At 60.0% G+C, this 113475-nt stretch carries 108 protein-coding genes, 1 pseudogene and 1 riboswitch (1 of these 110 only partly in view); of the genes and pseudogenes, 51 read left to right on the plus strand and 58 right to left on the minus strand.

The features are described 5' to 3' along the window. A pseudogene (gene glyA / locus ACR0JA_RS00005) lies at nt 1-172 on the minus strand (serine hydroxymethyltransferase); the annotation flags it as partial. Between the two features lie 168 nt (nt 173-340). Between glyA and ACR0JA_RS00010 the strand changes: the two are divergent. Beyond that, a complete protein-coding gene (locus ACR0JA_RS00010; RefSeq protein WP_480568157.1) occupies nt 341-1102 on the plus strand; it encodes an NAD kinase in 762 nt (253 codons plus the stop codon). A gap of 268 nt (nt 1103-1370) precedes the next feature. On the opposite strand, the gene ACR0JA_RS00015 is transcribed toward ACR0JA_RS00010, so the two are convergent. From ACR0JA_RS00015 to ACR0JA_RS00030, 4 genes are all read right to left on the minus strand, one after another. Continuing rightward, complete coding sequence (locus ACR0JA_RS00015; RefSeq protein WP_480568159.1) at nt 1371-2810, minus strand: amidase family protein; 1440 nt, start codon at nt 2808-2810, stop codon at nt 1371-1373. 95 nt (nt 2811-2905) lie between these two features. Then, nucleotides 2906-4795 carry a propionate-CoA ligase PrpE gene (gene prpE / locus ACR0JA_RS00020; RefSeq protein WP_480568162.1) on the minus strand — a complete coding sequence of 630 codons (1890 nt, stop codon included), beginning with the start codon at nt 4793-4795 and terminating at the stop codon, nt 2906-2908. 231 nt (nt 4796-5026) lie between these two features. Continuing rightward, nucleotides 5027-5416: a GFA family protein gene (locus ACR0JA_RS00025; protein ID WP_480568165.1), complete on the minus strand. Its 390-nt coding sequence runs from the start codon at nt 5414-5416 to the stop codon at nt 5027-5029. A 44-nt stretch (nt 5417-5460) separates the two neighbouring features. Continuing rightward, a complete protein-coding gene (locus ACR0JA_RS00030; RefSeq protein ID WP_480568168.1) occupies nt 5461-7734 on the minus strand; it encodes an NADP-dependent malic enzyme in 2274 nt (757 codons plus the stop codon). 178 nt (nt 7735-7912) lie between these two features. Between ACR0JA_RS00030 and ACR0JA_RS00035 the strand changes: the two genes are divergently transcribed. The 7 genes from ACR0JA_RS00035 (at nt 7913) to upp (ending at nt 14301) form a co-directional block, all read left to right on the plus strand. After that, nucleotides 7913-8608 carry a hypothetical protein gene (locus tag ACR0JA_RS00035; protein WP_480568171.1) on the plus strand — a complete coding sequence of 232 codons (696 nt, stop codon included), beginning with the start codon at nt 7913-7915 and terminating at the stop codon, nt 8606-8608. Then, nucleotides 8571-9674, plus strand: a complete 1104-nt coding sequence (locus ACR0JA_RS00040; RefSeq protein ID WP_480568174.1) for a cupin domain-containing protein — start codon at nt 8571-8573, stop codon at nt 9672-9674. Before ACR0JA_RS00035 ends, ACR0JA_RS00040 begins: the two co-directional genes overlap by 38 nt. Before the next feature lie 78 nt (nt 9675-9752). Beyond that, complete coding sequence (locus ACR0JA_RS00045; protein ID WP_480568177.1) at nt 9753-10169, plus strand: cytidine deaminase; 417 nt, start codon at nt 9753-9755, stop codon at nt 10167-10169. Nucleotides 10170-10173: 4 nt separating this feature from the next. Continuing rightward, on the plus strand, nt 10174-11481 hold the full coding sequence (locus tag ACR0JA_RS00050; RefSeq protein WP_480568180.1) for a thymidine phosphorylase: 1308 nt from the start codon (nt 10174-10176) through the stop codon (nt 11479-11481). Continuing rightward, nucleotides 11478-12689, plus strand: a complete 1212-nt coding sequence (locus ACR0JA_RS00055; RefSeq protein WP_480568183.1) for a phosphopentomutase — start codon at nt 11478-11480, stop codon at nt 12687-12689. Before ACR0JA_RS00050 ends, ACR0JA_RS00055 begins: the two co-directional genes overlap by 4 nt. Beyond that, entirely contained in the window at nt 12686-13672 is a 987-nt protein-coding gene (locus tag ACR0JA_RS00060; protein WP_480568186.1) for an adenosine deaminase, read from the plus strand. Before ACR0JA_RS00055 ends, ACR0JA_RS00060 begins: the two co-directional genes overlap by 4 nt. Continuing rightward, nucleotides 13669-14301, plus strand: coding sequence for a uracil phosphoribosyltransferase (gene upp / locus ACR0JA_RS00065; protein WP_480568188.1), 633 nt, complete (start codon nt 13669-13671; stop codon nt 14299-14301). Before ACR0JA_RS00060 ends, upp begins: the two co-directional genes overlap by 4 nt. Before the next feature lie 3 nt (nt 14302-14304). On the opposite strand, the gene ACR0JA_RS00070 is transcribed toward upp, so the two are convergent. Beyond that, nucleotides 14305-15318: a hypothetical protein gene (locus ACR0JA_RS00070; protein ID WP_480568191.1), complete on the minus strand. Its 1014-nt coding sequence runs from the start codon at nt 15316-15318 to the stop codon at nt 14305-14307. Nucleotides 15319-15710: 392 nt separating this feature from the next. Here ACR0JA_RS00070 and ACR0JA_RS00075 point away from each other — a divergent pair, with 392 nt between their 5' ends. Beyond that, a complete protein-coding gene (locus tag ACR0JA_RS00075; protein WP_480568194.1) occupies nt 15711-16499 on the plus strand; it encodes a Hint domain-containing protein in 789 nt (262 codons plus the stop codon). Between the two features lie 60 nt (nt 16500-16559). Here the strand turns inward: ACR0JA_RS00075 and ACR0JA_RS00080 are convergent, their stop codons facing one another. The 8 genes from ACR0JA_RS00080 to ACR0JA_RS00115 all read right to left on the minus strand — a co-directional run bounded on the left by ACR0JA_RS00080 (nt 16560) and on the right by ACR0JA_RS00115 (nt 24462). Then, entirely contained in the window at nt 16560-18761 is a 2202-nt protein-coding gene (locus ACR0JA_RS00080; RefSeq protein ID WP_480568197.1) for a 3-hydroxyacyl-CoA dehydrogenase NAD-binding domain-containing protein, read from the minus strand. Continuing rightward, a complete protein-coding gene (locus ACR0JA_RS00085; RefSeq protein ID WP_480568200.1) occupies nt 18754-19242 on the minus strand; it encodes a cupin domain-containing protein in 489 nt (162 codons plus the stop codon). The genes ACR0JA_RS00080 and ACR0JA_RS00085 overlap by 8 nt, the downstream gene beginning before the upstream one ends. Continuing rightward, nucleotides 19242-20453, minus strand: a complete 1212-nt coding sequence (locus ACR0JA_RS00090) for an acetyl-CoA C-acetyltransferase (protein ID WP_480568203.1) — start codon at nt 20451-20453, stop codon at nt 19242-19244. Before ACR0JA_RS00090 ends, ACR0JA_RS00085 begins: the two co-directional genes overlap by 1 nt. Nucleotides 20454-20464: 11 nt before the next feature. Next, a complete protein-coding gene (locus tag ACR0JA_RS00095; protein WP_480568206.1) occupies nt 20465-21103 on the minus strand; it encodes a glutathione S-transferase family protein in 639 nt (212 codons plus the stop codon). A gap of 277 nt (nt 21104-21380) precedes the next feature. Further along, nucleotides 21381-21593 (minus strand): hypothetical protein, encoded by a 213-nt coding sequence (locus ACR0JA_RS00100; protein WP_480568208.1) that lies wholly within the window; start codon nt 21591-21593, stop codon nt 21381-21383. A gap of 52 nt (nt 21594-21645) precedes the next feature. Continuing rightward, nucleotides 21646-23427, minus strand: coding sequence for an acyl-CoA dehydrogenase C-terminal domain-containing protein (locus tag ACR0JA_RS00105; protein ID WP_480568211.1), 1782 nt, complete (start codon nt 23425-23427; stop codon nt 21646-21648). Between the two features lie 42 nt (nt 23428-23469). Continuing rightward, complete coding sequence (locus ACR0JA_RS00110; protein WP_170713493.1) at nt 23470-23871, minus strand: MerR family transcriptional regulator; 402 nt, start codon at nt 23869-23871, stop codon at nt 23470-23472. Nucleotides 23872-24093: 222 nt separating this feature from the next. Next, a complete protein-coding gene (locus ACR0JA_RS00115) occupies nt 24094-24462 on the minus strand; it encodes a MerR family transcriptional regulator (protein WP_480568215.1) in 369 nt (122 codons plus the stop codon). Between the two features lie 116 nt (nt 24463-24578). Between ACR0JA_RS00115 and ACR0JA_RS00120 the strand changes: the two genes are divergently transcribed. The 3 genes from ACR0JA_RS00120 to ACR0JA_RS00130 are packed head-to-tail and all read left to right on the plus strand — an operon-like array spanning nt 24579 to nt 26830. Continuing rightward, nucleotides 24579-24998, plus strand: coding sequence for a PaaI family thioesterase (locus ACR0JA_RS00120; protein WP_480568218.1), 420 nt, complete (start codon nt 24579-24581; stop codon nt 24996-24998). Beyond that, nucleotides 24999-25511: a PaaI family thioesterase gene (locus ACR0JA_RS00125; protein ID WP_480568221.1), complete on the plus strand. Its 513-nt coding sequence runs from the start codon at nt 24999-25001 to the stop codon at nt 25509-25511. Then, nucleotides 25511-26830 carry an MATE family efflux transporter gene (locus ACR0JA_RS00130; RefSeq protein WP_480568224.1) on the plus strand — a complete coding sequence of 440 codons (1320 nt, stop codon included), beginning with the start codon at nt 25511-25513 and terminating at the stop codon, nt 26828-26830. The genes ACR0JA_RS00125 and ACR0JA_RS00130 overlap by 1 nt, the downstream gene beginning before the upstream one ends. On the opposite strand, the gene arsC is transcribed toward ACR0JA_RS00130, so the two are convergent. The 4 genes from arsC to ACR0JA_RS00150 are packed head-to-tail and all read right to left on the minus strand — an operon-like array spanning nt 26827 to nt 28986. Then, entirely contained in the window at nt 26827-27168 is a 342-nt protein-coding gene (gene arsC / locus ACR0JA_RS00135; RefSeq protein WP_480568227.1) for an arsenate reductase (glutaredoxin), read from the minus strand. The two genes, ACR0JA_RS00130 and arsC, sit on opposite strands and share 4 nt — an antisense overlap. Beyond that, nucleotides 27165-28223 carry a quinone-dependent dihydroorotate dehydrogenase gene (locus tag ACR0JA_RS00140; RefSeq protein ID WP_480568231.1) on the minus strand — a complete coding sequence of 353 codons (1059 nt, stop codon included), beginning with the start codon at nt 28221-28223 and terminating at the stop codon, nt 27165-27167. Before ACR0JA_RS00140 ends, arsC begins: the two co-directional genes overlap by 4 nt. Beyond that, complete coding sequence (locus ACR0JA_RS00145; protein WP_480568234.1) at nt 28220-28651, minus strand: DUF1330 domain-containing protein; 432 nt, start codon at nt 28649-28651, stop codon at nt 28220-28222. The genes ACR0JA_RS00140 and ACR0JA_RS00145 overlap by 4 nt, the downstream gene beginning before the upstream one ends. Beyond that, a complete protein-coding gene (locus ACR0JA_RS00150; RefSeq protein WP_480568236.1) occupies nt 28648-28986 on the minus strand; it encodes a DUF952 domain-containing protein in 339 nt (112 codons plus the stop codon). The genes ACR0JA_RS00145 and ACR0JA_RS00150 overlap by 4 nt, the downstream gene beginning before the upstream one ends. Before the next feature lie 111 nt (nt 28987-29097). Between ACR0JA_RS00150 and ACR0JA_RS00155 the strand changes: the two genes are divergently transcribed. The 3 genes from ACR0JA_RS00155 (at nt 29098) to mnmH (ending at nt 32589) form a co-directional block, all read left to right on the plus strand. Next, a complete protein-coding gene (locus tag ACR0JA_RS00155) occupies nt 29098-30681 on the plus strand; it encodes a bifunctional metallophosphatase/5'-nucleotidase (RefSeq protein ID WP_480568239.1) in 1584 nt (527 codons plus the stop codon). A gap of 144 nt (nt 30682-30825) precedes the next feature. Continuing rightward, nucleotides 30826-31494 carry an SOS response-associated peptidase gene (locus tag ACR0JA_RS00160; RefSeq protein ID WP_480568242.1) on the plus strand — a complete coding sequence of 223 codons (669 nt, stop codon included), beginning with the start codon at nt 30826-30828 and terminating at the stop codon, nt 31492-31494. Nucleotides 31495-31536: 42 nt separating this feature from the next. Beyond that, complete coding sequence (mnmH, locus tag ACR0JA_RS00165) at nt 31537-32589, plus strand: tRNA 2-selenouridine(34) synthase MnmH (protein ID WP_480568245.1); 1053 nt, start codon at nt 31537-31539, stop codon at nt 32587-32589. Here mnmH and selD read toward each other — a convergent pair. The 7 genes from selD to ACR0JA_RS00200 are packed head-to-tail and all read right to left on the minus strand — an operon-like array spanning nt 32580 to nt 40672. Next, a complete protein-coding gene (gene selD, locus ACR0JA_RS00170; RefSeq protein ID WP_480568248.1) occupies nt 32580-34739 on the minus strand; it encodes a selenide, water dikinase SelD in 2160 nt (719 codons plus the stop codon). The genes mnmH and selD overlap by 10 nt on opposite strands. Before the next feature lie 5 nt (nt 34740-34744). Further along, nucleotides 34745-35131 (minus strand): Na+/H+ antiporter subunit G, encoded by a 387-nt coding sequence (locus ACR0JA_RS00175; RefSeq protein ID WP_480568251.1) that lies wholly within the window; start codon nt 35129-35131, stop codon nt 34745-34747. A gap of 7 nt (nt 35132-35138) precedes the next feature. Beyond that, on the minus strand, nt 35139-35408 hold the full coding sequence (locus tag ACR0JA_RS00180) for a K+/H+ antiporter subunit F (RefSeq protein WP_480568255.1): 270 nt from the start codon (nt 35406-35408) through the stop codon (nt 35139-35141). Next, a complete protein-coding gene (locus ACR0JA_RS00185; protein WP_480568258.1) occupies nt 35405-35902 on the minus strand; it encodes a Na+/H+ antiporter subunit E in 498 nt (165 codons plus the stop codon). The genes ACR0JA_RS00180 and ACR0JA_RS00185 overlap by 4 nt, the downstream gene beginning before the upstream one ends. Next, nucleotides 35902-37446, minus strand: a complete 1545-nt coding sequence (locus tag ACR0JA_RS00190) for a monovalent cation/H+ antiporter subunit D (protein ID WP_480568261.1) — start codon at nt 37444-37446, stop codon at nt 35902-35904. The genes ACR0JA_RS00185 and ACR0JA_RS00190 overlap by 1 nt, the downstream gene beginning before the upstream one ends. Continuing rightward, complete coding sequence (locus tag ACR0JA_RS00195) at nt 37443-37802, minus strand: Na+/H+ antiporter subunit C (RefSeq protein WP_480568264.1); 360 nt, start codon at nt 37800-37802, stop codon at nt 37443-37445. The genes ACR0JA_RS00190 and ACR0JA_RS00195 overlap by 4 nt, the downstream gene beginning before the upstream one ends. Then, nucleotides 37802-40672 carry a monovalent cation/H+ antiporter subunit A gene (locus ACR0JA_RS00200; protein ID WP_480568267.1) on the minus strand — a complete coding sequence of 957 codons (2871 nt, stop codon included), beginning with the start codon at nt 40670-40672 and terminating at the stop codon, nt 37802-37804. The genes ACR0JA_RS00195 and ACR0JA_RS00200 overlap by 1 nt, the downstream gene beginning before the upstream one ends. 223 nt (nt 40673-40895) lie before the next feature. On the opposite strand from ACR0JA_RS00200, the gene ACR0JA_RS00205 reads away from it, so the two are divergent. Both ACR0JA_RS00205 and ACR0JA_RS00210 read left to right on the plus strand, forming a co-directional pair. Next, nucleotides 40896-41366, plus strand: coding sequence for a rhodanese-like domain-containing protein (locus ACR0JA_RS00205; protein WP_480568269.1), 471 nt, complete (start codon nt 40896-40898; stop codon nt 41364-41366). Continuing rightward, nucleotides 41366-42181, plus strand: a complete 816-nt coding sequence (locus ACR0JA_RS00210) for a CE1 family esterase (RefSeq protein WP_480568272.1) — start codon at nt 41366-41368, stop codon at nt 42179-42181. The genes ACR0JA_RS00205 and ACR0JA_RS00210 overlap by 1 nt, the downstream gene beginning before the upstream one ends. On the opposite strand, the gene mdoH is transcribed toward ACR0JA_RS00210, so the two are convergent. From mdoH to cbiE, 13 genes are all read right to left on the minus strand, one after another. Continuing rightward, nucleotides 42182-44053 (minus strand): glucans biosynthesis glucosyltransferase MdoH, encoded by a 1872-nt coding sequence (mdoH, locus tag ACR0JA_RS00215; RefSeq protein ID WP_480568275.1) that lies wholly within the window; start codon nt 44051-44053, stop codon nt 42182-42184. Further along, a complete protein-coding gene (locus ACR0JA_RS00220; protein WP_480568278.1) occupies nt 44050-45549 on the minus strand; it encodes an OpgD/OpgG family glucan biosynthesis protein in 1500 nt (499 codons plus the stop codon). Before ACR0JA_RS00220 ends, mdoH begins: the two co-directional genes overlap by 4 nt. Continuing rightward, a complete protein-coding gene (locus tag ACR0JA_RS00225) occupies nt 45546-46763 on the minus strand; it encodes an OpgC family protein (RefSeq protein ID WP_480568282.1) in 1218 nt (405 codons plus the stop codon). The genes ACR0JA_RS00220 and ACR0JA_RS00225 overlap by 4 nt, the downstream gene beginning before the upstream one ends. A gap of 34 nt (nt 46764-46797) precedes the next feature. Beyond that, a complete protein-coding gene (locus ACR0JA_RS00230) occupies nt 46798-48168 on the minus strand; it encodes a tetratricopeptide repeat protein (protein ID WP_480568284.1) in 1371 nt (456 codons plus the stop codon). Between the two features lie 180 nt (nt 48169-48348). Next, nucleotides 48349-49533 (minus strand): CaiB/BaiF CoA transferase family protein, encoded by a 1185-nt coding sequence (locus ACR0JA_RS00235; protein ID WP_480568287.1) that lies wholly within the window; start codon nt 49531-49533, stop codon nt 48349-48351. Then, nucleotides 49520-51139 (minus strand): thiamine pyrophosphate-binding protein, encoded by a 1620-nt coding sequence (locus ACR0JA_RS00240; RefSeq protein ID WP_480568290.1) that lies wholly within the window; start codon nt 51137-51139, stop codon nt 49520-49522. Before ACR0JA_RS00240 ends, ACR0JA_RS00235 begins: the two co-directional genes overlap by 14 nt. An 80-nt stretch (nt 51140-51219) precedes the next feature. Then, nucleotides 51220-51684, minus strand: coding sequence for a DUF302 domain-containing protein (locus tag ACR0JA_RS00245; RefSeq protein WP_480568293.1), 465 nt, complete (start codon nt 51682-51684; stop codon nt 51220-51222). 91 nt (nt 51685-51775) lie between these two features. Next, nucleotides 51776-52519, minus strand: a complete 744-nt coding sequence (gene cobF / locus ACR0JA_RS00250; RefSeq protein ID WP_480568296.1) for a precorrin-6A synthase (deacetylating) — start codon at nt 52517-52519, stop codon at nt 51776-51778. Continuing rightward, complete coding sequence (gene cobA / locus ACR0JA_RS00255; RefSeq protein WP_480568298.1) at nt 52512-53240, minus strand: uroporphyrinogen-III C-methyltransferase; 729 nt, start codon at nt 53238-53240, stop codon at nt 52512-52514. Before cobA ends, cobF begins: the two co-directional genes overlap by 8 nt. After that, complete coding sequence (locus tag ACR0JA_RS00260) at nt 53237-54565, minus strand: cobyrinic acid a,c-diamide synthase CobB (RefSeq protein WP_480568301.1); 1329 nt, start codon at nt 54563-54565, stop codon at nt 53237-53239. Before ACR0JA_RS00260 ends, cobA begins: the two co-directional genes overlap by 4 nt. Continuing rightward, nucleotides 54558-55352, minus strand: a complete 795-nt coding sequence (gene cobM / locus ACR0JA_RS00265) for a precorrin-4 C(11)-methyltransferase (RefSeq protein ID WP_480568304.1) — start codon at nt 55350-55352, stop codon at nt 54558-54560. The genes ACR0JA_RS00260 and cobM overlap by 8 nt, the downstream gene beginning before the upstream one ends. Then, nucleotides 55349-55717, minus strand: coding sequence for a cobalamin biosynthesis protein (locus ACR0JA_RS00270; RefSeq protein WP_480571083.1), 369 nt, complete (start codon nt 55715-55717; stop codon nt 55349-55351). Before ACR0JA_RS00270 ends, cobM begins: the two co-directional genes overlap by 4 nt. Further along, nucleotides 55714-56913 carry a precorrin-6y C5,15-methyltransferase (decarboxylating) subunit CbiE gene (gene cbiE, locus ACR0JA_RS00275; protein WP_480568306.1) on the minus strand — a complete coding sequence of 400 codons (1200 nt, stop codon included), beginning with the start codon at nt 56911-56913 and terminating at the stop codon, nt 55714-55716. The genes ACR0JA_RS00270 and cbiE overlap by 4 nt, the downstream gene beginning before the upstream one ends. On the opposite strand from cbiE, the gene ACR0JA_RS00280 reads away from it, so the two are divergent. Continuing rightward, nucleotides 56912-57661 (plus strand): cobalt-precorrin-6A reductase, encoded by a 750-nt coding sequence (locus ACR0JA_RS00280; protein ID WP_480568309.1) that lies wholly within the window; start codon nt 56912-56914, stop codon nt 57659-57661. The two genes, cbiE and ACR0JA_RS00280, sit on opposite strands and share 2 nt — an antisense overlap. Here the strand turns inward: ACR0JA_RS00280 and cobJ are convergent. From cobJ to ACR0JA_RS00315, 7 genes are read right to left on the minus strand one after another with little or no spacing between them, the layout of a single operon-like run. Continuing rightward, nucleotides 57634-58386, minus strand: coding sequence for a precorrin-3B C(17)-methyltransferase (gene cobJ / locus ACR0JA_RS00285; protein ID WP_480568311.1), 753 nt, complete (start codon nt 58384-58386; stop codon nt 57634-57636). The genes ACR0JA_RS00280 and cobJ overlap by 28 nt on opposite strands. Then, nucleotides 58383-59111 carry a precorrin-2 C(20)-methyltransferase gene (locus ACR0JA_RS00290; RefSeq protein WP_480568314.1) on the minus strand — a complete coding sequence of 243 codons (729 nt, stop codon included), beginning with the start codon at nt 59109-59111 and terminating at the stop codon, nt 58383-58385. The genes cobJ and ACR0JA_RS00290 overlap by 4 nt, the downstream gene beginning before the upstream one ends. Continuing rightward, the gene (locus ACR0JA_RS00295; protein WP_480568317.1) at nt 59108-59737 is read right to left on the minus strand and encodes a precorrin-8X methylmutase; all 630 of its coding nucleotides are present in this window, start codon (nt 59735-59737) and stop codon (nt 59108-59110) included. The genes ACR0JA_RS00290 and ACR0JA_RS00295 overlap by 4 nt, the downstream gene beginning before the upstream one ends. Continuing rightward, nucleotides 59737-60858 (minus strand): cobalamin biosynthesis protein CobG, encoded by a 1122-nt coding sequence (locus ACR0JA_RS00300; RefSeq protein ID WP_480568320.1) that lies wholly within the window; start codon nt 60856-60858, stop codon nt 59737-59739. Before ACR0JA_RS00300 ends, ACR0JA_RS00295 begins: the two co-directional genes overlap by 1 nt. Then, nucleotides 60855-64148 carry a cobaltochelatase subunit CobN gene (cobN, locus tag ACR0JA_RS00305; protein ID WP_480568323.1) on the minus strand — a complete coding sequence of 1098 codons (3294 nt, stop codon included), beginning with the start codon at nt 64146-64148 and terminating at the stop codon, nt 60855-60857. Before cobN ends, ACR0JA_RS00300 begins: the two co-directional genes overlap by 4 nt. Before the next feature lie 3 nt (nt 64149-64151). After that, the gene (gene cobW, locus ACR0JA_RS00310; protein WP_480568326.1) at nt 64152-65207 is read right to left on the minus strand and encodes a cobalamin biosynthesis protein CobW; all 1056 of its coding nucleotides are present in this window, start codon (nt 65205-65207) and stop codon (nt 64152-64154) included. Next, a complete protein-coding gene (locus ACR0JA_RS00315) occupies nt 65204-65584 on the minus strand; it encodes a DUF1636 family protein (RefSeq protein WP_480568329.1) in 381 nt (126 codons plus the stop codon). The genes cobW and ACR0JA_RS00315 overlap by 4 nt, the downstream gene beginning before the upstream one ends. Nucleotides 65585-65678: 94 nt before the next feature. Beyond that, nucleotides 65679-65884: riboswitch (cobalamin riboswitch) on the minus strand. Between the two features lie 107 nt (nt 65885-65991). Here ACR0JA_RS00315 and ACR0JA_RS00320 point away from each other — a divergent pair. The 7 genes from ACR0JA_RS00320 to ACR0JA_RS00350 all read left to right on the plus strand — a co-directional run bounded on the left by ACR0JA_RS00320 (nt 65992) and on the right by ACR0JA_RS00350 (nt 73021). Further along, on the plus strand, nt 65992-66987 hold the full coding sequence (locus tag ACR0JA_RS00320) for an NAD(P)-dependent oxidoreductase (RefSeq protein ID WP_480571086.1): 996 nt from the start codon (nt 65992-65994) through the stop codon (nt 66985-66987). A 132-nt stretch (nt 66988-67119) separates the two neighbouring features. Further along, nucleotides 67120-68742: a glycosyltransferase family 2 protein gene (locus ACR0JA_RS00325; protein WP_480568332.1), complete on the plus strand. Its 1623-nt coding sequence runs from the start codon at nt 67120-67122 to the stop codon at nt 68740-68742. 354 nt (nt 68743-69096) lie between these two features. Then, nucleotides 69097-70134 (plus strand): tRNA dihydrouridine(20/20a) synthase DusA, encoded by a 1038-nt coding sequence (gene dusA / locus ACR0JA_RS00330; protein ID WP_480568335.1) that lies wholly within the window; start codon nt 69097-69099, stop codon nt 70132-70134. A gap of 28 nt (nt 70135-70162) precedes the next feature. Continuing rightward, the gene (locus ACR0JA_RS00335; protein ID WP_480568338.1) at nt 70163-70987 is read left to right on the plus strand and encodes a sulfite exporter TauE/SafE family protein; all 825 of its coding nucleotides are present in this window, start codon (nt 70163-70165) and stop codon (nt 70985-70987) included. Beyond that, the gene (locus ACR0JA_RS00340; protein WP_480568340.1) at nt 70981-71766 is read left to right on the plus strand and encodes a hypothetical protein; all 786 of its coding nucleotides are present in this window, start codon (nt 70981-70983) and stop codon (nt 71764-71766) included. Before ACR0JA_RS00335 ends, ACR0JA_RS00340 begins: the two co-directional genes overlap by 7 nt. A 37-nt stretch (nt 71767-71803) precedes the next feature. Beyond that, nucleotides 71804-72532 carry a SpoIIAA family protein gene (locus tag ACR0JA_RS00345; RefSeq protein ID WP_480568343.1) on the plus strand — a complete coding sequence of 243 codons (729 nt, stop codon included), beginning with the start codon at nt 71804-71806 and terminating at the stop codon, nt 72530-72532. A 288-nt stretch (nt 72533-72820) separates the two neighbouring features. Beyond that, nucleotides 72821-73021 carry a hypothetical protein gene (locus ACR0JA_RS00350; RefSeq protein ID WP_480568346.1) on the plus strand — a complete coding sequence of 67 codons (201 nt, stop codon included), beginning with the start codon at nt 72821-72823 and terminating at the stop codon, nt 73019-73021. A 10-nt stretch (nt 73022-73031) separates the two neighbouring features. Here the strand turns inward: ACR0JA_RS00350 and ACR0JA_RS00355 are convergent, their stop codons facing one another. The 3 genes from ACR0JA_RS00355 to ccmI are packed head-to-tail and all read right to left on the minus strand — an operon-like array spanning nt 73032 to nt 74973. After that, the gene (locus tag ACR0JA_RS00355; RefSeq protein WP_480568349.1) at nt 73032-73265 is read right to left on the minus strand and encodes a DUF1289 domain-containing protein; all 234 of its coding nucleotides are present in this window, start codon (nt 73263-73265) and stop codon (nt 73032-73034) included. Between the two features lie 17 nt (nt 73266-73282). Continuing rightward, nucleotides 73283-73747, minus strand: a complete 465-nt coding sequence (gene ruvX / locus ACR0JA_RS00360; RefSeq protein WP_480568352.1) for a Holliday junction resolvase RuvX — start codon at nt 73745-73747, stop codon at nt 73283-73285. After that, complete coding sequence (gene ccmI / locus ACR0JA_RS00365; protein ID WP_480568355.1) at nt 73744-74973, minus strand: c-type cytochrome biogenesis protein CcmI; 1230 nt, start codon at nt 74971-74973, stop codon at nt 73744-73746. Before ccmI ends, ruvX begins: the two co-directional genes overlap by 4 nt. Before the next feature lie 178 nt (nt 74974-75151). On the opposite strand from ccmI, the gene ACR0JA_RS00370 reads away from it, so the two are divergent. From ACR0JA_RS00370 to ACR0JA_RS00390, 5 genes are all read left to right on the plus strand, one after another. Further along, on the plus strand, nt 75152-76396 hold the full coding sequence (locus ACR0JA_RS00370) for a sarcosine oxidase subunit beta family protein (protein WP_480568359.1): 1245 nt from the start codon (nt 75152-75154) through the stop codon (nt 76394-76396). Nucleotides 76397-76472: 76 nt separating this feature from the next. Next, nucleotides 76473-76802 (plus strand): sarcosine oxidase subunit delta, encoded by a 330-nt coding sequence (locus ACR0JA_RS00375; RefSeq protein ID WP_480568362.1) that lies wholly within the window; start codon nt 76473-76475, stop codon nt 76800-76802. Nucleotides 76803-76869: 67 nt separating this feature from the next. Beyond that, complete coding sequence (locus ACR0JA_RS00380; RefSeq protein WP_480568365.1) at nt 76870-79884, plus strand: sarcosine oxidase subunit alpha family protein; 3015 nt, start codon at nt 76870-76872, stop codon at nt 79882-79884. Further along, on the plus strand, nt 79877-80449 hold the full coding sequence (locus ACR0JA_RS00385; protein ID WP_480568368.1) for a sarcosine oxidase subunit gamma: 573 nt from the start codon (nt 79877-79879) through the stop codon (nt 80447-80449). The genes ACR0JA_RS00380 and ACR0JA_RS00385 overlap by 8 nt, the downstream gene beginning before the upstream one ends. A 224-nt stretch (nt 80450-80673) precedes the next feature. After that, nucleotides 80674-81156: a hypothetical protein gene (locus ACR0JA_RS00390; RefSeq protein ID WP_480568372.1), complete on the plus strand. Its 483-nt coding sequence runs from the start codon at nt 80674-80676 to the stop codon at nt 81154-81156. A gap of 159 nt (nt 81157-81315) precedes the next feature. Here the strand turns inward: ACR0JA_RS00390 and ACR0JA_RS00395 are convergent, their stop codons facing one another. Both ACR0JA_RS00395 and ACR0JA_RS00400 read right to left on the minus strand, forming a co-directional pair. Next, entirely contained in the window at nt 81316-81705 is a 390-nt protein-coding gene (locus tag ACR0JA_RS00395) for a hypothetical protein (protein WP_480568375.1), read from the minus strand. Between the two features lie 102 nt (nt 81706-81807). Then, a complete protein-coding gene (locus ACR0JA_RS00400) occupies nt 81808-82569 on the minus strand; it encodes an FkbM family methyltransferase (RefSeq protein ID WP_480568377.1) in 762 nt (253 codons plus the stop codon). A 99-nt stretch (nt 82570-82668) separates the two neighbouring features. Here ACR0JA_RS00400 and ACR0JA_RS00405 point away from each other — a divergent pair, with 99 nt between their 5' ends. From ACR0JA_RS00405 to ACR0JA_RS00415, 3 genes are all read left to right on the plus strand, one after another. Beyond that, nucleotides 82669-83268: a superoxide dismutase gene (locus ACR0JA_RS00405; protein WP_480568380.1), complete on the plus strand. Its 600-nt coding sequence runs from the start codon at nt 82669-82671 to the stop codon at nt 83266-83268. 106 nt (nt 83269-83374) lie between these two features. Continuing rightward, nucleotides 83375-84154: a metallophosphoesterase gene (locus ACR0JA_RS00410; protein WP_480571088.1), complete on the plus strand. Its 780-nt coding sequence runs from the start codon at nt 83375-83377 to the stop codon at nt 84152-84154. A 206-nt stretch (nt 84155-84360) separates the two neighbouring features. Beyond that, entirely contained in the window at nt 84361-84813 is a 453-nt protein-coding gene (locus ACR0JA_RS00415) for a host attachment family protein (RefSeq protein WP_480568383.1), read from the plus strand. Between the two features lie 39 nt (nt 84814-84852). On the opposite strand, the gene ACR0JA_RS00420 is transcribed toward ACR0JA_RS00415, so the two are convergent. Continuing rightward, nucleotides 84853-85401 carry an LOG family protein gene (locus ACR0JA_RS00420; RefSeq protein ID WP_480568385.1) on the minus strand — a complete coding sequence of 183 codons (549 nt, stop codon included), beginning with the start codon at nt 85399-85401 and terminating at the stop codon, nt 84853-84855. A 126-nt stretch (nt 85402-85527) separates the two neighbouring features. Between ACR0JA_RS00420 and ACR0JA_RS00425 the strand changes: the two genes are divergently transcribed. The 3 genes from ACR0JA_RS00425 (at nt 85528) to ACR0JA_RS00435 (ending at nt 89233) form a co-directional block, all read left to right on the plus strand. Next, a complete protein-coding gene (locus tag ACR0JA_RS00425; protein ID WP_480568388.1) occupies nt 85528-86889 on the plus strand; it encodes a LysM peptidoglycan-binding domain-containing protein in 1362 nt (453 codons plus the stop codon). A gap of 93 nt (nt 86890-86982) precedes the next feature. Continuing rightward, entirely contained in the window at nt 86983-88773 is a 1791-nt protein-coding gene (locus ACR0JA_RS00430; RefSeq protein ID WP_480571091.1) for an ABCB family ABC transporter ATP-binding protein/permease, read from the plus strand. 136 nt (nt 88774-88909) lie between these two features. Next, nucleotides 88910-89233: a hypothetical protein gene (locus tag ACR0JA_RS00435; RefSeq protein ID WP_480568391.1), complete on the plus strand. Its 324-nt coding sequence runs from the start codon at nt 88910-88912 to the stop codon at nt 89231-89233. Nucleotides 89234-89282: 49 nt separating this feature from the next. Here the strand turns inward: ACR0JA_RS00435 and ACR0JA_RS00440 are convergent, their stop codons facing one another. Both ACR0JA_RS00440 and ACR0JA_RS00445 read right to left on the minus strand, forming a co-directional pair. Next, on the minus strand, nt 89283-93068 hold the full coding sequence (locus tag ACR0JA_RS00440) for an efflux RND transporter permease subunit (RefSeq protein WP_480568393.1): 3786 nt from the start codon (nt 93066-93068) through the stop codon (nt 89283-89285). Then, nucleotides 93065-94294, minus strand: a complete 1230-nt coding sequence (locus ACR0JA_RS00445) for an efflux RND transporter periplasmic adaptor subunit (RefSeq protein WP_480568396.1) — start codon at nt 94292-94294, stop codon at nt 93065-93067. Before ACR0JA_RS00445 ends, ACR0JA_RS00440 begins: the two co-directional genes overlap by 4 nt. 222 nt (nt 94295-94516) lie before the next feature. Here ACR0JA_RS00445 and ACR0JA_RS00450 point away from each other — a divergent pair, with 222 nt between their 5' ends. From ACR0JA_RS00450 to ACR0JA_RS00470, 5 genes are all read left to right on the plus strand, one after another. Continuing rightward, nucleotides 94517-95188: a hypothetical protein gene (locus tag ACR0JA_RS00450; protein WP_480568399.1), complete on the plus strand. Its 672-nt coding sequence runs from the start codon at nt 94517-94519 to the stop codon at nt 95186-95188. Nucleotides 95189-95229: 41 nt separating this feature from the next. After that, nucleotides 95230-96552, plus strand: a complete 1323-nt coding sequence (locus ACR0JA_RS00455; RefSeq protein WP_480568402.1) for a PQQ-like beta-propeller repeat protein — start codon at nt 95230-95232, stop codon at nt 96550-96552. 48 nt (nt 96553-96600) lie between these two features. Then, nucleotides 96601-98064, plus strand: coding sequence for a ribosome biogenesis GTPase Der (gene der / locus ACR0JA_RS00460; RefSeq protein ID WP_480568405.1), 1464 nt, complete (start codon nt 96601-96603; stop codon nt 98062-98064). Nucleotides 98065-98224: 160 nt separating this feature from the next. Beyond that, nucleotides 98225-99208 (plus strand): fatty acid desaturase, encoded by a 984-nt coding sequence (locus ACR0JA_RS00465; RefSeq protein WP_480568407.1) that lies wholly within the window; start codon nt 98225-98227, stop codon nt 99206-99208. An 87-nt stretch (nt 99209-99295) separates the two neighbouring features. Then, nucleotides 99296-99937 carry a helix-hairpin-helix domain-containing protein gene (locus ACR0JA_RS00470; RefSeq protein WP_480568410.1) on the plus strand — a complete coding sequence of 214 codons (642 nt, stop codon included), beginning with the start codon at nt 99296-99298 and terminating at the stop codon, nt 99935-99937. A gap of 48 nt (nt 99938-99985) precedes the next feature. On the opposite strand, the gene serS is transcribed toward ACR0JA_RS00470, so the two are convergent. Then, nucleotides 99986-101278, minus strand: a complete 1293-nt coding sequence (gene serS, locus ACR0JA_RS00475) for a serine--tRNA ligase (RefSeq protein ID WP_480568413.1) — start codon at nt 101276-101278, stop codon at nt 99986-99988. A gap of 72 nt (nt 101279-101350) precedes the next feature. Beyond that, nucleotides 101351-103015, minus strand: a complete 1665-nt coding sequence (locus ACR0JA_RS00480) for a mechanosensitive ion channel family protein (RefSeq protein ID WP_480568416.1) — start codon at nt 103013-103015, stop codon at nt 101351-101353. 202 nt (nt 103016-103217) lie between these two features. Here ACR0JA_RS00480 and yajC point away from each other — a divergent pair, with 202 nt between their 5' ends. From yajC to ACR0JA_RS00530, 10 genes are all read left to right on the plus strand, one after another. Then, the gene (gene yajC, locus ACR0JA_RS00485; protein ID WP_480568419.1) at nt 103218-103502 is read left to right on the plus strand and encodes a preprotein translocase subunit YajC; all 285 of its coding nucleotides are present in this window, start codon (nt 103218-103220) and stop codon (nt 103500-103502) included. Nucleotides 103503-103535: 33 nt separating this feature from the next. Continuing rightward, entirely contained in the window at nt 103536-105200 is a 1665-nt protein-coding gene (gene secD / locus ACR0JA_RS00490; RefSeq protein WP_480568422.1) for a protein translocase subunit SecD, read from the plus strand. A 1-nt stretch (nt 105201) separates the two neighbouring features. Then, nucleotides 105202-106170: a protein translocase subunit SecF gene (secF, locus tag ACR0JA_RS00495; RefSeq protein ID WP_480568425.1), complete on the plus strand. Its 969-nt coding sequence runs from the start codon at nt 105202-105204 to the stop codon at nt 106168-106170. Continuing rightward, entirely contained in the window at nt 106163-106909 is a 747-nt protein-coding gene (locus ACR0JA_RS00500) for a TSUP family transporter (protein ID WP_480568428.1), read from the plus strand. Before secF ends, ACR0JA_RS00500 begins: the two co-directional genes overlap by 8 nt. Before the next feature lie 8 nt (nt 106910-106917). Next, nucleotides 106918-107271 (plus strand): Mth938-like domain-containing protein, encoded by a 354-nt coding sequence (locus ACR0JA_RS00505; protein ID WP_480568431.1) that lies wholly within the window; start codon nt 106918-106920, stop codon nt 107269-107271. Between the two features lie 92 nt (nt 107272-107363). Continuing rightward, entirely contained in the window at nt 107364-107978 is a 615-nt protein-coding gene (gene ccmA, locus ACR0JA_RS00510; RefSeq protein WP_480568433.1) for a heme ABC exporter ATP-binding protein CcmA, read from the plus strand. Continuing rightward, nucleotides 107975-108631, plus strand: a complete 657-nt coding sequence (ccmB, locus tag ACR0JA_RS00515; RefSeq protein WP_480568436.1) for a heme exporter protein CcmB — start codon at nt 107975-107977, stop codon at nt 108629-108631. Before ccmA ends, ccmB begins: the two co-directional genes overlap by 4 nt. 61 nt (nt 108632-108692) lie before the next feature. Then, complete coding sequence (locus tag ACR0JA_RS00520) at nt 108693-109466, plus strand: heme ABC transporter permease (protein ID WP_480568439.1); 774 nt, start codon at nt 108693-108695, stop codon at nt 109464-109466. Continuing rightward, on the plus strand, nt 109463-109621 hold the full coding sequence (ccmD, locus tag ACR0JA_RS00525) for a heme exporter protein CcmD (RefSeq protein WP_480568442.1): 159 nt from the start codon (nt 109463-109465) through the stop codon (nt 109619-109621). The genes ACR0JA_RS00520 and ccmD overlap by 4 nt, the downstream gene beginning before the upstream one ends. Further along, on the plus strand, nt 109614-110156 hold the full coding sequence (locus tag ACR0JA_RS00530) for a DsbE family thiol:disulfide interchange protein (RefSeq protein WP_480568445.1): 543 nt from the start codon (nt 109614-109616) through the stop codon (nt 110154-110156). The genes ccmD and ACR0JA_RS00530 overlap by 8 nt, the downstream gene beginning before the upstream one ends. Nucleotides 110157-110162: 6 nt before the next feature. Here the strand turns inward: ACR0JA_RS00530 and ACR0JA_RS00535 are convergent, their stop codons facing one another. The 3 genes from ACR0JA_RS00535 to acnA form a co-directional block, all read right to left on the minus strand. Further along, nucleotides 110163-110864, minus strand: a complete 702-nt coding sequence (locus ACR0JA_RS00535; RefSeq protein WP_480568448.1) for an SDR family NAD(P)-dependent oxidoreductase — start codon at nt 110862-110864, stop codon at nt 110163-110165. Between the two features lie 157 nt (nt 110865-111021). Then, on the minus strand, nt 111022-112524 hold the full coding sequence (locus ACR0JA_RS00540; protein ID WP_480568451.1) for a BCCT family transporter: 1503 nt from the start codon (nt 112522-112524) through the stop codon (nt 111022-111024). A gap of 121 nt (nt 112525-112645) precedes the next feature. Beyond that, nucleotides 112646-113475: the 3' portion of an aconitate hydratase AcnA gene (gene acnA, locus ACR0JA_RS00545; protein WP_480568454.1), read on the minus strand. It continues 1861 nt past the right edge of the window; the window shows 830 of its 2691 coding nt (coding positions 1862-2691); its start codon lies beyond the right edge, outside the window; its stop codon occupies nt 112646-112648.

Below are 113475 nucleotides of genomic sequence, written 5' to 3' on the forward strand. Positions count from 1 at the left end.
TCACCGAGCCCTGCGCCTCCATCACGGCGGCAGAGACGATGTTCTCGGATGCGATCAACTCGATCTCGTCGCGCTGACGGCCCAGCTCGGATGTGATCGAGCCATAAAGCTCGGGGTCGCGATCCGAAAGGGATTGGGTGAAAAAACCGGTGTCACGAAGATTGGCGTTCATGGATGGCTCCGCATGGCTGGGGAAAAACTTGCGGATTTCCTATAGGAAACGTTGGCGCTGCAAAAGGCTTAAAGCGACGATTTGGCTCGCTGCGGCGTCAAGTCTGGCCTAACGGGGAAAGGTATGTTTGTTTCGGAACCAAATGTGCAGCACCGGAAACCGGACCAGATGACCAAAAGAATCGCATTTCTAGCCAGCGACGCCCGCGTTGCGCAATCCGCGCGCGAGGTTTTGGTCGCGCGCTATGGGCACGTCGCTCCGCGGGATGCGGATGTTGTGGTGGCGCTGGGTGGTGACGGGTTCATGTTGCACACGCTGCACGGAATTCGGCATCTGAACACGCCAGTCTACGGCATGAATCGCGGCACCATCGGGTTTTTGATGAACGAATATGCGGAAGCGGATCTGATCAGCCGTCTGGCCGAGGCCGAGGAAGAGGTGATCAACCCGCTGATCATGACCGCCGTGGACCAGTCGGGACAAAAACACGAGGCTTTGGCCATCAACGAAGTGTCCTTGCTGCGCGCCGGTCCTCAGGCGGCGCGGCTGCGGATCAGTGTCGATGGCCGTGTGCGCATGGCCGAGCTTGTTTGCGATGGAGCGCTTTTGTCGACGCCAGCCGGATCAACGGCCTATAACTATTCGGCGCATGGTCCGATTGTGCCAATCGGCGCGGATGTGCTGGCCTTGACGCCGATTGCGGCGTTTCGGCCCCGGCGCTGGCGCGGCGCTTTGCTGCCCAAACACGCTCAGGTCAGGTTCGATGTCATCGAGGCCGACAAACGCCCGGTTATCGTATCCGCCGATTCGGTTGCATTCCCCGATATCGACTGGGTCGAGATTCGCTCGGAGCCAAAAGTCGAGCATCGCATCCTGTTCGATCCCGGTCATGGGCTTGAAGAACGGCTAATTTCTGAACAATTTACATAATTTTTGCCGAAATTCGGGAAATTCATCGGGCTTGTGTGAACAAGTTCACAGGACTGGACACAACCCTTTGGTAATCTGATCATGCCCGGAGAACACGCCGGGGTGGAAGTGAGTGGCCACCCACTGGTGTTGTCCAATGATTGCGCAGTTTTAGCGCTGGCGAGGGTAGGTGGTGCTACGCTCGTTACCAGAAATCCGGGCATATTTTAGTATGCGGACCCCGGGCACAATAACCCGGGGTCAATTTTTTGCGCTCAACCGCCAAAACCTACGCAGTGTCCGCCATGCGCTGCCAAAGAACCGGGGCCATTGAGCCAACACGTTCCTCGATCGCGGCTGCGGCATCAACTGCCAAGTCTTCGCGCCAGCGTCGGGCAGCGATCTGAACGTTGATCGGTTGCGGACCCTTGGGCAGATCGGCCAGCCGTGCAGGCACGCTGGCGGCGGGCAGGCCCAGGAAATTCATCGCGTAGGAGTAGACAGCGCAGCCCAGAACCTCATGTACGCCGTCTGCCCCTTCGGTATCCCGATCCGGTTTGAAAAAAGGCTGTGGCAGGAACGGAGAAAGGACCAGAGGGTAATCTTCCAGAAACAAAGACCATTCGCGCGCGTAATGGCTGCGCTTGGCCATCGTCTGGATCAATTCGGTTTCGACGATGGGCGGAAACTCCTGAAAATAGACGCCAAAGATATCCCGGATCGTTTGCGAGCCGACCGCCTCGATATCGCCTTTCATCAGGGTCAGAACCTCGCCCATCAGGGCGCGGTACCCCGTGCGACCGCAGTCAAAAACATCCGGCGGGTCGATTTCGTGCACCTGATAACCTGCATCCGTCAAAGCGTCGCGCGCAGTGTCCAACGCCTTATCGACCTCGGGGTGCAGCGCATAGCCAAAAGTGTTCTTGGTAAAGGCAACCTTGATTGGACCGTCGAGCGGCGCGCCGTGCCAGGGCAGGGGAACGTGAAACGGGTCGCGCGCGTCGGGCACGATCAGGCTGGGCATCGACAGGTGCAAATCGGCGGTCGAGCGCGTGATCAACCCCTGAACCGACATGGATTGCGCCAGCAGACCACGCTCGGCCTTTTGGCTGGGGTTCCAGGCTGGTACGCGCCCGAGACCGGGTTTGACCGTCACCGCGCCGTTGGCCGCTGCGGGAAAGCGCAGGCTGCCGCCAATATCATTGCCATGCCCCAAAGCGCCGATCCCCGCCATGACTGCCGCCCCGGCACCGCCAGAGGATCCGCCGGCCGAGATATGCTGACCCCAAGGGTTGTGCGTCCGCCCGTAAAGCAGATTGTCGGTGTCGGCTCGGAACGAAAACTCGGGCGTATTGGTGCGTCCGATCACGACGGCACCTGCTTTTTGCAAGTTGGTCACAACCGGCGCGTCATCCGGCGCAATCAAGGCTTTCAGGGCTGCCACACCATTTGTTGTGGCGTGCCCTTTCTGATCGACATTCACCTTTATTGTAACCGGCACGCCCTGCAACGGGCCGGGCTCCGCCCCTTTGGCGCGGGCACGGTCAAGATTGCGCGCGCGCTCCAATGCCTCGTTCCCAAGGTCTTCGACAACGGCATTCAGGGCAGGGTTCGCCCCATGCATCCGGTCAATCGCTGATCTTACGGCAGTTTCTGCGCTAAGGTCTCCGCTACGGGTCAGCGCGGTCAGTTCGGTGGCACTCAGCCGCCAGATGTCGGAATCTGTCATGGGTCCTCACTGTCTTGGGGTGACAGTAGGAGGCCCTGTTGAAGTTGCAAGCAAAAGAGGTCAGGCGGGTGCGCCGTGGCCACCCGCCTAATGGGTCATTGCGCGTAGCCGAGCGTTTGCAGGGCCGAAGTGATCTCGTCCAGAATGGCGGGATCGTCGATCGTTGCTGGCATCTTGTAGTCCTTGCCGTCGGCAATCGACACCATCGTGCCGCGCAAAATCTTGCCCGAGCGGGTCTTGGGCAGGCGATCGACAACAACCGCCTGTTTGAAGGCCGCGACGGGACCGATCTTTTCTCGCACCAGCTTGACCACATCCTGCACCACGTCATCGTGGTTGCGGTCCGTACCCGCGTTCAGGCACAGGAAACCGACCGGCATTTGACCTTTCAACTGATCCGACACGCCAATCACCGCGCATTCCGCGACATCAGGGTGCGAGGCCAAAACCTCCTCCATCCCGCCCGTGGACAGGCGATGCCCGGCGACGTTGATCACGTCATCCGTGCGCGCCATGATGTAGAGGTAACCGTCCTCGTCGATCATCCCAGCGTCGCCAGTTTCGTAGTAACCGGGGAAATGCTCCAGATAGGATTTCTTGAACCGTTCTTCGGCGTTCCACAGGGTCGGCAGGGTGCCGGGTGGCAGCGGAAGCTTGACCGCGATCGCACCAAGCTCGCCCGGTTTCATCGGGTGTCCGCCCTCGTCCAGAATCTGCACGTCGTAGCCGGGCATGGGCTTGGCGGGCGAGCCAAGCTTGGTCGGCAATTCCTCGATGCCCAGCGGGTTGCCTGCGATGGTCCAACCGGTTTCCGTCTGCCACCAGTGATCAATAACCGGAACTTTCAGCGCCTCCTGCGCCCAGGTGATGGTATCGGGGTCGGCACGCTCACCGGCAAGGAACAGCGCCCCGAGGCCAGAAAGGTCGTAGTTTGCCATCAATTCGGCCTGTGGGTCCTCGCGCTTGACGGCGCGAATCGCGGTGGGTGCGGTAAAGAAGCTTTTGACCTTGTGTTCCGCGATGACGCGCCAGAATGTTCCGGCATCCGGTGTGCCGACGGGTTTGCCCTCGAACACGATGGTGGTGTTGCCGTGGATCAGCGGCGCATAACAGATATACGAGTGTCCGACGACCCAGCCCACATCCGAGGCTGCCCAGAAGACGTCACCGGGATCGACATTGTAGATGTTCTTCATTGACCAGTTCAGCGCCACCAGATGCCCGGCAATGGGACGCACCACGCCTTTCGGCGCGCCTGTGGTTCCCGAAGTGTACAGGATATAGGCCGGATCGTTGCCTGCCACGGGCACGCATTCGGCCGGTTCCACCCCGTACTGAAACCCGTGCCAGTTATGATCGCGTCCTTCGATCAGCTGTGCCACTTCCTGTTCGCGCTGGAAAATAACGCAGAAATCGGGCTTGTGGCTGGCCATCTCTATGGCGCCGTCCAGCAGGGGTTTATAGTGAATCACGCGCCCGGGTTCCATCCCGCACGAGGCCGCGATGATGGCTTTGGGCTTGGCATCGTCGATCCGCACCGCCAGTTCGTTGCTGGCAAAACCGCCAAACACGACCGAGTGTACCGCGCCGAGCCGCGCGCAGGCCAGCATCGCCTCTAGCGCCTCGGGGATCATCGGCATGTAGATGATGACCCGATCCCCTTTTTCGATACCCTTGGCCCGCAACGCACCAGCCAGCGTGGCCACACGGTTGCGCAGCTCGACATATGAGATCTCGCGCTTGGTATGGGTGATAGGGCTGTCATAGATGATGGCAGTCTGCTCGCCCCGGCCGTTTTCAACGTGCCGGTCGACCGCGTTCCAGCAGGTGTTGACCTGTGCGTCACTGAACCATTCGTAAAGCGGTGCATTGTCGGCAAACAGGGCTTTGCTGGGAGGGCGAACCCAGTCGATCCCGGTTGCAGCGTCCATCCAGAACGCCTCTGGGTCGGATTTCCAGCTCTCGTAAATCTCCTGATATGCCACGTCGTCATCCTCCTCAAATTCCTTGTTTGTGTGTTAGGCATCCGTCGCCTTTCGGACAAGCGGCTGGACTGGCAGCGCGTCAGTTTATCGCGAAATATTTGCAGATATCGCGCTCTTGGGCTGCAAAGTTTTGCAAACCTGTTTGCCAGCAGAGCAAAATTGAAAGCAGATTAACTTATTTGCAAACTTGCAAACTTTTCGGCTGCAAAGAGAGATGGAATCACGCAGCGCTCAGGTTTTGGATTTGGCGTGGCGCGGCAGACTGTCCTGAGTTGCCAGCCAAGACAGGCGGTCTGAGTCGAATACGTGAAACCGGGGAGGAACCGCTTCGGGGTCTTCTAGCGTCGCGGTATAGAGGTGGATGTTCACCGTGTCCCGGGCGTTGCGATACGCCATCTGCGTTCCACAGGCCGCGCAAAACAACCGTTCGACATCCGGTGACGAACGGTAGACGGCAGGGTCCTGACCTGTCCAATTCACCGCTTCATGAGGCAGGCCAAAAAATGCGGTAACGGGTGCCGCGCAGTTGCGGCGGCAGTCGGCGCAATGGCAATAGCAGCTCCACGCGACATCACCATCGCTTTCCCAACGGACGGCCCCGCAGTGACAATGCCCTTTCAATTCGCCTCTCCTGCTATTGGCGGCCAATTGTCAGGGCCACCGGATCAACCGTAATGCGCGACCGGAGTTCCGGCAATGGCTGCCATGTTCAGAAGTCCGCGCGCCGTGATGGACGGGGTGACGATATGCGCCTTGTTGCCCATTCCCATCAGGATCGGGCCAACCTCAAGCCCATCGGCTTTCATCTTGAGGATGTTGCGAACACCGCTGGCCGCATCTGCATGCGCAAAGATCAGCACGTTCGCTGCCCCTGTCAGACGCGAGTTCGGGAAGATGCGGCTGCGCAACTCCGGATCCAGCGCCAGATCAAGGTTCATCTCACCCTCGTATACAAAATCGCGCGGTTCGGAATCGAGAATATCCAATGCGGCGCGCAGGCGTTTGCCAGACCCTTCCGCCTGATTGCCGAACTGTGACTGCGAACAGAACGCGATTTTCGGTTCGATTCCGAACCGTCTGACATGGCGCGCTGCGCCGATTGTGCTCTCGGCCAATTCCTCTGGGTTTGGCAATTGCCGCACATGTGTATCTGCGATGAACAGCGGGCCATCCTCGAGGATCATCAGCGACATCGCTCCATGCGGGTGCAGGTTCCCGTCGTCGAAAATCTGCTGCACATAGTTCAGGTGCCAGCGGTATTCGCCGAAAGTGCCGCAGATCATGCTGTCTGCCTCACCCCGATGCACCATAATCGCACCAATGGCGGTCGTGTTTGTGCGCATGATTGCTTTGGCCAGATCGGGCGTGACACCCCGACGTTGCATGATTTGGTGATAGGAATTCCAATAATCATAGTACCGAGGATCGTTTTCAGGGTTCACGATCTGAAAATCTTCGCCAGGTTTGACAGTCAGTCCCAGGCGCTGGCAACGGGCGTCGATCACGTCCGGCCTTCCGATCAGAATGGGGGTTTCCGTCGTTTCTTCCAAAACGGCCTGTGCGGCGCGCAGGACGCGCTCGTCCTCGCCCTCGGCAAAAACGATACGGCGCGATGCAACGGCTGCGGCCTCGAACACCGGGCGCATCAGCAGGGCCGACTTGAACACCGTCTGGTTGAGGCGTTCCTTATACGCCTCCAGATCCTCGATCGGGCGCTTGGCGACACCGCTTTCCATCGCGGCACGTGCCACGGCGGAAGAGACAACCCCAACCAGGCGAGGGTCAAAAGGTTTCGGGATCAGATAGTCGGGGCCAAAGGTCAGCTGTTCGCCCTTGTAGGCCGCGGCTGCCTCGGCGCTGGTGGTGGCGCGGGCCATTTCGGCGATGCCGTCGACACAGGCAATCTGCATTTCGTCATTGATCTCGGTTGCGCCCACATCCAGCGCGCCCCGGAAGATGAACGGAAAACACAGAACGTTGTTGACCTGATTGGGAAAGTCGCTGCGACCCGTGGCGATGATGGCGTCTGGCGCGACCTCGCGCGCGGCTTGCGGCAGGATTTCCGGCGTCGGATTCGCCAGGGCAAAGATGATCGGACCCTTGGCCATCCGCTCGACCATTTCGGGCTTCAACACGTTGGGACCGCTGAGGCCAAGAAACAGGTCAGCCCCGTCGATGACATCATCCAGCGTTCGCAGATCCGACTTTTGCGCAAACTGATCCTTGTGCGGATTCATATCCTCGGCCCGGCCTTCGTAAACCAGACCGTGAATGTCGCAAAGCCAAATATTCTCGCGCTTGACACCCAGTTTCACCAACATGCTCAGGCAGGCAATGCCTGCTGCGCCGCCGCCTGTCGAAACCACCTTGATGTCCTCGAAAGACTTGCCCGTCACGTGCAGCGCGTTTTTAGCCGCAGCGCCGACGACGATGGCGGTGCCATGCTGGTCGTCGTGAAAGACCGGGATGTTCATCCGCTCGCGGCAGAGCTTTTCAACGACAAAGCAGTCGGGCGCCTTGATATCTTCAAGGTTGATGGCGCCGAAGGTCGGTTCAAGCGCGCAGACGATATCAGCGAGTTTTTCCGGATCGGGCTGGTCGACTTCGATATCGAAACAATCGATGCCTGCGAATTTCTTGAACAGGACGGCCTTGCCCTCCATCACCGGTTTGGACGCCAACGCACCGATATTGCCCAAACCCAGAACCGCCGTGCCATTTGAAACAACGGCCACCAGATTGCCCCGGGCCGTGTACTTCTCGGCATTGGTCGGGTCGGCCTTGATTTCGATGCTGGCCTCGGCCACCCCCGGCGAATAGGCCCGTGCCAGATCCCGACCGTTGGCCATGGGTTTCGTGGCCTTGATCTCAAGCTTACCGGGCTTGGGATAAGCGTGATAGTCAAGTGCGGCCTGCCGCAGGCTGGGTGTGTCAGACATCGGCGATTCAGCTCCCTAAACATTTTGATTTATGGCTAAACTATTTCTCTGGAAATGGCTATGTCGGCTCATTTGTAACAGTTTCGCTTTGATCGGTCCCCGGCGGGTTGAAAGGTTTCGCAAAAGTTTTACATTCGCACAACTCCGAAACGCAGACACCGAGCAGCCGAGACCTACAATGAGCTTCAAGGACGACTTCCTGGCGGTCGAGCCAAGGGCGGCTCGCTCTGGCTATGGTTATTTTGCGGCCGTTCTGGCGGCGTTGGCGGTTTGCGTATTGCTAATTGCCGTTTGGCTGTGGCCAACCCAGGCGATGAGCCTCAATGATGAAGGCGGACTGTTCGAGACAATCTCGGCTGCGGCTTTGCTGGCAGCTGGTCTGGCGGCGCTTTGGCGCTATCCCGGTTTTAGCCGACTGTATATCGGTGTGGTGTGCCTGTTGCTGGCCGAGCGCGAGCTTGAGGCGGATATCTATCAGACAGGCAGTCTGCCCCACTGGATTCTGAACGGGCTGGATATAGCGCTGGACATGACCGTCGTTCGCGTGGTGCTGGCGGTGATCGTGATTGGCGGTCTGATCTGGCATGGGGTTCCGAACGCATGGCGTGCGCTTAAGATCAAGGCCCCGTTTTTTATGATATTTTTCCTCTCTGGATGCGCTGCGGTTGTCGCGCAGGGGATGGAAGAATTGCCGGGGATGATCGATGCGGATCTGTCCGTGACGATGATGATGCGCCTGTTTGTTCTGGAAGAAACGCTCGAGATGGTCTTTTCAATTGGCATTTTGGCCTCCGTTCTGATCGGATGGCCAAAATCCGCGACTGAAGAGACATTGAATGACATCGACCGGGAAAAGCGCACAGACGCACGCTGAATTTCGCCTGCCGACACAGGAATTGCGCGACGACATTCCATTTTACACCAAGGTTTTGGGGATGCGGATGGATATGATCTATCCGGCCGACGACCCCAGCGTTGCGGTGTTTTCCGGGCACGGGCTGCGATTGCGCATCGAAAAGGATGCACCCGAGCAGCCGGGGACGCTGCGCATCCTTACCGAAAACCCTGACGCATTTGCGGATGGTCAACGCGTTCTGGTCGCTCCGAACGGTACGCGCGTCGAAATCGAGGAACGCAATCCACCGCTTGTGATGCCGGAAACGGTACATTCCTTCGTAGTGCGGCGGCTCAAGGATCAGGCGCCGTGGATCATCGGGCGGGCAGGGATGCATTACCGCGATCTGGTCCCCGACCGACTGGGCGGGTCGATCATTGCCAGCCACATCCGCATTCCGGACGGTGGCCCGGTGCCCGATATGGTGCATTTCCACAAGGTCGGCTTTCAGCTGATTTTTTGCATTCATGGCTGGGTCGATGTGGTCTATGAGGATCAGGGCGACCGGATGCGCCTGACAGCGGGCGATTGCTTTATCCAGCCACCTGAAATACGCCATAGGGTTCTGGAGGCCTCGGACAACGTGCAGGTTATCGAAATTGGTGTGCCCGCCGAACATGTGACTGAGATTGACCACGACATGACGCTCCCCACCCCGCACTATCGCCCGGATCGGGAATGGGGGGGACAACGGTTCGTGTACAATCAGGCCAAGGACGCGGTCTGGCAGCCCTTCCGCCTGCCGGGTTATATCTGCCGTGACACAACGATTGCTGAGAATACCAAAGGTGTTGCCGGGGTGCAGGTCGTGCGCCGCGGGCAGGGCGAACCTGTCTGGTCAAGCCACGATACGGATATCCACTTTAGTTTTGTCATGGCCGGAGAAGTGACGCTTGAGGGCGAGGGCCGCGAACCCTTCCGGTTGGAGCAAGGGGACGCGTTTGTCATCCCGCCCGGAATGCTGACTCGGCTAGCCGATCCGTCGGATGATGTCGAACTGCTCGAGGTCACATTGCCCGGAACGTTCAATACCACGCTGAAATAGGCGCGAATCTGTTAGGAAATGAAAGTGGGGGCTTTAACTCCCATAGTGTTTTCCACTAGGTTGGATTTTTCTGACCAGATGATCAAAAAACGGGGAATCGCCATGTCGCTTAAAGAGGCCGCCTTGTCCGTCCGCGAAAATGCCTATGCGCCGTATTCGAATTTCAAAGTTGGTGCGGCTGTTCGGTCGGCGTCGGGCACAGTTTATTCCGGCTGCAATGTCGAAAACGTGGCCTACCCCGAGGGCACCTGCGCCGAGGCTGGTGCGATCGCAGCGATGGTCGCGGCGGGTGAGCAGCAACTGACCGAGGTGTATGTCGTCGCCTCCAGCCCGCAACCGGTGCCGCCCTGTGGGGGGTGTCGTCAGAAACTGGCCGAGTTTGGTGCACGCGACGTCAAGGTGACGCTGGCGACTGCCGGCGGGGACGAGCTTGAGACCACCATCGGGCAACTTCTGCCAGGCGCGTTTGATGCATCGCATATGGAGGACAGCTGACCCGATGGATGCACGTTCGATCATCGCAAAACTGCGCCGGAGCGAGATGCCTAGCGGCGCGGAACTGAACTGGTTCGCACAAGGTCTGGCCGATGGCGGCATCAGCGACGCGCAGGCCGGTGCCTTTGCCATGGCTGTCTGCATGGGAGGCCTGGGCGCGCAGGGCCGCGCGGATCTGACTGTCGCGATGCGCGACAGTGGCGAGGTTTTGAACTGGGATGTCGACGGCCCGGTGATCGACAAACACTCGACCGGCGGGGTTGGCGACAGTGTCAGTCTGGTCTTGGCCCCGGCGCTTGCCGAATGCGGTGCCTATGTTCCGATGATCTCAGGCCGGGGATTGGGCCATACGGGCGGTACGCTGGACAAACTGGAAGCTATTCCCGGGGTCAGCACGCAGATCAGTCAGGATCGTCTGGCGCAGATTCTGCAAGAAACCGGGGCGGCCATTGTGGGTGCAACCGGTCAGATCGCCCCGGCCGACAAACGTCTTTATGCGGTGCGCGATGTGACGGCAACGGTCGAAAGCCTCGATCTGATCACCGCGTCGATCCTGTCCAAGAAACTGGCCGCCAGCCCGGATGCGCTGGTTCTTGACGTCAAGATGGGTAGCGGCGCATTCATGAAAACCATAGATCGGGCACGCGGTCTGGCGCAGGCGCTGACCGAGACCGCCAATGCGGCTGGTTGCCGGACATCCGCAGTCATCACCGACATGTCGCAACCGCTGGCCCCGGCCTTGGGGAACGCGCTGGAAGTTGCCGAAGTGATGAAGGTTCTAACCGGGGACCACAACTCACCGCTGGCCGAGATCTCGGCCGAGTTGGGCGGTGTGCTGCTCGTCGATGCTGGCATCTGCGAAACGGTCGACGCTGGCCGCAGCAAAGTCGACGAAATCATCCGCGATGGCCGTGCGGCCGACCGCTTTGGCCGGATGATGGCATCGGTTGGTGGACCCGTGCAATTCGTCGATACCTGGGCGCGGTTCCTGCCGGAAGCCAACGTTATTCAAGAGGTTCCCGCGCCGCAGGACGGCTATGTCACGGCGATTGATGGCGAGGCCCTGGGCCTCGCCGTGGTGGCGCTGGGCGGTGGGCGTCAGGTGGAAAGCGACGAAATTGACCCCGCCGTCGGGATTTCCGGTATCGTGCGGTTGGGTCAGCGCGTCAGCAAAGGTGAGCCGCTGGCTGTGGTTCACGCCGGGCGCGAAGATGCGGCGCAGCGTGCGGGCGCAAGCGTTCTGTCGGCGGTGACGATTTCCGAAACGCCGTCAGAGGTTCCGAAACTGGTGCATGAAAGGATCACGGCATGAGCCGCGCTTTTCTGGTGGTAATGGATTCAGTCGGAATCGGTGGCGCCGGGGATGCCGACCGGTTTTTCAATGGGGACATGCCGGACACCGGTGCAAATACCGTGGCGCATATCGCACAAGCCTGCGCCGAAGGCCGGGCCGAGGAGGGGCGCAGCGGACCGCTGCGCTTGCCCAATCTTGACGCGCTCGGCCTGGGTGCTGCGGCCCGTCTGGCGTCGGGCGATCAAACGCCGGGGCTTGAGGCCGAACCCACGGGGCTCTGGGGCTGCGCAAGCGAGCATTCACCCGGCAAAGACACGCCCTCGGGCCATTGGGAACTGGCGGGGGTGCCAGTGCCGTGGGATTGGCACTATTTCCCGAACACCGTCCCGGCCTTTCCCGCTGATCTCACCCGCGCCGCAGCCGAGGCAGCGGGAACGGACGGCATTCTGGGCGATTGCCACGCTTCGGGCACCGTTATCATCGCCGAACTGGGCGCGGAACACATGCGGACGGGTTTGCCTATCTGCTACACCTCGGCTGACAGCGTGTTCCAGATTGCCGCGCATGAGGAGAGTTTTGGCCTCGACCGATTGCTTGAGATGTGCCGAACGCTGGCTCCGCGCCTGCATGACATGAAAATTGGCCGAGTCATCGCGCGACCCTTTGTCGGCACTCCGGAAACCGGGTTTACGCGCACGACCAACCGCAAGGACTTTGCCATTCTGCCCCCTGCGCCGGTTCTGACCAATTGGGTGCAGGACGCCGGACGCCATGTCTATGCGGTCGGCAAAATCGGCGACATCTTCTCGATGCAAGGGATCGACACGCTGCGCAAAGGCGCGGATGCGGAGCTGATGAAGCATCTGTCCGATCTAGTCGACGAGGCCGAGGAGGGCAGCCTGACCTTCGCCAATTTCGTCGAGTTCGACAGCCTTTACGGCCACCGTCGCGATATCAGCGGTTATGCCCGCGCGTTGGAATGGTTTGACCGGGAAATCGGCCTGATCCTGAACAAGCTGCGTCCGGGCGATCTGATGCTGTTGACCGCCGATCATGGCAACGACCCAAGCTGGCCCGGAACCGACCACACGCGCGAACAGGCGCCGGTGTTGATCGCAGGGCAGGGTGCTGGCCAGATCGGTCAGGTTGAGTTCGCCGACGTCGCTGCCAGTATCGCCCATCACCTGAACATACCGGCACAAGGGCCGGGAAGGACTTTTCTATGACCGTTGCGGACTTGCCCAAGATCGAATTGCACCTGCACCACGAAGGTGCAGCACCTCCAGCCTTTATCCGGCAATTGGCGCATGAAAAACGCGTGGACCTCAGCGAGATATTCAAACCGGACGGGTCTTATGACTTCCGTGACTTTGCGCATTTCCTCAGCGTTTATGAAGCGGCCTGCGAAGTGCTGAAATCGCCCGAGGATTTCCGGCGGCTTACATTGGCCATTCTGGAGGAAAGTGCCGAGAATGGCGTGGTCTACACCGAAAGCTTCCTGAGCCCCGATTTTTGCGGCGGCGGCGATCTGGATGCATGGAAAGACTATTTGAACGCCATTCGGGACGCGGCGGATGAGGCAGAAAAAAAATTCGGCATCACCTTGCGCGGCGTCGCCACCTGTGTGCGCCACTTTGGCCCCGAACAGGCCAAACGCAGCGCCTATTGCGCGGCTGAGACCGCCGGAGACTGGATCACCGGGTTCGGCATGGGGGGCAATGAATCAGTGGGTGCGCAGGCGGACTACAAATGGGCCTTCGATTGTGCGCGCGAAGCGGGCTTGCGCCTGACCACCCACGCGGGAGAGTTTGGTGGCCCTGACAGCGTTCGGGATGCGGTCCGGCATTTGGGGGTCGAGCGTATCGGCCACGGCGTTCGCGCCTTCGAAGACCCCGACTTGGTCCACGAATTGATCGACCGGGGCACAACGCTTGAGGTCTGCCCCGGCTCGAATGTTGTACTGGGCCTGTTCCCGGGCTTTGATGCCCATCCGATTGCGCAACTGCGGGATGCGGGCGTAAAAGTCACGGTGTCGACTGATGATCCGCCGTTCTTCCACACCACGATGCGCCGCGAATACGAGATGCTGCACAAGGCGTTCGGCTGGGATGCCGAAGACTTTGCCGCGCTGAACAAAACCGCGCTGGACGCGGCCTTTTGCGATGAAGACACCCGCGCCCGGGTGCAAAAGAGACTGGAGAGACCATGAGCGAACACCTGACCGTCGTCGATCACCCGCTGGTGCAGCACAAACTGACGCTCATGCGGGACAAGGGGACCTCGACCGCAGTGTTCCGCCAGTTGCTGCGCGAGATCACCTTGCTGCTGGCCTATGAGGTCACGCGAGAGATGCCGCTGACCACCCGCCACATCGAAACGCCGATGGAAGAGATGGACGCGCCTATCCTGGCGGGCAAGAAGCTGGCGCTGGTGTCGATCCTGCGCGCCGGAAACGGGATGCTGGACGGGGTGCTGGAACTGGTCCCTTCAGCCCGCGTCGGTTTTGTCGGTCTGTACCGAGACGAAGAGACGCTGAAGCCGGTGCAGTATTATTTTAAAGCGCCGGAAGGGTTGAAAGATCGGCTGGTCATTGCCGTTGATCCGATGCTCGCCACCGGCAACAGTTCGGCCGCAGCGATTGATCTGCTGAAAGAGGCAGGCGCGACGGACATCCGGTTCCTATGCCTGTTGGCTGCCCCCGAGGGTGTCGCACGCATGAAAGAGGCGCATCCGGACGTCAAGATCGTCACCGCCTCGCTGGATCGAGAGCTCAACTCAAAAGGCTATATCATGCCGGGTCTCGGCGATGCCGGAGACCGGATGTTCGGCACCAAATAAGCCTTACTGCCCGCAGATATTTTGTAGCTGGACCCAATCGCGGTCCGGCAGCACCTGTTCCAATGTGCGACCTGCCATCGGGTCCGCTTCGATCAGGCCCAGTACGGTTTCCCCGGTGATGTCGCGGGCATAGGCGTAGGGTGTCGAGGGCAGGGCGGCCTGAGCAAAAACGGACAGCAGATCGTCATCCGAAATCTCAGCGTGCGGCCCGGACAGAACCTGTTCGGTATAGCTGTCGATGATATCCGGCGTCAGCCCGCCCGTTGTCAGCAGGCGGAATGCGGCGGTTGGCCCGGTGCGGTCAAGCAGATCGTCAAGCGGGTCTTGCACCTGCGCTCGCGCACGCGCCGCAACCACGTATCCGGCAGCAACCGCGGGGTCTTCGTGATCTTCGACCAGCGCCCTGTTCAGCAAAACAGCCCCGCCCGGCAAGGTCAGGCTGTCGGGGACGCCAGCCGGCAGGATGACGATCTGGCGTACGCCGGTCCGGCGCGCCAGACGCTCCAGCGGTGCCTTTGTGTCGCGCGAGGTGCAGGCTTGCCCCGAGACCCTCTCGATCCGCTCCAGAATGGCGGCGCCGATCTCCTGCCGCTTGATCTCGGGCACGACTGAGACGACATGGCTTTGCAGCGCGCCGGGCAACCACAGCAACAATACAGCCAGAACCGCCAGCACAACGCCCGCAACCGAAGCCCAACGCAGTCGACCGGGATGCGGGCGGGACCGGTCTATGGCCCGTTGCAGACGGTCGATCGCTTCAAGCATCGTGGCCTCGGACTTTGCCAGTTCCAGCGTTTCATCTGGGTCACCATCCGGATTGAATACCGCAGGAAAATCGCCCGGATTCTGCCGAACCAACGCCGCCAGCGACCAATGAGTCAGGGCCCGGTCGTTGAAATCCGAGATGGTCAAGGTCGCCTCGCCGATCGACACGACGACCTCGCGTCGCTGTTCTTCGGGCGAGGGACGCCACAGACCGGTGGCTTCGATCCGCTGATACTGTTTCAGTGCGGTCATAAGGTAATGCTGCTCGGTAGTATTTTTTTTAATCCTAGCATGTTGAAAACCGGCCGTGCAAACGTGTTGAGACGGGGCTGGCCACAATCTTTGCCCAGCTTGAGCCTCGGAAATGGTTTCTCGCAGACCTGAGCGTTGGCGGTCCGTGCCCGGGATAAAGGCGGGACGAAACGGGCCGCAGCAGAATCACTTGTTAAGAATCCCCTGTGGGCCGTCAAAGTTTCCACAATGGCTCCAATGCAAATGGAAAACCTTTTGTTGTTCTGACTTTGGGCGCTGAAGTGCCTGAATTTGGTTCGAATTAGACCTAAATGTGTCAAAACTAAGTCCCCGGGTCGGCTTCCGTGCTAGCACTAATTTGTTTTTGTTTGGTGCCAAAGGGGGTTCGGCACGTGTTGAAAGTAGTGAGTGTTTCGGGGTTCTCAGATCAGTCTGACCATGTTCAGCCTCAGGTGGGGGCATATGGATCAGCGGCGCGACAGGGTGGGTTCGTGCATGGTACCAGGATTGCAACGCCAAGTGGCTGGAAACCGGTCGAGCGTATTGTGGTCGGCGATCTTGTCCGCACGCTGGATAACGGGTTCAAAAAGGTCCGAAGGATCTCGGCGGATCTGATCACGATACGTGAGGACGAGAGCAGGCCAAATGTCTTGCCTGTGCAGGTACCGGCGCATATGTCGCTGAACGGACGCGCGATCTGGTTGATGCCGAACCAGGGCATCGCGCTGGACAACAGCAAGCTTGATCCAACTGTCCGAGGGCGTTCGGTCATGCCAGCGCGGCTGTTGGGCGGGGCGGGGCGGCTTAGGTCACGTGCGCCAAGCGGACCGCTTGGGGTCAGTTCGCTGTTTTTCGATCAGGACGAAGTGATCTTTGTCGAAGGCGGCTTGCAAGCCTTTTGCCCTGGTGGTCGTGCCGGCTGGTCGGCCACGCCTGGTCACAGCCGCTATCGAATCCTCGGTGATGGGGATGCGGCGGACTGGGTCGAAAAGATCGCAGACATGACAGACGTCTCTGCACTTGCCAATCCGCTTGGCGCCATGCCCGCGTTGGTTCCGGACAAGCCGATCTTGCCAGCGAGACCGGCAAAGGGCCAGCGGCGTCCGGGACGGCCTGGACGGCCGGCAATGCCGACCCTGTTTCTGCGGCCCGAATGGATGATGATCCGACATCAGCCATAGGTATCAACTAGGTGGGGGAAGACGGGCAGGCGCATGGGGGCATGCGCCTGCCGCTTTTTGTCAGGCCGCTTTGGCCTCGGGGTCGAAACGACCGTAAAAGCTCTGGCCTTTTTCGGCCATCTCGCGCAACAGCGGCGGGCAGGTGAACCGTTCGCCATAAGCCTCGGTCAACTGGTCACACCGCTCGGCCGCGTATGGCGAACCGATAATGTCCAGCCAGCTAAGCGGGCCACCGGACCACGGCGCAAAGCCCCAGCCGAGGATGGCACCGACGTCGCCTTCGCGGATATCTTCCAGCACACCCTCTTCCAGTGCGCGGATTGCTTCGAGAACCTGAGCGAACATCAGGCGTTCCTGAACCTCGATCAGGTCGGGCTGATCTTCGGCCAGCGGGTATTTTTCCTGCAAGCCTTTCCAGTATTCGGTGCGTTTGCCCTTTTCGTCATAGTCGAAGAAGCCGGCGTTGGCCTTACGACCCAGACGGCCCTGTTCTTCCATCCAGAAGATCAGATCGTCAGATGGGCTTTCCGGATAGGCGTCACCCATCGCCGCCTTGGTGGCTCGCGCGATCTTTGCACCCAGATCAATCGAGGTTTCGTCGGTCAGCTGGATTGGTCCGACAGGGAAGCCCAACTGACGCGCGGCATTGTCAATCAGGACGGGGCTGACGCCCTCGGTGATCATGCGCGCACCTTCGTTGATGTAGGGGATGATGCAGCGGTTGGCGTAGAAGAACCGTGCATCGTTGACCACGATCGGCGTCTTGCGGATTTGGCGGACATAGTCCAGCGCCTTGGCGACCGCACGATCCCCGGTTTCCTTGCCCTTGATGATCTCGACCAGGAACATCTTTTCGACCGGTGAGAAGAAGTGGATGCCAATGAACTGATCCGCCCGCACCGAGGCCTTGGCCAGATCGGTGATCGGCAGGGTCGAGGTGTTCGAGGCAAAGATGCAATCCTCGGGGATGATCGCCTCGACCTTTTGGGTCAACTCGGCCTTGACGCCCACATCCTCGAACACGGCCTCGATGATCAGATCACAGCCTTTGAGGTTGTCCAGATCGGGTGTCGCGGAGATGCGGGCCAGCATGGCCTCTTTCTTCTCAGCCGTGACTTTGCCGCGCTTCATACCCTTGTCCAGATAGGTCTCGGTATAAGCTTTGCCTTTGTCCGCGGCCTCCTGATCGCGGTCGACCAGAACCACTTCCATACCGGCCTGGGCCGACACCAGCGCGATACCAGCACCCATCATGCCTGCGCCCAGAACTCCGATCTTCTTGACCGACTGATCGGGAACACCAGCAGGGCGCACCGCGCCTTTTTCCAACGCTTCTTTGTTCAGGAACAACGAACGGATCATGGCACCCGAGGACGGGTTCATCAGGACAGAGGTGAACCAGCGTGCCTCGATCTTCAGCGCGGTGTCGAAATCGACCAGAGCGCCTTCGTAGACCGCGCTTAACAGAGCCTTGGCTGCCGGGAATGCGCCTTGCGTCTTGCCGTTCACCATCGCCGAAGCCCCGACGAAGTTCATGAAGCCCGCAGGATGATAAGGCGCACCACCGGGCATCTTGTAGCCTTTGGCGTCCCACGGCTTGACCAGATCGGTGTCTTTTGCGTTCAGCACCCATTCCTTGGCAGCGGCAACCGGATCGGCCGCGATCTCGTCGATGTAACCCGCGCCTTTGGCTTTCTTGACGTCCAGCATCTTGCCTTCCAGCAACAGCGGAGCCGCCGCAATCGCGCCAACTTTGCGGACCATACGCGTGGTGCCGCCTGCTCCGGGGAAGATACCGACCATGATCTCGGGCAGGCCGTATTTGGCCTTGGGGTTTTCGGCGGCGAAGATACGGTGGGTGGACAGGGGCAGTTCCATGCCGATGCCTGCGGCGGTGCCCGGCAGGACGGTGGCAATCGGCTTGCCGCCCTTCTTGGTCTTGGGGTCCATGCCCGCCAGTTCGATCTTCCGCAGCAGCGCATGCATCTGCATGATGCCCTCGAACAGGCCTTTGGCAGGATTGTCGCCAGCCTCTTCCTTCATCACCGCCAACAGGTTCAGGTCCATGCCACCGGCAAAGGACCCTTCCTTGCCCGATGTGATCACGATCCCTTTGACCTCATCATCAGCCAGAGCCTGATCAATGCAGTCACTTAGCTCAGCCAGCCCGTCAAAGGACATCACGTTCATGGTTTTGCCCGGAACGTCCCAGGTGATCGTGGCGACGCCGTCTGCGTCTTTGCTCAGAGTGAAGTCAGTCATTGTCATCTCCAATCTGGTCAGCCGTCAGCGGGCTGCCGTCCTTGCGGGTAAAGCGAAAGCCGTCGGCATCAAACTTCACCATCATGTCTAAGTCGCTGTAATAGCCGGTCTCGGTCGGGGTCCGCGTGCCCACCACCAGAAAACTCGCGGGCGCATCGGTCTTGTTCACAAGGTGATGGCCGTTGGCCTCACCGGCTGGCCATGCGGCGCAGTCGCCCGGCAGCATTTCATGCTCGCCATCATCGTCGATCAGCGTGCATTGGCCGCTGAGCATGATGGCAAACTCGTCCTGCTCCATATGGTAGTGGCGCAGCGAGGACAGGCCGCCCGGCTCCAGCCGAACGATGTTGACGCCAAATTGCGTCAGTCCGTTTGCATCCCCCAAGGGTTGGACGTAACGGTCGTCGCCTGCTTTTGCCAGTTTTCCGGGATAGCCCGAACCATTCCGAAACGGAATTTTGGAAAGATCGATCTTAGGCATCAGACACGCTCGATAATGGTTGCCGCACCCATACCGGACGCGATGCAGAGTGTGGCAAGACCGGTTTCCTTGTCTTGTCTCTCCAACTCGTCCAGCAATGTGCCGATGATCATAGCGCCGGTTGCCCCCAGCGGGTGGCCCATCGCGATCGAGCCGCCATTGACGTTGACCAGTTCGGGATCAACATCAAAAGCCTGCTGGAACCGCAGCACGACCGAGGCGAAGGCCTCGTTGACTTCAAACAGGTCCAGATCGCCGATCTTCATGCCGTTGTCGGCCAGAATTTTTTCGGTCACCGGAACCGGGCCGGTCAGCATAATGGTCGGGTCAGTGCCGATCTTGGCGGTTGCCTTGATGCGCGCGCGCGGCTTGAGGCCGTACTTCTCACCGAATTCCTTGTTGCCGATCAGCACAGCTGCCGCACCGTCCACGATGCCCGAACTGTTGCCGGCGTGGTGGATATGGTTCACGCGCTCAAGATGGGGGTATTTCAGCATCGCAACCTTGTCGAAACCGGGCATCTGCTCGCCCATCATCTGGAAAGACGGGTTCAGCGCGCCGAGGCTCTGCATGTCTGTGCCGGGGCGCATGTATTCGTCGCGGTCCAGAATGGTCAGGCCGTTCTGGTCTTTAACCGTGATGACCGATTTTTCGAAACGATTGTCGGCCCATGCTTCCGCTGCGCGTCGCTGCGATTCGACCGCCAGCGCGTCGGCGTCGTCGCGGCTGAACCCATACTCGGTCGCAATGATGTCGGCCGAGATGCCCTGCGGAACGAAATAAGTATCCATCGCCAGCGAGGGATCAACGGCAATTGCGGCACCATCGCTGCCCATGGCCACGCGGCCCATCATTTCAACGCCACCGGCGATGTAAGCCTCACCCGCGCCGCCTTTGACCTGGTTGGCGGCCAAGTTGACGGCTTCCATACCAGAGGCGCAGAAACGGTTGATTGCCAGACCGGGGATCGACTGATCCAGGTCCGAGGCCAAAACGGCCGAGCGCGCGAGACAGCCGCCTTGCTCCATCACCTGCGTGACGTTGCCCCAAATCACGTCTTCTACAGCGTGTCCTTCGAGGTTGTTGCGCTCTTTCATTGCGTTCAGGGTCAGGGCGGACAGGCGCACCGAGGTTACTTCGTGCAGGCTGCCATCCTTGCGGCCCTTGCCGCGCGGCGTGCGCAGCGCGTCATAGATATAGGCTTCGGTCATGGGTCTTCTCCTCAAGCTCGATCCGACGGGTTGCCGGGCATCAGGTCATAGGGGTGTTTCCAGCCGGGCTGTTCGCTGAGGCGCGTCAGCCAGCTGTCGATATCGGGCCAATCGGCGCGGTCAAAGCCGAATGGTTCGGGATAGTAGAGGTAGCTGCAGCAACTGATATCAGCGTTTGTTACGCCATCGCCGACGATCCAGTCGCGGCCTTCAAGATGTGCGTTCAGTGTCTGATACGCTGCTTTCAAGCGGCCTTGGTTAAAGGCAATGACGTCCGGGTTCCGGTGCTTTTCAGGCAGGAAATTTATCAAAAAGCGGGTCAGCCCGGCCATTGAGCTCAGCTTGTGGTTATCCCACAGAACCCAGCGCAGAATCTCGTAGTTTTCGTCACGATCCTTGCCGCCAAACTTGCCGGATTTCTCAGTCACGTAGGCTTGGATCGCACCCGACTGGCTGGTGCGAAAGTCGCCGTCAATCATGACGGGGGCTTCGCCCATCTCATTCACCTCGGCGCGATATTCAGGTGTGCGTGTTGCGCCATTGAAAAAATCGACAAAAACCGGTTCCCACTCCAGCCCCGACATTTCAAGGGCCAGCGCGGCTTTGTAGCTGTTTCCACTTTCGCCGAAGCAGTGAAGTTTGATGGTCATACGAACGCCCCTCCCGTGGCGTGTGTGGTCATGTCGAAATTGAGTATTTTTGAAAAGATGAAGCTGGCTTCGTAACCTTCCATTAAAGGTCCTTTGCTTTTGTATCCCTGCGGTACAGGCTGGAGAGCCGATGACCGTAAAAGGTGAAGACGTCCCTGTCCTGATGGCGAGCGCGCCCGGTGGCAGGGGCGCATCGCCTCTTCATCTTTTTAAAAATACTCCCGCCGGAGGCATCTACCCTCAAAGCTTGCGATGCCGGTTGATCTGATGAAAGTTTTCACCGCTTGCGGGCCGCGAGCTCGGAATTGAAGATGCGCAGGCGGTGGATCAGGTTCTCCTCGTCGATCACGCTGTTGAAGTTTTCGAACAGAAAGGACAGCGCCTCACCTTCATCCAAGCCCGCCTCTCGAGAAAAGCTGCGGAGTTTGCGATAGCCGTCTTCTGTCATGGCGACGGGAAAGCGGCGTGTCAGGCGAAAGCGTTTTGGCATTGTGTCTCCTCTACGGTGGGCGCGGGCCGTGAGGCCCGAGCCCACACTGGGATCAGAAGTTTGCTGCGTCCAGAGCCATGACTGTGTCCGCGCCAGTCTGGATGCGGGCCAGATGCATGGCGGTCGCTGGCAGGCGGCGAGCCATGTAGAATCGGCCGGTATTGATCTTGGTCTCGTAGAATTCTTTGTCCGAGGCTCCGCCGTCCAGCGCGTCTTGCGCCGCTTTGGCCATCTGCGCCCACATCAGGCCAAGGCAAACGTGGCCGAACATGTGCATGAAATCATAGGACCCGGACAGCGCGTTGTTCGGGTTCTTCATGCCTTCCTGCATGAAGTACATCCCGGCGGCCTGCAGGTCCTTGGACGCTGCTTTCAACGGTTCGATGAAAGCCTTGTCATAGGCTTCGTCCTTGCCGCCGTTTTCTTTGCAGAAGGTTTTGACCATCTCGAAGAACGCCATGACGTGCTTGCCACCATCTTGCGCCAGTTTCCGGCCCACCAGATCCAGCGCTTGCACGCCGTTTGCGCCTTCGTAGATCATCGCGATGCGGGCGTCGCGGGTGTATTGCGACATGCCCCATTCTTCGATGTAGCCGTGGCCGCCATAAACCTGCTGGGCTTGAACGGTCATGTCGTAGCCTTCGTCGGTCAGAAAGCCCTTGATGACCGGCGTCAACAGCGAGATCAGCCCGTCCGCATCCTTGTCACCCGAGCGGTGCGCTTTGTCGATCATGGTCGCGCCCCACAGGATGAAAGCGCGCGCGCCTTCGGTGAAGCTTTTCTGGTCCATCAGGCTGCGGCGGATATCGGGATGCACGATCAGCGGATCGGCCGGGCCGTCTGGGTTTTTGACACCAGTCACATCCCGTCCCTGCAGGCGGTCCTTGGCGTATTCCAAAGCATTCTGATACGCGGCCTCTGCCTGCGACAGGCCCTGCATGCCGACACCCAGACGCGCCTCGTTCATCATGGTGAACATCGCGCGCATGCCCTTGTGTTCCTCACCCAGCAGCCAGCCGGTTGCCTCGTCATAGTTCATGACGCAGGTTGAGTTGCCGTGGATGCCCATTTTCTCTTCGATCTTGCCGACCGAGACACCGTTGCGTTCGCCCGGGGTGCCGTCTTCGTTCACGATGAACTTGGGCACGATGAACAGAGACACGCCCTTGATGCCCTCGGGGCCACCGGGGATTTTGGCCAGCACCAGATGGATGATGTTGTCCGCCATGTCGTGATCACCCGCCGAGATAAATATCTTCTGGCCGGATATCTTGTAGCTGCCGTCGCCCTGCGGCTCTGCCTTTGTGCGCATCAGACCCAGGTCGGTGCCGCAATGCGGTTCAGTCAGGTTCATGGTGCCGGTCCATTCGCAGCTGACCATGTTGGGCAGGTAGGTGTTCTTCTGCTCGTCGGTGCCGTGCGCCAGAATGGCCGAGGCCGCGCCATGGGTCAGGCCCTGATACATCACAAACGCCTGGTTCGCGCCTGAGAACATCTCGCCCACCGCAGTACCCATGACATAAGGCATGTTCTGGCCGCCATACTCTTCCGGCATGTCGAGGCCCGTCCAGCCGCCTTCCTTCATCTGCTCGAAGGCATCTTTGAACCCGGTTGGGGTGTACACAATCCCGTTTTCCAACCGGCAGCCTTCAGTATCGCCCACAACGTTCAGCGGGTGCAGGACATTGCTGGCAACCTTGCCGGCCTCTTCCAGAACCGCGCCGGTAAACTCGGCTTCCAGTTCGTCATAGCCGGGAATATCCCACTGCGAGACATTCAGAACGTTGTGCAGGATGAACTGCGTGTCTTTGGTTGGCGCGTTGTAGACGGGCATGTGAAGCTCCCTTAATTCATATGTCCGGAGGGCAGGGCGAGGTTATTCGGCCGCCTTCTTTTCGTTTTTCATCGAGGCGATGACTTTTTCGCCCCAGCGCAGCTGCTCTTTCAGGTCGTCGATGGCTTGCGTCAGTTCTTCACGGCGCGCCTCCATGTCTTCCAGACGTTCGCACGCGATTTCATAGGTGCGCGAAATCTGCGTCAATTGCTGGTCGCCCACGTGGTAGAGGTCCAGCAGTTGTCGGATTTCTTCGAGGCTGAACCCAAAGCGCTTGCCGCGCAGGATCAGTTTCAGGCGTGCGCGGTCGCTTTTGGTAAACAGCCGCTTCTGGCCCTCACGGATCGGAAACAAAAGTTCTTTGGCCTCGTAAAACCGCAAGGTGCGCGGCGTGACATCGTATGTCTCGCACATTTCGCGGATGGTCATCAGATCTTCGGTCATTGTTCAAACTCTCATCACTGGCGTCTTGAGCATGATTTGCGCAGTTGATGGGTCTGTTACAACACGTAGATGACGTTTACGTAATGCGAACGCTACGTCACAACAAAGTTGACGTAACTTCCGTACGCGTAAATCCGTGTTCTGGTAATTTTGTTGCCGCTACGTCATCGAGAATCTGTTGGGTGGCAGGCTCAGATCACCGGCGTTGAGAACGCGGCAGGGTCAGCCCAGCGACTTGGCCGTTTGGTCGCGCAATTGCTGCAGGGCATCCATTGCTTCGTCCAACTGCTGCCGTTGATTGCGCAGTTCTTCCATCTGGCGATCCGCCATTTCCACAAAGGTGGCCATCTGCGCCTGGTTGCCCTGATCTTCGTAGATCAAAAGCCACTGGCGTATCTCTTCCAGCTGAAACCCGAATTTCCGACCGCGCATGATCAAAGTCATCCGCGCCCGCTCGCGCGAACCATAGAAGCGTGACCGCCCTTCGCGATCCGGTTGCAGCAACTCGATATACTCGTAGTAACGCAATGTGCGTGGGGTCACATCGAACTCGGCGCACATCTCTTTGAATGACAAACGTTTGTCGGACATTCCCGGTCTCCTTGCCTGCAACCTAGGGCGTCGTGGCGGCAAGCGCAACAGTCGGGCTTGCCCTTTGCTTTGGCACCGGCTCATAAAGGGGCAGACAGTGAACAGGACCCAAAACCATGGTCGACAAGACTGAGCTAGCCCGCCAATTCATCGAGGCGATCCCACACGCGCGGGCGCTGGGGCTGCGCCTGACCCATATCGGAGCGGGCGAGGCCGAGATCTCGATGCCCTACAACCGGCAATTGATCGGTGACCCCAGAACCGGGGTGATCCATGGTGGTGCTCTTTCCGCCATGCTGGATACCTGCTGCGGTGCTGCGGTCATGAGCCATCCCGCCGCCCCGGGGGGAACAGCAACGATCGACCTGCGCATTGACTACATGCGTGCGGCCACACCCGGCCAGAACATCCGAACTCAGGCAACCTGCTATCACATCACCCGCAACGTGGCATTCGTTCGCGCGACCGCGACCGACGACGACACCGACCGGCCCGTTGCCACCGCCTCGGGCGCATTTACTGTGGAGGGTCGCTGAATGGCGCGTCCCCGTCCCGAACCCATGCAGGTGGTCAAGCAGCGTCGCGATGCCGCGCTTAAGGCGCTGGTCGAGGGTGTGCCTTTTATCCAGTTTCTCAACATCGGCTTCGACCGGCGCGGTGACGAATTGACCGGAGTGCTGAATTTTGACGAAAAGCTGATCGGGAACCCGTTTCTGCCTGCAATCCATGGTGGCGTGACAGCAGCCTTTCTCGAAGTGACTGCAGTGATCACGCTGAGCTGGGAAAGCATGTTTCCAAAGATCGAATCGGGTGAGATCGACGCCGCAGGTATTCTGACGGATGAGAGCATCCGCTTTCCCAAGACGATCGACTTCACCGTTGACTATCTACGCTCGGGGCTACCGCGAGATGCCTATGCTCGTGCCTTTATCAACCGGTCCGGACGGCGCTATGCCTCGGTCCGGGTCGAGGCCTGGCAGGACAATCACGCCAAGCTGTTTGCGCAAGGCACGGGCCACTTCCTGATGCCGCAAGATCCCAAAACCTGATGGCCGAGGACGCCTCTGCGCCCATCACCCATCGCCGGGTGCTAAAGATCGCCGCGCCGATTGTGCTGTCGAATGCTACGGTGCCGATCCTTGGTGCGGTAGACACAGGTGTGGTTGGTCAAATGGGGCAGGCGGCACCTATTGGGGCTGTCGGTATGGGCGCGGTCATTCTGGCCACGATCTACTGGATTTTCGGCTTTCTGCGGATGGGTACGACCGGCCTGGCCGCACAGGCGCGCGGGGCAGGGGACTGGGCTGAGACCGGCGCCCTGTTGATGCGCGGCCTGTTGCTGGGCGGTGCGGCGGGGCTGTTTTTTATCCTCGCTCAAGTCTGGGTTTTCTTGGGCGCGTTTGCCCTGTCTCCCGCCAGCGCCGAAGTCGAGTCTTTGACGCGCAGTTACCTACAGATCCGCATCTGGGGAGCGCCAGCTACGATTGCGCTATATGCCATCACCGGATGGCTGATCGCGGTTGAGCGGACGCGCGGCGTGTTTGTCCTGCAGATCTGGATGAACGGGCTGAACATCCTGCTGGACCTGTGGTTTGTGCTTGGCCTTGGTTGGGGCGTCGAAGGGGTGGCAATTGCAACTTTGATCGCCGAATGGACCGGGCTGGCGCTGGGGCTTTGGCTGTGTCGCGATGCATTCGGCGGCAACCAGTGGCGGGACTGGCCTCGCATCTTCGATGCAACGCGCTTGCGCCGCATGATGCAGGTCAACGGCGACATCATGGTGCGGTCGGTGCTGCTGACCGGGGCGTTTACGACATTTCTGTTTGTCGGCGCCGATCTGGGTGACGTCAATCTGGCAGCCAATCAGGTGCTGTTACAGTTCCTTGAAATCACCGCCTTTGCGTTAGACGGTTTTGCCTTTTCCGCCGAAGCGTTGGTGGGCGGTGCTGTTGGGGCTGCGGATCGCGGGCGGGTTCGGCGCGCCGCCATTATCTCGTCGCAATGGGGCGTCGGTGGTGCCGTCTTACTCGGGCTCTTCTTCTTTCTTGCCGGTCCCGCACTGATCGACCTTATGGCGACGTCGCCCGAAGTTCGGGCGGCCGGTCGCGAATACCTTGTCTGGGCCGCGTTGGCACCTGTTATCGGCGTCGCCAGTTGGATGTTCGACGGCATCTATATCGGGGCCACCTGGACACGAGAGATGCGCAACGCGATGATTCAGTCCGTCGCCATCTATGTTGTCACGCTGCTGGTGCTGGTTCCCTTGTATGGAAATCACGGATTGTGGCTGGCGCTGATGGTATTGAACATCGCTCGTGGTGCGACGCTGGGCTGGCGCTACCGCCGGCTTGAAGCGCAGATCAGCTAGAGCAGTTTCAACAGGTCTTCTGGCGGGCGTCCGATGGCGGCCGCGCTTTCCGAGATCGCCAAGGGGCGTTCGATCAGGATCGGGTTTTGGGCCATCGCCCGGATCAGCTCTGCATCCGGTGCGGTCTTGCTCAGGCCAAGTTCCTTGAACCGTTTCTCTCCGGTCCGCATCATCTGAAACGCCGTCAGGCCAAGCTTGGCGAGAACCGCCTGCAATTCGCCCTCGGATGGAGCGTCCTCCAGGTACTTTCTGACGCGCATCTCTGCGCCTTTTTCCTCAAGCAGGGCGAGCCCGGCGCGGGATTTGGAACACCGCGGATTGTGCCAATATTCGATCATAGCCAGTCCTCTCGTTTACTGCCCACGGCCTGAGCCACGGTTTCATGCCCGTCTCTCACCAGCAAATCGTCCAACCCTCGGGCGATCTTTGCAGCCAGCGACAACCCGCCATAAACCATCGCTGTATAGAACTGCACTGCCGACGCTCCGGCGCAAATCTTGTCATAAGCCTGGTGCGCCGAGCTGACGCCACCAACACCGATCAGCGGGATCTGACCTTCGGTCAACTGGCTGAGGCGGGCCAGAACGCGCGTGGACCGGTCAAACAGCGGCGCGCCGGACAACCCGCCCGCCTGCTCCTTGTGGTTGCTGCGCAACCCGTCGCGCGACAGGGTTGTGTTGGTTGCGATCACCGCGTCGACACCGGTTTCACGCGCGATGTCGGCGATGTCCTGCAACTCGGGTTCGGTCAGGTCGGGCGCTATTTTCAGAAAGATCGGAATCGGACGCGCCAATGCATCGCGCGTCTCGATCACACCGCCAAGCAAAGCCCCAAGCGCTGCTTTGCCCTGCAGGTCCCGCAGCTTTTCGGTGTTTGGTGAGGATACATTCACCGTCGCGAAATCAAGATGCGAGGCGCAATGGGCAAGCACTCTGGCAAAGTCTCCGGGCCGGTCGTCGCTGTCCTTGTTGGCGCCAAGGTTCAAGCCGATCACCGCGTCTTTCGGGCGGTTGGCCAGACGCTGCGCCATGACCTCCATCCCTTCGTTGTTGAAACCAAAGCGGTTGATGGCAGCGGCGTCTTCGGTCAGGCGAAACAGGCGTGGCTTGGGATTGCCCGGCTGCGGGCGCGGTGTGACCGCACCGACTTCGATAAAGCCGAACCCCGCGCGCGACAGAGGGCCCATCACCTCGCCATTCTTGTCAAACCCGGCGGCAAGCCCGACAGGGTTGGGCAGGTCGAGCCCGGCGACACGGGTTTTCAGCCGTGGCGACGTCACTGGCCCGCTCAGCGGGGCCAGCCCCGCCTTCAGCGCCTTGATCGACACCCCGTGTGCGGTTTCCGGGTCCAGTTTGTGCAGGGCGGCCAAGCCCAGTTTCTCGGTCAGTTTCATCCGAAAGATGCCCCACTTTGACTAGGCGCACAGCGGATCAGGCGCGAGGTTTCAACAGCGGCCTGACGATGTACGACCGCCTTTCGGTAGACCGGGTCCGTCACCATTTCCAGAAACGCATGAGCGGTAGGATAGCGGGCTATGAACATCGCGTCCCAGACCTCGTCCGAGGGGCCGATCAGACCGACCTGAAACGTGCCGCGCCACAAGATTGATGCCCCAAGGCGCGCAAGGATGGGCGCGGTCTCATCACCGTAGCGGCGGTAGGCCTGCTCTCCGGTCAGCGCGGCCTCGGCCAGTTCGTGCCCGGACGGATAGCTGGCGGCGGCCCGAAAGCGCACCAGGTTCAACATTTCGATCGGATGATCGCGGTCCAGCGATTTGAACGCCTCGAACTGATCGCGCTCGGGATCGATGAAGATGCTCATTCCATCTCCTCGGGAAAGGCGTGCTGATGGCCGTCAAAGGGCAGAGGGCGCGACCAGACCACATCCGACAGCCGAATCTGGCGGTATAGATGCGGAAACAGTGCGCCACCGCGTGAGACCTCCCATTTCAGGTCGTCCCCCATGGCGTCGGCATCGCAGGCGCACAGGGTCAGGTCCCGGACACCGGCAAAATGCTTGGCCGCTGTTTCGGCAGCTTGCTGCGCAGTCGAGAAGTGAACAAACCCGTCGGTCACGTCGATCGGCGCCCCGTCGGATGCGCCGTCTGCCTGTAGGGTGGCCCACTCGGCGGCTCGGAAAATCTTGTAGATCAGCATGGGCACGTCATGCCTTGGCCCAAGGGGGGAATCAAGACGGATTTACCCCTTTGACTCTTCGCCATTCGCGGCGCACGATCCCATCCAAAGACAACACAGGGAGATTTCATCATGTTCACGCGTTTATTGGCGTCCGTTGCTGCGCTTGGCCTGACAGCAGGCATGGCAGCGGCCGACTTCAAGCTGACGATCCTTCACACCAACGATATTCACAGCCGTATCGAATCCATCAACAAGTACGATTCAACCTGTGACGCCGAAGGTGAGGCCGAAGGCAAGTGCTTTGGCGGTGTCGCGCGGATCAAGACCATGGTCGATACCAAACGCGGTGAGTTGGCTGACGAAAACGTGCTGTTGCTGGATGCGGGTGATCCGTTCCAGGGGTCGCTGTTTTATACCACCTACAAAGGTGCCGCCGAGGCCGAGTTCATGGAGGCGATCGGCTATGACGTCATGGCCGTGGGCAACCACGAGTTCGACGACGGTCCCGAAGGGCTTGCAAGCTTTATCGATGCGGTCAGCTTTCCGGTAATCTCGGGTAACCTTGATCTGTCCTCGTCCAAGGAATTGAAGGACAAGGTTCAGAATCACGTTGTGCTTGAGGTGGGCGGCCAGAAGGTCGGCATCGTGTCGGCACTGGCCACAGATACCGTGGATACATCCAGCCCCGGCAAAGATGTCGTTTTTCAGGATGAGATCGAAGCCCTGAAAGCCGATGTCGCCGCATTGCAGGACGAAGGCGTGAACATCATTATCGCGCTGACCCATGTCGGGCTGCCCAAGGACCTGGAAATCGCAGAACAGGTGCCAGGTCTCGATCTGGTGATTGGCGGCCATTCGCACACCCTGTTGTCCAACACGCAGGAGGGTGCCGCAGGTGCCTATCCCACAATGGTTGGCGACGTACCGGTGGTGCAGGCGTACGCCTATTCCAAGTATCTGGGCGAGGTCACTCTGACCTTTGACGACGACGGCAACCTGATCTCGGCCGAGGGTGAGCCGATCCTTCTGGATGCTTCGGTTACGCCAAACGCAGATATTGCCGCGCGTGTCGCCGAAATGGGTGCGCCGATCGAAGAGATGAAGAAACGCGTGGTGGCGAATTCTGCTGCTGCGATCGAAGGTGACCGCTCGATCTGTCGCGTTCAGGAATGCGAGATGGGCAACCTGGTGGCCGACGCCATGCTGGCACGGGTCGCGGATCAGGGCGCGCAACTGGCTATTGCCAACTCGGGCGGGCTGCGCGCCTCGATTGATCCGGGCGAGGTGACCATGGGCGAAGTTTTGACCGTTTTGCCGTTCCAGAACACGCTGTCGACCTTCGAGATCAGCGGCCAAGGCGTCATCGACGCGTTGGAAAATGGCGTCAGCCAGGTGGAAGAGGTCAAAGGTCGCTTTCCGCAGGTCGCGGGTATGACCTTTACCTGGGATCCGTCGGTCGCGCCGAATGAAGGTCGCATTGTTGAGGTTCTTGTTGCCAAGGACGGCGGCTTCGAACCGATCGACCCTGCAGCCACGTATCTGGTTGTCACCAACAACTACGTTCGCAACGGCGGCGATGGATACAAGATGTTCGAAGGCGACGACAAGAACGCCTATGACTTTGGCCCCGATCTTGCTGATGTCACCGCCGAATACTTGGCTGAAAACGCACCTTACCAGCCGTATCTGGATGGGCGGATCAAGCAGAAGTAACTCGCTTCGAAACACCAGAACGGGTCGCCCGCAACGGGCGGCCCTTTTCATTTAGGGCGGGCTCGCAAGCGTTTGTGGCAGTGCTTCGGGAAAGGGGCGACGAAAGCAGCGCCCGACATCGATGAATGAGGAAAGCTGAGCGCTATGTGCGGACGGATCGCGAATACTCTTCCAAATGACGCGATGGCGCAGCTATTTGCGGCGCGGCCAGCGAACAATTTGCCAGAGGTTCCGAACTATAATGTTTGCCCGACCAATCAGGTTCACGTGGTGCGTGCGGCCGAGGGTGGACGAACGCTCGATGCCTTGCGTTGGGGGTTCCTGCCGCATTGGTACAAATCCGAAACGGACGGACCGTTGCTGATCAATGCGCGGGCCGAAACTCTGGCCGAAAAGCCCGCCTTTCGCGCGGCCTGCCGACAGCGGCGCTGCCTGATCGCGGCGACCGGTTTTTACGAATGGACAAAGACCGAAGATGGTCAGCGATTGCCGTGGTACATCCAACGTCGCGATGGGGCGGCCATCGCCTTTGCCGGTATCTGGCAGGATTGGGGACCTGAGGCGGCACGCCAGGGCACCTGCGCTATCGTCACGACAGCCGCGAACCAGACACTCGGGACAATCCACCACCGGATGCCGTTGATTCTGGAACCTTCTGATTGGCCCCTGTGGTTGGGCGAAACCGGCAAGGGTGCAGCGACGCTGATGCAGCCGGGGGGCGAGGACGTGCTTGAATTTCACCGGGTCGGGCGCGCTGTCAACTCCAACCGTGCCAAGGGTCCCGAACTGATCCTGCCCGACGCATCGCTCTGACATCTGCTTTCATTTCAAACCTCTGCACGGTAGAGGGTGACCATGGCCCTGAAATTCTCAAACCTGCCGCAGCTTTACGCCCATGGGTTCGATACGATCATCGATGTGCGCAGCCCGGCAGAGTTCGCCGAAGATCACCTGCCTGGGGCTATCAACCTGCCGGTTCTGAGCAATGAAGAGCGCGCTGAGGTGGGCACCATTTACGCGCAGCAAAGCCCATTTCTGGCGCGCAAGCTTGGCGCGGCGCTGGTGTTTCGCAACGCGGCTAATCACATTGAACAGCACCTCAGCCACCACGAAGGGGGGTGGAAGCCTTTGGTCTATTGCTGGCGGGGCGGGCAGCGGTCGGGTTCATTCACATGGATGTTGCAGCAGATCGGCTGGCGGGCCGAAGTGGTCGATGGCGGGTATCGCACTTATCGGCGTCTGGTGAAGATTTATCTGTATGACGACCCGCTGCCGCACCGTCTGGTGGCGCTGGACGGCTATACCGGGACCGCCAAGACCGAGATCCTGATGCAATTGCAGGCGCGTGGTGTTCAGGTTTTGGATCTGGAAGGGCTGGCCAATCACCGGGGGTCACTGCTGGGCGAAAGACCGGGTGGACAACCCAGCCAAAAGGCGTTTGAATCCGCTGTCTCCGGGGCTTTGTGCAAGCTCGATCCTGCCATCCCGGTCGTCGTTGAGGCTGAATCGTCCAAAATCGGCAGTCTGATTCTGCCGCCAAGCCTCTGGACGGCGATGTGTGCCGCCCCGCGCATTCAGGTTTCAGCACCGATTGAAGCGCGGGCGACCTATCTGGTCGACGCCTATGACGACATACTCTCGGATCGGGACCGGCTACGTGACCGTCTTTCGCCGTTGCGCTTTCATCGTGGGCACGTGGTCGTCGACGAATGGTTGGCGCTGATTGATGCGAACGACAAACCGGCCCTGACCCGTGCCCTGATGGAGCAGCACTACGATCCCGCCTATACCAAATCCCAGCGCGCCCAAGGGGCCGAGGTGGTGGCGCAGGTCACAGCCTCTGCTTTGGATCGCGAAGGCGTTGCAGATGCCGCGATGCGGATCGAGAAACTGTTGGCTCAGCTTTGAAGCCGTAGGCCCTTCGAGGCGGTCAGTTGGCCAATGATTGCCGCCGGGTAACCGGCATCTTGCAATTTCGTCAGCAACTTGGGGGCGTCGTCAGGGTCGACCGCAGCCAATAACCCACCAGCGGTTTGCGGGTCGAAAAGCAGATCCGTCGTGCCTCCGCCAGGCAATTCCGGGCAAAGCTGACGGTTGTCGTCGAAAATTGTCGAACGCACTCCTCGCAGGCTCAGTTCCAACGCGCCAGCCATCAACGGTATGGCGTCAGGATCCAGGGTTGCCCCGCACTCTGACGCGGCGCAAATGCCTTGCAAATGCCCGGCCAAGCCAAACCCGGTCACATCGGTCATCGCATGGGCTTTGGCCAAGATGCGAGAAGCTTCGCCCTGCGGTTGGATCATTTGCTGATAGGCTCGGGCCACCCAGGCCCCGTCGGCCTGACCAGCCATCTCGGCGGCCATCAGGATGCCACTGCCCAGCGGTTTGGTCAGGATCAGCACATCGCCCGGGCGTCCGCCGGACAGGGTGATCGGGTCGCTTTCACACAGGCCGGTCAGGGTAAAGCCGATCGTCATCTCGTCGCCCATGGAACTGTGCCCGCCGACAATCTCGGCCCCGGCCTGCCGCATCACCTGACTGGCGGCGGTCATGATTTCGGACATCGTGCGCCGCTGCAATTCGGGCGACAGTCTGGGCAGAATGACCGTGGCAGTGGCCGCCTGCGGCCTTGCCCCCATCGCCCAGATATCACCCAGCGCATGAACGGCTGCGATCCGTGTCATTAGGACCGGATTCGTCGTAACGCTGCGCAGGTGATCCGAGGTCATCACTTGCCGTACCCCCCCGGTCGTCAGTAGCGCCGCGTCGTCGCCAGGCAGGGGGGTGATGTCGTTTCGTTCGGGTAGGGGCAAGTTGCTCAGCGCATCTTGCAAGGCGCCGCGCCCGACCTTGGCACCGCAGCCCCCGCACATGGGCTTTTGTCCCAAAGCCTTGGCCAGACCAGCGGCGTGTTCTTTGGGCAGCGCGGGGCTCTTCATCTGTGGCAGGTCGCGAAACTTGTCCATGAAGCTCTGGTCAATTCGATTCTTCCAGGCCCACATCATCCGTCCGCTGAACGACGTGCCCAATCGTTCGGCCAGGGCGGATTTACCGCCCAGCGAGATCAGTTTCAGGTAGTCCTTTTGCGGCACATAGCGCCGCATGCGTCCAGCGCCCAGCGCCGCGCGCAGGTTGTCGAACAGAACGGGGGCTTCGCGGACCGCGTAGACACCCGCCTTTGGGCGTGGGTTTTCGGTCAGGTGCGCGCAATCTCCGGCGGCGAAAATCACCGGATCACTGGATTGCAGATGCCCATTCACGCGGATGTAGCCATCCTCGAGCGCCAAACCCGTATTTGCGATCCAATCATAAGGCCGCGCTCCGGCGGCACCGGTCACAAAATCAGCCGAGATTTCGCCACCATCAGAGAGCCTGACGCTGTCCGCTGAAATGCGGGTGATCGTGGCATGTTCGACTACATCTACACCTAGCTGCCGCATGGCATTGCGAATGGTAGCCGCCGCTTTGGGCACCAGTGTGGTCAGGATCTCTGCGCTATCGATCAATGTGATTTGGGACTTGCGCCCCTTTGCGCGCAGGGCGTGGGCCATGGCCATCGCCAACTCGACTCCGGCGACACCGCCACCAATGACTGCGACCGCAGCGGGGCCTTCACCGGCCAGATACGCACCCCATCTGGCGGCAAATGCGCCGAGCGGTTTGGCGGATACCGCGTGTTCGGAAAACCCGGGCAGGGCAGGCATGTCCGACGTTATCCCCACGTTGACCGAGGCGACATCGAACGACACAGGCGGATATCCGGGAACGTGAACCTCACGGGCATCCGTGTCGATACCCTGAACCGCGCCAAGCAGAACGCGGGCACCGGCAAAGCGCGCAAGTTTGATCAGGTCGATATCCAGCTCGGGTCGTTGATAATGCCCGGCAACATATCCTGGCAGCATCCCGGAATAGGGCGCAGTCGGACCGGGGTTGATGACCGTCACCCGTGCACCCGGCAATGGGTTCATCCCCCATTTACGCAGAACCAGAGCGTGCGTGTGCCCCCCACCGATCAGAACCAGATCGCGGGTCAGCGGCAGCGGCGGAGTGTGCATTGTATTCAGTTCGTGCTGTGGTCTGGAACGTCCTCGACCTGTTCGACCGCGTGGGTAGCCCAAAGCTCGTCCTCGCCCGCGTCCGGCAGATCCTCTGGCTTTTCATGGCGATGAATGTGCCATTTGGCAATGAACAGAGCCGTGATCGGGGCCGTGAGGAACAGGAACAGCGTGATCAGCAACTCGTGCAGGGACGCATGATCTTCCAGCAGGATCGAGTGACAGATCGAGGCAAGCAGCACGCCACCCACGCCCAACGTCGTCGCCTTTGTTGGCGCGTGCAGTCGTGACATGGGGTCTTTCAGCTTGATCATGCCGAACGAGCCGACAAAGCCGAAGATGCCCGAGACGATCAGGAAGAACGCGATCAGAAATTCGAACAGGAAATCCATACCGCCCTCACTCGATGATATTGCCGCGCAGCATAAAGCGCGCGTAAGCCACGGTTGAGACAAAACCCAGCATTGCGATGATCATGGCGGCTTCGAAGAAAATTTCGGTTCCCAGCCTCAGGCCGTAAAGGATCATCAAGGCAATGGTGTTGATCACCATCGTATCCAGCGCCAGAACGCGGGTGCCGACCCCTTCTGCGGTTATGATCCTCCACAGGCACATCATGATTGCTGCGCCAAAGCAGCCAAAGGCAAAATAGGTCGCAAACATGATCATTCGAAAATCTCCATCAGGCGGCGCTCGTAGCGGCTTTTGATTTGATCCCGAACTGCGTCGGTGTCAGCGGCGTCAAGGCAATGGACCAGCAGGTTATGGCCTTGCGCAGACAGGTCGCAGCTGACCGTGCCTGGCGTCATGGTGATCGTGCCCGCCAGAACCGTGATCGCCTCGGGCGTGCGCAGCTCGAGCGGGATGCACACCCAGTTGGGTTGCCGGTCTGCATCGCGTTTGAACAGGATGATGCGGGCAACCGTGATGTTGGCCATCACGATGTCCCACAGAACGACAAGGATATATTCGACCACCATCGGCCAGTTGCGCAGCTTGGGCCGGTCTGGCCAATAGGGTTGGGTGATGAACGGGATGATGATCCCCAGCATCAGGCCAAAGACAAGCGAGTTCAGCGATGGCGAATTCGCCAGCAACATCCAGACCAGCGTCAGCAGAAAGGTCAGATGCGGGTGGGGGAAAATTCTGTGCAGCAGCTTCATTACTCTTCCCTCCCCAAAACGGCCGAGATGTAATCATCAGGATTGAACAATTGCATGGCGGTCTTCTGAGTGTATTCGAGCGCGGGGCCCGCAAACAAGGTCAGCAACCCCAGGCCCAGAACCAGTGCAAAGACTGATGTAAAGGCCAGACCCGGTTGCGGCTCGAGCGCAACTTGCGGCTCTGCCTCGTCCGTGTCCTGCGGCTCGGGGCGGGGAATGACCTGCACATCGTGACTTTTCCAGAAGATCAGCGTGCCTGCGCGGGCCAGACCGACAATGGTCACGAATGAGCCGATCAGGATCACCGCCCAGACTGCATTGGCATCTGGCGCGTCGCGCGCAGCGTCCAGAACCAGAAGTTTGCCGATGAAGCCCGACAGTGGTGGCATCCCGGCCATCGCGATTGCGCCAACGAAGAACAGCGCTGAAATCAGACCACTCTGAGGGATCGGCTGAGCGGGGGTGATGACCCCGTTGCGCCGCTCCATAACCAGATCGGCAACCAGAAACAGCAGGGCCGTCGCCAGCGTCGAGTGGAAGACATAGTAAAGCGCTGCCGCGGTTGCTTGGGGTGCGAACAGAGAGATGGCGATCAGCAATGTCCCCATCGAGGCAATTGCGCAAAAAGCCACCATCCGGGCGATATGTTGCGAGCCAAGGATGCCAATGGCCCCAATGGCAAGCGTCAACAGTGCGGCGGGTTGCAACCATTCGCCCAGCAGCCCTTGGGTGACGACGACGTCGGGGCCAAAGATCATCGTATCAACCCGAATGATCGAATAGGCCCCCACTTTGGTCATGATTGCAAACAGGGCGGCGACGGGCAAAGGCGCGTTGGCATAGCTTGCAGGCAGCCAGAAATGCAGCGGCAAAACCGCTGCCTTAATGCAGAAGACCAGCAAGAGCAACACCGCGCCGACCCGCAGCAATGCGGTGTCCTCTGGCGGGATCTCGGCGACCTTGACGGCCAGATCGGCCATGTTCAGCGTTCCGGTAACCGCATAAAGCGTCCCCAGCGCGAACAGGAACAGGGTCGAGCCCAGCAGGTTATAGGCCACATATTGTACGCCCGCTTTCAGGCGCACCGCGCCACCGCCATGGGTCATCAATCCGTAGGACGCAATCAGCAGGACTTCGAAGAAAACAAACAGGTTGAAGGCGTCACCGGTCAGAAACGCGCCGCAGACGCCCATCAACTGGAAATGGAACAGGGCATGAAAGTGCTTTCCACGCCCGTCCCAGCCCGATGCAATGGCATAGAGAACGATCGGCAACGCCAGCAATGCGGTCAGCAGCACCATCATCGCCGACAATCTGTCCAGCACCAGAACGATACCAAACGGCGCGGGCCAGTCGCCCAGTTCATAGACCTGAATATCGCCGCCAGCGGCCTGCGCGGTGATCGTCAGCGCAATGCCCAACAGGCCGACAACACCCGCGACCGAAAAGATACGTTGCAGGTCCAGGTGATACCGCAAGACCATGATGATGAACGGGGCGAGGATCGCGGGCAGGACGATCGGCGCAACGATCCAGTGGTTCATGCGTCTTCTCCCGGCGCGTCTACGCTGTCCTGCGCGGTCATGTCGATATGGTCATCCTTCGCGGACAGGTAAGCGCTGAGCGAGATCATCACGATCACCGCCGTCATCCCGAAAGAGATCACGATGGCGGTGAGGACCAGCGCCTGTGGCAACGGATCGGTATAAGGCACCTCTTTGTATTTGTTCAGCACAGCCGGCGCGTTCAGCGCCAACCGACCGGTTGCGAACAGGAAAACGTTCACCGCATAGGTAATCAGGGACAGCCCCAGAATGACCGGAAATGTGCGACGGCGCAGGATCAGGAAAATTCCGGCGGCCGTCATGACGCCCACGGCAGAGGCTAAGAGCGCTTCCATCAGGCCTGCTCCTTGTCTTGTTCTTCTTCCGGTGGATCGTCCCGCAGTGGGTTGATATCCATCGGGAATTCTTGTGCAATGCCCGGTTGCCATGCAAACCGTGACAGGCTGTCCAGCGCCAGCATGACCGCGCCCAGAACGGCCAGGAACACGCCGGTGTCAAACAGGATGGCGGTGGCCCATTCAAACTCTTCCAGCGGTGGCCAATGGATATAGCCGAAATCGCTGGTCAGGAAGGGCCGTTCGTTGAACCAGGCACCCAGCCCGGTCGCCGCGGCGATCAATACGCCCCAGCCGATCGTACCGTGATAGTAGAACCTCTGCCGCTCGATCGCCCAGGTATAGCCGCTGGCCATATATTGCATCAGGAATGCAATCGCCACGATCAGACCGGCGATAAAACCACCGCCCGGCTGATTGTGACCGCGGAAAAAGATGTAGGCCCCGACCATCAGCGCAATCGGCATCATCACCCGAGTTGCCACCACCATCATCAGCGGATGCGAGTCGCCGGATTGCGGCCAGTGCGGTTTGCGGTTCAGCAAATAGCTACGCACGTTCGAATTCAAAACCGACTCGGTCAGGGCAAAGATGATCAGCGCAGCGATGCCCAGAACGATGATCTCGCCAAAGGTATCAAAGCCACGGAAGTCCACGAGGATGACGTTGACGACATTGGTGCCGCCACCACCTTTGTACGAGTTCGCCAAATGGAAATCCGAAATCGTCGGAAAGGCGAAATCGCGCATCATCAGGGCATAGATCAACCCTCCGGCGCCAATACCAGCCACGACCGAGATTGCCGCGTCCCGCCACCGGCGCCCGGCGGAGCTGTCCCACGGCGTTTCGGTTGGCAGGAAATTCAGCGACAACAGCAGCAGGATCATCGTCACCACTTCGACCGAAATCTGCGTCAGCGCCAGATCGGGGGCCGACAGGTAGTTGAACGCCATCGACACGATCAGACCCACAACGCCGATCAGCACAAGCGACAGCAGGCGGTTGCGGTGGAACCACATGATCGCCAACGTCGCGCCGACAAGGCAAATCCAGCCGATGATCGGGATCACCTGCGCTGGCAGGGGAACCCGGGTTTCGACACCAATCGTGCCGGTTGAATAGGCGTAGTACCCAAGTCCGACGGTGAAGGCGACGAAGATAATCGCATAGCGGCTAAGAACGCCGTTGTGCAATTCGTCGGTGATCCAGCGGCTGAGCCGGGTAAAGGCGTGGATAATCGCTTCGAAGATTGTCTTGGCTTCGGGGCGCGGCAGGGCGTTCCACAGTTTCTCGCCATGTTTGTGCAGCGACAACAGGAACAAACCGCCTAGCGTCGCAACGGCGGACATGTAGAGCGCGGGGGTAAATCCGTGCCACAGCTTCAGTGAATAATAGGGCAGCTTCTCGCCCCCTATCACCGCGCTCGAGACGACCGCAACCAGCGGACCGACAATTGCCGCCGAATACAGGCCGATCAACACGACGAGCACCACAAGGAAGGCCGGGGCAAGCCACAGACCAACGGGCGGGTCGTGCGGGGCATGCGGATAGTCATCGCGCTGCGGGCCGAGGAATACGTGGGCAATAAACCGGAAGGAGTAGGCAGCCGAAAACAGCGCCGCCAACAGCGCCAGTCCTGGGACCAGATAGTGAGAGTTCAGCCACGTCGTGTGGACCGTTTCCTCAAGCATCATTTCTTTCGACAGGAACCCGTTCAACGGGGGCAGGCCAGCCATCGAAAGTGCTGCGACCGTACCTATCGTGAAGGAAATCGGCATCAGGTGACGCAGGCCGCCCAGTCTTTTGATGTCGCGCGTTCCGGTCTCGTGGTCCACGATCCCGGCGGTCATGAAAAGGGCAGCCTTGAAAGTCGCGTGGTTGATGATGTGGAACACGGCGGCGACGGCGGCGAATTTGGTGCCAAAGCCCAGCAACATGGTCACCAGGCCCAGATGCGACACGGTCGAAAACGCCAACAGCGCCTTTAGATCATCCTTGAACAGCGCAATCACTGCGCCGATCAGCATGGTCACCAGACCCGTGGTGGCGACGATGTAGAACCACGCATCCGTTCCAGCCAGAACCGGCCACATCCGCGCCATCAGGAACAGCCCGGCCTTCACCATCGTAGCCGAATGCAGATAGGCCGAAACAGGCGTCGGTGCCGCCATGGCATGCGGCAGCCAGAAGTGGAACGGGAACTGTGCCGACTTGGTGAAACAGCCCAGAAGGATCAGGATCAGTGCGGGCAGGTAATAGGGCGACGCCTGGATCAAGTCTTTGTTCTGCAAAATGACGCTCAGATCATAGGAGCCCACGATATTGCCCAGAATCAGCATGCCGGCGATCATCGCGAGCCCGCCCGACCCGGTGACGGCCAGTGCCATGCGCGCGCCTTGACGTCCTTCGGGAAGGTGTTTCCAATAGCCGATCAGAAGGAATGAACTTAGTGAGGTAAGCTCCCAGAAAATAAGCAAAAGAAGGACGTTGTCCGACAGAACGATCCCCACCATCGCGCCCTGAAACAGCAGCAGGTAGGTATAGAACTGCCCCATCGGATCCTCGCGCGACAGGTAGAACCGCGCGTAGAGGATGATCAGCAGGCCAATCCCCAAGATCAGCAGCGCGAACAGGAACCCCAGCCCGTCCAGCATGAAGTTTGCGTTCAGGCCAAGCCCGGGTATCCAGTCGAACCGGGCGGTTACCACGTCGCCACGCATCACGCTCGGAATGTGAAGAAGTAGCCCCATCAACGCCAGAAACGAGGTCAAACCCGCCGCCGAAGCCGCAGCGTTCCGGCCTGCGCGGATCAGCAGGGCGGGAAAGACAGCTCCGAGAAAAGGAAGGGCCGCGATGAGGAATAGGGACAATTGCGATACTCCGGTCTTAGCGGTCAGGATGGACTGAATTAGTAAGGATAATTTTATGACTGTCCAGATATTGCAAGTCATTCAGGGTGGCTGCGACGTTGTTTCCGGTCGCGCGGGGTGCCGCTCAAGTTGACAGGAACTTGATCTGGGCGCGCGATTTTCGGACGCAAAGATTGGTCTCTCATGTGCTAGAAACCCGGAAAGAGAAACAAGAGCGGGCTGCGTGGTGAAAACGGCGAAACAGACACGGCGATGGGTCCTTGCGGGGGCAGGGGCGGCCTTGGTCGGGGGCTTCGCCATTCGCCAGTACCGCCTGATCCCGCCTGACTACGCCGGTGGGCGTCTTGATGTGGTGCAGGCACACGCACAGGCCGTGTCGGGTGGCATCCTGCTGGTTGATATCCGAACCCCGGATGAATGGCAGGCCACCGGTATCGGCGAAGGTGCCCACCCGCTGGACATGCGGCGCGAGGATTTTGCGCAGGCTCTCTCTGATCTGGTATCGGGCGATATGGATCGGCCCGTGGCCCTGATTTGTGCGCGGGGTGTCCGTTCAGCCCGGCTTAGCAATCGATTGACCGAGGCCGGGTTCGCGCAGATCATAGATGTGCCCGAAGGCATGTTGGGTTCGGCCGCGGGGCCGGGTTGGGTCCGCGCCGGATTACCGGTTCGAGATTACGAGGGAAACGTTTGATGACCTGGAAACCCTGTCTGGCCGTCTGTCTGGCCCTGTCCGCACAATCCGCGCAGGCCGCATGCGGCCCGGATGAAGGTATGTGCGAAACCGAAAACGGCGGTTATCAGATCGAGCTGCCCAAAGCGGACAATCCACCGCTTGTGGTTTTCCTGCACGGATATGGCGGAACCGGCAGTGGGACGATGAAGAACCGAGGCATGGTCGAGCCCCTGTTGGACCGTGGTTATGCGGTCATGGCCCCGGAAGGGGCGATGCGAAACGGGCGGCAAAGCTGGAATTTCTACCCCGGATGGGAAGGGCGAGACGAGACCGCGTTTCTGACCGAAGTTGTGCAGGATGCGGCGGACCGCTTCGGGATCGATTCCGATCGCGTCATGCTGGGCGGGTTTTCCGCCGGTGCCTTCATGGTCTACTACCTCGCCTGTGACGCGCCCGAGACGTTCTCGGCCTATGTGCCGGTCTCTGGCGGGTTCTGGCGCCCACATCCCGAAGACTGCGCAGGCCCGGTGCGGTTGTTTCACACTCATGGATGGACTGACAATGTGGTGCCCCTAGAGGGTCGAATTCTGGGCGGAGGCAGATTTCATCAGGGCGATATCTTTGCGGGTCTGGAAATCTGGCGCGAGGCGAATGAATGCGCCGACACCAAGCCCTCGGGGTTTGGCCAAACCGAACAGTTCATGCGTCGTAAGTGGACCGGATGCGCCGAAGGTGGAACGCTGGAGTTCGCGCTGTTTCCCGGAGGGCACAGTGTGCCAACCGGTTGGGCGGACATGATCGTGGACTGGTACGAGGGGTTGCCCGGCAGCTGATCACTCTGCCGGGGTCATCGTGCCCTTGCCTTCGACAAGCCGCTTCAACTCATCCCGATAATGACGCGCCGACCGCGTGATGGCTGGTTCTTTGACGTCTTCGCGCATGCCAAGCATCTGCCGTGCAGCCCCTGCCGAAACCCCGCTGAACGCCGATAGCGGAATGGCCAGCGCCAGGCTTATGGCAATCGGGGCCAGCCACACGGACACCAGACCGGCCAGAATACCTGCAGTCAGTGCCAAGCCGCTGACGGTTTCTAGTGCGTGACACAGGACCAGCGTGCGCAAGCCATAGGTGCCACCGTCGCGCGCCTGAGGCGACCAGCCGCGTTGAATGCCGAAAGCGGTGCGGAACACGGCGATCATCTGTTGCACCATCAGGATCGGGGCATAGAGGATCGACAAAACAACCTCGGCCAGGAACGAGGTGAAAAAGCGCTGCCCGCTGCCGAACTCGGAATACCGGACACCGCTGAGCGGCAACGCCAGAACGCCAAGCACCTTGGGGGCCAGCAGCATCGCGTACATGACCAGAATGATCAGCACATGGCGCGTTTCAGACATCTCGGGCCATTGCGGAAACAGCGGATTGTCGGGGCTGAAATAGTGCAGAACCGATGCATCCTTACCCTGACCGATCAGGGCCCACATCACCAGCAGAGCAAACCAGAGCGGCGACATCAGATACCCGACCGCGCCATGGAACATGTGGAAGCGCGAAACGGCCCGGAACCCGACTGAGCTCAGCAGTTTCAGATGTTGCAGGTTGCCCTGACACCAGCGACGATCCCGCAGGGCGTGGTCGATCAGCGTGGGCGGAGTTTCTTCGTACGAGCCGCGAATGCGGGGCAGGAACCGCACGCCCCAGCCAGCCCGACGCAGCAGACCAGCCTCGACGAAATCGTGGCTCATGATCAGCTTGTCCTGCCCGCCGAAGGACCGCAGCTTGGGCAGCCCCGCGCAGGAGGCAAAGGCCCGAGTGCGTATGATCGCATTGTGGCCCCAATAATTGCCTTCTTGTCCGCACCAGCGGGCCAGACCTTCGGCAAAAGCGATGCCGTAGACACCGTTTGCGAATTGCTGCATCCGGGCAAAGACCGATTGCGCGCCGATCAGTTGCGGATAGCTTTGGATCAGGCCCGCACCGGGATCGCGGGCCAGCGAATCCGTCAGACGCAGGATGGCGCGACCGGTCATCAAGCTGTCAGCGTCCAGCACCAGCATCGCATCCCAATCAGCGCCCCATCGGCTGACCCAATCCGCGATATTGCCGACTTTGCGATCGGTATTTTCGGCGCGGCGGCGGTAGTAAAGCTCCAACCCCGGAGCGAGGGTCGTACGCAGAGCCTCGATACTGGCTTGCTCCTGTGCCGCAATCTCGGGGTCGCGGGTGTCGGACAGGATGAACATGGCATAGTGGTGCTGACCGCCACGCAGGCGCAGGTCTTCAAGCATGGTGCGTGCATTGCCCAGCACGTTCCACGGCACCTCGTTATAGACCGGCATCAACAGCGCCACCCGCAAAGGCTGCGCGCGACCCTGTCGTTTTGGCGGTTCCTGCCGAGACAGCGAGACCATCCCCAGCAGCACTGTGCAGACCGTGAAGGAAATCCAGAAGAAGTTGAATGAAATCAGCGTCAGCAGGATGCCTTCGATCAGGTTGATCCCTTCGGCCCCGAACCAGTCGCTCATGACCCACAGCAGGCCCAGCGTTGCCGCCATCGCGGGCGAGAACGCCAGCGCGCGCCAGAACCCTGCCGACCGGCGCGCGGGCCCTGATGGCACCTGCGCATCGCGGAACCCGGCGCTGAAATCCTGCGCGGGCATCGCCAGAGGGGCCTCGGGCGGCATTATGCGCAGATCATGGCTCATGTGGTCCACCGGTACAGCCAGACCTCGGATGCGGGTTGTTTACCGACCAGCAGTTGCGCGCGCAGTTCGACATGGTCGCGCTCACCCGGTTCGAACGAGAAGGCAAGGCGCACGCCGCCGGTGTCGGGGTTGCGCTGCAAAACGCCGTCCGATGTTTCGGCGTGGGGCGAGTTGGCAAAGATCGTAACCGCGTCCAGATCGTCGAATAGAGCGCTGGGTTCAAAATCAATCACGGCCAGTCGACCCTCGCCAAAGGTGTTTTCACCCATTGCGGTGTTGATCACGCGCGGCATTGGGGTGCGTTGCGGCTCATCCCCCCAGATCAGGCGATAGGACAGATCGACCTGGCTGCCAGCGGCATAGGGCTCGGCCGGACGCCAATAAGCGACGATGTTGTCATAGATCTCCTGATCGGCGGGAATTTCGACCAGCGTGACGGCACCCTTGCCCCAATCCCCGTTCGGTTCGACCCACAGACCGGGGCGTTTGTGGTAATTCGCCTCAAGATCGGCGTAGTCCGAGAACGCGCGCTTGCGCTGCATCAGACCAAAGCCCGCAGGGTTGGTATCCACAAAGGACGAGAATTGCAGGCGAGTCGGGTTGGCCAGTGGCCGCCATATCACCTCACCCGCGCCATTGCGGATCAGCAACCCGTCGCTGTCGTGGACAGCGGGGCGGAAGTCGTCAAAACGGCTGTGGTTGGTCTGATCGAACAGGAACATCGACGTGCCCGGCGCGATCCCTACATGGGGCAGTTCCTCACGCGGGAATAGCGTAGCCTCAACGTCCATGATGCAGTCCGCCCCCGCCGTGACGTTGAACCTGTAAGCTCCGGCAACGCTGGGGCTGTCCATCAGCGCGTGTACGACCATATGACGTTGACCGGGTTCGGGGCGTTCCAGCCAGAACCGGATGAATTCGGGAAATTCCTCGCCTTCGGGGTCGCCGGTTTTCAGCGCCAGACCGCGTGCGGACAGGCCATAGACTTCGTGCAGACCAATGGCACGGAAATAGCTGGCCCCCTGCCAGACGCAGAACTCATCGGTTTTGCCGGGGCGGTGCATCTCGGTCCTAAGGCGCAGGCCCGAGAACCCCAGCGTGTCGTCGATGGGCAGTTCCGGCACATCTTCGGACTTGTCGAACATCGACAGGTCGAACGTGACGGGCTTGGTCATTCCGTCCTCGACCGTGGACACTTTCACCGTGCGCGGGAAATACAGGCCTGGGGTAAAGAAATCGACATTGAACGGCGTTTCAGTCTCGTACCACAGGGCGCGGTCCAGCCGGAACCGGATCGAGCGGTACTGCTGATAGGTCAGGTCCTGCCATTCCTGCGGGACCATCTCGCGCTCGGCATAGGGGCGACTGGCCAGATCGCGGGCCATCGCGATCACGTCCTTATGGTCAAAGGGCACCTCGCCGCCGGTTGCGAAAGCCGAGGGAGCCAGGGCCAGGGCCGTTGAAGAAGCCAGGAATGCGCGCCGTGTAAAATTCATTTCTTCGTCTTCCAAGGTTGTGACTTGAACCAGGCGGCCAGATAAGCCACGCCGATGATCATCGCAAAGCCAATCATGTTGGCGACAAAAACACTGGCAACATCCCGCCCACTCAGATCCAGTCCGACGCCGATAAGTCGCGCAGCTGCCATCGAAAAAACGAACACCGCTAGCGATTGCTGCCCGACTTTGGTGATGACGGTCAGCAGGAATTGCCAGACCTTTGCCGCAGCGCCCTGACCAGTTGCGATCAGACGATGGCCGTGCTCGCCCGCTGCGACCCAGCCCAGATAGGCGAGTGACAGGAAGTGCAGATAGCGGAACAGGCCGAAATCGGTCTTGTCGCGGAACTCTTTGGTGATCGGCCAGACCTTGCGGATTTCTTCGGCCAAATCAGGGGCCGCGGCGTTGATCCAAGAAAAGACCTTCCACGAGCCGAAGGGCATCGAGATTATCAGGAACAGCGTGGCGGCCCAGATCAGTGTTTTTGACACCGGCGGAGCAGGTATCCAGCCGCGCATGAAGGCGAACCCGGTGAAGAACAATAACTGCCAACCGAACGGGTTAAAGAACCACTGACGATCCGACCATGGCTCGGCCGGCAGGTCCAACATGTCTGTTTGGGCCACGAGCCACAGCGAGACCGACGCCAAGGCAACCGCCCAGAACCCGACCCGCGACAGGCCCATGACCAGGGGCATCATCGCCAGCACCACCAGATACATCGGCAGGATGTCGAAATAATTCGGCACATATGTCAGCGTGAACAACCCGACCATCTGCGGCGCAGGGTCGTTGAAGAAATGCTGCAGGTTCAGCGACGAGATATAGTTTTTCTCGAACAGGCCGCTCTGGTTCAGCGCGGCCATTGTCATGGCAACAAAGAAGAACAGGCAGATATGCGCCCAGTAGACCTGCCAGATGCGGAAGGACACGCGGGCCGTGCCCATCCACCAGCCCTTGCGCGCAAAGGCACCGCCAAAGGCGATGGCCGAAGCCATGCCCGAGCAGAACACAAAAATCTCGGTCGCGTCCGAGAACCCGAACCGAGCCGGGATCCACTTGGCCCAGGGGTCGTTCGGGATGTGGGCGATGAGGATGATGAACATCGCGATACCGCGATAGAAATCCAGGCGCGGGTCACGCGTGCGGGCAGGGGCGGCCGCCGGGGTCGCCACAGGTGCAAAATCAGAAGCGGGCGATAAAGTCGCCATACGGGTTCTGTCCTTCTTTGGTCTTTTTGTTTTGTTATTCAGCCGGAACGCTTTTTGCGTCGCCGTTGTCGCGGGCCGCGTCGATCAATGCGCGGCGCGCAAGTGCGTAATTGTCCTCGCCCCCGGCGCGTTTGGCGCGACGGTCGTCCAGAATGCGCTCGACCGCATCCAGACGGCCCGCGCGCAGGCCGGAATCGATTGTGATGCGCTCGAATACATCACGTTGGGCGTGGCTGCCACCTGCCAGTTGCATACCATCACGCGCAGTCGACAAAAAGTCGAACGCCGCGCCGTAAAGACCATCACCAAAGGCTTCCAGCCCCTTGGCGGCGGCAATGCCCGGATCGGACATGCGGATCGGAGTGTCGCCCTGGTTGCGCTGCGCATCCTTTTGGATTCGCTGCAATATCTTTCCGGTTGCGTCTGTACGCTTGTCGCCTGTCAGGGCCAGCAGATAGTGCAGGTCGGCAAAGATCAGACAGCCATCCTCGGTTCGGCTGGCGCTCAGATCCGCCAGTTCTTCCCAGCGGTTGCCGACGTCGACGCCTTCAAGCTCGAGCCGCGACAGCAGCGAGGTCGCGTTCGAGATATCGCGATAGTCGTCAGACTTGTCCTGACGGATGTGGGTGTCATAAAGCGCGATTACCTGATCGACCTGGCCGAGATCCAGATGCATCAACGCCTTGTGCCACCAGACGTGATAGCGAAAATTGTTGCAATGTGCCCAGGCATCTTCGCGCCCGGCCAGCCAGTCAAGACCCAGTTGCGCATTGCCCTTCATCTCGTGCACATGGGCAACCGCGTGCAAACCCCAAGCGTCATCGGCGGCCAGCCACAATGCCTGCCGTCCGGTGATCTCGGCCATTTCATAGGCGCCGGTTTCCTCGAGCGCAAAGGCATGGCAGCCCAGCAGGTATCCGCGGCCCGAGTGGTCTGGCGCGTAAGCGGGCAGGACGCGCTCGATCGAGCGACGCATGCCCTCGGCATCACCCAAAACAAACCGAATTGCATGGCTGAGCTTCATCGCCAGCGTGTCGTCGGGATGCGCGCGCAGGATTTCCTCGAACTTCTGTACAGCATGCGAGGGCAGGTCGGCCAGGTAAAGCTCCAGCGCCTGGACATAGAGCCGTTCGCGGGCGGTGATCGGTTGCCGGTCCATTGCCATCTTTGCGGCTGTCAGCGCGTCAACTGCTACCGGCATCAACTCGCGCCTGCCCAACAGGACCATGAACAACCCTTTGATGGTGTGACCCAGGGCAAAGTCGGGCTCAAGCTCCAGCACATTGACAAGATGCTGTGGCGTGACGGCTGCATGCGCCACGAACCCAAGCAGAACACCATCCCACGCGTCGACACTTGCCGCATGCGTCAGGGTGTTCAGCTGTCCAAAAACGTCTTGTTTCATACTTGGGCCCAATCCGGTTGCGATATTTGACACTGTTCGATGTAACAGAGTGTGCAGCCGCGTCGTAACAGTATCGACCCTGCTCTCGAATTGGTGAAAACGCGTGTGTGGAAAAAGTGAATAAATCCGCCGATTCAACGACATGTTTCAGCAACTTGCCGCTTAAATGGGCGGAGTGTTTCAATCTTCGAAGGGGGTATCCGACGCCAGAACGGCCTTGGTATCCGCCCCGCAGACCGGTGGCGCGCTGCGATATGTCACCGGTGTGCGCGACAGTTTGAGCGGATTCCCGATCAGTTCGACCTGTCCAGGATCGGCCTGCATAGAGATCTGCATCTGCCGCGCTGCAACCTGATCGCTGGCAAAGACCTGATCCAAGGTCCGTACCGGACCAACGGGCACCTTTCGCGCCTCGAGCCCTGTAATCACGTCGTCGGTGCTGCGCGTTTGAATTGCGGGCCGCAGAATGTCGTTCAGCGCGTCGCGGTGTTCCAGCCTTGACGGATTAGTCGCAAATCGCGGGTCTTCTGCAAGTTCCGGCATCTCAATGAATTCGCACATCCGTCCGAATTGGCCGTCATTTCCGACCGCCAGAATCACGTGGCCGTCGGATGTTTCATAGACCTCGTATGGCACGATGTTGGGATGCCCGTTGCCGCGCCTTTGCGGCACATTGCCCGAGGTCAGGTAGTTCACCCCCTCGTTGATCAGCCAGGCGACCTGCGCGTCCACCAGCGCCAGATCGATCTGCTGCCCTTCTCCGGTCTGGTCCCGGTGGCGCAGCGCGGCCAGAATGCCGACACAGGCATACATCCCGCACATGACGTCCGCGATACCGACCCCGACCTTCATCGGCGACCCCTGCGGATCACCGGTCAGAGACATGATCCCGCCATAGCCCTGCGCCATCAGGTCGTAACCCGGTTTCGATGCGTTTGGACCCGTTTGGCCGTAGCCCGAGATCGAGCAATAAACGAGGTCCGGATATTCCTGGGACAGCGTGGCATAGTCCAGCCCGTATTTGGCCAGACCACCGGGTTTGAAATTCTCGATCAGAATATCGGCCTGCGCGGCAAGACGCCGGATTTCGGCCTGACCTTCGGTGGTGGCGATATCCAGCGCCACGGATTTCTTGTTCCGGTTCGACGACATGAAATAGGCGCTCAGATCGGACCGGTTGCCGTCCGCATCGGTGACGTAAGGAGGACCCCATTGCCGTGTATCATCCCCGCCCGTTGCCGGATTTTCGATCTTGATGACACTGGCCCCCAGATCGCCCAGCAATTGCGTGCAGGTCGGTCCGGCCAGAATACGGCTCAGGTCCAAAACCTTGACGCCTTTCAGCGGACCCTCAGATGCGGCCATCATATCCTCCACGCTCGATCTCGGCGGCGATTACGGTGAAACGGTCAGCTTTGACAGCCTCCTCCAACGCCGCCCGCAGTTCTGAGCGGTTGCGGACCGTATGTCCATAGCCACCAAACGCGCGCCCCAGCGCGGCAAAGTCATGGCGGTCGAAATCTACGCCCCGGTTGCCCATCTGCCGCTGCCTCTGTTTCAATTCGATCAGCGCGAGGCTGGCGTCGACAAAGACCAGAAAGATCGGGTTGCCCCCCATCTCGGCAGCGGTCGACAGCTCTCCCGCAACCATTAGGAACCCGGCATCGCCGGAAAAGCTGATGACGGGTCGATCCGGTTCTGCCAGTTTCAAGCCGATGGCCATCGGTACTGCGCAGCCCATGGTGCAAAGGGCCGAGGACTGGATCAACCCACGTTCTTCTGAACAGGTCCACATCTGGCTCAGCAAGATGCGATGCGCGCCGCTGTCGGCGGTCGCCAGTGTCTCGGGTGGCAGAGCATCGCGGGTTTCGGCGATCACGGCTGCCGGCCCCCATTCCTCATCCGTCGGAAACGCCTGAGCCAGCGCCGCTTTGACAGCCGCCGGTTCATTGCCGGGCCAGGTTTTGCGCGCCGGATTGACCTTTGCTATTGCTTCGAGTGTTGATCCGGTATCCGCGACCAGATGCAGCCCGGCCTGATGCATATAGTGGTCATTGACTACGGCCGAGATGTCGATGACGCGCTTGTCTTCAGGGTCCCAGATCTCGCGCCAGCCGGGGCGCATTTCGATCGGGTCGTAGCCCAGACACAACACCAGGTCGGATTGTTCGACCAAAGGCACCAGATGTTTGTCGGCTAACGGTGAAAGACCCGCGCCGCCCAAGCACAATGGATGGTCTTCGGGGACGACGCCCTTGGCCTTATAGGTTGTGACAAAGGGTATGCCGAAATGTTCCAGGAACGCCTGCACGACGCTGCGCGATTCGTCATACATCACGTCGAGCCCGACAATTGCCAAAGGCCGCTCGGCTTCAGCCACCCAGCGCCGGGCCTTTTCAAGACACTCGCCCCCCGGTGAAACCGGCGCGACTTTTGCCAGGCGGCGGCGTTTGACACCGGACACACGCGTATCCGCAACCGAGATCGGAACGTCGATGTGAACCGGCCCGGGGCGTGGTTGATTTGCCAGCGACACCGCTTTGTCCGCGACGACATCGGCACCTTGAGCCGTCAACAGGAATGTCCCCTTGGTGATCGACTGGTAAACTTGGCTGTGGTCCATGACCTGATGGGTATAGGTCAGCGCCTCATCCGCATCGACGCAGCCTGTCAGAACAATCATCGGCACCCGGTCTTGCAACGCATTGGCGACCACATTGATTCCGTTCATTGCGCCCGGTCCAAGCGTTGCCACCAGAATGGCGGGCGCACGGTCGCGGTGATGCACGGCTTCGGCCATGAATCCAGCGGCGTTCTCATGCTTGGCCAGATGAAACGTAATACCGGCCTGTTCCAGCGCATCCACCAGCGTCAGAACTTCGCCGCCGGGCATTCCGAACGCGTGGCGGCACCCCGCTTCGTACAAGCGTTGGGCCAGTAGATCAGCGGCGCGGGGCGCTAGGTCCTGCATCAATCATGCTCCGAAGTTGTTCTTGTCGGAGCAGATTGCGGAGCCCGGCCCTGGACGCAAGCCAGATCACAGCAGTGTGACTATTTGACGGCCTGTTGCGCAATGGCGTGAAACGTTTTGTCCAGTTCTGCTGCAATATTGCGCAATTCATCCCCGCCATCGTCGGTATAAGGATCAAATACAAAGCTTGGCGTTTTGTAGGACAGGGTTGCAGATCCATCCGCGTTCTCGGTTACATAAAACCGGATCGGCGCTTCGATCATCGCTGCGGTCGAAGTCTCGAGAACACGCACCGCATAATCGTTGTTGAAAGCCCCAATCACCCGGTTGCCGGGTATTGTGATGCCACGCGCTGCCGCTGCCTTTGTCGGACCGGCCTGCGTGACCACGATCAACCCACCGTCTTTGATAGCCGATACAGTATCCGACACCAGGGCGTCATAGGGCTTGCCGGTCGGCAAAACCTCCCATCCCGGTCGCGGTTGCAGATCTTCCGCCCAGGCGGGCGCTGCCAGCAAGGCCAATGTGGCCAGTTTCAGTTTCATGGCGTCGCCCCCAGTTTCTGGTGGGCGTTTTATGCCAGAAATTCAGCCATTTGCGCACTCACAATCTCGTGCGCAGCTCAAGGTGACACCGTCAGGCCGGGCGCTTTGCAAGCAAGTAGATATCCATGATCCATCCGTGATCGGCCCGTGCCCTGGCGCGGGTGGCAAGGATCTCGTCCGAGACGTCAGCGAGCGGGCCTTGGATCAGGATTTCTTCTTTCATGCCGACATAGGCGCCCCACCAAATGTCATAATCGGCCATCTCAAGGTTCTGGAAGGAACATTCGCCGTCCAGCATGACCGCAACCTTGTCAGCGGCTACTGGCCAACCTTCGTCGCGGATGCGCCGCCCGGTCGTAACGACAAACGGCGCGCCGATCTCGTTGATCGGTATCGCATGCGCCGCGGTCAATGCCTGTAAAGCGGTGATGCCGGGGATAACGCGCATTTCAGGGCGCGGTTTCAGGCGCGCGGCAATCCGCAACGCGCTGTCATAGAGCGACGGGTCGCCCCAGATCAGCAATCCAACTTTCTTCGCCCCAGTGTGATCAGCAATCGCTGCCGCCCATCGTTCGGCAATGGCGTCGTGCCATTCGTCCACACCGCGCAGATAGCCGTCATCGGCCCGGCGCTTGGGAATGTCGAAATAGGCGATTTTGGGTTGCGCAGCGGCAACCCGCGCCATGATGTCCTCGCGCAGCCCAGCCAGATCGGCTTTGTTCTCACCCTTTCGGGGGATCAGGATCAGGTCGGCATCGCGGATCGCCTGCGCGCCTTGAACGGTCACATGGTCGGGGTTGCCGGTGCCGATGCCGATCAGGGTCAGTTCAAACATCGTCGAACTCCGCCAAAGGCCCATACAGGATGAGGGCGGGGGCCTTGCCGACCTCGGCACCCAACTTGTCCGATAGCGCGCCAACCGTTGACCGGAGCAGCGATTGCTCGGGCGTCGAAACGGATTCGGCCATCAATGCCGGAGTATCCAGCGGCAGGCCGTGCCGATGCAGGGCCTCGGCCAGCAATGGGAATGTCCGCTTGCCCATGAACACCACGGTGGTTGCCTGAGGATCAGCAAGCGCAGGCAGGTTCAGGTCGTCTGGAAGTTGCCCGCTGACGTCGTGGCCGGTGACGAATTGCACGCGACGTGCTGTCAGTCGCCGGGTCAGGGGAATGCCTGCCGCCGCTGCCGCCGCAACGGCGGACGGGATGCCCGGGATGATCTCATAATCGATACCGGCAGCCCGCAGCGCAACAAGTTCCTCTTCCAGCCGTCCGAACAATCCGCCGTCGCCGGACTTTAGCCGCACAACGCGCGCGCCAGTCTTTGCGTAATCCACCAACAGACGGCTCACGTGGTCTTGCTTGGGCGAGGGGCGGCCTGCCCGCTTGCCCACGCCAACCAAGTCGGCCTCCTCGCGCGTATGGGTCAGGATCGGGCCACTGCTGAGGTCGTCGAACAAAACCGCATCGGCCTTTTGCATCCGGTCCACCGCCTTGAGCGTCAGCAGTTCCGGATCACCGGGTCCGGACCCGATAAACGAGACGAACCCGCTCATACCACGGCCTCGGCAATCAGGTGAAAAAACGTACCGGTCACATTGCCGCGCATCGAGCCGGTTTGCGGCCCTTCCGCGCCTTCGGCGTCGAAAACCCGCGCGAGCGGAGCATCAGGTTGTTCGATGATCGAGGAATAGTGGAACTCATGCCCGCGCAACGCGGTTCCGGCAGCAAATCCTGGCATCGCCGTCAGCAGTTCGGCCCGGCGATACCCGAGGTTGAATTTGCGCTTTTCGTAGGACGTGACCAGCCCCAAAAGCCCGGCCATACGATGCCGGGTGCCGTCCTTGTCAATCAGACCTTCGCCCAAAGCCATGTAGCCACCGCATTCGCCATGAACAGGTTTGGATTCTGCGTGTTTGCGCAATCCAGTCAGGAAGTTATCTGCTCCGGCTAACACGCCGGCGTGCAATTCGGGATACCCGCCGGGCAACCAAACCAGATCGGCATCTATAGCCGGTGCCTCATCCGCAAGCGGAGAAAAGGGCAGAACCTCGGCCCCCGCTGCGCGCCAGCCTTCCAGCAGGTGCGGATAGGTGAAAGAAAACGCCGCATCGCGGGCCAGCGCGATCCGTTGCGCCGGAGGCCGCGGCAGCGCGGCTGACGATGGCCCCGTCGGGCCTGAGGAAGCCGCCCGTTTGATCGCCTCAAGATCCACATGTTCGCGCAGGAACGCCGCATAGCCGACAATCGCGCTTTCCAGATCGGGATGTTCGACGGCCTGGATCAGCCCCAGATGCCGCTCGGGCAAGGTAAGATCGCCTCGGCGGGGCAACACGCCCAGAACCGGCAGGCCTGCGCGTTCCATGCCCAGCCGGGTCAAACGCTCGTGCCGTGGACTGGCGCAGCGGTTCAGAATGACACCGGCGAAGGGAAGATCGGGATTGTACATCTTGAACCCCAGCGCCGTGGCTGCCGCCGATTGCGCCTGTCCGCCCACATCGAGCACCAGAACCACCGGCCAGCCCATCCTTTGCGCAGTCTCGGCGCTTGATCCGTGGCCAAGCTCACCGGGTTTGGCGACGCCGTCAAATAATCCCATCGAGCCTTCGGTCACGACGATATCAGCGCCTTCAGACTGCGCCGAAATCGCGTTCAGCAGCGGTTCGGCCATCGCCCAGCTGTCCAGATTGAACGAGGCGCGGCCCGCAGCGGCCCGGTGAAAGGCCGGGTCGATATAGTCCGGCCCGCTTTTGAACGGTTGCACCGTCAACCCATCCTCGGCCAATGCCCGCAGAAGGCCCAGCATGACCGTTGTCTTGCCGGTGCCCGACGAGGGCGCCGAGATCAGTATGCCGGGCGGGCTGGTCGTTGCCTCACTCATCTTCGGGGCTCCAGCTTGACCAGGGGCTATCCGCGCTTTGAGGGCGATAGCGGCGGTCATAATCCTTTGAATACAGGCAACTTTCGTCGAACCCTTCGCCCGCCAGCGCCGGGCCGACCATGATCAGGGCGGTGCGTGAGATGCTCTCGTCCAGGGCTTCTTTCAGCGTCTCCAAAGTGGCGCGGATGATCCGCTCATCCGGCCAACTGGCGCGATACACCACCGCCACAGGGCAATCGGCACCATAGGCAGGGGTCAGGTCCGCGGTCACCTTGTCCAGATTGCCGATCGACAGGTGAATGGCCAACGTCGCGCCGGTGCGGGCAAAATTTTCCAGCGTTTCGCCCTCGGGCATCGAGGATGCGCGCCCCGGCGTCCGGGTCAAAACCACAGATTGCGCCAGCCCGGGCAGGGTCAGTTCTGTGCCCAGAGCGGCAGCGGCAGCGGCAAAGGACGGCACGCCAGGAGTGACACTGACCGGAATGCCCATCTGTTTCAGGCGGCGGATCTGTTCTCCCATGGCCGACCAGACCGACAGGTCGCCGGAATGTAGCCTTGCCACATCCTGATCCTTTTGATGAGCAGCCTCGATTTCCGCCATGATCTGATCCAGATCCATCGGTGCGGTGTTGATGATCTTCGCACCCTCGGGGCAGTGGCCCAGTATCTCTTCCGGCACCAGCGATCCGGCATACAGGCAAACAGGGCAGGACGCGATGATATCGCGCCCGCGCAGGGTCAGCAGGTCGGCGGCGCCCGGTCCGGCACCAATGAAATGAACGGTCATGTCTGTCCTCCGATGGCTAGGGCGCAGGTGGCCAGCCGGTCGTCTGAGATAAATCTGGGCGATAAAAGCCGCGCACCGGTTCCGGCAGCGGCAAGAGCGGATGCCTCGGCCACGCTGCCAGTGCCATAGGTCGCGCGGCTGTGGTTCGAGCAGGTCAGGGTGCGTTGCCCCGCCAGATCGGCGGAGGGGATGAATAGCAGCGGCAATCTCGCGTCTGCGGCAAATTCGGTCAGCGCCGGATGCCCTTCTTTGTCGGCAACGGTGGCCAACGCATCGACGGGCTCACCGCTGGCGGCCAGATCGAACACGTGGCGCAAACTTTCAGCCGTCGCCGTCGACGAAAAACCGATGCCCGCAACGATCATAGCGTCACGCTCCACTGCACCACCGGGTAGGCGGATTTCCATCCGCGGCGTGACCCCAGGGCGGCTGACTGCGCCAGCTCAATCCTCAGCAGCTCGCCGCCCAGTTTCTCATGCCATTGCGCCAGCAGGGTTTCGCTCTCCAGCGTCACCGCGTTGGCGACCAGCCGGACACCCGCCTGAAGGTTCGCATGCAGCCAGTCGAGCAGGTCGGAACTAAGTCCGCCGCCGACGAAAACAACATCCGGGGCAGGCAAACCGGCCAACGCATCGGGGGCGGTGCCAAGCACCAGACCAAGCCGATCCTGCCCCAACGCGTCGGCATTGCGCCGAATGCGCTCGGCCCGGTCTGCGCGCGGTTCGATGCTTGTGGCGGTCAAAGTTGGATCGCACATCAGCCATTCGATACTGATTGATCCGGTGCCGCCGCCGATGTCCCACAGATGCTCGTTCCGTTGTGGAGCCAGCGCCGATAAGGTCAGCGCGCGTATTGGGCGCTTGGTGATCTGGCCGTCAGTTTCGAAAACCTCATCTGGTTTGCCGGACGCTTTGGGAAACGCGAGGCCCGCACCTTTGACGTCGATCCCGACGCAGACAGGGTGCTCGAACGATCCCTGCAGCGCCTCGGTCAGTGAAACGCTGCGCGCACGTTCCCGGGGGCCACCCATCGCCTCCATCACGTGCAATGTGGAATCGGCAAAGCCAGTTTCGGTCAGATAGGTGGCCAGTTCGGCGACGGCTGGCCCGTCGCGTAGCAGAACGATCGCCCGCAGCCCGGTTGATAGATGCGGTCGAAGCCGCGTCAGAGGGGCGGCGTGAAGGCCAAGCGTCAATGTGTTTTCCAATGGCCAACCCAGCCGCGCAGCGGCTAGCGAAAAGGTCGATTGCCCCGGCCGCGCAGTCCATTCGGAGGCTGCAAAGTTGCGTGCGATGACCGATCCCGCGCCGAACCAGAACGGATCGCCCGAGGCCAGCACAACCGTGCGCCGCCCGCGCAGGCCCGTCAGGATTGGCAGCCCATCGGCAAAGGGTGCCGGCCATTCTATCCGCTCGGCCGGTGTTTCAGAAATCAGCGACAAATGGCGGGGCGGGCCCATGATGATCTCGGCTTGGTCGAGCACTTGACGGCTTGCGGCGGACAGGCCATCCAGTCCATCCTCGCCCAAGCCCAGTACGGTCAGCCACGGAGCATCAGACATGACCAACCTCCTGCTTCTTGGCGGCACGACCGAAGCCAATGCACTGGCGCGAGCCCTGGCCGAGAGGGGTTTTCCTGCGATCTATTCCTATGCGGGACGCGTCGACAGCCCGCGTCCGCAACCTTTGCCCGTCCGCGTTGGCGGTTTTGGCGGGGCTGAAGGGTTGGCGCGATACATCCGCGAAAACGCGATAACGCACGTGATAGACGCCACGCATCCATTCGCGGCGCAGATGAGCCACAATGCGGTGGCGGCCTGCCAACAATCGGGCGTTGCGCTGGCCGCGTTGACCCGTGCCGCCTGGACGCCCGAGCCGGGGGACAAATGGCAACACGTGCCCGATATCGCGACAGCGGTCAGCGTGCTGGATGGTGAGCCGCGGCGCGTCTTTCTCGCCGTTGGCCGCATGTATCTGACCGACTTCGCGGCCCAACCCCAGCATCACTATCTGCTGCGGCTGGTGGATCAGCCCGACACTCTGCCGCTGCCGCATTGCGACATCGTGGTCTCGCGCGGACCGTTCACGGTTGATGGTGACCGCGCGTTGATCGCGCAGCATGGTTCTCAGCTGGTCGTGTCCAAGAACGCCGGTGGCACCGGCGCGCGCGCCAAGCTGGACGCCGCGCGGGCGCTGGGCGTGCCGGTGCTGATGATCGACCGTCCGGCCCTGCCGCAGAGGACCGAATTTTCGAGCGTATCGCAGGTTCTGGACTGGCTCGATCATTCCGGCGTGAACCTCGGGGTATAGACGATCGGAGTTCCGTCCCGCTCGATGACGCGGGTGCGAGACGAGCCCACAAGAACCACGGTCTGCATGTCCGCCATCTCTGCAGTCGCTTCTGCCAGCGTCGAAATGCGGATTGCCTCATCGGCGCGGGATATGGCGCGGGCGAACAGGATCAGGCGTTCGGGCTCACATTCTTCGCGCAAAATTTCCAGTGTCTTTTCAAAACCCTCTGGACGAGACTTCGAGCGTGGATTGTAAAAGGCCATCGAGAAATCCGCCTGCGCGGCAAGTCGCAGACGTTTTTCAATCAGCGTCCACGGCTTGAGGTTGTCGCTGAGGTTGATGGCGCAGAAATCATGCCCCAAAGGCGCACCCGCCCGTGCCGCCGCCGCCAGCATTGCGGTGATCCCCGGCAGAACATCGATGGGGATGTTGCGCCACGCGACCGGGCCGTTTTCCAACGCTTCGAACACCGCCGCTGCCATCGCGAATACACCGGGGTCGCCGGATGAGACCACAACCACGCGTTTCCCCTCGGCCGCCATTTGCAAGGCGTGCTGCGAGCGGTCGATCTCGACCCGGTTGTCGCTAGCGTGCAATGTAAGGCCGGGACGTTCGGCCACACGCGCGACATAGGGGATATATCCGACCACATCCGTGGCCTCGGTCAGCGCGTCGGTCACCTCGGGAGTTACCAACGCCTCAGCGCCGGGTCCAAGACCCGCGATCTTGACCCAGCCGCTCATGGTCGCCGCCCCTGACCATGCACGATGATGATCGAGAAATAAGGCGTGATCTTCTGGCAGGCTTCAGACAGTTTCGTGACCGTCTGGTTCGGCATTTGCGCGTATTCGACGATCCACGCGCGGTCATACAAACCGGCAGTTTTTAGCGCTCGTTTCACCTTGTTGATATTGCGCCCGATCTTCATCACCACCAGCGCGTCGGTCTGTGCCATGCGCGCGGCCAGCGTATCTTCGGGCAGGGTTCCGACCAACACGGTCAGCACGTCATCGCCCCAGGTAATCGGATCTCCGGTCGCAGTCCATGCGCCTGACATGCCGGTAATTGCAGGAACGACCTCTACATCAGCTTGGTCGCGCAACCTACTGTAAAGATGCATGAATGATCCATAAAAAAACGGATCACCTTCGCACAGGACAACAATCTCTTCACCCTGATCCGACAACGACTTTAGATGCGCAGCGCAGTCTTCGTAGAAGGCCGAGAGCAATTCGTTATAGCGCGGGTCCGACAGAGGGATTTCCGTTGTGACGGGGTATTCCATCGGGAACTCGACCGCGCCCTCGGGGATCATGCCATTGACGATTTTTCGCGCCTGGCCGCTGCGGCCCGGCTTGCGGAAAAAGGCAACGTGGCGCGCGTTGCGCAACAATCGGTCCGCCCGAACGCTCATCAGGTCCGGATCGCCGGGGCCAAGGCCCACGCCGTAGATCTTTCCCGCGCTCATTCGGCGCGGCTCGCGATGGCATTAACAGCCGCAACAGTGATGGCGCTGCCGCCCAAACGGCCCTTGACGATGCAGGACGGAACCGGTTGCGCTGCCCACAGCGCGTCTTTGGATTCAACTGCGCCAACAAAGCCGACCGGGCAGCCAATTATGGCGGCTGGGCGGGGGCAATCGGGGTCTTCCAGCATGTTCAGCAGGTGGAACAAAGCGGTCGGAGCGTTACCGATCGCGACCACAGCGCCGTCCAAATGAGGACGCCAAAGTTCCAACGCTGCGGCGGACCGCGTGTTGGACATTTCAGCGGCCAGAGGGCGCACGCGCTCATCATGCAGCGTGCAGATCACCTCGTTGTCGGCGGGCAGGCGGAACCGGGTCACCCCTTCGCTGACCATGCGCGCGTCGCACAGGAGCGGTGCGCCGCCTTCCAACGCGGTGCGCGCTGCGGGTACGAACCCGTCCGAGAAATGCACAAACTCCTCCAGCCCGACCATCCCGGCGGCATGGATCATGCGAACGGCGACCTGCTCTTCGTCGGTATTGAACCGGGCCAGATCGGCTTCGGACCGAATGGTGGCAAAGCTCTCCTTGTAGATCGCCGCGCCGTCGGTTTCGTATTCATAGGGCATCAGGTCAGGTCCATGGTCAGTAGTGTTTCGGGGCTCAGCCCGCGTTGGATGGGCTCATCCCCCGCGCGGCCCTGTTTGACAAGATCAAATCGTCCGTTGTTGCCCACCAATGTGATATCGGCGGTCCCCATTCGGGCGCAGCCCTTGGCGCAGCCCGAGACATGGAGAAGGCCGGAAACACGCGGTGCCATTGCACGGGCTAGGTCACGGGTTTCCACTTGCGCCTGCGGACAGAACGGCGCGCCGGGGCAGGCGTCGGTGGTCATCAGCGGATCGCTGCCCGATGTGACAAAGTCTGGTGCGGGTATCGCCGCCCCGCCTTCCAGCAGGAACAGTCGCCAAGGTGTCACCCGCAGGGCCGACGCGCCGCTGTTTTTGATCAGGTCAAAAAGCGCGCGCGCGGGCAAAGAGCCAAAGGCCGCACCAAAGAACGTTCCCAACTCGCACGCACCCGGGCGAAGCGCTGCACCGTTTGGACCCGGTGCAGAACCCTGCCAATCCGCCGGCAAGCCCGCGACCACGCGGGACATGCGGCGTGTCTCGGGCGTGTGCGTCTCGGCAAACCAATGGGCCAGCGCAATTGTTTGGTTGATGGCTGCGGCCTCGGACACGCAGCGTCCGGTCGCGGCCCCATCGGCGCGCAGGATCAGGCCATCGGGACCCATTTCCAGTCGAATATCCGCCGAGTCGGAGGTCAACAGGCGCTTGGGCCCGGTGTCGATTGCAAAGCCGAATTTGGCGGGAAGGCTCGGCAGTTCAGCCAGCCGGTCGATCAATTCCTGCGCCAGCCGCGACGTCAGATCCCCCGTCTGATAAAGCGGTGTGACCAGAATATTGCGGCGCATTTCGATGCCCGGTTCCGCATCCAACAGGTTCAGGGCGGCAAGCTCCGCAAGAAGCGCCTGATGATCACCCTCGTGAACGCCCCGGAGTTGCAGGTTGGCGCGGTTCGTCAGATCGATCGTGTCATTGCCAAAACGATCGGCCAAGTCGCACAGACCCAATATCTGTTCCGCATCCAGCCGTGCCAGCCGGGGGCGGACCCGCACCACCAGCCCGTCGCCCGACATCATCGGACGATGAGCGCCGGGGCACCAGCCTTGGACGACAGGGGCGCTCATCCCAACCCCTCCAGATCCGCGCGGATCGAATTGCGGCGGGTCTCCCACAACCCAGCCTCCAGCAGCGCGCGGAACCGATCCTGCATGGCCTGGTGCGCCTGCGGATTGGCTGTTTCCAGGAAGGAGTCAACCTCTTCATCACCCAGCGTGGCGTCGTGGTAGAGATCAAACAGGTGTGGTGCAACAGTGCCCGACAGATGCGCAAAGGATGCCATATGGTCCAGCGTTGCCGCGATTTCGGCAGCGCCACGGAACCCGTGACGCTGCATGCCCGAAATCCACGCAGGATTGGCGGCGCGGGCATGAACCACGCGGCTGATTTCTTCGGGCAGGGTGCGCGCGCGCGGGGTGTCCGGGTTGGTATTGTCCAGATGATACAGCTGCGCCGTACCTCCGGTGACCTTCTTTGCGGCGGCAAAACCGGCCTCGTGCGTGGCATAATCATTGGCCAGCAGCAGATCGGTTTCGGTCAGATCCTGAAGATGCACGAAACTGTCCGCGTTGGCGACGCGCTGCGTGATGCCATCGACGTCCTGCGTGATGTGCTCGCCTTCCAGCGCAAATGAACTTGCGTCCAGCCAAGCCTCGCCTGCCTGCGCGCGCGCCTCGTCGGTATAGGTCTCGGACAGGTGGGTCATGTTCAGACCATAGCTGCCAGGTGCTGGGCCAAAGACCCGCGCGGCAGGCCCTCGTCCTGCAAAGGGGTTCCAATCCGGTGCTTCGTCACGTCCACAGAGCGCGCGCACCGCTTGTCCGAACAGGGCCGAAAGCGTCGGGAACACGTCACGAAACAGGCCGGAGACGCGCAAAGTCACGTCCAGACGTGGGCGGCTAAGGTCGGTGATCGGCAGCACCTCGATGCCCGACACCCGCTCGGACCCTTTGTCCCAGACCGGTCTCACACCCAGCAAGTGCAGCGCCATGGCGAATTCTTCGCCCGCCGTCCGCATTGTGGCCGACCCCCAAAGATCGACGATCAGTCCCTTGGGATAGTCGCCTTCCTCTTGCAAATGCCGTCGCACCAATTCCTCGGCCAGTTTCACGCCCTGAGCATAGGCTGCACGGGTCGGGACCGAGCGCGGGTCAGTGGTGTAGAGGTTCCGACCTGTCGGCAGCACGTCCGAACGGCCGCGATAGGGGGAGCCGGAGGGTCCAGCCTCGATCCGTTTTCCGGTCAGTGCGCCCATCAGGCCCTCGCGTTCTGCATGGGCCGAGGGCGCGGGGTCGAAATTGCCCGTGACCTCAGGAACCCGGCCATAGATGTGCAGGCCGTCGCCAAACTGGCTTTCCTTGATGTCACAGACAAAGCGGTCGATGCGAGTGATTGCCTCGGCGGTGCAGGTGGCCTGATCGAGCCCAAGATCACGTTCCAGACCAATGGCCTGCGCCTCGTCCCTAATATCTGCTTGCAAACGGTCGCGGCGTTTGGGGTCCAGGCCATCGGCGTTCGAAAACTCATCCAGCAGCGATTCCAGCCGTACCATGCGGTCGGGTGTGCCGCTTTCCTTCAATGCCGGAGGGATATGGCCCAGCGTGACAGCTCCGATCCGGCGTTTGGCCTGCGCGGCCTCGCCGGGGTCGTTGACGATGAAGGGGTAGATCACCGGCAGATCGCGGATCAGCGCCTCGGGCCAGCACTCGGCGGACAGAGCGACCGATTTGCCGGGCAGCCATTCCAGCGTACCATGCGCGCCGATGTGGATCAGCGCATCCGCGCGCAGGCTTTCGCGCAGCCACAGGTAGAAGGCCACATAGCTGTGGCGCGGTGTGCGGGACAGGTCGTGATAGTCGTCATCACGCAGCTCGGGCGTGCCACGTTCGGGCTGCAGCGCGATCAGCGCCTTGCCGCGGCGCAGGGCGGTAAAATGGAAGGCGTCATCGGAGAAAGAAGGATCGTTCGAAGGCTCACCCCAAACGGTCTGCAAGTCTGCGCGCAATTGCTTGGGTAGGTTGGCCAATGCTTCAAGATAGTCGTGTAGAGACCATGAAATCCGCGCGTCCAAAAGCGTTTCAGCAATCGGTTCGGCAGGCGCGGTTTCATAGCCTTCGCATTGAAGATCGGCCAGCATTGCCTCGGCCGACGCCAACGCATCCAGACCCACCGCGTGGGCCATCTGCCAATCCTTGCCGGGATAGGTGGACAGCACCAGAGCGGGCACCTGATCCGCCTTGGGCTTGTTTTGCAAATTCAGCCAGCCGGTCACGCGATCAATGATCGCCTCGATCCGCTCGGGTTCGGCGCGGTGGGCAAAGCGGGAATATTCCAGATGCGGATCGCGTTTGCCCGGTTCTTTGAACGATGCAATGCCTGCCGAAATGCGACCGTCGACCTCCGGCAGCACCACATGCATGGCGAGGTCGGCAGGCGACAGGCCACGTTCCGCCTCGGCCCATGCCTTGCGGCGCGACGTGGCCAGCGCGACCTGAAACACTGGCACATTGGCAGCGTCCAGAGGCGAGGTGCCCGACGCGCCCTTTCCCGAGAACGAGGTCGCATTGATGATTGCCGACGGGTTCATCGCAACCACCTGTTCACGCAGCCAGTCTGCGGCTGCTGGCGCTTTGAGGGATGGTGCGAACAAGCCAATCGCTTCGAGCCCGCGCGCGCGTAAGCTGCGGATCAGGGCCGCGACCGGGGCGGTATCGGCGGAGGTCAAATAGGCCCGATAGAAGGTCACAAGGATGCGCCTTGCGTCGCCCGAGAACGCCTTGTCCGCCGGGATGACACCGCGATCCGGGCACCATGCGCCGCAGTCGGGTATGGTTTTCGCACCCATCACCGGCCCGGCGTACAACCCCGCAGCCAAGGCCATCTGCGCCAGGGCGGCCTGTGCCGCGACTTCTCCTCCGGTGTCGCACAGATGCGCCAGACGTCGCAGGGTAGAGACGGGCAGCGTGGAATAGTCGTCCAGCCGTGTATCCTCACGCCCATCGGCGGGCAGAACGGCCAGAGCAATGCCTTTTGCCTGCGCCAAGGCCAGAACCTGCTGCAAGCCATAGGCCCAATAGGGCACGCCCCCGATCAGACGGATCAGAATGCCTTTGGCCCCCTCCAAGGTCTGTTCGACATAGGTATCGACAGATAGCGGGTGTTTCAGCGCCGTCAGGTTGGCCAGCCGCAGCGTCGGCATCCGTCCCTCGGGACCACCTCCGCGATGCCAGCCCGCCGCGAAAGCGCCGAGGTCACTGTCGGAGAAGGACAGCACCACCAAATCCGCTGGGCTCTGGCCCAGATCGGTTGGGGTCTCGGTTTCCTCGAGCCCGTGGCTTTCGCGGAAGACGACGTGCATGGCTTACTCGGCGGCCTCTGGAACACCCACGAGGATACCGCGGATTTCGGCTTCCTTGATGTCGTCATGCTCTGCAATGACAACCAGACGCGAGCGGCGGTCTTCGCCCGGCTCCCACAGGCGGTCATATTGGTGACGAACGCGGGCACCAACGGCCTGCACCAGCAGGCGCATCGGTTTGCCCTGAACGGCGGCATAGCCTTTGACGCGCAATATGTTCAGTTCCTTGGCCAGACGTTCGATATTGGCAACCAGAGCCGCCGGATCAGACTGTTCGGGCAGTTCGACGATGATGCTTTCGAAGTCGTCATGCTCGTGATCGTGGTGACCGTCGTGATGGCTGGGGCGTGCCGCCATATCATCCTCTGCGGCCGCTTCCAAACCCAGAACAACGCGGACATCCACGGCACCTTCAGCCACTTCGACCACGGGCAACGGACGGGGCGCTTCGGCTGCGATGATCGCTTTGGCTTTGGTGACGCCTTCCGGGCCGGCCAGATCGGGCTTTGTCAGCAGGATAATGTCGGCGCAGGAAATCTGATCCTCGAACACCTCGGACAGAGGCGTTTCATGGTCGATCGAGTCGTCAGCCAGACGCTGAGCATCCACCGCCGCCACATTCGGGGCAAAGCGTCCGGCGGCGACCGCCTCGGCGTCAGCCAAAGCGATCACGCCATCAACGGTGATTTTCGAGCGGATATCCGGCCAATCGAAGGCTTTCAGCAGCGGCTTGGGCAGGGCCAGCCCCGAAGTTTCGATCAGGATGTGATCGGGGCGCGGCTCGAGCGCCATCAGCGCCTCGATCGTGGGGATGAAATCATCGGCAACGGTGCAGCAGATGCAGCCATTGGCCAGTTCCATGATGTTTTCCGCCGGGCAATCCGGGATGGCGCAGGATTTCAGGATGTCGCCATCCACGCCCACATCGCCAAATTCGTTGACGACCACAGCCAGACGCTTGCCCTGCGGATTCTGCAACAGATGCTTGACCAGCGTGGTTTTTCCCGCGCCAAGAAAGCCGGTGATCACAGTCACGGGGAGTTTTTCGAGATTGCTCATTTCAGGGCTCCATTAGGGGGAATGCGGGCCGCACAGTTTTTGCGGAAATGTTCGGGGCGTTCGCGCCATTTGACCAGACCGTCTTCGGTCGCAAGGTATTTGGTCGCGCCGTCAACGATCACATCAACATGATCGGTTTCGTTCAGATGTTCATAGACAAAGGTCCAGCGATCCGGGCCACCACGCAGCACGATCGAACACCCCTCGTCACAATTCGACAGGCACTCGACAGCTTTCAGGGTGATGCCCTCGGGCAGGCCAGCCTGTTCTAGCGCTTGATGCAGCAATGTACCGGGGCGCTGTGCGTCATCTTCAACGGGCAGCCCGCGACGGCAGGTGGTGCAAACCAACAGTTCGACCGGAGCGGTCTCGGTCATGTCTCTCATCCCCCCAAATCCTCTTCGTGGGGGACGGGGTTTCATGCGGGCCACGTATTGCGACATGGACCCGACACCGGAACACCCCGTCCGGTTTCAACTTCGGGTGTTGGCAGGTCTCCCGGCTTGCGGATGTCAGAGGGTCACTCTGGCAGGTGTCCCGCCTTCCCGGCCATAAGGCCAGTGGCATTGGGCACCTTCTCCGGTCACGGTCGCGGGGGCGGCTGCGTTTGACGGAAGAACCGCTGACGCATTCCCTTTTCATCTGCTGCTGCAGACACCAACGGATCGGACATGCGGCACCAGCGGGCGCGTTGTCAAGCGTGTCGCGCTCACGGATTGCACAGGGTGATGAAAAACGACCTGCCAGCGTCGTTCGGCGGCATGATTTGCGTTGGTACATCGTGCTGCCATGGTCGAGAAATTCGAATGCGGAGTATCGGACTATGAAAGTAGGGTTCATTGGCCTTGGAAATGTTGGCGGAAAGCTTTCGGGCTCGCTGCTGCGCAACGGGATCGATCTGACGGTTCATGATCTGAACGCGGATCTGGTCGCCGAGTTTGTGGCCAAAGGGGCCAAAGCGGCCGAAAGCCCAGCGCAACTGATGCGTGACTGCGACGCGGTCATTACCTGCCTGCCTTCGCCCGCTGCCTCGGATGCGGTGATGCAGGAGATGCTGCCCGAGGTCGGACCGGGCAAAATCTGGATGGAGATGTCCACCACAGATGAGGCCGAGGTCAAGCGTCTGGGCGCAATGGTGATCGAACAGGGCGGTGCTGCGGTGGATTGCCCGGTTTCGGGGGGCTGTCATCGGGCCGCGACGGGCAATATCTCGATCTTTGCAGGCTGTGATCGCGAGACATTCGAACGCATCCTGCCGTTTCTGACCACGATGGGGCGGCGCATCCTGCATACGGGCGAGCTGGGCTCGGCCTCGGTACTGAAAGTGATGACAAATTATCTTGCTACCGCCAATCTGATCACCTGCGCCGAAGCTTTGGTCACCGCCAAGGCCGCCGGAATGGACCTGAACACGACCTACGAAGCGATCAAGATCTCGTCGGGCACCTCGTTCGTTCACGAAACCGAAAGCCAGGTTATCCTCAATGGCTCGCGCGATATCTCATTCACGATGGATCTTGTGAAAAAGGATATCGGCCTGTTTCAAGAGGTTGCCGACCGGGCCGGAGTTCCCCTTGAAATCAACCCCTTGATGATCAAGATCTTTGAAGACGGCATCGCCCGGTTTGGTGACCGCGAGCTTTCGCCGAATATCATCAAGCGACTGGAAGAGGCGACTGGCCTGGACATTCGCGCACCCGGATTTCCGGCCGAGATGGCCGATGATGAACCCGAAGAGCCAGGCTATGAGGTCGTTCCGGCGAACCGGCAGGCTGTCTGAGGGCGGCGCGCTTTCGTTGTCGGTGGTCCAACCCAGGCGCCTTTGGGCTGCCTTCCGGGTTGGACAAAAACTTAAGGCTATTTTAAACACATAACCAATAGTCCGTAAGTGGCACAGGCAAGCGAGCGTAATATGACGGATGAGACCTTTCTCATCGTGACAACGATGAAGAACGAAGGACCTTTCATGATCGATTGGGTGGCCTATAACCGCTCAATCGGATTTGATGACATTCTGATCTATACCAACGATTGCTCGGACGGGACCGCGGCCATCGCTGACCGCCTGCAAGAATTGGGCTGGGCCCATCACGAACGCAACCCTGTCAGCCCCAAGGAAAAGCCACAGACGGTCGCGTTTTCCAAAGCCCGACGCCACCCTAGCTATCTGGCCTCGGACTGGATACTCAGCCTGGATGTCGACGAATACATCAACATTCGCGTCCCCGGCGGTGATATCCGCAGTTTCGTCCGCGCCAGTGGTGATGCCGACGCGATCTCGATGTGTTGGCGCATGTTCGGGCAGGGGGGGCAGCGTGAGTTCGTAGACCGCCCCGTGCCCGAGACCTTTTTTCACGCAGCGCCAGAGCACAAATATCCGCATCAGAAGGCGAAGGGTTTCAAGACGCTGTTCCGCAACAATGGCAAGTTCAACCGGTTCCGCGCCCACAGACCGCGCATAGACGAGCAACACGCGCCCAACCCCGAGGCACCTTATGAAAATGTACTGTGGCGCGATGCGGGCGGGAACGAGTATCCCGCCGATCAGGTCAAATGGCGCGCTTGGCGCGGGTTCAGCCACGAATATGCGCGTATCCATCACTACGCCGTTCGCAGCACCGACAGCTTTCTGGTAAAACGTGATCGTGGCCGCACCAACCACATCAGCCAGGATCAGGGGCTGGATTATTGGAACATGATGAACCACAACAATGTCGAGGATCGCTCGATCCTGGGGCATATGCCTGGCATGCACGAGATGCGTGCAAAGATGATGGCTGATGAAAAGCTTGTCGAACTTCACGAACGCGCCTGCAACTGGCACAGAACCAAAGCCGGAAAGCTCAGGCGGCGCGCGGATTGGACCGATTTTGTTACGGCCCTGCAAACCCCGCTGGACGAGCCGGAAAAGGCCGCTGAACCGGTCGCGGACCCTGTCACCGCACCCGTGCGACGCGGCAAGCGCGCCATGCAACGCGAGCGCAAGGATGGCCTGCGCCGCGAGTTGCTGGAACTGATGCCAAAGGGCAAGCTGAGCATCGAGATCGGCGTCTGGAAGGGCGAATTTTCCGAGATCCTGCTGGAAGGGTTGCAACCGTCCAAGCTTGTTCTCATCGATCCCTGGGGCGTTCAGGAAGACTCGGGCGATGGCGTCTCGCTTGCCGGAGCGCGCAGCAAGAAAGACATGGATCGCATCTACGAATCCGTCAAGGAAAAGTACCGCGATGAGATTGCCTTGGGTAAGGTTTCAGTGATCCGCGATTTTTCGGTCCCGGCGATGGACCAGTTCAAGAATGGAAGTATCGGTTTTGCCTATGTGGACGGCGACCATTCCTACGAGGGCGTCAAGGCCGATCTGAAGGCGATCCTGCCCAAGATGATGGTCGGCGGCGTCATCATGCTGGACGATTATCACCGTAAGGGATGGTGGAAAGACGGTGTCATGCGCGCTTTCCACGAGTTTTTGGGTGAGAATTCGGCAGATGTACGCCTCAAGGCGATTAAAGGCGCGCAGGTCGCGGTGCAAAAGATCTAGGTCTCTTCCGGCTTTGAAATGATCCAGAACGAGCGGCAATGCACAGAGGTCAAGCCAGGACGCTCATTGGGTTTTTTCGATATCGTCCAATATGGGCGTTGGTTTACGCTTACACATTTGGCGTTATGAACACGGAAACCTGCGACACCTTGATTGCGGCTTTCTTCAGTAATGAGCGGTCGGGCTTGGCTGCCGATTACTCTGGCTCAGCCAGATACCGAGGCACACATGGATGATTAGGCCCGCAGACGGGGCGGTGTTCTGTTGGTTCAGTTGTGCTACACGGTAGCAACTCAGAATCGAAAACCGCCAAATGTCCTGGCAATACGATCGGATACCCCGGAACGTCGTGCCATGTGGAAATTTGGGGGCGAGGTTAATATTTTGAAAAATAACGTGAAAACCGCTTCACGCCTTTCGGTGGCGCCGATGATGGACTGGACCGACCGCCATTGTCGCTTCTTTCATCGCCTGCTCAGTGCGCAGAGTTTGCTGTACACCGAGATGGTGACAGCGCCTGCGCTGGTGCGGGGCGGAGCGGTGCATTTGCTGGACTACAACCCGCAGGAACATCCCGTGGCATTGCAATTGGGGGGATCTGATCCGCAGGAATTGGCGCGGGCTGCCCGACTGGGGGCCGAGGCGGGGTATGATGAGATCAACCTGAACTGCGGGTGCCCTTCTGATCGGGTTCAGTCGGGTACGTTTGGGGCCGTTTTGATGAAAGAGCCAGAGCGCGTCGCCGATTGCGTCAGAGCGATGCGCGAGGCGGTGGACGTCGAGGTGACTGTCAAATGCCGGATCGGCGTGGACGATCAGGACCCTGCCAAGGTGCTGCCTGACTTTCTGGGCAAAATCCAGGCGGCTGGGTGCGCGCGGGTCACCATCCACGCGCGCAAGGCGTGGCTGCAAGGGCTCAGCCCCAAGGAAAACCGGGATATCCCACCGTTGGACTATGACCTTGTTCACCGGATGAAGGCCGAATTCCCCGATCTTCATATCTCGATCAACGGGGGCATAACCACGCTCGCGCAGGCGCGCGCGCATCTTGAGGCAGGGTTGGACGGGGTTATGATCGGGCGTGCCGCCTATCATCAGCCTGCCGAGGTTCTGGCCGATGCGGACCGGCAGATATTTGGTGCGGGAGGCAGTGTCGACCCCGTCGATGTCGTGTACCAGATGGTGCCCTATATCGAACGTCACCTTGCCAAAGGTGGGCGGTTGCATCAGATCACCCGGCATATGCTGGGTTTGTTCGCAGGGCGTCCTGGCGCGCGCGGCTGGCGTCGTGCGCTGTCCGAGGGTGCCGTGCAAGAGAATGCTGGCCCCGAAGTGATGTTGCGTGCTTTGGAAAGCGTGGTACCTCTGTCGCAGGTGGACAGGGCGGTTTAGGACGGCCCCCGGCCGGGATGGGAGACGAATGCCCGAGACGATGTTGCTGGCCCAGATGCTGGGCCTTTTGCTTGTGATCGGCGCTTTTGCCGGGGTTTTGGCCGGGTTGCTTGGCGTTGGCGGAGGCATCGTTCTGGTGCCTGCATTTTTCTATGCCTTTCAGACGCTTGGGTATGGTGGCCCGCAGCTGATGCAGATGTGTCTGGCGACATCTCTGGCAACGATCATCGTCACCTCGGTTCGATCGGTGATGAGCCACAACAAAAAGGGCGCGGTGGATTGGGACATCCTGCGCAGCTGGGGGCCAGGGATTGCTGTTGGGGCGGTCATAGGCGTCCTTGTCGCGTCATATCTGCGGACCGAAGTGTTGCAGGCTCTGTTTGGCGTGCTCGGCATGGTCATCGGCGCTTATCTGGGGCTGGGCAGGTCAGAATGGCGCTTGGGCGATGCGATGCCGAAAGGTTTGCGCCGGGGCGCCCTGTCGCCGTCGGTTGGGTTTTTGTCGGTGCTGATGGGCATCGGCGGTGGCAGCTTTGGCGTGCCGCTGATGAGCCTTTACAACACGCCGATCCACCGGGCGGTGGCGACCGCTGCGGGGTTTGGCGTGATCATCGCCGTGCCATCGGTGCTGGGTTTTCTGTTTCTGTCCATCGCGCCCGAGCATCGCCCACCGCTGACGGTTGGCGCGGTGAACCTTGTGGCGTTTGGGATCGTGATCGCGATGACGATGACCACGGCCCCGTGGGGGGTGAAACTTGCGCACGCTATGGACCCCAAGCCGCTACGTCGGGTGTTTGCAGTGTTCTTGACGCTGGTCGCACTGAACATGCTGCGCAAGGCACTGGGATGGTAGATGCGTTTCAGCAGAAGGGCTGGGCGACTTTCGAGCATGATCCGGCTTTAGCCCGCTGGGTGGCGCAGGTGCTGCCTGTGGCGCGGGCAGCAGTGACTGATCCCCGGAATGCTGCCTGGCACGATTGCGAAGGCACGTGGTTCATAGGCGTCGACGCGCTGGACAACGACGCCGACGGTCGGGTGGACGGCTCGCAACCTTTGTCCGGACATGCCCTGGATTTCGTCACCGGGCTGTATGGCCAGATTGCACTGCACAAAGCTCAGGTCTCGGTGATCTACCCAGGCTATCCCAAACCGCGACGCGGCGAGAGCGACGCGGCTGCCCGCTACCGCGTACGACGCGATGCGGCTCATGTAGATGGGCTGAAGCCAACCGGGCCTGACCGCAGGCGGCACGTGGACGAACCACATGCCTGGGTTCTGGGTATACCGCTGACCGAGGCCAGTACCGATGCCGCACCATTGGTGGTGTGGGAGGGCAGCCATAGGATTTTGGGCGACGCGTTTCGGCAGGCTCTGGCCGGCATCGTGCCGGACGCTCTGGACCGGACCGATCTGACAGAGATTTACAAGGCAGCGCGTCAGCAGGCATTTGAACGCTGTCCGCGCGTCGAACTGCCTGCCAGGCCGGGTGAGGCTTATGTGCTGCATCGCCATAGCCTGCACGGGGTTGCTCCGTGGGGTGCGGAGGCCAGCGCCGGGCCCGATGGACGGATGATCGCCTATTTCCGCCCCGAGATGCCGGGCGGAGTGGCCCAATGGATCGAATCCCCGTAACCTCCTGCCATTGCTAGGATTCGGAAGGTTATTTTGGATGATTACGGTACAAACAAATTCCGACGGCGCGCTTATTGAGGTCGAGCTGTCTGGCGAAGTGACTAGCGCCGATTACGCAAACACTCTGGTGCCTGCGATCGAAGCCGCACTTGCGGAACACGATGCGGTGCGTCTGCTGGCCATCGTGACCCCCGAGTTCAAAGGCTATGACCTTGGCGCTGCGTGGTCCGATACCAAACTTGGCCTCAGCCATTGGCGTGGATTCGACCGGATCGGTGTCGTTGCGGATCAGGGTTGGGTGCAGACCAGCATACGTCTGGCCGCGCCGATTCTGCCTTGTCCGGTGCACGTCTTTTCGATGAGCGAGTTGGAATCCGCCCGCCGCTGGCTGCGTGAATCTCTGGGTGCAATCCATGTAACCGATCTGGGCGGTCCGTGCATTCAGATCAGCCTGATGGGAAAACTCGACCCCGAGGAATACAAGCAAGCGCAACGCGATCTGGACACGCTGCTGAGCGATCGCGAGGGGTTTCGCCTGCTGATCGATCTGCGGGAATTTGATGGCTGGCAGGGTTTGACAGCCCTTGCAGCGCATTTCCGGCTGGCGGCGGGGCATATCGGAATGCTGGATCGCGCCGCGATTGTCGGCGATCAGGGCTGGCAGAAAATGGCCCAGCGAATGGCCAGTCATGTGCTGGGAACACGGACCGAGTATTTTCCAACAGACAGATTCGAAGACGCCAAAGCGTGGCTTGCGGCCGGGTAGCTCAAAATCGCTAAAGCAATTGGAAACAATACCTTGCAATCAGTAGTTGTTGTGCATTTTTTAAGTTACGCAACGGAATGTCTGAAACCAAAAACCTGTTCTTGACTGGTCGGTCAAATAACTTAATTTTCCGTTAACTCCCGCATTGTTGGGGGCAGAATTTGAACCTGAATAGCACCGCTGTGGGCCACCACTCACTCGTATCTTTGGCCTGCGGCTTTTACCCCCTCGAAGTCCCGGGGCCACGCTCCCGCAGCGGTGCGCGCGAGTTTGTTTATGGGAAATTACATGACGCTGCGCAGGATCTTCAACCGCATAGTCGCGATAGGCAATTCCAACGGCAGCGCTAATCTTGAGGCAATCCCGCCGTCGAAACTGCGGGTAAGGCGGACAATCGTTCAGACCGAATTGGTGGCGTTGTTCCACGACGATTTGCAGGCGCACGACACCGTTCGCCACCCGACATTGGACCAGCAGCCGAAACCCTAAACTGTTGAGGTCAGGACCCGCTGAGGCGTGCCGCTCGCCCACCGCGCCGCTTGGTAAGGCGAGGTTTGCGGTCAGGCAATTCCTGCATGATTTCGGCGCGCTCGGTGCTGTCCATCTTGGACCAGCGCGCGATCTCATCAACGGTGCGATAGCAACCGGTGCAGATGCGCTCGGTCGGGTGCACGACGCAGATCTGGATACAAGGGCTTTCGACCTCATTCCGTTTCCAAACCATATTCGTCATCAGCGTATTCCGATCCTTCAAAGAAAGCGCAGTCTGTCCAAAGCTCCTTGCAGGATATAACCCGCTGCGACGTGATCAATAACCTGTCCGCGACGTTTTCGTGTCGTATCCGCCTCAAGCAGTGCTTTTTCTGCCGCAACTGTGCTGAGCCGTTCGTCCCAGAACCCGATCGGAAGGTCTGTCAGCCGCGTCATGTTGCGGGCGAACGCGCGGGTCGACTGACAGCGTGGGCCTTCCGACCCATCCATGTTCATGGGCAGACCCAACAGGATGCCGCCGATCTCGCGGTCGCGGACAATCTCGATCAGGCGGGCGGAATCCAATGTGAATTTCTTGCGACGGACGGTTTCGAGCGGGCTGGCCACGGTGCGCATTCGGTCGGAAACGGCGACGCCGATGGTCTTTTCGCCCAGGTCCAGTCCCATCAATGCAGACATCTGCGGCAGGGCGGTTGCAAAGTCCTCAAAGGCATCATGTATCACGGTTGCAACCCAGCTTGCTGTGCGGCTGAGCGGATCAGGACGATCGCCTCTTCGTTATCCGCAAATACGTCCATCGCCTCGTCCCGGATACTGGCTGCGCGGTCGATGTCGCCCAGCACACCAAGGGCCGCGATCAGGCGGGCCCATTCCTGGGGCGTTCCACCTTCGGTCGCCAGCCGATCCGAAAGCTGATTGACCATGCCCAGGATCATCTCCTGACGCTCTTGCGCGGTTAACTCAGCTGCGGCCTGCATGTCGTCTTGAGACGGGCCTGGCGCCGCCGGCGCAGCACTCATATCCGGCGCGTTGAAGACACCGGCGCGAAACGCCAATTCGTTGATTTGCGCCCGAATGGCATCCGCCCAAGGTGCCCCCGCAGGTGCAGAGCGCAGCGTGTCGACCCAAACGCGATACGCCAGATCGGGTCGGCCGGTCTGGGCCAGCATCTGACCCCAATAATAGCGCGCAGGCCCCATATGCGGATCACGGTCCAGCGCCTGTTGCAGCGCGTCTTCGGCCTCGGGCGAGACATAGCCGCCCGCAGCGAGGATCATCATCTCGGCCAGATCTGCATAGGCCAGCGCCGCGGCTGCGTCGCCGGACAGCTCGATAACCCGGCTTTGTGCCTGATAGGCCGCGCGAAAGTTCCCGGCATTTGTCTCATGCTGCGCCAAAAGCATGTGGCCCTGAATGTCATCGGGCCGGCTCGCCACCGTCTCACGCAGTTGTTCCAGTAGGTTGGCATAGCTTTCGTCCAGCGTCGGCGCGGATGGCGGAGTTGCCATGCTCTCGGCCTCGGACTGGCTGGGGCGGTTCTCGCGCAGATCTCCCGCCATCTCCAACCGCGCCGACAGCGGCATGTCGGGAAATCCGGCAGCGCCCATTCGGTGATATAGCGCAAGCGCACCGCCCACCAAAAGGGCGGCCACCACCACCAGAGCGGCCACGGAAACGGCGCGAGACGGGCCGGTCGTCCCGCCTTCGCCGCGCGACTGAGCGTCGGCAGCCAGAATGCGCCGGGAAATTTCTGTGCGCACCCGTTCGGCATCTGCCTCGGCGATCACGCCACGGGCCAGATCACGGTCCACACCCGCCAACTGTTCGCGGTACACGCGCAGATCATAATCAGCCGTCGGCGTATCCGTCTGCCGCCGCCGCAGCAACGGCAACGTCAGAAATCCCGCGATCAGCAGTGCAATAAGGAATGTGATAACCCAGAACGTCATTGTCCCTCCGGAGTCGCTGCCCTGACTTAGACCCGCCGGACTGGCGAAAAAAGAGGCAAAAGGCCGCGAACCGTCCTTATGTCGCAATATTGCGATATTGTGACGTTGCACGGCACAGGTAAAATGCGCTCACGCGGCATATCTGCGCCCAATCACCGAAGACCGGACGGATTCGCTCATGAAACACTATTCAGCTTTTGCTGTGGCGCGCGAAGCGCTGCGTTATCACACCGGATGGGAGCGCGCCTGGCGGTCGCCCCAGCCCAAGAAACGCTATGACGTGATCATCGTCGGCGCCGGTGGTCACGGGCTGGCGACAGCGTATTATCTGGGTAAGAATTACGGCATCCAGAACGTCGCGATCATCGAAAAAGGTTGGCTGGGCGGCGGCAATACCGGCAGGAACACCACCATCATCCGGTCGAATTACCTGCAGGATCCCTCTGCCGCCTTGTACGAAAAGGCGCGCGGTCTTTATGAGGATCTGAGCCAGGACCTGAACTACAACATCATGTTCAGCCCGCGCGGCGTGATGATGCTGGCGCAGACCCAGCATGAAATTCGCGGCTATCAGCGCACGGCGCACGCCAATGCGCTGCAAGGGGTCAAGACCGAATGGATCACCCCTGAACGTGTCAAGGAACTGGTGCCGATCATCAATATCGACGGGCCACGCTATCCGGTTTTGGGCGCGCTTTGGCAGGAACGCGGCGGCACCGCGCGGCACGATGCGGTGGCCTGGGGCTATGCCCGCGCCTGTTCGGCCATGGGCATGGATATCATCCAGCAGTGCGAGGTTACCGGCGTGCGGTCCGACAATGGTCGTGTTGTCGGTGTCGACACCACCAAAGGGTCGATCGATTGCGACAAGTTGGGGATCGTGGTTGCAGGCCACTCGGGCCAACTGGCCGAGATGGCAGGCTTCCGTCTTCCGCTTGAGGCGATTGCCCTGCAGGCGCTGGTGTCCGAGCCGATCAAGCCCTGCATGGACGTGGTTGTGATGGCGAACACTGTGCACGGCTACATGTCGCAATCCGACAAGGGCGAGATGGTGATCGGGGGTGGCACCGACGGGTTCAACAACTACACCCAGCGCGGTTCGTTCCATCATATCGAAGAGACCGTCCGTGCTCTGGTCGAGACCTTCCCGATGATCTCACGTCTCAAGATGCTGCGGCAATGGGGCGGCATTGTGGACATGACCGGTGATCGCTCGCCCATCCTGTCGGCGACACCGCTAGGTGGATGTTTCATCAACTGTGGCTGGGGCACCGGTGGGTTCAAAGCAATCCCGGGCTCGGGCTGGGGCATGGCGCAGCTGATGGCCACGGGCCATTCGCCGCTGACCGAAGCCTTCACACTCGACCGCTTCAAAGAGGGCCGCTTCATCGACGAAAGCGTTGCCGCAGGGGTGGCGCACTAAGGGCTGCGCCCTCGCTGCTTCACCAAAGAATACTGGTCGGCCCACGTGCCGACCGACCGAAAAGAAGGATGACCACATGCTGATCCTGAATTGCCCCTATTGCGGCGTGGACGCCGAAGAAACCGAATTGGCCGCGGGTGGTGAGGCGCATCTGACGCGCTATGGCCCGGGCTCGTCGGATGACGAGTTCCACGACTACCTGTTCATGCGCGAAAACCCCAAAGGCGTTCACTTTGAACGCTGGCGCCATGCCAATGGTTGCGGCAAGTGGTTCCACGCCGCCCGCTGCACACAGACGCTCGAAGTGTTCGGCACCTATTCCGCCCAGACCACCGAGCCGCCGCAAGAGATCAAGGATGCCATCGCGGCCAAGCGCCCTGGATGGAAATGGAGAGAATTCTCCTGATGCTTCATCTTTTCCAAAATACTCCCGCCGGAGGCTCCGACACCTCCACACGCGAAAGGTTCGCAAAATGAGCACCCGTCTCGCAAAACAAGGCCGCCTGATTGATCGGTCGAAACAGGTTTCCTTTTCCTTCAACGGCACCACCATGCAGGGGTACGAAGGCGACACTCTTGCCTCGGCGCTGCTGGCCAACGATCAGATGATGATGGGCCGTTCGTTCAAATACCACCGTCCACGCGGCGTTGTCGCCAGTGGTGCCGAAGAGCCGAACGCTCTGGTCGGTCTGGGCGAAGGCAACCGGTTCGAGCCGAACCAGCGCGCCACCACGACCGAGCTGTTCAACGGTCTGACTTCGGTTTCGCAGAACCACTGGCCCAACCTGGAATTCGACGTCGGGGCGATCAACACCCACCTGTCGCGCTTTCTGCCTGCTGGTTTCTACTACAAGATGTTCATCCATCCGAAACCGTTCTGGAAACACGTCTACGAACCGTTCATCCGTCAGTCTGCCGGACTGGGCAAAGCACCCGACAAGGACAGCCGCGATGCGGATACCTACGAACATTTCTACGCCTTCTCCGACATTCTGGTGATCGGCGGCGGGATCGCGGGTCTTCAGGCGGCGAAAACCGCTGCGCAATCCGGTGCCAAGGTGATGCTGATCGAGCAGACAGCTCATTGGGGTGGTCGTGCGCCGGTTGATGGGGGAACCGTCAACGGTGAACCTGTGGATAAGTTCGTGGAACAATTGGTTTCCGAACTCGAAACAATGGACAACGTCACCATGCGCAATCGCTGCATGGGGGCAGGGGTCTATGACCACGGCTATGTGCTGGGTTATGAGCGTCTGACGGATCACAAGCCGGGCACACAAGGCCCACGTCACCGCCTGTGGCGCATCCGGGCGAAACAGGTCGTCACTGCAACTGGCGCGATCGAACGCCCGCTGTCCTTTGCGGGTAACGATGTGCCGGGTGTCATGCTGGCCTCTGCGATGCGCGACTACGTCGTGAACTGGGGCGTCACCCCCGGTGAGCGCGTGATCGTTGCCACCAACAACGACGATGCCTATCGCACGGCGATCACTCTCAAACAAGCCGGTGTCGATGTATTGCGTGTCGTCGACGCCCGTGCCAGCGCCGGACCTCTGGCGGAGGAGGCGCGACAGCTGGGCATTCGCGTCGACCCCGGCAAAGCTATCGCCAAGGTCAAGGGCGGCAAGCGCGTCAAGAAGGTCGCGCTGTGCAATCAGGACGGCATCGGTGGTGCGCGCGAAGAGGTCGACTGCGATGCGGTTGCCATGTCGGGCGGTTGGTCCCCGGTCGTTCACATGTGGTCGCATTGCGGCGGCAAACTGATCTGGGATGAAGCCAACGCTCATTTCCGCCCGGACCCTTCACGCCCGCCATTGGGTGCGGATGGAGAAGGTTTTGTTTTGGCCGCAGGGTCGTCGAACGGCCCGCTGTCTTTGGGTGAGGTTCTGAGCGATGCCGTCGCGGCCGGCAAAGCCGCAGCCAAGGCAAGCGGCCACAAACCCAAGAACACCAAGGCTCCGGTCGGCGAGGCCACCGACGAAGCGGCGATGGAAGCGGTCTGGCTGATGCCGGCAAATGCCGACATCCAACTGCGGATGAAATCATGGCTCGACTTTCAGAACGACGTCAAAGTGTCCGATGTACAGCTTGCTGCGCGCGAAGGTTATGAAAGCGTCGAGCATACCAAGCGTTACACCACGCTGGGCATGGCAACTGATCAGGGTAAGTTGAGCAATATCAACGGTCTGGCGATCCTTGCTGATGCACTGGATTCAGAAATTCCGAAGGTTGGAACCACGACTTTCCGCCCGCCCTATACGCCGATCTCGATGGCCTCAATCGGCGGTGAAGCGCGCGGAGAAGTGTTCCAGCCGATCCGGCAAACCCCGATGCATAACTGGCATGACAAGAACGGGGCAGATTGGGAACCAGTTGGCCATTGGCGCCGGACCTATGCCTATGTCCGGCCCGGTGAATCCGTACATGACGCGGTGAATCGCGAGGTGAAGAACACCCGCGAAAACCTCGGACTGCTGGATGCTTCGACGCTGGGCAAACTGATCGTCAAAGGCCCCGATGCGGGTAAGTTCCTGGACATGATGTACACCAACATGATGTCCACGCTGAAGGTTGGCAAATGCCGCTATGGCCTGATGTGTTCGGAAAATGGCTTCCTGATCGACGACGGTGTTGTTGCCCGGATCGATGAGGACACATGGCTGTGCCACACCACCACCGGCGGGGCCGAGCGTATCCATGGGCACATGGAAGAATGGCTGCAGACCGAATGGTGGGACTGGAAAGTCTATGTCGCGAACGTCACCGAGCAATACGCTCAGGTCGCCGTGGTCGGCCCCAACGCCCGCAAGGTGCTTGAGAAGCTGGGCGGCATGGACGTCAGCAAAGAGGCGCTGCCCTTCATGGAATGGCGCGATGGCAAGATCGGTGACTTCGACTGCCGCGCCTACCGCATCTCGTTCTCGGGTGAGCTGTCCTATGAAATCGCCGTGCCTGCGTCGCAGGGTCAGGCGTTCTGGGACGCGCTGATCGAGGCCGGAAAAGAATTCGGCGTCATGCCTTACGGCACCGAATGTCTGCACATCCTGCGGGCCGAGAAGGGCTTTATCATGATCGGCGACGAGACCGATGGCACCGTGATCCCTCAGGATCTGGGGTTGCACTGGGCGCTCTCGAAGAAGAAAGAGGATTACCTCGGAAAACGCGCCCACTCGCGCAGCCATATGGCCGATCCCGAGCGGTGGAAACTGGTTGGTCTTGAGACTGTGGATGGTTCTGTCATTCCAGACGGCGCTTACGCAGTGGGCGAGGGCGTCAACGCCAACGGTCAACGCAACATGATCGGTCGCGTGACCTCGACCTATTACTCGGCCAATCTGGGCAAAGGTATCGCCATGGGCCTGATCAAACACGGCCCGGATCGGATGGGTGAGATCGTCGAGTTCCCCGGAACCGACGACAAAATCTACAAAGCCAAGATCGTGGACCCGATCTTCTTCGACAAGGACGGGGAGAAGCAGAATGTCTGAACCCATCAGTGCACTGAACCACGCCAGCTACGACGGCATTGCGAAGATCGAGGAATGTGGCCTGCAGGGCATGATCACCCTGCGCGGCGACCTGTCCGACAAGGTGTTGCTCAAGGCCGTCAAGGACGCCACCGGCCAGAAAGTTCCCGGTCAGCGCGAGGCATACGTCAATGGCGACACCGGTGTTTGCTGGATGTCGTCAGACGAATTGCTGGTGCTGGTTCCGTATGCCGAGATCAACGCTAAACTGGCCGCAATGAACAACGCGCTCAGTGGGACTCACGCCCTTGCGGTCAACGTCTCTGACGCGCGGGCGTTGTTCCGCATCTCAGGTGCAAGCGCGCGCGAAGTGCTGGGCAAGCTGGCCCCCGTGGATCTGTCGGCCGAAGCGTTCCAGCCCGGCCAGATCCGCCGCTCCCGTCTGGCCCAGGTGGCAGGCGCGTTCTGGATGGACGATGCCGAGACCTTTCGTGTTGTCTGCTTCCGGTCGGCAGCGGACTATGCGTTCAACCTGCTCAAGGTTGCGGCGCAACGGGGCAGTGAGGTTGGGGTGTATTCAAGTTGACAGCCGAATTGACTGTTTGACTTGTTACCCTCCGGGGCGGTTCGTTTTCGCCGCCCCATATCCGAACTAAATTGGATTGTAGCGCTATTGAGCCCAATTTTTGTAGCCAGCAAACACCACCTAAAAATGAATTGATAAAGTAAATTTTCGCGATTTGCGTGTTCTGCCCGAACCAATTAGTTGTTCTAACTCGTTGAACAAAAATCGAAGGATCGAATTTACGAATGAAATACACATTTATTTTGGCTATTTGCGTCGCAGGCATTGCTGCGGTTCCTTCAAGTACTTTTGCGCAGTCTTTCAAGGAAAGTTTTGAGTGTACTTTCAAGCGCGGCCTTGCCAATCGTCCGACGCCTAGAAAAGTGGTTTTTTCGGTGGACGAATACGGCCGTTCAGCTCTGTTGCATGATGTCCAAATACCCGAAATCGACACAAATGTCGGATCCGGACAGATAAAGCAGAATACGCCACGGTATCTATCGATTTCTTGGGTCGGCAGAAATTATACATTTTCTGAGACCGGTCTGACCTACGCGACAAACGAAGCTCGAATCGACGCTATCGACTTGGTTGATCACGAATTTTCAGTACGGTTTGACAGGAAATCGATGAAAGCAACGGCAAAATCGAGATCTTTGAGCTCGTATATGCCGCGCGATGGTTTTGCCAAGGGTAAGTGCACTGCGATTGCCTTGCCCAAAAGTTGACCGATTCTCAGGTGGCACTAAAGGTTGTGCCTCGAAGTCTGCTGTCGAGATTGAGCGTTGAGCGGAACGCAGGCATCAACGAGATACCTTCATATTGAGGTTGAGGCGTACTAACCAGGCTTATGAGACAAAGCCCCGGTCAAACCGGGGCTTTGTTGATTATTTGGTTTCGCAGGTCCCGACGCCGTAAGGTTTGTTCGCGGCGTTTGTTGATACGAATGACATCCGCACCTTCACGCTGTTGTTTTTCGGGTCGAGGTTGGCCTGATAGCGAACGCGCATGTTTCCACCAGCAGAGGCCTTTTCAGTGACATTCCAGGACATGCGATAACCCTTGTTTCCGCGACTTTTGAAACGGGTTGGTGTCCAGTCATGGTAATCGCTCGCTGACTTGGCTGTCCCTGCGGTGTTGTCCACACGAAAAGCGTAACTGGGCGCAATCCAGCCATGGCCGTCCTGCTTGGTCATCGTGCAGTTGTAAGTTACCGCTTCAGCGGAGGCGATGTGGGCGTAAAATAGGGTTATTAGGGCTATTGACAAATGTTTCATGAGGTCCGTCAGATGTTGAATTTAACGTCTGACAGCAAACACTTAGAACGCGAAGAGGCAAGGCGTAACACGTCTGAAGCGCGAAAACATCACGGTCGATCTCTATTTGTGCAACAGCACCGTCTGAAACCGTGACAGGGCGACCGGTGAAAGGAGTTGATCGGGGGTGATCGTCTGGAGATTCTGATCCTTGATAACGGGGTAGAATGACAGTTGATCCAAAAGCGACCTGACGGCCTGTTCCCGATCCTGATCCGGCAACAGAGGCGCATGTAGCGACAGGAACAAAGCGGGTTGATGTTGCTCCAACCAGGGCAACAGTGTCGGCAGGACAAAGAACTCGGCCCCTTCGATGTCCATTTTGACCAGAGAAACGCCGGTCAGGTCGGTGACCGTCTGAAACTGATCCCATGCAATTGTCAGCGCATCTGTGCCATGCGTGCCATCGTGCAGCAGTGAACTGGTGGAATCGCCGGGCTCTCCTCGAACCGAAGCCATTCGGGCCACGCCAAATTGCTGGGACAGGGCAACACCAAAGGCCGAGACGTTGTGGATGTCATTCAACTCCAGATTCCACGCCAGATGGCGGAATGCAGTCGGGTCGGGCTCAAAACACCACACTTGCCGTGCCTTGCGGGCCCCGTACAGCACGGTTGGACCGATCCATGCGCCGATATCCAGATAATCGCTTTCTGGCGACAGGAATTGATCCAGTACGGCGAACGTCTCAGGCTCCCACGCGCCGGAAGACGCTTTGCGCCAGAATTTTGAATGATAAGGGTCCAGATGGAACGGCTCACCATTCAGGTTTCCCGCATAGTAACCGCGGGCGCGGTAGAACATCTTGCGCGCCTGTGTCAGCATCGCGGACCTCCGGGTTTTCTTGTCTCGGCTCTTGACCTGCGCGCGTCGCCAAAGCATTTAACCTTGGGAACCGCAACTTACATTTAACAGGGGGCCGACATGGCTTTTGAACTTCCTGATCTTCCTTATGCACATGACGCGCTGGCAGCCAAGGGTATGTCCGCGGAAACGTTGGAATTTCACCACGACCTGCACCACAAGGCTTATGTCGACAACGGCAACAAGCTGATCGCCGGAACCGAGTGGGACGGCAAGTCGCTGGAAGAGATCATCGTTGGCACCTATGACGCAAACGCCGTGGCGCAGAACGGTATCTTCAACAACATCAGCCAGCTGTGGAACCACAACCAGTTCTGGGAAATGATGGGCCCTGGCGACTATGGCATGCCCGGTGAGCTGGAGAAGGCTCTGACCGAAAGCTTCGGCTCGGTCGACGAGTTCAAGTCGCAGTTCAGCGCTGCTGGTGCCGGTCAGTTCGGCTCGGGCTGGGCGTGGCTGGTCAAGAACGCCGACGGCTCGCTGGCGGTGACCAAGACCGAAAACGGCGTGAACCCGCTGTGCTTTGGTCAGACCGCCCTGCTGGGGTGTGACGTGTGGGAGCACAGCTACTACATCGACTTCCGCAACAAGCGTCCGGCTTACCTGTCGAACTTCCTGGACAACTTGGTGAACTGGGAAAACGTCGCATCGCGGATGTGATCGGTTGAACCGTAAGAAATTTCTGAAAGGCCTGCTTGCGCTCACGCGAGCAGGCCTTTTTCATGCTGGATACAAGTTCTTTCTAGAGCCGGCTCTCAAGTTGCGTGTGCGAAAGTGGGAAATTCGGCGTCAAGATTGGCCGAATCCGTCGCTTCGCATTGCTGTTGTTTCCGATCTGCATGCCGGGGAACCCTTTGTTGGTCTGAAGCGAATCCAGCAGATCGTGCGCCGAACGAACGCGATCGCGCCGGATCTGATATTGCTGTTGGGCGATTTTGCCCGGGGACACAGGTTTGAAACCCGTTCGGTCAACGCCGATGACATGGCTCGCAAACTCGCAGGGCTCGAAGCCAAGCACGGTGTTTATGCTGTGCTTGGAAACCATGATTGGTGGGAAGATCGCGCAGCGCAACGGCGGAAAACAGGCCCGAACAAGTATGGCGAAGCGCTTGAAAGTCACGGAATCCCGGTACTTTCAAATTTTGCCGTCAAACTGCCGGATGCGGGTATCTGGTTGGCAGGGTTGGAAGATCAACGAGCGATCCTTCACGGTTTGCGGAAAAGTCAGGGATTGGATGATTTACCGGCAACGCTTGCGCAGATCACCGATACCGCACCGGTTATTATGATGGCGCACGAACCGGACGTTTTTCCAAAGATGCCTGAACAGGTCGCGCTAACGCTTTCCGGGCATACCCATGGCGGGCAGATTCGGGTGTTCGGCTGGGCGCCTTTTGTACCTTCGCGTTTTGGTAATCGATACGCCTATGGCCATGTGCGCGAAAATGGACGGGATTTGGTAACCTCTGGTGGCATCGGGTGCTCGATCCTACCCCTTCGGTTCGGAGTGGCCCCAGAGATCACCGTGGTCGAGCTGTCAGTATGACAAGTGAAATCTTGCCGACACGTCAACTTTCGAACTCTGACCTATTGTACGTCCCTCCGCAGCACCTAGCTATATGATAGGCGGGGGAGAGAACCGCCAAATAATTGAAAAGCAACGCTGTTGCGCGCGAAGAAACTCTTCGCGCGAACGGGAAATTGCGCCGAATTTTCGGGGGACCAGCAGTTAGAACCGAACAGGAGAGCACGATGGCAGCACTTGAACAGGGAACTTGGGTTATCATTGCAGACGGGGAAAAGGCGCTGGTGATGGAGAATGTCACCGACGCTCAGGACCCCAATCTGGTTGTTGTCTCGGTCGAGGAGCCGGACGCACCAAAAACCAAGCCAACCGACCGCGCCGGGCGTCGATATGACGGCGGACCCAAGCAGAAATCCGCGGTTGAAGAGGATCACTGGAAAACGCATGCCAAGTCACTGTTCGTACAGGACGTCGCCAACCTGCTGAACCGCAAGGGTCTGAAAGGCGCGTTCAAACGGCTGGTTCTGGTCGCCAGCCCGCATGTGCTGGGTCTGCTGCGGCGGCGTCTGCACAGCGATGTTCTGACCAAGGTCGTGGCCGAGGTCGACAAGACGCTGACCAACCACCCGCTGCACAAAGTTGAGCAGATCCTGACGTCGCGGTTGGCAAAGCCCGCCTGAATTGGCCGAAAACCCTCGGGCGGCATGGGCCGCCCGACCTCAGATCAGGTTGCGCAAGCTGGACATTGCGTCGTCAGGCGTTTGGACCCATGTGAGGAATTCGGCCAGCGACGCATCAGCGAATTCCTGATCCAGAACGTGATCCAGAAGGTTGCGCAGGCTGTCCCAATACCCGTCCACGTTCATGACCAGAATCGGCTTGTCGTGCAGGCCCAATTGCCGCCATGTCAGCGCTTCGAACAGTTCGTCCAATGAACCCGGCCCACCCGGCAGCACGACCACGGCGTCGGCATTCATGATCATGACCTTTTTGCGCTCGTGCATCGTTTCGGTAACGATGAATCGGGTCAGGTCGGTCTTGCCGACCTCGCGCCGCAACAGATGCACCGGGATGACGCCGAACGTGTCGCCGCCTGCGGTTTGTGCTGCACGCGCAACTTCTCCCATCAACCCCACATCGCCAGCCCCATAGACCAGTCGCCAACCCTCCTGGGCCAAGAGCGTTCCAAACTGGCTGGCGGCCTGCGCATACGCCGGATTTGTGCCATTGCGTGACCCGCAATACACACAGACGGATTTCTGGGGCATGGAATGGTGTCTCCGGGCTTGTGTCAGAGGTTTTGACCCCTGATAGCGGGATTGATAGATTGGCTCAACCGTCCAATGGAATGCCTGCAACTCAGGGTGTTTAAGGGGCGGAATGAAAGGACAACAATGAACGCCAAATCGGGAAGCGGAAGCTCTGGAACATTTGTCTGGGGGCTGGTTGCGGGTCTTCTCGCGTTGCTGGGCGCAGGTGGTTTGTACATGGCGGGTGTCTTTGGCAGCGCCCCGGCCCCGCAGGAGACGGCCACCGAGCAACCGACCGACGCATCCGATGCCGCCCAAGCACCTGCCGCGACGGACGAGGTGACGACCGAAGCAGAGCCTGCGGATGATGGGGCAGGGGAACAGGCGGCGCAAACCCTCGAGCCAGCGACAGAAGAATCCACCGACAATGCAGAGGCCGCAGAACCCGAAGCACCAGAGGCAGTTGCTGCCGCACCGGTCCTGGATCAGATTTTTGTCGAACCGGATGGAAATGCGGTGCTGTCGGGCAATGCAGAACCGGGATCTCGGGTCAATATCCTGCTGGATGGCGAAACTGTTCACAGCTTTACCGTCGATGAAACCGGACAATTTGCCGAGTTCCTTTCGATCCCGTTTGCAGACGACGCGCGGGGGTTGGTTCTTGAGACGCAGGGCGATGATCAGACGGTTCGATCCGACGACTATCTGATCGCAGCCTTGCCTGATCCCGAGCCCGAAGCGGAGGCTCAGATCGTTGCCGAGGCTGAGCCTGCCGCGCCCGAGGCCCCCACCGAAGATACAGCGCAGGTCGCGCCGGAGGCCCCGGTCGAAGATACGGATGAAACCGCTGCCGCGCCGACCGAGGAGTCGGTGCAAGAAGAACCGGAAACTCAGATTGCAACAGCGGAACCGGCAACCGAGAAAGAACCTGTCGCAGAATCCCAGCCTGAGGTTGCGCAGGATCAGCAGGTGGCGATCTTGCGCTCGGGCGAAGAGGGGGTTGAGTTGGTTCAGCCTCCTGCGGACGTCACTCCGCCGGATCAGGTTGCGCTGGATACGATCGGTTATTCCGAAGCTGGCGAGGTTGAACTGACCGGGCGCGTACAGGACGAATCGACCGTTCGGCTGTATCTGGACAATGAACTGGTCGCCGATCTTGATCCCGTCGATGACGGCCAGTGGCGCGGCGAGATCGAAGGCGTTGATCCGGGCGTCTATACCCTGCGCGTCGATGAGGTTTCGCCCGAAGGAGAAGTGGTCAGCAGGATTGAAACGCCGTTCAAACGCGAACCCATCGAAACCTTGCGCGCAGCAGAAGAGGCATCTGGTGAGCAAACGCCCACGATCCGTTCGGTGACGGTTCAAAAGGGCGACACGCTGTGGGCGATTTCACGAGAACGGTTTGGCGACGGCATCCTGTACGTGCGTCTGTTCGAGGCCAACCGCGAGGCGATCCGCGATCCTGACCTGATCTACCCCGGGCAAATCTTTACGATCCCCGAATAAGACAATCCCTCTGGCCCTGTTGACGGGCCGGGCAATCTCAGACCGCAGTTAAGGTACGTGATGAGAAAATCGGCCCCGAAGCATTCCGACAATATGCCTCAGCCGGACGAACGCCGCTCGGGCTGGCGTACGATCCGAAAGGTCACACCGTATCTGTGGCCGGATGACGAGCCATGGGTTAAGCGCCGCGTGGTGCTGGCAATGGCCATGCTGGTACTGGCCAAGCTGATCGCCGTCTACACCCCGATCCTGTACAAAGGTGCAGTGGACAGCCTTGCGGGAGAAGGCGTGCCGCCGCTGGCGCTGGGCGCGGTTGGCTTGACCGTCGCCTATGGCGTGGCGCGGATGATGACCGTTGGGTTTCAGCAATTGCGCGATGCGCTATTCGCGCCTGTCGGGCAGCGTGCGCTACGGGCGCTGGCGCTTGAGACGTTTCAGCACATTCATCAGCTTTCCATGCGCTATCACGTGACGCGGCGCACAGGCGGTCTCAGCCGGATCATCGAACGTGGCGTCAAAGGGGTCGAGTTCCTGCTGCGGTTCCTGCTGTTTTCGATCGGGCCGCTGATCCTGGAACTGTTGTTGGTCGCCATCATCCTGATGTGGCTTTTCGACGTCTGGTATCTGGTCGTCGTCGCGGCAACGATTGCCCTGTATATCTGGTTCACCTTTGCCGTGACCGAATGGCGCGTAAAGCTGCGGCGCGAGATGAACGATCAGGATACCGAGGCCAACCAACGTGCCATCGATAGCCTGCTGAATTTTGAAACCGTCAAATATTTCAACGCCGAAGCGCGCGAGGCCGAGCGTTATGACGTGTCGATGAAAGCCTATGCCAGCGCCGCGCTGAAGACAGCCTATTCTCTGGCCTTTCTGAACTTTGGTCAGTCCATGCTGATCACCGCCGGGCTGATCGGGGTCATGGTTCTGGCGGCCATTGGAGTTCAGAATGGCAGCTTGACGGTCGGCGATTTCGTCATGGTAAACGCTTATATGATACAGATCACCGTGCCGCTGAATTTTCTGGGCACCGTCTACCGCGAGATACGTCAGTCGCTGGTCGATATGGGGCAAATGTTCGATCTGCTGGAGCAGCCCGCCGAGGTGACCGACAAGGCCTGCGCGCCAAACCTGAAGGTAAATGGGGGGCAGGTAACGCTGGAAAACGTGCGTTTCGGATATGACGCGGATCGCGAGATCCTAAAGGGGGTTTCTCTGACCGTCCCAGCCGGTCAGACCGTCGCAATTGTCGGCGCGACCGGGTCCGGCAAGTCCACGATCGGGCGACTGTTGTTCCGCTTTTATGATGTCACTGGTGGAGCGTTGAAAATCGACGGTCAGGATGTGCGCGACGTCGCGCAATCCAGCTTGCACGCGGCGATTGGGGTGGTGCCGCAGGATACGGTCCTGTTCAATGACACGATCCGCTATAATATCGCCTATGGCCGCGACGGAGCCAGCCAGGACGACGTCGAAGCCGCCGCCAAGGCTGCCCAGATTCACGACTTCATCGAGAGCCTGCCGCAAGGCTACGACACCAAGGTTGGCGAGCGCGGGTTGAAACTGTCCGGCGGTGAAAAGCAGCGTGTGGGCATTGCGCGGACCCTGCTGAAGAACCCTCCGATCCTGTTGCTGGACGAGGCGACCTCGGCGCTGGACACAGACACCGAACAGGACATCAAGGACGCACTGTCGCGCGCCGGTGAAGGGCGTACAGTTATCACCATTGCCCACCGACTGAGCACCATTGCTGAGGCTGATCAGATCGTCGTGCTGGAACGTGGCGAGATCATCGAGAAGGGCACCCATGATGAGTTGCTGCGGCGCGACGGGCGATATGCGCAGCTGTGGAGCCGCCAGCAGGCCGACAGCCAGGCGGCCTAGCCTGGAAGCGTGTCCAGTTCGGAATTCCGTCGGGAATGATCCGGATTTGCGTTTGACGCCGACCGTGTCTGGCGACACTGTGCAAGCTGGGCGACGTGCCAGGCACGAAAGCTGAAATACAAACAGAGGAAAAATTATGAAGATACGAGCAGGGGCGGCGTTGGTCGCGGCCAGTTTGATGGCGACTGCGGCGGTTGCCGAGGACCTTGAATTCCTGATCATCAACGAAACCAGCGTCGATCTGGTCGAATTCAACGTCTCTCCGGCGTCATCCAACAGCTGGGAAGGCAACCTGCTGCAAGGCGGCTATCTGGCGTCGGATTTTGAGGTCGGTGTTCTGATCGCCGACGGGCTCAGCACTTGCGTTTATGACATTCGCGGCGTGTTCAGCGACGGAGAAGCGGTCGAAGACTATGGCCTGGATCTGTGCGAGCTGGGTAAATACGCCTTCGTTGAATAACGCGCAGCAATGTTCAAAGGAAAAAGGCGAGCACCGGGCTCGCCTTTTTTTATTCTGCCGCCTTCAGCGGTGTTGTCGGCGGATGGTCAGGGCGCTCATCCCGTATGTCAGGACGGGCTGCGGCAAGCTCGCCCTCATCTGTCCAGATCACCTCGGTCGATTGGATTTCACGCGCGGCGCGGCCCATCAGCATATCCTGAGCTGCCCGGCTGGATTGGCTGGATGAGACCCGTGCCAGCAGCTTCGCCAGCCAGATTGCGTATGTGGTGACCCAAACCCGCAGCGCCAGGAACGATGGCGTCACGATCAAGGTCAGTACCGTGGCGATGCCCAGACCAAACACAACGGCCGTGGCCAGCTGTTTCCACCACAGCGCAGTCGGGCTGTCGATGGTGTAGCCGCCGTTGACGAAGTCGAGCGACAGCCCGAACATCATTGGCGTCAGACCCGCCATCGTCGTCAGTGTGGTCAGCAGTACCGGGCGAATTCGCGCCTCGGCAGTGCGCACGATGGCCTCGATCCGGGGCATCTGACGGCTGTATTCCTGATAGGTATCGATCAGAACGATGTTGTTGTTCACCACGATCCCCGCCAGAGCCACGATGCCGGTGCCGGTCATGATGATCGAGAACGGCTGCTGCCAGACCAGCATCCCGATCAGAACACCGGTCGTCGACAGCACGACCGCTAGCAGGACCAGCACCGAGTTGTAGAACGAGTTGAACTGCGCCAGCAGGATCACGAACATCAGGCCCAAGGCCCCCATGAAGGCGTTCATCAGGAAGGCGCCGGATTCTTCCTGATCCTCCTGATCGCCGGTCCATTCCCAACTGATGACGTTCGAGAACGGGTTGGTTTCAAGCCATTCGGTCAGAACGGCGATCCGCTCGTTCGGGTTGATCAGTGCGAAACGCGCGCTTCCGTCGTCGATGGCGGTGCTCAGGGCGTCAGTGGATTCGGCACCAGTCAGTTGAATCAATTCGTACTGCTTACCATCAAGGCTGGTGAGGGCAGAACCGTTGATTTCCTCGCCTTCCGCCATCGCACGCACCACAGCCAAACGCTGCTCGGTGCCGTCTGGTCCATCTATGACCACCTTGGACAACCCGGGTTCAACGTCCGCTTTGACGTCATAATACCGCTGCTGATCGATCCGCGTGATCTCGGCCAGTTTGGCCACTGGTTTGCGGGTTACAAAGTTCGACAAGGGTACCAGCCCGTCAGGAGTGCGAACCTTGAGCGAATCCAGCGTTGACAGAACCCGGTCTTCCTCGGGCAGGCGGACGCGGATCTCGACCTCTTCATCGGTGCTGTCGGGGCGCATCTCGCCCAGCAGGATGCCGCGCGTGACCAGTTGCACCATCGCGCCCACGGTGGCGACATCCGCGCCGAACCGACCGGCCTTGGCCACATCCACGTCGATCTGCCAGTCGATGCCGGGCAGGGGCATGGTGTCTTCGATCTGGATCAGACCCGGAGTGGCCTCGAACATCTCGCGTGCAGCCTGCGCGGATGCGGTCAGCTCGTCCCAACCATCGCCCTTGATGCGCAGATGCACGGGCTTGGCGGATGCGGGCCCCTGTTCCAAAGCGCGGATGTCGACGATGATCCCCGGGATCTTCGCAAGTTCTGCGGTCAACTGTTCCAGAACAACGTCGCCGTCATACTCGGGGTCGATGGTTTCCTGCTGGAAAAGCCCACCAAGCGCGGGCTCCGAGACTTTCGGACGATCTTCCCAAGGGGTGATCTCGAATTGAACCCGACCCACGGTGTCAGCGGGCGAGGATGCGCCGCCATCGTTCTGCGTCAACCCGCCCTCGCCAGCGAAGGCAAACACGTTGGTGACGGCAGGGTGGGCTTCGATAACCTCTTCGGCGGCCAGAACCATGAGGTCCTTTTCATGCAGCGACAGGTTGCCCCGGGCGCGCACAAACGCCGTAGCCTGTTCCGGCTCGGTTTCGACAAAGAATTCGACCCCACGGTTGTTCGCCGCAAACAGGCCGATGACGACGACGACACTGAAACCCACTGCAATGATCGAAACGATCGGCATGATCGGGTTGCCGACAATGAAGTTGACGACCCGGCCGAACGGAGTGCGTTCGCGCGCCGTGTGCACGCGTTCTTCCTTGTGACGCTCGATCCTTGCGGCGCTCAGGGTTATGGACCCGGCAAAGGCACCGACAAGGAACAGAATCACGCCCGCAATTCTGCCGCCCGGCAGCAGATAATCCGGGTTCAGCATCTGCATCGCGCCCAGGAAGATCATGTACAGCGACGGAGGTACCAGGACCATACGGAGCCATTGCGGAGCCACCCGACGTAACCAGTTCGAGGTACGGTCGAACGTTCGGCTAATGCGTCCCGAGACACCGCCCACGACGGGCAGATAGATCAGCGCAACAATCAGCGACGAGGACAGTACGAAGATCAGCGTGATTGGCAGCATCTTCATGAACTCACCCGGGACGCCGGGCCAGAACAGCATCGGCAGGAAGGCGCAGAGCGTCGTTGCGGTCGACGACACGATCGGCCAGAACATCCGTTGCGCCGCCTCGACATAGGCGTGCATCGGGCCGATGCCTTCCTTGATGCGCTTGTCGGCGTATTCCACCACCACGATGGCCCCGTCGACCAACATTCCGACAGCCAGAATCAGTCCGAACATCACCATGTTCGAGATGCTGACGCCCATCACCGCGAGAAACGCAAAGCTCAGCAGGAACGAGGTCGGAATCGCAAATCCAACCAGCAGCGCAGCGCGAGTGCCCAGCGAGGCCAGAACCACAATCATCACAAGGGCGATCGCGGTCAGGACAGAGCCTTCCAACTGGCGCACCATCGAGTCGACGATACGGCTCTGGTCGTTCGAGGTGCCAACCTCGACAGCGGCACGCATCTCGGCTGGCCATTTCTCTTGCGCGGCGGCCAGAGTTTCTTTGACCTGTGCGACGGTGTCGATCAGGTTGAACCCTTTGCGTTTGACCACTTGCAGGGCCACCGTGGATTCCCCGTCGAAACGGGCGGTGCCTTCGCGATCTTCGAACGTATAGTTGATCTGGGCCAGTTCACCCATGGTGACAACCCGGTCGCCATTGACCTTGACGGGCAGGCTATAGACGTCCTCGGCTGTTTTGAAAGACGACGGGATCTTGACCGAGAATGTACCTTGCGCGGTTTCGACCTCGCCCGCGGCAATCAACTGGTTGTTGTTGCGTACAACATTGATCAGCTCATCTGCCGACACGTTGTAAGCTTCAAGCCGTAGCGGGTCGATGATGACTTCGAGCAACTCGTCACGATTGCCTGCGATCCCGGCCTCAAGCACGGAATCAAGCGCTTCGAGATCATCCTGCAAGTCCTTGGCGATACGCGCCATCGTACGCTCGGGCACCGCGCCGGTCAGGTTGACGATGACGATCGGGAACTCGGACAGGTTGATCTCGTGCAGCGAATACTGTTCGGCTCCATCGGGGAAATCGGCCTGCGCGCTGTTCATGGCGTCGCGCACATCGGCCATGATCGCGGTTTTGTCCCAGCCGAAATCAAACTCGAGCGCCAGACCGGCATATCCTTCGGCGGCGGTGGCGGACATTTCCTTCAGACCGTCCAGATCCGCCAGTTCCGTTTCCATCGGCTTGATCAGAAGGTTCTCGGAATCCTCAGCCGAAATGCCCGGGAACTGGACCGAGACGAACAGGGCCGGAATCTCGATGTCCGGCTCACCCTCTTTCGGCAGTCCCACGTAAGCAAAGCCACCAACGATCAGGGAAATTGCGATGAAGGCCAGCACCATTCTGGCCCGGCTTGCGGCCCAACTGACAATGCCCGTCATTGCGATGCATTCCTATAGGTTGGCGCGACCGAGACACCACGGGTCACGAATTCCTGGCCAACGACGATGACATCCGTGGTTTCGGGCAGGCCGTCGACCCAGACGCCCTCGGCGGTGTCGCGCAGCAGTTGCACCGGCATGAAGTCGACCACGTTGCCATCACCGACCGTGCGCACACCCAATTGCCCGTCATTGTTCAGGGTCAGGGCGGATTGCGGCAGCAGGTGCGCCTTTACGCCCTCGGCATTAATCCAGATGCTTGCGGTCTGACCGTCGCGAATCCGCAGATCCGGGTTCGGAACGGTGATCTCGACCTCGAATGTCCGTGTTGTTTCATCCGCCGACCGGCTGAGGAAGGTCACCTGTCCTTCGACCTGCAGACCTGTCGCAAGCTGGGCCGATGCCGTCGAGCCGACCACAACACGGTTCACTTCGGTTTCGGGCACAAACCCGACCAGCTTGATCGGGTCCAGCTGAATGACCGTGGCGCACAACGAACCGGGTTGCATCAGGCTGCCCAACTCTGCCGTGTCGCTTTCCAGAAGCCCCTTGAACGGAGCCTCGATGGTCAGCCGGTCCATTTCGCGACGGGCCGCTGCGACCTCGGCGGTTGCGGCCTCGATCCCGGCCTGCGTCGCCTCAAGCCCGGCTTCAGCGGATTTGACCCCCGCCTCGGCACTGCTCATGGCTGCTTCGCTCGAGATTCGGCGGGTTTCCGAACCAAATCCGCTTTCGGATAATCTGTTGGCAGCTTTCAGGTTGATCTGCGCTTCGGCCACAAGGGCATGCGCTTCTTCGATGCGGGCCTCGGCCTCGGGGATGCGGCTTTCGGCCTCAAGCTTGCCTGCCATTGCTTCGGCCAGGCTGGCCGGGCGGGTGCCGGGATCAAGTTCGCACAGCAGATCACCTGCCTCGACAAAGGTTCCCTTGCGCTTGGGTTCGGACAGCACGGTCGAGGTCGTTTCGGCCAGAACTTCGACCTGCCGGTTCGCCTTGGTCTGTCCGCGCAGCTGCACGGCGCTGCCAATCTCGCGCGCGACCGAGCGGTACGCGACTACGCCAACCGCGTCTGCCGCGACCGGTGCCGCGCCGTCTTCGGCATCTGCCGACGTCTCGGCGGGATCGTCACCCAGGCCGGCAAAAGCAAACAGCGCGTCGCGCTGAAAAACCAACAAATACAATGCGACGGTGACCAAAACCGCGTTGATAAAAGAAATCAACCGCATAGAAAGCCTCGCTTTGATGTCTTCGCCGAAAATATCGGCATTCATGCCTTGAGATGGGGTCGATTCCCCCGCATGTCCATACTGAACTAATTAGTTCGGTTTCGTTTTTTAGGCAAGAGGCGCGGCAAGTTCATCAAATGTGTGGATTCGGGCACTTGGCTTGGCGGTGGCGCCGGGGTATGACATGGCGCCAGAAAGCTGAACATATAGCCCGGGGGCAGGATGAGCGACGCCGACAGTTTCATTGAAGAGGTCACCGAAGAGGTGCGCCGCGACCGCATGTACCTGCTGTTGCGACGTTGGGGCTGGGTTGGTGTCGTTGCCGTTGTCGCCATTGTCGGCGGGGCCGCGTTCAACGAATTTCGCAAGGCCCGTGATACCAGCCAGGCCGAAGCGCTGGGCGATGCGATACTGGCTGCGCTTGCTCAGAACGACTCGGCCGCAAGGGCGACCGATCTGGGGCAGGTCCCGACGCAATCTGCCGGTGGTGATGCGGTGCTGAACATGTTGTTGTCCGCATCGCAGGTGGAAACTGGGTCGCAAGAGGCAGCGGTCGAAAGCCTGAACGCCATCGCGACGCAGGGTGAGTTGCCAGAAATTTACCGCTCGATCGCCAGTTTCAAGGCGCTGTTGTTGCAAACCGACACCCTGCCAGCGGCCGATCGCCGCCAACAGTTCGAGGCTCTGGCCGCGCCGGGCGCCCCGTTGCGCCTGCTGGCCGAAGAACAACTGGCACTTATCGACATGACCGAGGGCGACACGCAGGCCGCAATCGACCGTTTGCAAGCTCTGCGTCAGGACGCCGAAGCCAGCTTTGACCTGCAACAACGTGCAGCCCAGCTGATCGTGGCGCTGGGCGGCGAACCCGAGCCGCTGGTGGCGCAACAAGGCTGAGCGCAGCGGTAACGAGAAAACGACAGGCGAGTTCAAAGAGAATGGCAGCACGATTTTTTTCACGTTTTGGACTGGTGGCCTCGGCGGTCGCTGCGATGACCCTGAGTGCTTGTCGGGAACCCGAGGTCGTTCTGCCCGGTGAGCGCGAGGACATTCGCCCGGCCATCGACAATGAAACGGTCGAGCTGCGCGGTTCCAAGCCGATCAGCCTGCCTGCGCAAAGCGCCAATGCCAACTGGTCGCAAAGCCCGGGTACACCGGCGTTCCGCACGACCAATGCCGCCCTCAGGTCGGCACCGCAGCGGGTCTGGTCGACCTCGATCGGGGCTGGCGACGCACGCAAACAGCGGATTACCGCAGATCCGGTCGTTGCCGGAGGTCTGATCTATACGCTCGATGCCGGAGCCACGGTTTCGGCGGTCACCCCACAGGGGCAGGTCGCTTGGAGCACCAACGTGATCCCGGCGACCGAGAAAGAACAGGATGCCACCGGCGGCGGGCTCGCCTATGCAAACGGTGTTCTCTATGTCTCGTCCGGGTTTGGCCGCTTGACTGCGCTGGATGCCAAGACCGGCGCACAACGCTGGCAGAAGCGATTGAACGCCACCGGCAGCGGCGCGCCGCTGGTTAGCGATGGCCTGCTGTATCTTGTTGCCGGGGATCAGACCGGTTGGACGATCAACACCAAAGACGGACGGATTGTCTGGCAGATCGAGGGTACGCCCAGCGTCGGCAACGTTCTTGGCGCACCTGCGCCGGTAGTGACTTCGGATCTGGCAATCTTTGCCTTTGGCTCGGGCGATATTGCCGCGACCTTCAAAAGGGGCGGCATCAGCCGATGGAACGCATCCGTGGCCGGGGGACGCCGTGGCCGCGCCGCCGCGCGTATTGTGGATGTGACCGGTGGGCCCATGGTGTCAGGCAGCACGATCTTTATCGGCAACCACTCGGGCCGCACCGTTGCTTTTGACGCGACAAATGGCGACCGCCGGTGGACAGCGCCCGAAGGGGCGGTGGATACCGTCTGGCCTGCGGGTAACAGCGTGTTTCTGATCAGTGATCGCAGCCAGCTTGTGCGGCTGGACGCGGCGGATGGCTCGATCGTATGGGCGCAGGACTTGCCGGGCTTCATCAAGGACAGGCCCGGACGCCGGGGCCCAATCTTTGCGCATTATGGCCCAATTGTTGCCGGAGGGCGGGTCGTTGTCGCTTCGAACGACGGGTTCCTGCGGTTCTTCAACCCGGTCGACGGATCTCTGGTACACCGGGTCGAGGTGCCAAACGGCGCAACCACTGCGCCTGTCGTCGCGGGCCAGACTTTGTACGTCGTGTCGACCAAGGGCGAATTGCACGCTTTCCGTTGACCGCAAGATGCGCTAAAGGGCGCATCTTGAGTCTTGAAAGTTGAATCCATGTCTCTGACCCTCGCCATCGTGGGGCGCCCGAATGTGGGCAAATCCACCCTGTTCAACCGCCTTGTGGGCAAACGTCTGGCTCTGGTCGACGACCAGCCCGGCGTGACGCGCGACTTGCGTGAAGGCGAGGGGCGTCTGGGCGATCTGCGTTTTACGGTGATTGATACGGCGGGTCTTGAGGATGCGACCGACGACAGCCTGCAAGGCCGCATGCGCCGCCTGACCGAGCGCGCGGTGGACATGGCCGATGTGTGCCTGTTCATGATCGACGCACGCGTTGGGTTGACGCCCACCGATGAGATGTTCGCCGAGATCCTGCGAAAACGGTCAAAACATGTGATCCTTGCAGCCAACAAGGCCGAAGGCAATGCCGCTGATGCGGGCGTGCTCGAGGCCTATAATCTGGGTCTGGGCGAACCCGTGCGCCTGTCGGGCGAGCATGGCGAAGGGATGACCGATCTGTACGCGCAATTGATGCCTCTGGCGGATGCGGCGGAAGAAAAGGCCGAGGACGACGCGCCCAAAACGGATATCGAGCTGGACGAAGACGGAGAGGGCGAAGCACCGCTGATCTCGGACAGCAAGCCGTTACAAGTTGCCGTTGTGGGGCGCCCGAACGCGGGCAAGTCCACGCTCATCAACAAGATCATTGGTGAAGACCGCCTGCTGACCGGCCCCGAGGCCGGAATCACTCGTGACGCGATTAGCCTGCGTATCGACTGGGCCGACCCCGATGGCGGCAGCACGCCGATGCGGATTTTCGACACCGCCGGCATGCGCAAAAAGGCCAAAGTGCAGGAGAAGCTTGAAAAGCTTTCTGTCTCGGATGGATTGCGCGCGGTCAAGTTCGCCGAGGTCGTTGTGGTGTTGCTGGATGCCGCGATCCCGTTTGAACAACAGGACCTGCGCATTGCCGATCTGGCCGAGCGTGAAGGTCGCGCCGTCGTCGTCGCAGTCAACAAATGGGACATCGAAGAGGACAAGCAGGAAAAGCTGCGCGACCTCAAAGAGTCGTTCGAACGTCTGCTGCCGCAGTTGCGCGGCGCGCCGTTGATCACCGTATCTGCCAAAACCGGGCGTGGGCTGGAACGATTGCGCGCCGCCATCCTGCGCGCTCATGACGTGTGGAACCGTCGCGTCCCAACCGCCGCGCTGAACCGCTGGCTGACGGCGATGCTGGAACAGCACCCGCCGCCAGCCCCGCAGGGCCGCCGGATCAAGCTGCGCTACATGACCCAGGCCAAGACACGGCCACCGGGCTTTGTCGTGATGTGCTCGCATCCCGACAAGATTCCCGACAGCTATTCGCGCTATCTGGTCAATGGTCTGCGCGAGGATTTCGACATGCCGGGTACCCCGATCCGTCTGACTTTGCGCGGGCAGGGCGACAAGAACCCTTACAAGGGTCGGCGCAAAAAGAACGCAGGTGCGCTGGCCAAACATCTCAAGGGCCGGGCGTAACTGCGCCAATTTTATGCATTTTTGCTTGCGGGGCGTGACAGGCCCCGAACGGCACGCTAGCATTCGCTTGCGTGCATTTGTTTTCGCGCGCGCTGCCACGCGGATTTTCCGCTTTAGCTTTTATCGACTTTCTACAGGGCCATCGTGGGGAGCGGGCTTGATGGATTTGAGGGAATATACGCGGCAATATGCCGTTCAGGACAACCGGCTGGCTGCGCTCAGCTATTTTGGGACTTTTGCGGTGTATTTCGCGTCGCTGACGCTGGCGATTGTCTATGTCGACAAATGGTACGTGATGGTGCCGGCGGGCATCATCTTTGCGTTCTCAGCCGTGCGGCTCTACGTGCTTCAGCACGATTGCGGCCATCATTCGCTGTTTGAAACCCGCCAGCAGAATGAATGGGCCGGGCACGGCCTGTCACCCTTTACCTTTGCTCCGTTCGAAGTGATGAAGCAGAACCACAATCTGCATCACGCGGGGATCGGCAATCTCGACCATCGCGAAACAGGTGAAATCCACACCATGACCGTTCGGGAATGGAACGAGGCAGATTGGAAGTCGCGTCTTTTCTACCGCCTCTATCGCAACCCCTTTATCCTGGTGCCGGTGGGGGCGCTGTTCACCTATTTCATCCGCTACCGCTGGCCCAAGAATACGGCGCGTTTCGGGGTGAAGGGTGTCGTGTTGCACAACCTGTCGATCGTTATATTCCTTGGCCTTCTGTTCTGGATCGCTGGTATGACGGGCATTCTGGTCTGGCTGGTGTTTTCACTGCTGGGCGGAATGCTGGGTGTTTTTCTGGTCTATCTTCAACATAACTTCGAGGACACCTATTGGGATCGACGCCCGGATCTGGACCCGCAACTGGCGGCTTTGCAGGGGTCATCGGCACTGGATTTCGGCTGGTGGTTCGACAACGCGGTTGCCTGCATTACGCTGCACGACATCCATCATTTCAACGCCCGGATTCCGTCTTACCGGTTGCGGGCGTGCCACTATAACCTGCCACCCGAATACACGCCCCGCCGGATCAAATTCCCCGAGGCGGTTGCGGCGCTGACCCTGAAGCTTTGGGACGAGGATACCAATCGTCTGGTACCCTTTCCCAAGCACGGGTCTACACAACTCGCCCAAAGCGGCTAGTTCTGAAACACGGGCACAGTATCGCTCTTGTCTGGGCGTATATGCTGTGTATATACAAAGATTGGGGAGACAACGAAAGGACCCGAAATGACCGCAGTTACCGAAGTGCGTGGCGTAGGACCTGCGCTGGCACAGGCGCTGAGCGCGATTGGCATCAAAACCGCCGAGGATCTGGCCAAAGCCAAACCCGCAGATCTGGTCAAGGTCCCGCGTATCGGGGCCGCGCGCGCTCCGATCCTGATTGCCGCTGCCAAGCAGGCCGCAAGTGCCAAACCGGCCGCCAAAGCTCCTGCGCGCCGTGCCGCAGCCAGAAAGCCCGCAACCCGCAAACCTGCGACCCGCAAACCGGCTGCCCGGACTCCCGCCGCCCTTGCCACTGCTGCCGCCAAAAAGGCCGAAGCCGAGCGCAAAGCGGTCGAAAAGCGCGCTGCCGCCAAAAAGGCCGAGGCCGATCGCAAAGCGGCCGAAAAGCGCGCTGCAGCCGAACAGGCCGAAGCCGAAGCAAAGGCCAAGAAGAAGGCCAAAGCAAAGGCCAAGGCCGAGAAAGCTGCCAAGAAGAAGTCCGAAATGGAGGCTGTTTTCAAAAGCGCCAAGGACAAGGTGAAGGAAAAGTCCAAGAAGGGTAAAAAGTCCAAGAAGGACGACAAAAAAAAGTCGGATAAGAAAAAAGACAAGAAGTCGGAAAAGAAATCCGACAAGAAAAAGGGAAAGAAAAAGGCGAAGAAGTAACCCTTCCCCGCCCGTTTCAAAAGTTCGGCGCCCCCGGGGGCGCCCTTTTTATGCCAGTGTACCGTCGGCTTTCAAAGTCAGCTTGCCGCCCAGATATGGCGCGAGAACATCGGGCAGGGTGACCGTGCCATCGGCGTTCTGGCCGTTCTCAAGTACAGCAATCAGGCACCGCCCAACAGCAAGACCCGATCCATTCAGGGTATGCACGTATTCCGGCTTGCCGCCGCCTTCGGGTCGGAACCGCGCGTTCATGCGCCGCGCTTGAAACGCGCCGGTGGTCGAAACCGAACTGATCTCGCGATAGGCGTTCTGGCCGGGCAACCATGCCTCGATGTCATAGGTGCGGCGAGCGCCGAACCCCATGTCCCCGGTGCACAGAACGACGGTGCGATAGGGGATGCCCATCTGTTCCAACAAGTCCTCGGCACAGCGCAGCATACGCTTTTGTTCGTCATCCGATTTGTCCGGATGCGTGACCGAGACCATCTCGACCTTTTCGAACTGGTGCTGGCGCAGCATTCCGGCAGTGTCCTTACCGGCACTGCCTGCTTCGGATCGGAAACAGGCAGTATGAGCGGTCATGCGGATGGGCAAGGCGGATTCGTCCAGAATGTCGCCCGCAACCGAATAGGTCAGTGTGACCTCAGAGGTCGGGATCAGCCACCAGCCATTTGTGGTCTGATAGCTGTCTTCGCCGAATTTCGGCAGCTTGTCGGTGCCGTACATCGCCTCATCCCGCACCAGAACGGGGGTCTGCATCTCGGTCAGCTCGTTCTTGTCGATATGCGTGTCCAGCATGAACTGTGCCAGCGCGCGGTGGATGCGGGCAACCCCTTTGGACAGGTTCACAAACCGGCTGCCGCTGGTCTTGGCCGCAGTTTCGAAATCCATCGCCGCAGCTACGGCAGGAATTTCGTAATGCTCTTTCGGCGCAAAGTCGAAGTTGCGCGGGCTGCCCCAGCGGTTGACCTCGACATTGTCGTTTTCATCTGCGCCTTGCGGCACGTCGTCGGCAGGCAAGTTGGCGATGCGGGCCAATTGATCGGTCAGCAGCGCATCAAGATCCTTGGCCTCGGTCTGCATGCGGGCGATTTCGGCCTTTTTCTCGGCCACCAGTGCGCGTAGACGTTCGAACTCTGCCTCATCCCCTCGGCCTTTGGCAGCACCAACCTCTTTGCTGGCCTTGTTCTGTTCGGCTTGCGCAGTTTCGGCGGCCAGAATCTTGGCCCTGCGACTTTCGTCCAGCCGCAGCAGGTCTGACGACACCGGCGCGTCCCCGCGGCGCGCAAGGGCGGCGTCGAAGGCGGCAGGGTTTTCGCGAATGGCGCGGATGTCGTGCATGTCTCAGATCCTTGAAAGCGTGAATCACTGAAACCGCTTATGCATCATCTGAAAGGCAGGGTGTAGAGCAGGTTACGACTTATCCGCATCCTCGTGGATTTCATGCGCCAGATGGCCATCCCACTCTTCTGCCGGGATTTTCGGCTCGGGCGGATCGGCCATATACGATGGCGTCATGATCTGGACGTTGTTCTCGTTGAATACGGCGACAATGTTGCGATGCAGGTCCGATCGAATCTTCGGGATGATACTGCCGCGCGTGGTGAAGCCATTGATCTGATAGTTGATCGCATAGTCCGCCAATGCGGTCCATAGAACAAAGGGCTCGGGCTTGGCCTTGATCCCCTTGGTCCGGTTTGCGGCTTCAATCAGCATCGCTTCGACCTTTTCCGGGGGCTCTTCATAGCCGATACCGACCGTCGTGTGCAGTAACAGCCCGCTGCCATCGGTTTTCTTCGAGAAATTGACGACGTCAGAATTCATCAACTGCGCGTTGGGGATCGAGATCAACTCGTTCTTGATCGATTTCAGATGCGTCTCCATCAGCTTGATCTGCACGACGTCGCCGATGTGATCCCCAATCTGAATGCGATCCCCGATTGAGGTCGAACGGCGATAGATCACAAAAAGCCCGGCCAGCATGTTCGACACGACCGAATTGGCGCCCAGCGACAGCATCGCGCCCACCAGAATGGTCAGCCCTTGGAACGCTGCTGAATCCGAGCCCGGGATGTAAGGGACCGCAAAGACAAGCGCGATCAGGATGACGACGACACGCGCAATGTTGAACGTCGGGTTGACCCAGTGTTTCTCAAAATCGCCCAGCTCAAACGTCCCGGCCTCGACCGCTTCGAAAAAGACGCGCATCCCCTTGATAACATACATGGTTACCCAGGTGATCAGCGCCAGCATGATCAGGTTGGGGAAATAGCTGATGATCCCTTTGAAGATCAGCAGGACCGGCTCGGTCAGGTAGGTCAGCAGCAGTTGCGCGAAATACCGCGTCTCGGCAAAGGCCAGCAGAACGAAGGACAGATAGTAGTAAAAGCCCAGAAAGAAGATGACGAGCAGAACAAAATTCAGACCGTACCGTATCAGCGCGGCCATGGCTTCGGCCTGCACGTGCTTGGCGGTGGCCGTTTCCATGCCCTTCAGGTAACGCTGTACGAACCGCAAAGTCCGCCGCCTGATCCGGCGGTGCAGCCACAGGATCGCCAAGACGAAAACAACGAACCCTATGGTCCAGGCGGCCGCTTCGATTGCGCCCGAAACAATGGCCTCTTCCGTGCGGTTGGCGCGATAGGACAGGATGGATTCCCGGATCGCGTCACCATGCAGCAAGCTCAGAACGCTGACTTCCATCTGATCGAGCTCAGAATCCGCTTCGGTGACGATCGAGACGATTTGACCATCCGCAAGGATGCGGATGCCGAATTCGGTCTCTTCAAAGGTTATTTCGACCTCGGTGGAATCCGAGGCTTCGGCAATCTCGACAATCATATTCTGAACACGTTCCGCGCGCTCGGGCGCGGGCAGCGCGCTCGAGCCGCGCAGCCTGAACAGGATGTCGCCATCGACGATGACCGGGGCCTTAAAGACATCTGATTCCGCATCCTCGACCGCGGTTTCCTCGGGGGCGGTGTCCTGGGCCCAACCAGGCACTGGTGCGGCCAGCAAGATCGTGGCGGCAAACAGCAAATGCGCCAGCAATCGCAAGGGGTTGAAAAGTGAAGCCATACGTCCTCCGATCCCCTGACTATATCCCAGTCAGCCCACCTGCCTAGGACATATCTGCAACGGTCGGGGCAATCTGCGCCTCGCATTGACCCACCCTAGGGTATTCAGGCGCGGCCACTGCTTGCAAACGCCGGGTGCAAGGCATAGGTTCCCGCCAACTTTGCGGACAGCGCTCCGTATCAACAGAACAAAGGAATATCCCATGGAAGGTGGCGCAATCGCCCAGTTTCTCCCGCTGATCCTGATTTTCGGCATCATGTACTTTCTGCTGATCCGTCCGCAGCAGAAGAAGATGAAGGAACACAAGGCCATGGTCGAGTCGCTGCGCCGGGGCGATCAGGTTGTCACCCAAGGCGGGTTGATCGGCAAGGTCGCGAAGGTCAAGGATGATGGCGAGCTTGAGGTTGAGATTGCCGAAGGCGTCAAGGTTCGTGTGGTACAGGCCACCATTGCTCAGGTGCTGAACAAGACCGAACCGGCGAAGTAACTTCGCGCGACAATTCCTTGAAAAGGCAGGGTAATGCTGCAAATTGATACCTGGAAGCGGGTTCTGATCTGGTCGGTCTGTGTGATCGGTCTGATCCTTGCCCTGCCGAATGCGTTCTATACTAGAGTCGAGCAATCGAATGACGCTAAGGCGGCCATCGAGCTTGGCATCGACACGCCCGAGATGCAGGCACAGGCGGCGGAATGGCCAAGTTTTCTGCCGTCGTCACTGGTCAATCTTGGCCTTGATCTGCGCGGCGGCGCACATCTGCTGGCCGAGGTGCAGGTTCAGGATGTCTATGAATCCCGGATGGAGGCGATGTGGCCCGAAATCCGCGACGCCCTGCGGGATGAACGCGCAACTGTCGGCACGATCCGCAAACAGGACTCGGCCCCGGATGAGATTCGCGTTCGCATCAGCCAACCCGAAGGCATGGCCCGCGCACTGGAAGTTGTCCGTGGACTGGCGCGTCAGGTGCAGACGCTGACCGGGGTAGGAGCCACTGATATTGAAGCCCGCGCCGAGGGCGACACGATCATCGTGAACCTGACCGAAGCGGAAAAGCTGGCCACCGACGACCGTACCGTCCGCCAGGCGCTGGAAATTATCCGCCGCCGGATTGATGAAGTCGGAACACGAGAGCCCACGATTCAGCGTCAGGGTGCAGATCGTATTCTGATCCAGGTCCCAGGCATCGGCAGCGCAGGTGAGTTGAAAGAAATCATCGGCACCACAGCGCAGCTGACGTTCAACGCGGTTGTGGGGCCACGGGGAACGGACCCTGACGTCTCGGTGCGGCCCGGGCAGAAAGTTGTTCCGTCGCTGGATGATGAGGGGATCTATTACATCATCGATGCGGCCCCCGTTGTGACAGGTGAAGAGCTTGTGGACGCTCAACCTTCGTTCGACCAGAATGGCCGCCCGGCGGTCAGCTTCCGGTTCAACACTTCGGGCGCGCGAAAATTCGGTGACTACACGCTGGAAAACATAGGTGCGCCTTTTGCCATCGTTCTGGATGACGAGGTCATCTCGGCCCCGGTAATCCAAAGCCACATTCCGGGTGGGTCCGGCATCATCACCGGCAACTTCACCGTCGAGGAAAGCACCAATCTGGCCGTCCTGTTGCGTGCAGGTGCCTTGCCTGCCGGGCTTGAGTTCCTTGAAGAACGCACCATTGGCCCCGAACTGGGGCAGGACAGTATCGACGCAGGAAAAGTCGCCACCATCGTGGCCTTTGTTGCGGTACTGGTCTTCATGGCGCTCAGCTATGGGTTGTTTGGGGTCTTCGCCAACATTGCGCTGATCATCAACGTGGGCCTGCTGTTTGGCTTGCTTTCGCTGATCGGTGCGACACTGACCCTGCCGGGCATCGCGGGGATCGTGCTGACGGTTGGTATGGCGGTCGACGCCAACGTGCTGATTTTCGAGCGTATCCGCGAAGAACTCAAATCCGCCAAAGGTCCGGCCCGTGCCATCGAACTAGGTTACGAAAAGGCGCTGTCGGCCATTCTGGACGCCAACGTCACCACTTTCATTACCGCAACGATCCTGTTTGCCATGGGCAGTGGCCCCGTGCGGGGGTTCGCCATCACTCTGGGTCTTGGTATTCTGACCTCGGTCTTCACCGCGATCTTTGTGACGCGCCTGATGATTGTCCTGTGGTTCGAACGCCGCCGTCCGAAAATGATCGAGGTTTGACATGAGACTGAAACTTGTCCCCCAGAACACCTCGTTCGATTTCTTCAGCCGCTGGAAAGTCTGGCTGGGAATCTCGGGCCTTATGATGGTCCTCGCCTTTGGGTCCTTCATGCTGCAAGGCCTGAACTTCGGCATCGATTTCCGCGGCGGTACCACGATCCGCACCCAGAGCACGCAAGAGATCGACGTGGGCGCATATCGGGATGCGATTGCACCCCTTGAACTGGGCGATGTCACTATTACTGAGATTTTCGATCCGACCTTTGGCGAAGACGAAAATGTGGCGATGATCCGTATTCAGGCGCAGGCGGATGCAGAGGCGGTTTCTGCCGCAACAGTCACTGCGGTGGAGGCGGCGTTGCAGACTGTGGTGCCGGACATCGAGTTCGTGTCCGTCGAATCCGTCGGCCCCAAGGTCTCGGGCGAACTGATCCAGACCGCCGTGATCGCGGTGGCGCTGGCGATCGGTGCGGTGCTCGTCTACATCTGGCTACGCTTTGAATGGCAGTTCGCGCTGGGCGCGGTGGCCGCATTGGTGCATGACGTGATCCTGACCATTGGTATCTTCTCGGAACTGCAAATCCGGTTCGATCTGGCCATCATCGCCGCCCTGCTAACCATCGTGGGCTATTCGCTGAACGACACTGTCGTTGTCTTCGACCGCGTGCGTGAGAACCTGCGGAAGTACAAGAAGAAGGAACTGAAAGAGGTTCTGAACATCTCGATCAACGAAACGCTCAGCCGGACGGTGATGACCTCGGTCACCACGCTGCTGGCACTGATCTCGCTCTACGTGCTGGGTGGAGACGTCATCAGAGGCTTCGTTTTCGCGATGATCTGGGGTGTGATCGTCGGGACATATTCTTCGGTCTTCGTTGCTTCGACCATCCTGCTGTGGCTTGGCGTAAAGCGCGACTGGTCCAAGCCGTCGAACACCGCAGGCAACCAGTTCGCCAATATCGATGCCTGATATCGCCGGTCAGTCCCCATTGGGGCTGACCATCCTTGCTCTGGCCGCCTTTGTCGGCGGGATGGTGCGCGGTTTTTCAGGTTTTGGCACGGCGTTGATCTTTTTGCCAATCGCCGGACAGTTCCTGGCACCGTTCGGCGCATTGATTGCGCTGACGCTCATGGATGTCTTTGGACCGCTTCCCAACCTGCGCCGCGCCTGGCAAGAGGTCAGCAAGCCCGACCTGGCCCGGCTGGTGTTCGGTTGCGCCCTTGTTCTGCCTGTCGGCCTGTGGCTGTTGACGCAGGTCCCACCCGAGGTATTCCGCTATGCCGTCAGCCTGATTGCGCTGTCCATGGTGGCCATTTTGATCCTTGGCCTGCGCTATCACGGCACGGTTACGCGCGGCATGGTGACCTTTATTGGCGGTATCGCCGGGTTTCTCGGTGGAATCGCAGGCATACCGGGGCCTGCGGTGATCCTGTTCTATATGGCGCGTCCGGTTCCCGTGGCGGTTATCCGTGCGACAATCCTGTTGTTCCTGTTTGCCTTTGATTTCCTGATCCTCGGCTACCTTGGCCTCATGGGCCAACTTTCATGGGCGGCGGCTGCCGTTGGGTTGATTTTGGCGATCCCGAATCTAGTGGGTAACTGGCTGGGGGGCTGGCTGTTCGATCCAGCGAAAGAACGTGTCTATCGAGGCGTGTCTTACGTGGCCATCGTGCTTGCAGCCTTGTCCGGCCTGCCGCTTTGGGGCTAGAAACGCCCATGCGCCTCAACGAAGTCACCTATACCAACGCAACCCCCGTCGACGGCTACGGCCCCGGCTTTTTTCGCATTGGCGGAGAGGTTTTTGAGGGGCCTGTTCTGACCAGCGCCGCAGGTACGTCGCTTTGGGGTGGTTATAACGACACCGCGCCGCTGCTGGCCCTGTCTGAGACCACCGACGTGCTGCTGATCGGCACCGGTGCCGAGATGGCGCATATTCCCGCAGAGCTGCGCCGCACGCTCGAAGGCGCTGGGCTTGGGGTGGAAATAATGAACTCGCCCGCAGCCTGCCGAACCTACAACATTCTGCTAGCCGAAGGCCGCCGCATCGCGCTGGCGCTGACACCCGTCTAGCGCACGGCCAGATCCCTCGCAGACACTCACTTGAACGCCCTGCGGCAAATCCCACCTTTTGCCCGTGGGCGCATTGGGATAAGCGGGACATCATGACACTGAGCGTGACCGATCTTGCCATCGCCCGAGGGGGGCTGCCCGTGCTGGAGGGGCTAAGCTTTGCCCTACGTCCGGGTGAGGCGCTGATCCTGCGCGGACCCAACGGCATCGGCAAGACCACACTGCTGCGAACGCTGGCAGGTCTGCAGCCGCCCTTGTCGGGACGGATCGAAGGGGCGGAAGACCGGATCGCCTACGCCGCACATTCGGATGGGCTGAAACCGACGTTGACCGTGACCGAAAACCTGACCTTTTGGTCCAAAGTGTTTGGCACCAACAGCATTGGGCCTGCGTTGGAGGCGTTTGACCTGAACGATCTGGCTGACCGGCAGGCGGGCAACCTTTCGGCCGGGCAAAAGCGCCGCTTGGGACTGGCTCGGATGCTGGTAACAGGGCGGCCGATCTGGATGTTGGACGAACCCACAGTGTCGCTTGATCGTAATGCGGTACAGATGTTTGCTGACGCGGTTCGCACGCATTTGGGGCAGGGCGGCGCGGCGCTGATCGCGACACATATTGACCTGGGCCTTGAAGGTGACATTCTGGACGTCGGCCCCTATAGGGCCAAGCCCATCCCCATCGACGACGATGACGGAGGTTTCCTGTGATCGCCCTGTTGATGCGAGATCTCAAACTGGCGTTCAGAACCGGGGGCGGCTTTGGCCTCGGCTTGGCGTTCTTCCTGATCGTGACGGTTCTGGTGCCTTTTTCCGTCGGCCCCCAATCCGCGCTTCTGTCCACCATCGCGCCCGGCATCCTGTGGCTTGGCGCTTTGCTGGCCTGTCTGTTGTCGCTGGATCGTCTATTGGCGCTGGATTGGGAAGACGGCTCGCTGGACCTGCTGGCCACCGCGCCCCTGCCGCTTGAATCCGTGGTCACGATCAAGGCGCTGGCCCATTGGCTGACAACCGGCCTGCCGCTGGTTCTGGCAGCGCCTTTCCTTGGTGTGCTGCTGAACCTGCCGGTGCCGGGATTTTCCTGGCTTGTCATCTCGCTGCTGATAGGTACCCCCGCCATGAGTGTGATCGGAACCTTCGGCGCCGCCCTGACAGTGGGCTTGAAACGCGGTGGGCTGTTGCTATCACTGCTGGTTTTGCCGCTTTATGTGCCAACGCTTATCTTCGGGGCCGAGGTCGCCCGGCGCGGTGCGACAGGGATGGAGGTGCAGACCCCTCTGCTGCTGCTCGCCGGGATCACCGCCGCAACCATTGCACTGCTGCCCTTTGCAAGTGCCGCAGTGTTGCGCATCAATCTGCGGTAAGGTGTCCTATGTTTGACCGAGGTCAATTGAGAACAATGCAAAGTCGGACTAGATAAGGCCCATGTCGATCGCCGCCAAAGCCAACGCCCTCTGGGAATACGCCAATCCGCGCAAGTTTCTTGCAACCAGCGAGCGTGTACTGCCGTTTTTCTGGATCTCGGCGGGGCTGTGCCTATTAATAGGGCTGATCTGGGGCTTCTTCCTGACACCCGATGACTACAAACAGGGCTCGACCGTCAAGATCATCTATTTGCATGTGCCCGCCGCATTGATGGCGATCAATTGCTGGATCATGATGCTGGCGACCTCGTTGGTCTGGTTGGTGCGGCGGCACCATGTCAGCGCGCTGGCCGCCCGTGCGGCAGCACCGATCGGCATCGTTATGACGCTGATTGCATTGGCGACCGGGGCGATTTGGGGGCAACCCATGTGGGGCACCTGGTGGGCCTGGGATCCGCGCCTTACGTCGTTTCTGATCCTGTTCCTGTTCTATCTGGGCTATGTCGCCCTGTGGGAAGCGATCGAAGACCCGGACACGGCCGCCGACCTGACCTCGGTCCTGTGTCTGGTCGGCTCGGTCTTTGCGTTCCTCAGCCGCTATGCGGTGAACTTTTGGAACCAGGGGTTGCATCAGGGCGCATCGGTGATGCGCGCCGGGGCGGTGACCGGAACCGACACCGAAGAAAAGGTAAGTAATGTCTTTTTCTACCCGTTGTTGCTGTGCATCGTGGGCTTTGTGTTATTGTTCATAGCGCTGGTGCTGTACCGCACCGGAACAGAAATCCGGGCACGCCGGATCAAGACCTTGCTGGCACGGGAAAGGATAGGCGGATGATCCCCGATCTGGGCAAATATGCCGATACGGTCCTGTCTGCCTATGGCGCGTCGCTGGCTTTGCTTGTTGCCCTTGTGGTGATCAGTGTGCTGCGCGGGCGCAAGGTGCGGGCCGAGATGGAAACGATTGAACAAAGGTTACGCCGCGATGGCTAAGGTTTCACCCCTGATGATCGCGCCGCCGCTGATCTTTGCGGCCTTTGCCGTACTGGCCGGGATCGGGATGTTTCGCGATGATCCCGACGCCCTGCCTTCGGCGCGTGAGGGCCAGCCGGCCCCGCCAGTGGTCCTGACCGAATTTCCCGGCAAAACGATGTTCGATGACGCGACCCTGCGCGATGGCAAGGTAAAGCTGGTCAACTACTGGGCCAGCTGGTGTGCGCCGTGCCGGGCAGAACATCCCAATCTCGAGGCGCTGTCGGACGAAGGTATCCCGGTTTACGGCATCAATTACAAAGACCAGCTAGGCAACGCACAGGCGTTTCTGACCGAACTGGGCGATCCCTACGAGGCAATCGGGCGCGATGAACAGGGCCGTATGGCGCTGGACTGGGGCCTTTATGGCGTGCCCGAGACCTATGTGATCGACGGAGAAGGCACGATCGTCCTGCGCTTTGCCGGTCCGATCACTCAACGCGTGATCGAAAGCACGATCCGCCCCGCGCTGGAAAAGGCTGCTGGCTCCGACTGAGCGGTGCTACAGCCGGTACCCGCCGGTCACGCCCAGAATTTCACCGGTCACAAAGCCCGAATCTTCGGACGCCAGAAACCGCACGACCTTTGCTATGTCCTCTGGCCGACCGGCACGGCCAAGTGCGGTATCTTTGACAAACAGCGCCGTCAAATCGTCTGGGCGTGGCGCTTCGGGAATATTGATCGCACCGGGGGCGATGGCATTCACGCGGATGCCTCGCGGCCCCAGTTCTTTGGCCATCGCCCTGGTCCATAGGTTCAGGGCCGCTTTGCTGGCCCCATAGGTGGCCGCGTCGCGCGGGGGCAAAGTAGCGTTCATCGACGAGATGTTGACGATGGATGCGCCGGGTTTCAAATGCGGCAGGGCGGCAGTTAGCAAAGCCATTGGCGCAATCAGGTTGAGGTCCAGAATGGCGCGGTGATCTTGGGGCTCAAATTGCTCTTTCGGTGTGGATCGCACCAGCCCGGCGTTATTCACGATCACATCCAGCCGCCCGAACCTTTCAAGGATCTGCTGAACAATTATCTTGGGCTGATCCGGTTCGGTCAGATCAGATTGAAGGGGCAGGGTACCACCCTCGGCCAGTGAGGAATCCGGTTTCGAGGTGAGCCAGGTAAAGGCGACCCGGTGATCACGCCGCAGGTTTTCCACTATCGCCCGGCCAATCCCGCGCGCGCCTCCGGTTATGAGTGCAACTTTGTCCATGGACCACACAAGAGGCGCAATTCCTGCCGGGTTCAATGCCAATTTTCGCGCCAGCAAGCCAAGGTGCCGGCGACCAAGCGCCTATCTGCGCACCAGAATCCAGATCATGGCGGCGATAAATGCAAAGGTCACCAGGTTCATCAATGTATCCGTCAGATCACCGATCAGCATCGCTTTTTCCTTCCTCTCGCAATCCGCGGATCAGGCAGACCATCAGCAGCACCGAGATGAACACAAAGGGTAGCGCGCCGAGCGAGATTAGAATTTTCACCGAATCGACCGAGCCCGATAAGATCATCGCGACACTTAACAGCCCCAAAAGCGCGCCCCAGATCAGTCGAATACGGGGGGCAGGATTTTCGTCCCCTTCGGAAGAAAACGTCCCCAGAACGAAGGCCGCACTGACAACACTGGTCACGATGAACAGGAACGCCGCCAGCACGGTTGCAAGCGTCGTAATCAAGGTCAGAGGCAGCCGTTCGAGCAGGGCAAAGGTGACCCGTTCGATGTTTGTCTGCGTCAGGGTCAGCAGGTCACCGGCACCGTTGAGGGTTTCGAACAGTCCGATACCGCCGAACGCGCCAAACCAAAGAACCGAAAACAGTGTGGGTGCGAACAAGACGCCAATCACGAACTCGCGGATTGTGCGTCCACGAGAGATGCGGGCGACAAAAACGCCCACGAAGGGCCCCCAGGCGATCCACCAGACCATATAGGTAAGCGTCCAGTCGCTGAACCATCTGGCGACATCATCGCCGAAGAATGTGAAGGTCTGAAACCCGCGCGGGATGACATTGGTAATGTAATCCCCAAACCCCTGAACGACCGTGTTCAACAGGTACTCGGTTGGGCCAAGGATCACGGTATAGGCCACAAGTCCAACGGCGATCAGCATCGCGGCGTTGGACAGGCGCGCCATGCCCTGACCCAGATCGATCAGAAGCGCGGGAATATATGCTGCGACCATCGCAATGAAAACGATCCCGATCAAAAGTGCCCCGACGGTGTCGCGGCCGCCCAAAACCGCGATGCCATCAGCCACCTGAAATACGCCCATCGCCATCGAGCCGCCAACACCGATGGCAATTGCAACAATGGCCATGAAATCGGACAGCCATCCAACCCATTCAGCCCAGCGTTCGCCGGGAAACAGGCTTTTGATCGGTGCGCTGACCATCATGCCCGTCCCGCGCCGAAAGCTGAAATAGGCGATCGTCAGAGCGGTTGAGCCATAGATCGCCCAAGCGTGCAGGCCCCAGTGAAAATTCGTGGCCAACATGGCCTGCTGTGCAGCGATGAAATCCGGTGCCATGCCCGAGATAAAGCTGAAGTGGGTCAACGGCTCGGCCACCGCCCAAAACAACAATCCGACACCCATACCAGCTGAAAACAACATGGAAATCCATGTGATGGTGGAAAATTCCGGCTCTTCATCGTCTCGGCCAAGGCGAATTGTGCCATAGGGTGAAAACGCCAGAACAAGGCAGCCGATCAACATGCCCGAGGCGGCGAGCATCACGAACCAGCCCCGGCTGCGAAAGGTTTGTTGGACTATGCCGTTGGCCCAGTTCACCAGGCTCTGAATGTCGATCACACCCCAAAGCCCGATCACCGCGATCACGCTGAGCGAGCAAACGAGCAGGGCGTTGGGCTTTTTCATGGCGATTGTCTTCCGCTTGCCGACCTTACCTGAACAGTTTCAGATTTTGGAATGAATGGCCAGAAATCAAAAAACCCCGGCGATTGGCCGGGGTTTTGAGGAGGATATATTCGCCGTTGGCTTATGAAGCCTTGGCGAGGTTCCGCAGCACGTACTGCAGCACGCCACCGTTCTCGATGTATTCGATCTCGGGCGCGGTATCGATCCGGCATTTCAATGTGATCGTCTTTTCGGTTCCGTCGCCATAGGTGATCAAGCAAGGCACCTCTTGCAGAGGTTCAACCGAATCCAATCCGTGGATCGAAACGGTCTCATCCCCTTTCAGTCCCAGTGTTTTGCGCGAATCGCCACCGGTGAATTCGAACGGTATGACGCCCATTCCAACCAGATTCGAGCGGTGGATACGTTCGAAGCTTTCTGCGATCACGGCTTTGACGCCCAGCAATGCGGTGCCCTTGGCGGCCCAGTCACGGGAAGAGCCTGCCCCGTATTGTTCGCCGCCAAAGACGACCAGCGGAACGCCCTGTTCCTGATAGGCCATCGACGCGTCATAGATCGAGGTCTGCTCCCCGTCCGGCCCCTTGGTATAGCCGCCTTCCACACCGTCCAGCATCTCGTTCTTGATGCGGATATTGGCGAATGTGCCACGCATCATGACCTCGTGGTTGCCGCGGCGTGAACCGTACGAGTTGAACTCGCGCGGTTGCACCTGACGCTCCGTCAGATACTTGCCCGCAGGCGTGGTGGTCGCAAAAGACCCAGCGGGTGAGATGTGGTCGGTCGTGACCATATCACCCAGAATTGCCAGAACTTTGGCGCCTTCGATGTTCGAGATCGTGCCCGGCTCAGGCCCCATACCCTGGAAATAGGGCGGGTTCTGGATGTAGGTCGATGTGGGCGGCCAGTCATAGGTTTCCTGCTGCGGAACTTCGACCGCCTGCCACTTTTCGT

This window comes from Ruegeria sp. AM4, from assembly GCF_056540665.1.

What these genes read in the sequence shown, in the direction of transcription:
- ACR0JA_RS00010 (WP_480568157.1), top strand. Translation starts at nt 341, where the DNA reads ATGACCAAAAGAATCGCATTTCTAGCCAGCGACGCCCGCGTTGCGCAA.
- ACR0JA_RS00015 (WP_480568159.1), bottom strand. Translation starts at nt 2,810, where the DNA reads ATGACAGATTCCGACATCTGGCGGCTGAGTGCCACCGAACTGACCGCG.
- ACR0JA_RS00030 (WP_480568168.1), bottom strand. Translation starts at nt 7,734, where the DNA reads ATGTCTGACACACCCAGCCTGCGGCAGGCCGCACTTGACTATCACGCT.
- ACR0JA_RS00035 (WP_480568171.1), top strand. Translation starts at nt 7,913, where the DNA reads ATGAGCTTCAAGGACGACTTCCTGGCGGTCGAGCCAAGGGCGGCTCGC.
- ACR0JA_RS00040 (WP_480568174.1), top strand. Translation starts at nt 8,571, where the DNA reads ATGACATCGACCGGGAAAAGCGCACAGACGCACGCTGAATTTCGCCTG.
- ACR0JA_RS00045 (WP_480568177.1), top strand. Translation starts at nt 9,753, where the DNA reads ATGATCAAAAAACGGGGAATCGCCATGTCGCTTAAAGAGGCCGCCTTG.
- ACR0JA_RS00050 (WP_480568180.1), top strand. Translation starts at nt 10,174, where the DNA reads ATGGATGCACGTTCGATCATCGCAAAACTGCGCCGGAGCGAGATGCCT.
- ACR0JA_RS00055 (WP_480568183.1), top strand. Translation starts at nt 11,478, where the DNA reads ATGAGCCGCGCTTTTCTGGTGGTAATGGATTCAGTCGGAATCGGTGGC.
- ACR0JA_RS00060 (WP_480568186.1), top strand. Translation starts at nt 12,686, where the DNA reads ATGACCGTTGCGGACTTGCCCAAGATCGAATTGCACCTGCACCACGAA.
- upp (WP_480568188.1), top strand. Translation starts at nt 13,669, where the DNA reads ATGAGCGAACACCTGACCGTCGTCGATCACCCGCTGGTGCAGCACAAA.
- ACR0JA_RS00070 (WP_480568191.1), bottom strand. Translation starts at nt 15,318, where the DNA reads ATGACCGCACTGAAACAGTATCAGCGGATCGAAGCCACCGGTCTGTGG.
- ACR0JA_RS00080 (WP_480568197.1), bottom strand. Translation starts at nt 18,761, where the DNA reads ATGACTGACTTCACTCTGAGCAAAGACGCAGACGGCGTCGCCACGATC.
- ACR0JA_RS00085 (WP_480568200.1), bottom strand. Translation starts at nt 19,242, where the DNA reads ATGCCTAAGATCGATCTTTCCAAAATTCCGTTTCGGAATGGTTCGGGC.
- ACR0JA_RS00090 (WP_480568203.1), bottom strand. Translation starts at nt 20,453, where the DNA reads ATGACCGAAGCCTATATCTATGACGCGCTGCGCACGCCGCGCGGCAAG.
- ACR0JA_RS00095 (WP_480568206.1), bottom strand. Translation starts at nt 21,103, where the DNA reads ATGACCATCAAACTTCACTGCTTCGGCGAAAGTGGAAACAGCTACAAA.
- ACR0JA_RS00100 (WP_480568208.1), bottom strand. Translation starts at nt 21,593, where the DNA reads ATGCCAAAACGCTTTCGCCTGACACGCCGCTTTCCCGTCGCCATGACA.
- ACR0JA_RS00105 (WP_480568211.1), bottom strand. Translation starts at nt 23,427, where the DNA reads ATGCCCGTCTACAACGCGCCAACCAAAGACACGCAGTTCATCCTGCAC.
- ACR0JA_RS00110 (WP_170713493.1), bottom strand. Translation starts at nt 23,871, where the DNA reads ATGACCGAAGATCTGATGACCATCCGCGAAATGTGCGAGACATACGAT.
- ACR0JA_RS00115 (WP_480568215.1), bottom strand. Translation starts at nt 24,462, where the DNA reads ATGTCCGACAAACGTTTGTCATTCAAAGAGATGTGCGCCGAGTTCGAT.
- ACR0JA_RS00120 (WP_480568218.1), top strand. Translation starts at nt 24,579, where the DNA reads ATGGTCGACAAGACTGAGCTAGCCCGCCAATTCATCGAGGCGATCCCA.
- ACR0JA_RS00125 (WP_480568221.1), top strand. Translation starts at nt 24,999, where the DNA reads ATGGCGCGTCCCCGTCCCGAACCCATGCAGGTGGTCAAGCAGCGTCGC.
- ACR0JA_RS00130 (WP_480568224.1), top strand. Translation starts at nt 25,511, where the DNA reads ATGGCCGAGGACGCCTCTGCGCCCATCACCCATCGCCGGGTGCTAAAG.
- arsC (WP_480568227.1), bottom strand. Translation starts at nt 27,168, where the DNA reads ATGATCGAATATTGGCACAATCCGCGGTGTTCCAAATCCCGCGCCGGG.
- ACR0JA_RS00140 (WP_480568231.1), bottom strand. Translation starts at nt 28,223, where the DNA reads ATGAAACTGACCGAGAAACTGGGCTTGGCCGCCCTGCACAAACTGGAC.
- ACR0JA_RS00145 (WP_480568234.1), bottom strand. Translation starts at nt 28,651, where the DNA reads ATGAGCATCTTCATCGATCCCGAGCGCGATCAGTTCGAGGCGTTCAAA.
- ACR0JA_RS00150 (WP_480568236.1), bottom strand. Translation starts at nt 28,986, where the DNA reads ATGCTGATCTACAAGATTTTCCGAGCCGCCGAGTGGGCCACCCTACAG.
- ACR0JA_RS00155 (WP_480568239.1), top strand. Translation starts at nt 29,098, where the DNA reads ATGTTCACGCGTTTATTGGCGTCCGTTGCTGCGCTTGGCCTGACAGCA.
- ACR0JA_RS00160 (WP_480568242.1), top strand. Translation starts at nt 30,826, where the DNA reads ATGTGCGGACGGATCGCGAATACTCTTCCAAATGACGCGATGGCGCAG.
- mnmH (WP_480568245.1), top strand. Translation starts at nt 31,537, where the DNA reads ATGGCCCTGAAATTCTCAAACCTGCCGCAGCTTTACGCCCATGGGTTC.
- selD (WP_480568248.1), bottom strand. Translation starts at nt 34,739, where the DNA reads ATGCACACTCCGCCGCTGCCGCTGACCCGCGATCTGGTTCTGATCGGT.
- ACR0JA_RS00175 (WP_480568251.1), bottom strand. Translation starts at nt 35,131, where the DNA reads ATGGATTTCCTGTTCGAATTTCTGATCGCGTTCTTCCTGATCGTCTCG.
- ACR0JA_RS00180 (WP_480568255.1), bottom strand. Translation starts at nt 35,408, where the DNA reads ATGATCATGTTTGCGACCTATTTTGCCTTTGGCTGCTTTGGCGCAGCA.
- ACR0JA_RS00185 (WP_480568258.1), bottom strand. Translation starts at nt 35,902, where the DNA reads ATGAAGCTGCTGCACAGAATTTTCCCCCACCCGCATCTGACCTTTCTG.
- ACR0JA_RS00190 (WP_480568261.1), bottom strand. Translation starts at nt 37,446, where the DNA reads ATGAACCACTGGATCGTTGCGCCGATCGTCCTGCCCGCGATCCTCGCC.
- ACR0JA_RS00195 (WP_480568264.1), bottom strand. Translation starts at nt 37,802, where the DNA reads ATGGAAGCGCTCTTAGCCTCTGCCGTGGGCGTCATGACGGCCGCCGGA.
- ACR0JA_RS00210 (WP_480568272.1), top strand. Translation starts at nt 41,366, where the DNA reads ATGACCTGGAAACCCTGTCTGGCCGTCTGTCTGGCCCTGTCCGCACAA.
- mdoH (WP_480568275.1), bottom strand. Translation starts at nt 44,053, where the DNA reads ATGAGCCATGATCTGCGCATAATGCCGCCCGAGGCCCCTCTGGCGATG.
- ACR0JA_RS00220 (WP_480568278.1), bottom strand. Translation starts at nt 45,549, where the DNA reads ATGAATTTTACACGGCGCGCATTCCTGGCTTCTTCAACGGCCCTGGCC.
- ACR0JA_RS00225 (WP_480568282.1), bottom strand. Translation starts at nt 46,763, where the DNA reads ATGGCGACTTTATCGCCCGCTTCTGATTTTGCACCTGTGGCGACCCCG.
- ACR0JA_RS00230 (WP_480568284.1), bottom strand. Translation starts at nt 48,168, where the DNA reads ATGAAACAAGACGTTTTTGGACAGCTGAACACCCTGACGCATGCGGCA.
- ACR0JA_RS00235 (WP_480568287.1), bottom strand. Translation starts at nt 49,533, where the DNA reads ATGGCCGCATCTGAGGGTCCGCTGAAAGGCGTCAAGGTTTTGGACCTG.
- ACR0JA_RS00240 (WP_480568290.1), bottom strand. Translation starts at nt 51,139, where the DNA reads ATGCAGGACCTAGCGCCCCGCGCCGCTGATCTACTGGCCCAACGCTTG.
- ACR0JA_RS00245 (WP_480568293.1), bottom strand. Translation starts at nt 51,684, where the DNA reads ATGAAACTGAAACTGGCCACATTGGCCTTGCTGGCAGCGCCCGCCTGG.
- cobF (WP_480568296.1), bottom strand. Translation starts at nt 52,519, where the DNA reads ATGTTTGAACTGACCCTGATCGGCATCGGCACCGGCAACCCCGACCAT.
- cobA (WP_480568298.1), bottom strand. Translation starts at nt 53,240, where the DNA reads ATGAGCGGGTTCGTCTCGTTTATCGGGTCCGGACCCGGTGATCCGGAA.
- ACR0JA_RS00260 (WP_480568301.1), bottom strand. Translation starts at nt 54,565, where the DNA reads ATGAGTGAGGCAACGACCAGCCCGCCCGGCATACTGATCTCGGCGCCC.
- cobM (WP_480568304.1), bottom strand. Translation starts at nt 55,352, where the DNA reads ATGACCGTTCATTTCATTGGTGCCGGACCGGGCGCCGCCGACCTGCTG.
- ACR0JA_RS00270 (WP_480571083.1), bottom strand. Translation starts at nt 55,717, where the DNA reads ATGATCGTTGCGGGCATCGGTTTTTCGTCGACGGCGACGGCTGAAAGT.
- ACR0JA_RS00280 (WP_480568309.1), top strand. Translation starts at nt 56,912, where the DNA reads ATGACCAACCTCCTGCTTCTTGGCGGCACGACCGAAGCCAATGCACTG.
- cbiE (WP_480568306.1), bottom strand. Translation starts at nt 56,913, where the DNA reads ATGTCTGATGCTCCGTGGCTGACCGTACTGGGCTTGGGCGAGGATGGA.
- cobJ (WP_480568311.1), bottom strand. Translation starts at nt 58,386, where the DNA reads ATGAGCGGCTGGGTCAAGATCGCGGGTCTTGGACCCGGCGCTGAGGCG.
- ACR0JA_RS00290 (WP_480568314.1), bottom strand. Translation starts at nt 59,111, where the DNA reads ATGAGCGCGGGAAAGATCTACGGCGTGGGCCTTGGCCCCGGCGATCCG.
- ACR0JA_RS00295 (WP_480568317.1), bottom strand. Translation starts at nt 59,737, where the DNA reads ATGCCCTATGAATACGAAACCGACGGCGCGGCGATCTACAAGGAGAGC.
- ACR0JA_RS00300 (WP_480568320.1), bottom strand. Translation starts at nt 60,858, where the DNA reads ATGAGCGCCCCTGTCGTCCAAGGCTGGTGCCCCGGCGCTCATCGTCCG.
- cobN (WP_480568323.1), bottom strand. Translation starts at nt 64,148, where the DNA reads ATGCACGTCGTCTTCCGCGAAAGCCACGGGCTCGAGGAAACCGAGACC.
- cobW (WP_480568326.1), bottom strand. Translation starts at nt 65,207, where the DNA reads ATGAGCAATCTCGAAAAACTCCCCGTGACTGTGATCACCGGCTTTCTT.
- ACR0JA_RS00315 (WP_480568329.1), bottom strand. Translation starts at nt 65,584, where the DNA reads ATGACCGAGACCGCTCCGGTCGAACTGTTGGTTTGCACCACCTGCCGT.
- ACR0JA_RS00325 (WP_480568332.1), top strand. Translation starts at nt 67,120, where the DNA reads ATGACGGATGAGACCTTTCTCATCGTGACAACGATGAAGAACGAAGGA.
- dusA (WP_480568335.1), top strand. Translation starts at nt 69,097, where the DNA reads ATGTGGAAATTTGGGGGCGAGGTTAATATTTTGAAAAATAACGTGAAA.
- ACR0JA_RS00335 (WP_480568338.1), top strand. Translation starts at nt 70,163, where the DNA reads ATGCCCGAGACGATGTTGCTGGCCCAGATGCTGGGCCTTTTGCTTGTG.
- ACR0JA_RS00340 (WP_480568340.1), top strand. Translation starts at nt 70,981, where the DNA reads ATGGTAGATGCGTTTCAGCAGAAGGGCTGGGCGACTTTCGAGCATGAT.
- ACR0JA_RS00345 (WP_480568343.1), top strand. Translation starts at nt 71,804, where the DNA reads ATGATTACGGTACAAACAAATTCCGACGGCGCGCTTATTGAGGTCGAG.
- ACR0JA_RS00350 (WP_480568346.1), top strand. Translation starts at nt 72,821, where the DNA reads ATGACGCTGCGCAGGATCTTCAACCGCATAGTCGCGATAGGCAATTCC.
- ACR0JA_RS00355 (WP_480568349.1), bottom strand. Translation starts at nt 73,265, where the DNA reads ATGACGAATATGGTTTGGAAACGGAATGAGGTCGAAAGCCCTTGTATC.
- ccmI (WP_480568355.1), bottom strand. Translation starts at nt 74,973, where the DNA reads ATGACGTTCTGGGTTATCACATTCCTTATTGCACTGCTGATCGCGGGA.
- ACR0JA_RS00370 (WP_480568359.1), top strand. Translation starts at nt 75,152, where the DNA reads ATGAAACACTATTCAGCTTTTGCTGTGGCGCGCGAAGCGCTGCGTTAT.
- ACR0JA_RS00375 (WP_480568362.1), top strand. Translation starts at nt 76,473, where the DNA reads ATGCTGATCCTGAATTGCCCCTATTGCGGCGTGGACGCCGAAGAAACC.
- ACR0JA_RS00380 (WP_480568365.1), top strand. Translation starts at nt 76,870, where the DNA reads ATGAGCACCCGTCTCGCAAAACAAGGCCGCCTGATTGATCGGTCGAAA.
- ACR0JA_RS00385 (WP_480568368.1), top strand. Translation starts at nt 79,877, where the DNA reads ATGTCTGAACCCATCAGTGCACTGAACCACGCCAGCTACGACGGCATT.
- ACR0JA_RS00390 (WP_480568372.1), top strand. Translation starts at nt 80,674, where the DNA reads ATGAAATACACATTTATTTTGGCTATTTGCGTCGCAGGCATTGCTGCG.
- ACR0JA_RS00395 (WP_480568375.1), bottom strand. Translation starts at nt 81,705, where the DNA reads ATGAAACATTTGTCAATAGCCCTAATAACCCTATTTTACGCCCACATC.
- ACR0JA_RS00400 (WP_480568377.1), bottom strand. Translation starts at nt 82,569, where the DNA reads ATGCTGACACAGGCGCGCAAGATGTTCTACCGCGCCCGCGGTTACTAT.
- ACR0JA_RS00405 (WP_480568380.1), top strand. Translation starts at nt 82,669, where the DNA reads ATGGCTTTTGAACTTCCTGATCTTCCTTATGCACATGACGCGCTGGCA.
- ACR0JA_RS00415 (WP_480568383.1), top strand. Translation starts at nt 84,361, where the DNA reads ATGGCAGCACTTGAACAGGGAACTTGGGTTATCATTGCAGACGGGGAA.
- ACR0JA_RS00420 (WP_480568385.1), bottom strand. Translation starts at nt 85,401, where the DNA reads ATGCCCCAGAAATCCGTCTGTGTGTATTGCGGGTCACGCAATGGCACA.
- ACR0JA_RS00425 (WP_480568388.1), top strand. Translation starts at nt 85,528, where the DNA reads ATGAACGCCAAATCGGGAAGCGGAAGCTCTGGAACATTTGTCTGGGGG.
- ACR0JA_RS00430 (WP_480571091.1), top strand. Translation starts at nt 86,983, where the DNA reads ATGCCTCAGCCGGACGAACGCCGCTCGGGCTGGCGTACGATCCGAAAG.
- ACR0JA_RS00435 (WP_480568391.1), top strand. Translation starts at nt 88,910, where the DNA reads ATGAAGATACGAGCAGGGGCGGCGTTGGTCGCGGCCAGTTTGATGGCG.
- ACR0JA_RS00440 (WP_480568393.1), bottom strand. Translation starts at nt 93,068, where the DNA reads ATGACGGGCATTGTCAGTTGGGCCGCAAGCCGGGCCAGAATGGTGCTG.
- ACR0JA_RS00445 (WP_480568396.1), bottom strand. Translation starts at nt 94,294, where the DNA reads ATGCGGTTGATTTCTTTTATCAACGCGGTTTTGGTCACCGTCGCATTG.
- ACR0JA_RS00450 (WP_480568399.1), top strand. Translation starts at nt 94,517, where the DNA reads ATGAGCGACGCCGACAGTTTCATTGAAGAGGTCACCGAAGAGGTGCGC.
- ACR0JA_RS00455 (WP_480568402.1), top strand. Translation starts at nt 95,230, where the DNA reads ATGGCAGCACGATTTTTTTCACGTTTTGGACTGGTGGCCTCGGCGGTC.
- der (WP_480568405.1), top strand. Translation starts at nt 96,601, where the DNA reads ATGTCTCTGACCCTCGCCATCGTGGGGCGCCCGAATGTGGGCAAATCC.
- ACR0JA_RS00465 (WP_480568407.1), top strand. Translation starts at nt 98,225, where the DNA reads ATGGATTTGAGGGAATATACGCGGCAATATGCCGTTCAGGACAACCGG.
- ACR0JA_RS00470 (WP_480568410.1), top strand. Translation starts at nt 99,296, where the DNA reads ATGACCGCAGTTACCGAAGTGCGTGGCGTAGGACCTGCGCTGGCACAG.
- serS (WP_480568413.1), bottom strand. Translation starts at nt 101,278, where the DNA reads ATGCACGACATCCGCGCCATTCGCGAAAACCCTGCCGCCTTCGACGCC.
- ACR0JA_RS00480 (WP_480568416.1), bottom strand. Translation starts at nt 103,015, where the DNA reads ATGGCTTCACTTTTCAACCCCTTGCGATTGCTGGCGCATTTGCTGTTT.
- yajC (WP_480568419.1), top strand. Translation starts at nt 103,218, where the DNA reads ATGGAAGGTGGCGCAATCGCCCAGTTTCTCCCGCTGATCCTGATTTTC.
- secD (WP_480568422.1), top strand. Translation starts at nt 103,536, where the DNA reads ATGCTGCAAATTGATACCTGGAAGCGGGTTCTGATCTGGTCGGTCTGT.
- secF (WP_480568425.1), top strand. Translation starts at nt 105,202, where the DNA reads ATGAGACTGAAACTTGTCCCCCAGAACACCTCGTTCGATTTCTTCAGC.
- ACR0JA_RS00500 (WP_480568428.1), top strand. Translation starts at nt 106,163, where the DNA reads ATGCCTGATATCGCCGGTCAGTCCCCATTGGGGCTGACCATCCTTGCT.
- ACR0JA_RS00505 (WP_480568431.1), top strand. Translation starts at nt 106,918, where the DNA reads ATGCGCCTCAACGAAGTCACCTATACCAACGCAACCCCCGTCGACGGC.
- ccmA (WP_480568433.1), top strand. Translation starts at nt 107,364, where the DNA reads ATGACACTGAGCGTGACCGATCTTGCCATCGCCCGAGGGGGGCTGCCC.
- ACR0JA_RS00520 (WP_480568439.1), top strand. Translation starts at nt 108,693, where the DNA reads ATGTCGATCGCCGCCAAAGCCAACGCCCTCTGGGAATACGCCAATCCG.
- ccmD (WP_480568442.1), top strand. Translation starts at nt 109,463, where the DNA reads ATGATCCCCGATCTGGGCAAATATGCCGATACGGTCCTGTCTGCCTAT.
- ACR0JA_RS00530 (WP_480568445.1), top strand. Translation starts at nt 109,614, where the DNA reads ATGGCTAAGGTTTCACCCCTGATGATCGCGCCGCCGCTGATCTTTGCG.
- ACR0JA_RS00535 (WP_480568448.1), bottom strand. Translation starts at nt 110,864, where the DNA reads ATGGACAAAGTTGCACTCATAACCGGAGGCGCGCGCGGGATTGGCCGG.
- ACR0JA_RS00540 (WP_480568451.1), bottom strand. Translation starts at nt 112,524, where the DNA reads ATGAAAAAGCCCAACGCCCTGCTCGTTTGCTCGCTCAGCGTGATCGCG.